Genomic DNA, 115,343 nt, shown 5'->3' on the forward strand with positions numbered 1-115,343 from the left:
AAAGCGGTCTTAGGAAGACAAAACATTCTACCAACTCCTTGGCTCACAGAACGACATGGCTACGATCCGACTTGCAGATTCAGCACATGCAAATCGGGCAGGCGCGTCAGCAGCGTCTCGAGCGCGATGTGCAGTTCGAGCAACGCAAGGCGTGCCCCAAGGCAATAGTGCAGACCGCCGCCGAACGACAGAATGCGCTTGTCGTTTTCCGCACGGTCGAGAATCAGCCGGTTCGGGTCGTGAAAATGCGCGGGGTCGCGATTCGCGCCGCCCAGCATCAGCGTAACGATCGAACCGCGCGGCAATGCGATGCCTTCGATTTCGACGCCGTCTTCGAGCGTTGTGCGCAGCGCCGTCTGCACCGAACTCTCGTAGCGCATGCACTCGATAATGGCCTTCGACAGCAGCCGCGGTTGCTCGCGCAACTGCCTCAGTTGCTCCGGATGCCGGTGCAAGCTCACCACCGCATTGCCGATCATGTTCGACGTGGTTTCATGTCCTGCAAAAAAAAGCAGCAGCACATTCGAAACGATCTCCTCGTCGGTCAGGCGTCTGCCGTCCGCTTCAACCGAAATCAGCATCGAAATCAGGTCGTTGCCCGGCTGCGTGCGGCGTGCCTCCAGCACACCGTAGAAGTACCGTTCGAGTTCGAGCGTCGCCTCGTTCGCGGCGGCGAGCGTCGGTTCGTCCATCGCGATCGTCTCGAACGCTTTCGCAAAACGCTCCATCTTGAGCCCGATCGCAGCGGCTTCCTCGAACGGCAGACCGAGCACGCCGGCAATCACCTGCACAGGCAGCGGCAACGCGTAACCGCCGACGAGATCGAAAGGTCTGTCGTGCGGCAGCTCGCCGATAAGCCGTTCGGCGGTCGCGCGCGTGACCTCGCGCAGCCGCTCGACCTGGCGCGCGTTGAACGCCTGCATCAGCAATGCACGCAGCGGCGTGTGCTCGGGCGGATCCATCGTAATGAACATGCGGCTTAGCGCCCGAAACGTCGGCTGCGTCGCACGTTCTTCGCCGTAACGGCGCACGACGCCCGGCATGTAGCGGCGCCCCATGCGGCGGTCGTCGAGCAAAGCGGTAACGACCGCGTGGCGCGCCGTCGCGAAGCGCTTGCCGTCCGGCGTCAACGCGACGAGCGGTCCCTGCTCGCGCAGTACTTCGTAGTACTGGTACGGATCATCGAAAAAAGCGGGGGATTGAAATGCAGGAGCGTTCATCAGCGAGGGCCTCCGTGAAGCGGAAACAGAGCGGAAACTGAGGACGCCCGACGACGCCCTTGTCCCGATTACAGCGCTCGCTGTGCTTTTATTCCTTGCTGCTTTTTATTCCGGGTTTATTTTGCTTCTAGTTAGCCTCTCTCGGAGGACCATTCGACAACTATTCGGTTGAGGCCTTTGCCGATGCCGATGCCGTTCCATTTTCGGTTGCCGGCTGAACGGGAGCTTCGCTTTCGCTAGCGGCTGGCGCAACGGCCCGCGACGCTTCGACTGCTTGCGCGGTTTCCGGTGCTCGCACGGTTTCGGGCGCTTGTGCGGTTTCCGGCGCCTGCGCGTCGCCCGCCGCCACGTCCTGCGGCTTCTCCGACGATTGCGCCGCGCCTTCCGCGTTGCGCGGTCGACGCGGGCCACCGCGCTGCAAGCTGCGCGCGAACGCCGTATCGCGCGGGCTGACCTGCCCCGCCGGTTCGCCATTCAGGTTCACGCGCGCCGCGCCTTCGATCAGGCTCGCCCAATAGCGGCTGCCGCGGCACCATGTGGCGATCGCTTCGCGGATTTCGGCTTCGTTCAGCGCCAATTCCTGCGCATGCGGCAACAGGTCTTCGAGAATGCCGATTTTCAGCGGCAGTTTCGGCGCCGGCTTCTTTGGGAAGGCAGCCGGAAAGCGCTTCTGCAATTTGCCGATCGCGTGCACCACCGGATCGACCGGCTCCTGCGGCGGCCTGCTTTTCTGGCGGTTACGCGAATCCGCGTGATTTCCAGCCTGATTTCCTCCCCGATTTCCGGCCTCATGGCCAGTGTGGCCGGCGTGCTGCCCGCCACGCGCGTCACCGCGGGATTCACCGCGTTGAGGATCCCGCTGTTCACCGCGCAGTGGCCGCCCCTGCTGCCGGCCGCGCGCATCGCCGTGCCTCGCGTGCTTTTCCGCGCCGCCGGGCTGGCCCGCCGACGGGCCGCCAGGCTGGGCGCCGCGTTGTGCACCGGCTTGAGCGCCGACGGCTTGCCCAGCCTGGCTGCCGTGTTGACCCGCCGCGCGAACGCGGCCTTCGCCGTCTTTGCGCGGTCGATGCGTCGAGCCATCCGCGGATTTTTCCGCCGCTCTTTCCGCAGCCTTCTGCTGCCTTTGTTGCCGCGCCTGTTGCTCGAGTTGCTTCTTCAACTCGGCCAGTTGTTCGAAACCCATGCTGTGTCCTGCAAAAATGACGCGTGATTCTACCAGCCCCGTGTGATGCCCACGCGGTATGGCGTTACCGCACGTCGCTTTGCCCGACCCGCGCTGCGACGCCGAACGGGCGCGACGCCGTTACTTGCGCCACGTCTCGCGCATCACCATGAGCCGCAATTCCGTCATGTCCTCGATCGCGTAACGAATGCCCTCGCGCCCGAGACCCGAATCCTTGACCCCGCCGTACGGCATATTGTCGACCCGGAACGAAGGCACGTCGTTGATCACGACTCCGCCTACCTCGAGTTCATCCCACGCCTCGTGCGCATGCGCGAGCGAATCGGTAAACACGCCTGCCTGCAAGCCGAAGTCGCTATCGTTGACGGTCGCCAGCGCTTCGCCGTAGTTCTCGAAGCGCTCGAGAATCGCCACCGGCCCGAACGCTTCCTTGCGATAGAGATCGGTATCGCGCCCGACATTCTCGAGCAGCGTCGCCTCGAAGTTCGCGCCATCGACCTTCCCGCCCGCGACGATCTTCGCGCCCGCTTTCACCGCGCTGTCCATCCAGCCGCCAAGGCGTTTCGCTTCCGATTCGGAGATCATCGGCCCGACAAAGGTCTTTTCGTCCTTCGGATCGCCCATCTTCAACGACTTCGTTTTAGCGATCAATTTTTCGCGCAAGGCGTCATATATATCGGCATGCACGAGAATGCGCTGCACGCCGATGCAACTCTGCCCCGACTGATAGAACGCGCCGAACGCGAGCCGGTCGACCACGTAGTCGAGCTTGTCGCGCTGGTCGCTGTCGACGATCGCCGCCGCATTGCCGCCTAGTTCGAGAATGACCTTCTTCTTGCCCGCCTTTGCCTTGAGGTCCCAGCCGACTGCGGGCGAACCCGTGAATGAAAGCAATTTGAAACGCTCGTCGGTCGTAAAGAGGTCTGCACCGTCACGGTGCGCGGGCAGAATCGAAAACGCGCCCTTCGGCAAATCCGTTTCCGCGAGCACTTCACCGATAATCAGCGCGCCGACCGGCGTGCGGCTCGCCGGCTTCATCACGAACGGCACGCCCGCCGCGATGCCGGGCGCGACCTTGTGCGCGGCGAGATTCAGCGGAAAATTGAACGGCGAGATAAACGAGCACGGCCCGATCGGCACGCGCTTCGCGTAGCCGTGATAGCCCTTGGCCCGCGGCGAAATTTCCAGATTGATCACTTCGCCGTCGATGCGCACCGATTCTTCGGCCGCAACCTTGAAGGTATCGATCAGGCGCGTCACTTCGCCGCGCGAGTCGTTGATCGGCTTGCCGGCCTCGATGCAAAGTGCCATGGCGAGTTCGTCGTAGCGCTCGCGAAAGCGCTTCACGCAATGTTCGAGCACTGCCTGCCGTTTGAACGGCGCGAACGCGCGCATCGCCGGCATGGCATCGGCGGCAAAACCGATTGCCGCGTCGATGGCCTTCGCATCGGCAAGCGCGACGCGCGTCGCGACCTCGCCGCTGAATTTGTCGGTCACTGCGAGGTCGGTGTTCGCGGCGACCGGTTCGTTGGCGAGATAATACGGGTACGTTTCTTTCAGCATCACACGTTCTCCTTGGGGACGCCCGTTGTTCGCAGCGGACCGAGCAAGCTACGTGCCCCGGTCCGTCACACTGCGTCAAAGCTGCGCCGACAGACGCTTGATCTCGCGATTCAGCACGCGTTCATTGTCAGAGTAGTCGATCGGCAGATCGATGACGTGCACGCCGCGTGTCGAGAAGCAATCGCGCACGAGCGGTGCGAATTCGGCCGCGGACGCGATGCGATGCCCATGCGCGCCATAGCTTTTCGCGTAGTCGACGAAGTCCGGGTTCGACAAGGTCATCCCATAGTCCGGGAAGTTCATGTTTTCCTGCTTCCAGCGAATCATGCCGAACGCGTCGTCGCGCAGGATCAGCACGACGAGATCGAGCTTGAGCCGCACCGCTGTTTCGAGCTCCTGCGAATTCATCATGAAGCCGCCGTCGCCGCAGACGGCCATCACCTTGCGCTCCGGATGCACGATCTTCGTCGCGATCGCCGACGGCAACCCCGCGCCCATCGACGCGAGCGCGTTGTCGAGCAGCAGCGAATTCGGCTCATGCGCGCGGTAGTAGCGTGCGAACCAGATCTTGTACATGCCGTTGTCGAGACAGATGATGCCGTCCTGCGGCATCGTCTCGTAGACGTCGTTGACGATGCGCACCGGATACATCGGAAAACGTTCGTCGTGCTGGCCCTTCGCGAGATGCGCGTCGAAGTGCGTCTTGATCTCGGTGAAGCGCGCGAAGTCCCAATGCTCGCCGCGCCCTTTGAGCGCTTCTTTCAACTGCCACACCGCATTCGCGATGTCGCCGACCACTTCGATTTGCGGGAAGTACACCGCATCGACTTCGGCGCCGAGAAAATTCACGTGAATAACGGTCTTGTCGCCGACATCGGCGCCGCGCATGAAGAACGGCGGCTTTTCGATCACGTCGTGGCCGACATTGATGATGCAGTCCGCGTGATCGATCGCGCGATGCACGAAGTCGCCATCGGACAACGTCGCATTGCCGAGCCACATCGGATGCGATTCGTCGATCACGCCCTTGCCCATTTGCGTCGTAAAGAACGGAATGCCGACCTGATCGACGAATTCGCGCAGCATGTTGCACGTGGTCTTGCGGTTGCCGCCCGCACCGATCATCAGCAGCGGGTGCTTCGCCGCAGCGATCGCTTCGACCGCGCGTTCGACCGCCTTTTCCTCGACCACCGGCCGCCGGCTGTAGCTCTTCGGAATCGGCTTGCCGTCGCCTTCTTCATGTGCGACGTCTTCGGGCAGTTCCAGATGCGTCGCACCGGGGCGTTCTTCTTCGGCACGACGGAACGCCTCGCGTACCGACGCCGGGATATTGCCGATCGACACGATCTGGCGCGTGTACTTCGTGAGCGGCTCCATCATGCGCACGACGTCGACAATCTGGAAATGGCCCTGCTTGCTCGACTTGATCGGCTTCTGCCCCGTGACCATCAGCATCGGCATGCCGCCTAGCTGCGCATACGCGGCCGCCGTGACGAAGTTCGTCGCGCCGGGGCCGAGCGTCGAAATACAAACTCCCGTGCGCCCCGTCAAACGGCCGTAAGTCGCCGCCATGAAACCCGCCGCCTGTTCGTGGCGCGTCAGGATCAGTTTGATGCGCGAACGGCGCAACGATTCGAGCAGGTCCAGATTTTCTTCGCCGGGAATGCCGAACACGTATTCGACGCCTTCCGCTTCCAACGATTTGACGAACAGATCCGATGCTTTCATGAAAGAGCCTCGTTTGAATTCAGGATTAAAAGCGCGGGATTTCGAGTGGACTGCCAGGCTGACATGCACTGCCTGAGCCGCATCATGGCATTGAGGTAAAGCTTACTCTTTCAGAGGCGATCGTGCGTCAAACAGGTTAGACAAATCGCATGCGGCGGCGCTGCGCAACGACGCATGCCAATCGATAAGAAAAAGCCGCTGCGCGAGATCGCTTGACGATCCGTGGCAACGGCCTCGTGTTCGACTATCTGACGATGCGGTGCCGGCGGCACTCAGCGCTCGAACTGCTTGAGCAGTTCTTTGGCAGCGGGACCTGAAGACGCCGGGTTTTGTCCCGTCGTCAACAGACCGTCGACGAGCACATAGGGCGCCCAGTCCGGCCCCTTCGAATACTTGCCGCCCTTTTCCTTCAGCATGTCTTCGACGAGAAACGGCACGACCTTCGTCAACTGCACGGCCTCTTCCTCGCTGTTAGCAAAGCCCGTTACCGACCGTCCCGAAACGAATGGCTTGCCGTCCTTGCCTTTGACGTTTTTGAAAATGCACGGGGCGTGACACACGGCCGTCACGGGTTTGTCCGTGGCGATCGCGCGTTCGATCAACGCGGCCGAGTCTTTATCTTCGGCGAGGTCCCACATCGGGCCATGTCCGCCGGGGTAGAACACCGCATCGAAGTCGTCCATCGACATCGTCGAGAGCTTGTGCGTGTTCGCGAGTGTGTTCGTCGCTTCCGTGTCTTTTTCGAAACGGCGTGTCAGATCGGTTTGAAACTCGGGCTCGTTGCTTTTCGGATCGAGCGGCGGCTGGCCGCCCTTTACCGAGGCAAGCGTCAGTTCCGCGCCTGCGTCCTTGAATACGTAATAAGGCGCCGCGAGTTCTTCAAGCCAGAAGCCGGTTTTTCTGCCCGTGTCGCCGAGCCTGTCGTGCGAGGTCAAAACAATCAGGATCTTCATGTCGATCGCTCCAGAAAGTGCCTGCCGTTGCCGCATACCAGCTGCTACTGCCGGCATTCAAGCAGGGCGCGTGAACGACCGGCAAGCCATCTTTCGACGATCTTGTCGAATACGCAAGCGGCGTTACAACTGCCCGGCCACTCGCATCGAGCCGTGCTTTTCCGAAATGCCCGGCGAGCGACCAGCCTCATTTCATTGCGCAGCACACCGATCCATTTTTTGTGCGACGCGATCGCGGCGCCCCGCACCTCGACACGAGCAATGGCGAGCAGTCGCGCGCGCGTGTGGGCAATATGGGCGTCACGGGGCATACCTTCGTATAAGTACCGCAGACTGTGATTTGTTGATTGGACACCACCGTACGATGTTCAGTGGACACGACCGACGATATGTTCGAGGCATCTAGTATTTTTCGTGGGTCTCGCGCCGGAACGCGCAGCGCACAGGCCGTTCGCATGCCCGGTCGCATCTGACATGACCTGCTCGTAGTTCCGTCCTCCATGACGAGGTGATCCGCGATGTCGTCGTTCATATCCTTATCCGTAGAGTCCTCGAATCCCGCCGCAGCGGGCAGCGGCGTGCGCACGCCACGGTTGCCGGCTGCCCGGCCGCGCACGCGGCTGCGCCATGAAGCGAGCTGGCGCCGCATGCCGCAGGAACATGCCGACGCGCCCGCGCCGCGCGGCGAGCACGCGATCGTGCTGGCGCGCTGGACGACGAGCGCCGAAGGCGAAGGCGACGCGCTCGGACCGCAAGGCTATTACGTGATCGCGCTCGCGCTACGCCCGACGCTCATGCGCCTGTCGTCGAATGGCCATGTGCTGCACGACGGTCCGATCGATCGCGGCATGGTGCAGGTGACCGCGCCCGCGACGCAGGTCGAATATCGCGCGCACGCACCGTGCGACTTCCTTCATATTTACCTGTCGGCGCAATACGTGGCGCAATGCTCCGATCCCGCGCTCGCGATGCGTACACAGCAGGCGCACGAGGCGTGCTTTCCGTTCATGCGCGACAGCGTGATCCGCCACCTCATGCATGTGCTCGTCGAAGCGCTCGATAGTCCGGACCCGGCAAGCCGCGCATGCGTGGACGCGGTAGCGCGCGCCATTGCCGCCCGTGCGCTCGGCATCGCGCTGCAGCCGGCCCGCCCCGGTCAGCCCGAGCCCGGCAGAACGCCGGCGCTCGAAAGCTGGCGCCTGCAGCGAACCGTCGCGTTTATCGACAACCATCTCGATCAGTCGATTTCGTTACAGCAGCTGGCCCACGCGGTTGGCCTGTCGCCGACCTATTTCGCTGCGCGCTTTCGCGCGGCCGTAGGCGCGTCACCGCGTCTTTTCGTGATGCGGCGGCGCATCGAGCGCGCCAAGGTGCTGCTCGCGTCCACGCAAATGAGCATGATCGACGTTGCGCTGAACGTGGGCTTTCGGACGCAGTCGCACTTCACGACCGTGTTCGGCCGCCAGGAAGGCGCAACGCCGCATCAGTGGCGCATGCGTTGCGCGAACATGAACGATGCGGCGAGCGCAGATGGCCTCGATCACGCTGCGCACGAAACACTGACGTTGCCGGAGCGTTGCGCTCAGTCCGGCATGACAAAGCAATGCAGCGCGCCCGCCTCGTCCTGAAGCACGAATTCGCTTGCGCGCCCCGCGCGTACGTCGAGCAGCAGGCGCTCGAGTTCGGCAAGCTCCGCACGCAACGTGTCCGCTTTCGCGACGTGCCGGTCGTCGAGCGCATCGGAAACGATGCGCCGGCGGATCATGATCTTTTCTATTGCGCGTACGCGCGTTAAAAACAGGCGTTCCATACTTGTTCGTCGATTCATCGAGCTTGCGTGCGGCCGGCGCGGCCGCACGCGCTACGATTCGACTACGCACGGCTTGCATGATTCCTTCCTGCGTGCAAAAAAGATAACGGCACGTGCGCGTCGTCGATGTGCGGCACGCACGCGGCTTACCCGGAACCGCATCGAGCCGCTGATCCGAAGCCCGTTATTCGTCTTCGATGCTGAGCAGGCACTCGTCGGCCTCGGTCCACATCGGCTCGGGACGCACGATGCGCGCGTCCCCGAACAGCGATTTGAAGCGGCTCGGTTGCGCACGCAAATACTGCTTCGGCGCACACACGTGCGCGCCGAGTTCCGCGGCCGCATGCCACGGCCAGCGTGGATCGTAGAGCACGGTGCGCGCGAGCGCGATCATATCGGCATCGCCGTTCGCGACGATGCTTTCGGCATGCTCGGCGTTGCTGATCAGGCCGACCGCGATGACCGGCATGCGCACGGCCGCCTTCACTGCGCGCGCAAGCGGCACCTGATAGCCCGCAGACACGGGAATTTTCTGTGCCGGATGCAGGCCGCCGCTCGATACATGGATCGCGTCGCAGCCGCGCGCTTCGACTGCCTTCGCAAACGCGATGGTCTGCTCGATGTCCCAGCCGCCTTCGACCCAGTCGGTACCGGACACGCGCACACTGACCGGCCGCTCTTCGGGAAATGCGGCGCGCACCGCGTCGAACACTTCGAGCGGAAAGCGCATGCGGTTTTCGAGCGAGCCGCCGTATTCGTCGGTACGCTGATTCGAGAGCGGCGACAGGAATTGATGCAGCAGGTAGCCATGCGCGCAATGCAGCTGGATCAGGTCGAGATCGAGCCGCGCGGCGCGGCGCGCGGCCGCGGCGAATGCCTCGCGCACGCGCTCGAGCCCGCCGCGGTCGAGCGCGACCGGCGCATGATCGCCCGGATCGAACGGTATCGCCGACGGCGCCTCGGTCTGCCAGCCGTTCGGTTGGCCCGGCGCGAACTGCAGCCGGCCGGCCCATGGCACTTCGGTCGACGCCTTGCGCCCCGCGTGATCGAGCTGCACGCCGATCGGCATGTTCGACCAGCGCCGGATGTGCGCGAGCGTGTCGCGCATCGCCGCTTCGCACGCATCGTCGTAAAGGCCGAGGTCGCCGTAGGTGATACGGCCTTCCGGCACGACTGCGGTCGCCTCGATCGTCAGCAGCGCGGCGCCCGATAGCGCGAGCTGCCCGAGGTGAATCAGATGCCAGTCGTTCATGCAGCCGTTTTCGGCCGAGTACTGACACATCGGCGCGATCACGATCCGGTTCGCGAGCGTCACGTTGCGAACCTGCGCCGGCTTGAATAGAGCGGATTGAGCCACCGTGAACTCCTTGGCGTGCACAGGCACGTCAACGAGTGTAGGCGATCGTGGCGCGAATGCAGCGGCCGCGTGCGCGCGAGTGCACGCGCCGGCCGCGCCTTGCCGACAGTTGTTCCGTCATGCGATACGCCGCGGCCATTCGCTGCTGCCGCTCGAATGCGTTCACGTGCGGCGTCTATGTGTGCGCTTTCCTTTGTACAGGCCTTTCACGCACACCACGCCATCGCACCTCGGGCGCGGCAGTCACGATCGACTTCAGCTCCGGCACCGGCTGCGGGAGCTTCGCAAGATCGGGACGCGGTCGGCGGCGTGCCGCATCGCGCTGCCACAGCATTTCGAGCGACTGCGCAATATCGAGCAGCCTTGCATCGCCGCGATGCGCGCCGACCACCTGCAACCCGAACGGCATGCCCGCATGATCGGTGCCGCACGGCAACGAAATCGCCGGGTTCGTTGCGAGCGTGACGAGATAGGTCAGCGCGAGCCAGCGGTAATAGTTCGCGAGCGGTTTGCCGTTCATTTCGGCAAGATAGACTTGCGACCACGGAAACGCCGTGATCGGCGTGGTCGGCGAGACGATCACGTCGTAGCGGTCGAACACGCGCTGAAAGCGGCGGAACAGCCGCGTCTGTTCCGCATGCGCCCACACGACGTCGGCCAGCGTCATCGCGCGGCCCATCTCGTAGTTCGTGCGTGTGTTCGATCCGAGCGAGTCGGGATCGCGCTCGTAAATGTCCTGAAAACCGGCCACGAAATTCTGCGCGCGCAGGATGTCGAAGCAGCGGTCCGCTTCGCCCATGTCGAGTTCGAGCGGCTCGCACACTTTCACTTCGCGCGACAGCGCAGCGATTTTTGCGCGGAACGTCTGGCGCATCGTGTCGTCGACGGCGGCCACGCCGAAGTCTTCGGTATAAGCGACGCGCAACGTCGCGATGTCGACGGGCTTGAAGTGCGCGAACGCAGCGGTGTCGTATGCGACGCTCACGGGGTCGCTCGCTTCGAGGCCGACTGTCGCCGCGAGCTGCAGCCGCGTGTCGGCAACGTTGCGCCCCATCGGGCCGACCACCGTAAGCGGCGTCCAGCCGAGCGGCAGGCGATCGTTCGGCACGAGCCCCGGCGACGGACGAAGCCCGACCACGCCGCACAGCGCGGCAGGAATGCGCAGCGAGCCGCCCGTGTCCGAACCGGTACATAGCGGCAGCATGTCGGTGGCGAGCGCGACAGCCGAGCCGCCCGACGAGCCGCCCGCATTCAGCGACGGATTGAACGGATTGCCGGTCGCGCCCCACACGACGTTGCGCGTATTCGCGCCCGCGCCGAACTCAGGCACGTTGGTCTTCGCGGCGACGATTGCGCCGGCGGCCCGCAAACGCGCGACGAGCACGTGGTCTTGCTGCGGCACATGCGTGCGGTAAAGCGGCGAGCCGTAGGTGGTCAGCAGGCCCGCGGTTTCCTCGAGATCCTTGATGCCCATCGGCAAGCCATGCAGCGCTCCGAGCGTCTCGCCGCGCAGCACCGCCTGCTCGGCCCGGCGTGCGGCATCGCGCGCACGGTCGAAATCGGTTGCCGCGATCGCGTTCACTGCGGGGTTCAATGCTTCGATGCGCGCAATGCATGCGTCGAGCAGCTCGACCGGCGAAAGCTCGCGATTGCCGATCATGCGTCGCGCCTCGACGGCCGACAGAGCAACAACAGATTCGTCCATATCCGATGCGATCCTTGCGATTCGATGAATGGGAGAGGCGTGCAACGCGCGGGTGCGCAGCGGCAAATTGCACAGTGATGGTGCGGGAACGTGGCGTCCCTGGGGGCGCTTTCTGCGATGCACGGACGGCGCCGCGGCGCCAGGTGCCAGGTGCCAGGTGCCAGGTGCCAGGTGCCAAGTGCCAAGTGCCAAGTGCCAAGTGCCGCCATGATGCCATGTCTGCGGTATCGGTGCCGTGCACTGCACAGGTTGATACTCGCCGCCGGCGGGCCGCAAAAGATCGGGATCATCAAAGGTGCGATCCGCGCGGGCCTCGCGCATGTACTGATCACGGATGAAGCAACGGCGTTGGCGCTGTTATGAACGCTGAACGATGCGCCGCCCGATCTGCCGCCTGCCAGGGTGCGGCCATGTCATGCCGGTGAACGGCACGCGGCGTGAACCGGATGATTGCGGAATAGAATTCGAGCGCTGGCCGGTATGGCCGAACAACGCTTTTGATGGTGCCTAGCGCGACGCAGACATCGGCGGCTTCGAGCCGTGTTCGTTGAACGCGCGCCCGAGCTTCAGACGCACGGCGACATGCGCGAGCTTTGCGCGATCGACCGACACGCCCAGCACTTCCGCCGATTCCTCGTACGTCAATCCTTCGACTTCGGCAAGCAGCAGCGCGGCCCGCTCGGGCGGCGCAAGCGAGCGAAACTCCGCAAGAATTCTGGAATGTACGTCCGCATTGCGCACGCGGCGGCGCCCTGATGCCGACGGGGAATGGCGCGTCGCCCGGCGCGAACGCTCGTAGCGTTCATAAGCGGACCCGCTGCGCAGCACGCTGTGCGCGGCGGCCAGCATGCGCACGAGTGTCTCGCGTTCGCCCACCGCGCAGCCCGCCCCGGCGCGGCCGGCTTCCGCGCCGGCATTGCACGCATTGGCCACCATTGCTTCCGCGAGCGGAACGTCCTCGGTAACCCGATAAGCAAACGACCATACCCGAGTGACGAGCGCGCGTAAGACAGCTGGATCCGAGACCGCATTCATGCGTAGTACTCCGCTTTAGACAACGCCGTTATTGCCGGATTGAACGACGCAGCAAGAGCTTACACAGACAGCGGCAGTCACGCTATGCCAATTGCGTCAAATTTCTTGCTCATTAAAAGCATTCGTTACGGCAGTCGGCCACTTGATGACGTAACTGACACAATAGGCTGAACGTGTTGCAATTTTCCATGGCTGGGAGCTTTCTTCCGGATGCCAGCAGCATTACGTTTTCTTTGCGAAAATCGCTCTACCCAAGGCCTGTCGGGCATATCGGTGAGGGACGCAGGAGGCGGCCAGCATCGGCTGCGCAATGGAAATATGTCGAACGATTTCCTGTTTTTCCAGCCTGGCGCATTGCCGGCGTTTTCGACAAACTGGCGAAAATGAAGAATGGCGTAAAAGACGGAATGCTGTTTTTTGAATAAAAGGCAACTCTGTCCGTTTGAATAAAATTACGCGAATCGTGTCAATCACCATTTGTGATTAGACGGCGGCGCATTACGCCGCCGTCAGTTAACCCATTAGTAGTATGGGTACGGTGTGTACATCACGGGCGGCGCATAGTAGCGCGGCGCCGGCGCGTAGTAATACGGCTGCGGCGCATAGACCGGCGCTTGCGGCTGCGCGATCGTATTGCCCTTCGACGTCATGCATTGGGCGTAGGCGGCATCGTAACGCGCCTGCAAACCGCCGGCCGCATAGGTCGCGCCGTTTGCGCCGACCGCGCTGCCGAGCAGCAACCCGCTGCCCGCGCCGATCGCCGCACCGACGCCTGCGTTGCCGGCTGCCGCGCCGAGCAATGCGCCGGCGGCGGCGCCGCCGAGCGTGCCGAGCGCGGTGCTGTTGACGCTGTTTTGTGTCGCGCCTTGCGAGGCGCCCTGCGCGTCGCTCGAGTGAAACGCGTAGTCGCGGCACGCGTAATCATCCTGCTGGAACTGCGCAAGCGGCTCGCCCTTGCGCGGCAGCGCGACGATACTCGGACTGGTTGGCGGCGCGACGGCGCAACCGCCCAGCGCGAGTGCAATGGCTATGACCGGCAGCGCAACGGTGAGGGATCGGGTTCGGGTACTCATACCGGTTCAGGTTTCAAAGTAGTTTCAATAGAACAACGTTAGACGAAATCGGACCCGGCATGAGTTACCGGATCGTTACTGGATATTTTCGCTTATCCGGGCACGTCCAGGCGGCATCTCGCGCGGGACGCGCGCCGGGCAATGCAGCGCGTGCGCCGCGTCGGGCGCCGGTAAGAAATGCTTACCAAATGTAACGCGTCCATCGCGCCAAGCGCTGCTTTCTGCAGCGCCCGCGCAACGCATTTCTTCCGCTCTACCGCCCCCAGCGTAACGCCGGCGTGTGCACCGCACTGTCCCAATGCCGCATCATTTCATCGTCGAGTGAGCATAGCGTGAGCGATGCGCCGGCCATTTCCAGCGAGGTGGTCAGCGAGCCGACCTGCACGCGCCCGACGTTCAGGCCGCGTCGCTGCAGCCACGCCCTGGCCGAATTGAAAAGCAGATACAACTCGCCCAACGGCGCGCCGCCGAGCCCGTTGACGAGCACGAGCAACGGCGTACTCGCGGCCGGCTTCAGTTCGTCGACGATCGCTGTCAACAGTTCGTCGACAATCGTATCGGCCGGCGCGATGCGCGCGCGACGACGGCCCGGCTCGCCGTGAATGCCGACGCCGATTTCGATTTCGTCGTCGCCGAGCGAGAAGGTCGGTTTGCCCGCGGCCGGCACCGTGCAGCTCGAAAACGCCACGCCCATCGACGCGATACGCCTCGCCACATGCTCGCCGAATGCCTTGCATTGCTCGAGAGTCGCGCCGCTTTCGGCGAAGCTGCCCACGAGCTTCTCCACGATCACCGTGCCGGCGACGCCGCGGCGCCCCGTCGTAAAACTCGAGTTCTCGACCGCGACGTCGTCGTTGACGATCACCGTTGCGTTTGGCACTTCGCACATCTGCGCAGCCATCTCGAAGTTCATCAGATCGCCCGAGTAGTTCTTCATGATAAACAGCACGCCGGCGCCCGTATCGACGGACTTCGCTGCGGCCATCATCTGGTCCGGCGTCGGCGACGTGAACACCTGGCCAGGACATGCCGCATCGAGCATGCCGTAACCGACGAAACCGCTGTGCAACGGTTCATGACCCGAGCCGCCGCCGGAAATCAGCGCGACTTTGCCGGGCGTCGTGCGTTTGCGCCGCACGTAGACGGGGTCGGCATTCAGATCGACGAGATCGTCGTGCGCGGCGGCGAAGCCGGCGAGGCTTTCAGATAAAAAATCGTCGACGCGGTTGATGAATTTTTTCATGATGCCTCTCCTCTATCTTCCAGGCAGCACATGTGCCGATCGAGCACTGCGATTTTGTGCCGCGGTTTTGGCCGCGAGGTTGGCCGCCTGTTCGTCCAGTGCGGCATGTGCGGCGTCGATGCACGCTGCGAGCGTCTGGCCGTCCATGTTGCCTCACTGTTCGTTCGATCGGAGCGGAAGTCGTCTTGAGCCTCGCCGTATGCACCGCGTAGCGAGGCGGCCGCCCACAAAACATAACGTTTCGCGAATCGAATACCAAGCGTTTTGTAACGATGCAATGTTCGTACGCATAGGGCGCGGACCGGACTGCTGGTACAGTGGCGCGTCGGCGCCCCTCAGTGGCGAGCCGGAATGCATCGACCTCGAGGCCTCGATATCTCGATGTCTCGTGACCTCCAGGCTTCGCAACGTGCAACCTCGAAGCCCGCGTCCGCGCCATCGAAACCGGAGAACGCACAATGACTGAACGAAAAGGCCCGTTATTCGCACGAAGCGCCGCTGCGCTTGCCGCGCTGGCGGCCGTCTCGCTTGCCGCCTGCTCCAGCACGGCGCCCGTTGAATTTTCGTTGTCGGGCGCCGACGCGCCTTCGCTTACGCGCGCCGATGACCTCGACTTCGGTCCGATGGACCACTCGATCGCCGAATGCAAGACCGTGTCGCGCAACTCGGGGCAAGGACGTTGCACGCAGGTCCGCGCGTACGAGTCGTGCATGAAGACGCGCGGCTATATCACCGTGCTGGGACCGGAGAATCCGTCCGGATGCGGGGATCCCGATTGGGAAAAGGACGTGCGCAAATGGCTGCAGTGACGAACGTCAACTGAAGGACGTCGCGAGCATCGCGCGGTATTGATCGCGCCCGGCGGCATCTTCGTCCGGCGGGCGCATCATGCACGTCAATCGAGCAGCTTCATCGCGAGATCGGCCGTCTGCCGCATCTGCGCCCGCGTACGGCCGGTCTTGCCGATCACACGCATGCCTTGCATCGCACAGAGCATGAGGCGCGCGGTCGCTTCGCCGTCGACGCGCTTCGATATCGAACCGTCTTTCTGCCCGGCACGAATCAGCGCGGCAAGCAGCGTTTCGATTTTGCGGAAGCCCGTATTCACGCGCTGTACGACATCGGCCTCGAACGTGCCGAGCACCATCGCGCTGCCGGCCAGCAGGCAGCCACGTTTGCCCGCTGCCCCCGACGATGCATCGGCATGAAACATCAGCACGCGATGAATCGCCTCGCGCGGCGGCGGGCCCGGTTCGACGGCGCGCCGCAGCGATTCGTCGCGCGTGGCCTGCATGCGGTCGAACGCGGCAATGAAAACCGCCTGTTTGTCTTTAAACGCTTTATAGACACTGCCGGACGCGAGCTCCATCGCGTTGGTCAGATCGACGATCGACGTGGCATGAAAGCCGCGCTCGCAGAATACCGCCACGGCCTTGTCGAGCGCCGCGTCGATATCGAATTCGCGAGGGCGTCCCCGGCTTCTGGATGGCGCTGTGGCGGACGTATCTGTCATGAACGCATTATAGGGAAGGGCCAATTTCTTAATCAAGCCGGTGAATAGTAATTCAACCGCTTGTTAGCCGCGTGACAAATGCGTGTCGATATGACGTGTTTTGTTAAAGTAATCAGTAATTGACCGTATATAAACTGTTAGCGCAAGTTCATCGTCATCTCTTGTTTTTGTGCCCATTCGAGGCGAGCGCGCGCGGCGACATCGGCTTGCCGCTAGCGCCGTCAACCGCGTCGCGCAGCAGCCGGTTCTCCTCCGTCTTTCGTTGCAGCAGCGCCTGCAGGTGACGAATCTTCTCGACCGCCGCACTCAGATCGGACACGAGCATCGGCTGGTCGCGTAAAGCGCCGCCGGCGGGCACGGCCACACCGTTGCGCGGCCGATCGTCGGCGGCTGGCGGGCGTTTGCGCGGCGGCGGCTCCGGCGGCGTGACCGGCGCACTGGCTGGCGAGCCGACCAGCCGCTGTTCCTGCTGCAGTTCCGGGCCACGCGCGATGTCGACCACCGACGAAAGGCGAAATCCGGCGCCACGCACCGTCTCGATCACGAGACTGTCGCGCAGCGGATCGAGCGTTTCCCGCAGCGATTTGATATAGACATCGACAATGCCTTCCTTGACAGGCGAACCGAACCACACGTTTTCGATGATGTCCTTGCGTGAAAGCACCTTGTACGGGTTCTCGACAAAAAAGCGCAGTAACCGGTAGCAGGTCGGGCCCAGTTGCAGTTCGACTTCATGCTGGTTTTGCGCCGTTCGCGCAAACGCGCGGCGCGCATCCAGGTCCATTGTCAGCGTCTCGACCGCCACGCGGCGGCGCACTTCCCGGTATTCGATCGGCCGCAGCACGACCTGCACGCGCGCCATGAGTTCGCGAACGCCGAACGGTCTTTTCACGTAATCGTCGGCGCCTGCATCGAGCGCGCGGACGCATTCGTCTTCGCCCCCGTCTTCCTCGCCGAGCACGATGATCGGCATGCGGCTGGTGGCCGAATGCGTGCGCAAATCAGTGATCAGCGACAAACCCGATGCGTCGGGCAATTTCCAGCGCAGCAGGATTGCCTGCGGATGCTCCTGCTCGATCAGCATGGCGGCCCGCTCGACGGAAAATGCGGCGAGCGGTTCGTGGCCCGCGAGCCTGACCTCGTTCCACAGGATCTCGGCGCAGGACGTGTCCCATTCGACGATCAGTATTTTTGCAATAGTTCCCATAGATGCGTGATGGCCTTATCGACGAGGCGTTTCGAGCGGCATACGCGCTCACGCCGGCCACGTGTGAGCGCCTGACTTTTGCGCACGTTCTGAAAAAGGAAACATGAGATTCCAAAATAGATAAACGTCCCTTTTTCGATGCTTGTGCAGCCGGAAAGCGCGCTTTTCGCACTATCGGCGAAGCGTGCACAGCAAGCGTGCATACCGTCTTTCCGCGCTACGCGTGTTTAAAGCCAGGCGACGGCAAAAAGGGAGTTGTCGTTTCCATAACAATCGATGCGGACAAAATATTCCAGGACTCGGTGACACGAACTTATTAGTGTCATGAATGCCTGATCCGGCACTGCTGCCCAGGTCACTTATCGGCAAGCTGCAACCATTGAATGAGCACGGTCGCGCACAAACGGCGGTGCGCCTGATGGCGCACCTGCCGGATGCGGTACTGAAGCTGGATCAGATGCGCGCGCGAATGGCGCACATCGTTGGAAGCGAAGCCGCGGATGCGCGATGTGTGCAAGCGCACAGCGGCCGACAGGCCGCGGCGCGGGGTCTACGCCGTCTTATAGCGCTAGTCGACCGTATGAATGACCGGCGGCCGCAGCCCGTCCGATGCCGGTTGCGGCGCGGACATCGCCCACGGCGCGGGTGCGAGGCCCGTCGGCGTGCCGTTGCCGCCGTCGCTGTTGTCGTTTCCGCTGCTGTCGTAGCGACCGGCGGCGGCGGTATTTTCGGACGCGGCGCCTGTCGGGGCCGAAGCGCCGGTTTGCGCGGCCGTCGAGTCGCCGCGCTCACCGCATGCGCTCAACAATGCGCCGGTGATCAAGATGGCAAGAACGTGCGGCCTGATCGACGCTCGCGGCATGATGACCTCCTCGAAATATTCAGGCGGCTGGCGCCGCGCAGTCGGATCGCCCTGCGCGGCGCCAGCCGATTCGCCTGCGCCTAGCCGCCGAGCGCCGGATCCGACACGCTGTCGCGCCCGGTCTCCACGTGGCCGGCAATCCGCCATTGCGCGTTGCTGTCCGTGTCGACCGTGATCGTCAGGTCGTACCAGCCGAACGACTTGCGCAAGTCGACCATCACCGCGTTTGCGTCGTTGCCGCGCACATGCAGCGAACCTTGGACATGCGAGTCGTATGCGCTCGAAATTTTGAACGTGCAAGCGTCGCGGCCATCGTTTTTCAGGCGCAGCTGCAGGTTGCCGTTCGCAACGTCGTAGCCGTCCTTGATCTCCACGCTGCCGCTCTGGTGACGTCCGCTCGGATCGACCTTGCCGACGAAGCGGCGCAGGAAGCCGTTCGGTCCGAATACCGAGAAGTCGTAGCTGCCGTTCGCTGCGAGCATCAGCTGGTCGGCAAGGTCTTTGCCCGCTTCGACGGTATAGCTGCGCGGCAGGTCCTGCGCATTGCCCGAATAGACGAGGAAGTTCGCCCCGAGCTTGCCCGTGTTCGTGATGTGCAGACGGAACGCATTGCCGCCGCCGCTCACGTCGCCGCGCACGAAGAACTCGTAGTCGAGCGCGCGTGCGGGCCGCACGCCCGGCTCCTGTTTCGGCAGCGACTGCGTGCCCGGCACGGCCGGCACGACGTCCGGGTGACGGTTCTGGTCCGGGGGGAACGACGTGGCCGGCAGTGCCGGCACGTGACCGTTCGGGTTGCGGAAATCGAACGCCGAAGTCAGGTCGCCGCAGACCGCGCGGCGCCACGCCGTGATATTCGGCTCGTGCAGGTCGTGGTGGTGACCGAAGCGCTTCTCGATGAAGCGGATGATCGATGTATGGTCGAACACTTCCGAGCATACGTATCCGCCCTTCGACCACGGCGATACAACGAGCATCGGCACGCGCGGCCCGAGACCGTACGGACCGGGCTGATTGTCGCCCGCGCCCGCGTAGAACTCATTGGCCGTCGAGACGGTCGAGCGGCCCGTGTCCGGCGTCGACGACGCGTACGGCGGCGGCATATGGTCGAAGAGACCATCGTTCTCATCGTACGTGATGAGGAGTACCGTCTTGCTCCAGACTTCGGGGTTCGACGTCAACGCCTGCAGCACCTGGTCGACATACCACGCGCCGTAATTCGGCGGCCAGTTGCCGTGTTCGGAGAATGCCTCCGGCGCGACGATGTACGAGACCTGCGGCAGCGTGTTGTTCTTCACGTCGTTAAGCAGGATGTCGAAATAACCACCGCCCTGCAGCACGTTCGTGCCCGTGCGTGCCGCCTGATAAAGCGGGCTGCCTGGCTGCGCATTGCGGTACTGGTTGAAATACAGCAGCGACGTGTCGCCGAAATTGCCGATAAACGGATTGTCGGTCCAGCCCCACGCGCCCGCGGCATCGAGACCGTTGCCGATGTCCTGATAGACCTTCCACGAAATGCCCGCCGCCTGCAGCTTCTCCGGGAACGTGCTCCACCCGTAGCCGGCTTCGGCGTTGTCGATCACCGGGCCGCCGCCGCTGCCGTCATTGCCGACCCAGCCGGTCCACATGTAGTAGCGGTTCGGATCGGTCGGCGTCATCGCCGAGCAGTGGTACGCGTCGCAAACCGTGAACGCGTCGGCGAGGCTGTAGTGGAACGGCATGTCCTCGCGCGTCATGTAGAACATCGTCGTCGCGGACTTCGCGGGCACCCACTGATCGTAGCGGCCGTTGTTCCATGCGTCGTGCGTGCCGATCCAGCCGTGATCGAGGTCCACCACGAACTGCGAGCCGAGGTTCGGCAGATTCGGACGGAACGGCAGGACATACCCGTCTGCGTTCGGCGCCGGCTGATAGAACACCGGCTTGCCGGTGGAAAGCGGAATCGGCCGCGAGTCGCCAAAGCCGCGCACGCCGCGCAGCGTGCCGAAGTAGTTATCGAAAGAACGGTTCTCCTGCATGAGCACGACGATGTGCTCGACGTCTTCGATCGTGCCTTTTGCGTTGTGCGCGGGGATGGCCAATGCGTTGCGAATACCAACCGGAAATGCTCCGAGAGCGGTGGCTGCGCCGGCGGCTTGCGCAGCCGCACGCAGGAAATCACGACGGCTATTCGATGTCATGTTCGTCAATCATCCTGATGAGTGGGGGGAACGGCGGCTGAAAACAGGGGCAAGCGTGGTCGAGAAAAATGACTCGCTTGTGGCAGCTCCATTCGAAAAAAATAGGCATCCTGGATGACTGTGCTTAGCATTCCTGGTTAACCGATTAGCGTCCTTTAATCCGCAAGTGCTTGTGCCGATTCGGTTTACGGTCTGACAAATAATTCGTTAGGCATGCAAGCGGCACCGGCATGGAGGACATTGCCGCTCCTGAGGGACCGTATTTTTTTCTAAAGTGATTTCCCTGGTGCACAGTCAATATCGTTGCTGCTATTCGCGCGCGGCGCCACGTCTGCGATGCGTGATGGGTGCACGTGAGATTTGCTGAACTGAATAAGGCGCGATAGGAAGCATTGCTTGCGATCGACGACCCGAGTTGCGCGACTGACACGCGGCCTTCACAAGCACCGGCGATACTGTGGCCACTTCCAGGTGAAAGGGTGCTCCCCGCGATACCTGATGCCGGCAACCCGACACGCTTCATGCGTTTCGGGCATCATGGCGTGCCCGCCGTTTAGCGACGGCACTACCACGAACCTTGCCGTTCCGGCTATCGACATATGAACACCTCTGCGCTTCCGTCCGCGCCACGCGCGCGACCACGTGCGGCACTCGAAGTGCTCGCCGTATTTCTGCGGCTCGGGCTGACGAGCTTCGGTGGGCCGATTGCTCACCTCGGATACTTTCGTCGCGAGTTCGTCGTAAGACGCAACTGGCTCGACGACCAGCGTTATTCGGATCTCGTCGGCGTCTGTCAGTTTCTGCCTGGACCGACGAGCAGCCAGGTCGGCTTTTCGATCGGCTTGCTGCGCGCCGGGTGGCTCGGTGCGCTCGCCGCGTGGTGCGGTTTCACGTTGCCATCGGTACTGTTGCTGCTCGGCTTTGCCGTGCTCGCGCCGCATCTTTCGGGCGGCCTCGGCGACGGCCTCGTGCATGGGCTCAAACTCGTCGCGGTGGCGGTTGTCGCGCAGGCAGTCTGGGATATGGCGCGTCGCTTGTGCCCGGATCGGCGGCGCGCCGCGATTGCGTTATGCGCAATGGCCGTCATCGGTGTGCTGAGCGGCAACGTGTATGCGCAACTCATTGCGATCGTGGTCGGTGCGCTGCTCGGCTTCGCGCTGTGCCGCGCGGCGACGCCGTCCTCGTCATCTTCGTCGGTCGCGCTGGATCGATCGCGACACGAGCAACCTGCGCCTGACGCGCGGCTGCGCATCTCGCGTGCGGCCGGTGTGATCGCCCTGCTGCTGTTCTGCGTTCTATTGTTTGTGCTTCCCGCCTTCTCGCGCTCGCACGACAGCCAGGCGTTGAAACTGTTCGACGCGTTCTATCGATCGGGCGCGCTCGTGTTCGGCGGCGGCCATGTCGTGCTGCCGCTGCTGCAACAGCAAACGGTCGCGACCGGCTGGGTCGCGTCAAACGATTTTCTGGCCGGCTATGGCGCCGCTCAGGCTGTTCCTGGTCCGCTCTTCACGTTCGCTGCGTACCTCGGCTGGGTGTCGACGTTGCAGCCTCACCTCTGGACGGGCGCCCTCATCGCGACGGTCGCGATCTTTTTGCCCGGCATGCTGCTCGTGATCGCCGCCCTGCCGTGGTGGCAGTCCTTGCGCGCGCGACCCGCCGTGGCGGCGCTGCTCGCAGGCGTCAACGCAGCGGTGGTCGGATTGCTCGCGATGGCGCTCTACTCGCCGGTCTGGACGAGCGCGGTTCACACGCCGATCGACTTCGCCGTCGTCGCGCTCGGATTCGTGCTGCTCGTGCGCTGGAATGCGCCGCCGCTTGCGATCGTCGCGCTATGCGTGGCGACAGGTATAGCGGCGACGGCTCTGTCATGAACTCGGTCACTCGTCGTGCGCGTGCCGGATCAGGTTGTCGCGCAACGCGGTCACCGACCTCTGCAGCTTTTTGAATTCGTCTTTGCTCAACCCGGTCGCCTCGACGAGATTCCTGCCGAACGCGTTTTCACGCAGATCGCGACCCGCTTCGGTCAGGCTCACGAGCACCTGGCGCTCGTCCGACGGATCGCGTTGCCGGCGCAGATAGCCCATCGCCTCGAGCTTCTTCAGAATCGGCGTCAGCGTGTTCGATTCGAGGAACAGTTTTTCGCCGAGCGCGCCGACGGTCACGTTGCCCATCTCCCACAGCACGATGATCGTGATGTATTGCGTGTACGTCAGACCGAGCCCGTCGAGAATCGGCCGGTATGCACGGCCAAACGCCAGATTGGCCGAATAGACGGCGAAACACAGATAGTCGGCCAGCCGCTGCGTCGATGGATCGGAGGCGTCGGCCGCGGGATCGCGTCGATCGCGTCGATCACTTCGATCGCTTCGATGCGCGGTTCGGTGTTCGGCCTGCGGGTCCGCGGGCTGTTCGCTGCGGCGCTCCGCGGCGTTCGTTCGTGAAGTCTTCATCTATATCCCCTCTTCGGCGTTTATTGGACCGCCGCATCATCGTCGGATAATACATCGTATGCGATTTAATCGAAAGTGCTTGACTTGGCGGCACAGATCGGCAATTATTCACGCATCCGATTCAATCGCATGCGATCTAAAAGCGCAAATCGGGAGATGACCTCTTATTCAACAAGGAATTTTTCCATGTCTCGCATCGAAAAAGTGCTGTACACGGGTAAGACACACACGACCGGCGGCCGCAACGGCGCATCGCGCAGTTCGGACGGCAATCTCGATATCGAGCTTTCCCCGCCTGGAACAGGCACCGGCACGAACCCCGAGCAGCTGTTTGCGGCGGGCTGGTCGGCATGCTTTATCGGCGCAATGAATCGTGCGGCCGCGGCGCAAAAAGTCGTGCTGCCGAAAGATCTGGCCGTCGACGCCGAGGTCGATCTCGGCACGGCCGGCAACGACTATTTCCTGCAAGCGCGGCTGAACGTGAGCCTGCCTGGGCTCGCACCGGAAGTCGCGCGCGCGGTCGTCGACGGCGCACACCAGCTGTGCCCGTACTCGAAGGCGACGCGCGGCAACATCGACGTAACGATCAACGTGATCTGAGCACAACGTCGCGCTGCGTTCAAAGACTGAATCCCTGGCTTCTTTACCGGACATCTGGAGTTTGATTATGAGGACCACCCTTCTTGCCACCCTGCTCGCAGCTTCCGCTGCTTTGGCGACCGTCGCCGCTCCCGCTATTGCGAGCAACTATGGGCCGGCGCCGTTCTACCGCCCGTCGGTCAGCGACGCGCGGCCCGTGCCGCAAGCGGCCCAGGACGCTGCAGCCGACCCCACGGCCATCACCGCGTCCAACCATGGCGATGCTGCCGACGCGGCGCAATCGTACGGTGGCGTCAGCGACGGCAGCTCGCAAGCGGACGCTCGCCGGAGCTTGACGGCATCGCAGCGTGGACTGTTCGCGCATCATTGATGGTGCGCTGCATGGGGTGGGCCGAAGCACCGCATGATCTGCGGGCACTCCGGGGAGCTCCGTGCGGCGAATCAATTGCAGCAAACCGGTTGCAGCGGACCGAGTGTGCCGGCCAGCTGCAACGGACCAGTCGCAACGGACCAATCGGTAAACGTTACGAAGGAACCGTGAGGCTCACGGCGCCTCTGTCATACCTCACCGCCAGGCGATCGTGCGCCCAGTTCAGCGACCGTCGTCAGTTGCCGGAAATGATGGCGCCACAGGGCTACGCCGAGTTCGCCGCTTCGGTCGAGCGACGAGCCGACGGTCAGATCGGTGACGAGCGTCGGGTTCAAGCCCGCATCGAACAACATATAGCCGGCGCCGAGCACGCAGGTCTCGGTCTGCATGCCGCACACGAGGACACGCTCCGGTTGCCGCGCGACCAGATAGTCGATCATCTCGCGCGGCGGCAAATACCCGTATTTGACGAACACGCGATCGGCGGCGACGAGGCTCTCGTCGTCGCGCGCCGGACGCCAGCCAAGCTGCCGCTCGAATGGCGTGCGGCTTTCGTCGTGCCGTTCCACCGTCGCGCTCGACGGCATCCGCTTCGCGAGCGCGCGAATATCGGTCACGAGCCAGTCGGGCGGCGCGAACGACGGCTGCACATCGACGACGAGAAGCATGTCGCGCACGGAAGTTGCTCCGGTGTGCCGTGCGAAAATAATCGGCTGGAACCGCGATTGTCCATCACTGCGGCCGGCTCCGCGCTTCGTCGCCCGCCACGAGCAGACTCTGATCGACAAGCTCGAGCTTCAGCGGCTTATCCGGGTCGAGCTGGTTCCTGTCGATCACGCGCTTCCATGCGCCGTCGCCCCCGGGCTCGCGATAGAACGCCACCACCGCGACGAACTTCGTTTCGGGTTGCAACGGCTGCGAAAGACTCGCCGACGCGCCTGGGTTCAACACCGCCGACAGGCTCGCCGCCTGCAGATCCTGCGCGAGCACGGTGCGATCGTTCTTCAGCAGATCGTCGTACGATGCGCCGTCGAACAACTTGCGGTCCTTCAGTTGAAGCACACGCACGGCAACCGACGTCGCGCGGCCGGCGTCGTCGGGATTCAGCGATGCGCGCGCGGTGAGATCGACATCGACCGTCTTCACCTGCTTGTAGAAAACCGCGCGATAAGCGCTCGCCGACGTATCGGAGATGCTCTGCCATGCGCCGCATGCCGACAGCAGCGTCGCACACGCGACCATCGCCGTCGTCACTCGCGTCGCCGCGGCAATCGGCATAGACATGGCACTTCGTTGTTCACGCATGATGTGAGTCCAGACGGAGGTTCGGCCGGGACGCCAGTAAGGCTTCGCAGACGCCGAGGTTGATATGAATGAAACGCTCGTCGCTGGCCGGCAGAACGGTCGTCCAGCCGAGGCGCGGCGCAGGAGTAACGCCGGGCGCGTCCGAAGCGCACCGTGTGCCGATCGTCGGCAGCGGCGCGAGCGTCGAAGGAATCGTCATGCGCAGATGCACGTTGGCCTTGACGCCGACATAGAGCCGCACGTATGCGCAGAGTTCGCGATGCAGCCACGCACCCGGCAGCAGGTCGTGAGCCTGCCTCGCATCGGCAGGACGCAGCGTAGCGCGCACCGCGCCGTTGCGATAGATCATGCGCTTGCCGAGCACATAGCCGCAGCCGAGCCCACGCCTGCCGCCGTCGCGCACCGCCGCGCCGCGTTGCCCGGCCGACGACAACGGATCAGGCGCGCCGGCCAGGATCGCAACGGGCCAGAACTCGTCGACGCGCACCCGCACGCCTGGCGCCGCCAGCGCGATCACGCCCTCGAGACCTTCAGGCGTGCGCGTGCGCTGAATCAGCAAGCCCAGCAACGCAAGCATGCGCGATGCCGGCAAACCGGCCCGCTCGGGCTTGTCGCCCCACCCGAAGCCCGCAAGACACAGCAGATCGCGCGAATGCCGGTCGGCGCCGCCCGCACGAAAACTTTCCGGATAACGGTATTTTTTCCACGCGCGATAGAGCAGCGTAGCGAAGCGATGATTGAACTGATCGAGAAACGCTTCGAGCGCTTCATGTCCTTCCTCGCGTAAGGCGATCTCGTCGATCATGTGCGGCGGCATCGCCGCGTCGACACCATACAGGCCCATGAAGGTCGTGCGGACTGTCGGCGGCGCGGCAGGCACGCGATACGGATCGCGATCGTCATAAGGATTGCCGGATTCCGCGCCGAATGCACCGCTCCCTCGGCTCTCGCGGCTCTCCTCGCTTTCATCGAACTCGACCGCGGCTAACTCGCCGGCCGGGAAACCGAGCCGTGGCCACGGACCGAACCGCACCGGCTCATGCCCGGCCGTATCGCGCGTGCCGAACCCGGGGCTGGCCGGCGCGCGCATCTCGAACAGCCGGCACAGCTGCATGAAACTCATATGCGGCGCGCGCGCGAGCAGCGACATGACGAGCGGCTCGAGCGCCGGCGAATCGATCGGCTTCATAGTGCGGCCCTTTGCATCTTGCTGCGCGGCCATGCGATGCGCGCCTTCGAGGGCAGGCTCACGATCGACAGCTTCGTGAACAGGTTGATTTCCGCGTAGAGCGCGAAAAAACGATGCAGCAGTTCGCCGAACAGCATCACGTCGCCGTCGCCCGCGAAAGCATGCGAATCGAGCGTCACCACGATATGCACGCCGCGTTCGACCGCACCGCCCGACACCTCTTCGAGCAGCTCCTGCGACACCGACAGAATGCCCGCTAGACGCCTGCGATTGAGTTCGTCATCGGTCCAGTCGTAAAGCGCGAGTGCGCCGCGCAGCACCTCCGCGTCCATCATCGACAGGAAGTTCGGCGCGAGATGCGACAGCACACGCCAGTGGAAGCGGTCGCCGGTCGGTGGATGCAACGGCAGCGTCGGCGCAACGAAACTGCGCACACCCGCGACGTTCGGCGTGCTCTCGGCCAGCTCGTCGATACTGGCCTCACGCAGTCCTTTGCGCGGCAGCATGCCGTTCGTGCCGGTCACATGCAGCGACAGACTTTCGAGCGGCAGCGTTTCGGCCGACTCCCATGCATGGCCGCCGAGCACGATCCAGGTTTCGTAGAGACCACCGACACCGGGCCGCACGCGCGTATGAAAATAGCGCTCCGGCGCTTCGTGCCGCATCATTCCGCCGCGATGGCGGAACGTCTTGAACGGCACGTATTCGTAGCGTCTTGCAGTGACATGGTCGAACGATTCGATCGCGTCGACCGAATAGGTTTCGATATGCTCGCCGTAACGGCCGGCGGGCACGACACGGTACTCGGTTTCGTGATGATTGGCTTCGATCGTCTCGGCATCGAGCCGGAACAGATTGATCACAGGCGTGCAGAAGAGCCGCACGTTTTCCGCGTTGAAACGCTGATCCGAAGGGAACGCGTGCTTGAGGACGAACTCGAGCTCGAAGCGTGTCGACTTCGCGGGCAGCTTCGCGATATCAAGCCCGCACAGGTCGACGAACAGGAATTTTTCACGAAACGTGAAGTACTCGAGCAGCAATTGATAGCCGGAAAACGCCGCCTCGGCTTTCGGCCATAGACGCTCTTCGGCGGAGAAGCCGGCCGGCTCGACCGTTACACCGGCAAGCGGCTGCGCTTCGCCGTCGCGTACGCCGGCAATGCGCCACGCAACCGTATCGACCTCGCGCGTCAACGCGAGATGCACGGCGAAAGCGGTCGGCAGATCCGCGTTCAGGTACAGGCGCAGCCGCGACAGGTCGGTCTCGGCGCGGCGCGCCGAAGCATGCAATGCAAAGGAGAAGCGGATAACGGAGCGGCCATCGTGGCGCACGGCCGGCCCCGCATGCGTGAGCGCGACCGGCTGAAGCGCGACCGCCTGGGTCGTGCGGTACTCGCACTGAACCGTCTTCGGCGTCGTTGCTTCGGCACCGTCCTGCGGCGCGATCGGAATCGGCGCAGAACGCACGGATATGCCGGCGGGCACGGTCTCGGTTTTCTGCAGCTTTTCGTCGGGCGGCACGAGTTGCACGACCGACAGCGACGGAATCATCCGCAAATAGTGCGGCCATAGCAGGCTCACGAGCCCTTCGGTCAGTTCCGGCAGCTCGTCGTCGAGCTTTTGCTGAAGCCGGCCGGTCAGAAAGGCAAAGCCCTCGAACAGGCGTTCGACGTATGGGTCGCGATCGCCGACACGGTCGAGGTTCAGCATCCGCGCGCGGTCTGGATGCGCCTTCGCGAAGGCACGGCCGGACTCGCGCAGGTAGCGCATTTCCGCTTCGTAGTAGCGCAGGATCGGATCGTCGTTTTCCATCGATGTAGGTGGTTCAGTATGGGGTTATGTCGAGTTGTGTCGGGCTGTGTCGGGCTGTGTCGGGCTGCGCCGGATCGCGTGCCGCGCTGCGCCGTTATTGCAGCGCGAGCGCGCGGGCCGGATCGAGTACCGTCAGTTCGGCTTGCAGCTCGCCGACGCGGCGTAGCAGCGCCTGCCTATCGGCGTCCTTTCTCTGGCTCTGCGCGTTGAGCATGCGCATCAGGTGGTGCTTGACCTCGAACGTCAGCGCAGGCTCCCAGCGCGCAAGCGGCACAGCGCGCGCCGCTGCGTCCAGTTCGGCAAGCAATGCGAGCGCGGCGTCCGCGTGCCCGGTGTGATCGGCGATGCGCGCCATGACGAGACGCTGCAGATAGCGCTGACGATCGGTGCGCAAGCCCGGCACTGCGTCAAGCCAGATAAAAGCCGCCTCGATTCCGTCGCTTGCCGCGATATCGCGCGCCTGCGCCTCGATTTCGGGCCAGTCGCCGGCTGCGCCGTCTTCGTGATCGGCCGATACCGGCAGTGGCGTCACGCCGTCGCCCGCTTCGAGATTGCGAACCACAGCGTGGCGCGCAATCCATTCGAGCGTCGTATCGTCGGCGAACGGTGTGCCGTCGTCGAAAGCGAGGCGTTCAATTGCGGGCAGGCGCTCGAGGAACAGCGCAAAATCGGCGCGCAGCAAGTCCCGCCAGCTGTCGTAAGGCGGTCCGATGTGATCGAGCGCGACGTGCTGGAAGTACTGAAGGTCGAACCACAAGTGGTTGACGCCTTCCATAAACGCACCTTCGACGCGCTCGAGCAATTCATACCACTGCTTTTGCAGCACGAGACGTTTCAATTGCTGACGCACTTCGCCGCGTGGCGGTGCGAGACGCGTGCGCCCGCTCGCCGTGGCCGGCGGTAGTTCATGCAGCGTGTCCCAGCGAATGCTGCGTGCAACGCGCGCGGACGACAGATAGCCGTCTTCCTGGTTGCGCAGCCAGTCGGTCAGCGCACGCGTTTGATCGAGCAGATCGCGCGCCGATGAAATCGTCGATGCCGCTGTCGCGCTTGCGGCCATATCGGGCTGCCGCGCGGCAGACTCCACGTTGACATTCTGCGCGGATTCTTCGGTACGCGCGAAACGCGCGACGAGCGGTTGCAGATCTGGGCGCGCCGGCTCGGGCCACACCCCCGTACGCGCGATAAGCAGATCGAGCGCGGCAATCGCGCGCTCGAAGTCGTCAGGTTCGAACTCGCCGCGGCTGTCGAGCATGCCGAGCATGCGAGTCGTCGCCAGCATATCGAGCGCGCCCTTCTTCGCCTCGGCGCGCACGGGCAGGATCGCCTCGCCGAAGCGGTCGACGAGCGCGGCGACGAGTTCCAGACCGTCGGCGAAACCGGCGGGGCCGTCCTGTCGCAGCCGAGCGAACGTATAGTAGCCGGCGACGCGCAAGTCTTTGCCGGTCTCCTTCGTCAACTGTTCGCAGTGGCGGACGATCAGCGCGTCGTCGATGCCGGAGAGCTTGCTCGCTTCGTCCTTCAGTTCGAAGAAGGCGTCTTCGTAGCCGGGGTCGCGGCCCGCTATGCCGCCGCTTTGCGCGGTGTGGTTTTCGCCGGTCGGCGGTTTGAATGGCTGCAGCCACGCGTCCCATGCGTTCAGGCGCTCGCGCGACAATTGGTCGGCGTCGCGCGACGGAAAAAGATTCTTAAGCAGACTCGAGAGCATTACTGCGCCTCCTCCGGCATCAGGCGGCCGCCCGGCAACGGCGTCGTGGCGCGCTTCGCCGAGGCGATCGCGGCGGCGGGCAGCGGCGGCGGATCGAGCGCCGCGGCGTTGGCGGCTGCGCTGTTCGTTGGGCTCGTTGCGTTTCTCGAATGCTTCACGAAAATGCGCGACGGCAGCGCGAAATGCCGAAGCGCCAGTACATCGAGCGGACCGGCGCCCGCTTCGCTGCGCAACTGCACACGAAGCGCAATGCCCTCGCTTTGATCCGGCGTCCACGACAGCAGGTAACGCGCGTTGTCCTGCTGCGCAACGCTTGCGCGTTCGAGCAGGCGTATCAGTCCGAAACGGCCTTGCGTGTCGAGTGCGGAACGCAGACCGCCGTGCTCGGTTTGCCATTCGATATGCGACAGGTTGTCGAGCGACTGACCTGGCCATTCGAACGGCATCCATTCTTCTTTCTGGTTGAAGTAATGCAACTCGCGGCCGGATAGCGCAAAGCGGATGTCGGAAATGCCCGGTGTCGCGACCGCGCGCAGTTCGTAGCGCACGTGCGCATCGCCGGACGGAAACAGCACCGTCGACACGCGCGTGAGCCGGTTCAACGCGGCCAGAAAATTCGGATCGAGCGTCAGCACGCCATGGTTCGCGCTTTGCGCGGCGACCCACCGGTCGCCCTGACGTTCGACGACGCCCGCAAGCTGCGTGGCAACGAACTGCGCAATCACGCCATTGTCGGTGCGCATGAAGCGCGCCATTTCGGGTAACGATGCGTCGTTGTCGGAGTCGGCGAATGGATAACGGCCCGCAAAGCTGCGATTCCAGTCGGAGACGATCGCGCTGCGCCAGATCTCGTTCAGACTCGACGCAGCCGGTGCGACGACGACCTGCCACGTCTGGTCCATCGGCGCTTCGAAGAGATTGCCGAAACCCGCCCATTGTTCGCCGAGGCTTGCCGCCACGCGGCTCGCGTAATCGCGGCTGTCGGCGATATCCGATGTTTTGCCTTGCAGAACCGCTTGCGCCGCGACACGCGACATCGCGTCCGGGTCCGCGCTGGCGACCATTTGCTGCGCCTTGAGACGCATGGCCGTTACGCGTTCGAGATAGCGGGCGAGACTGAGGTCGCCCGTGGTCCCGAGCCGAGCGGCGGCCTGGTTGCCGGAGGTTTGCTGCATCGAAAGCGGGTCGCTGCCGGTCAGGCGAAGGATCGGAGCGAAAGCCGCGGCGAGCGATGCGGTTGCCGGCGTGCGCTCTGCAAGTCGCGAACGCCCATCGTTGGATGGACCGATCGCACCGCTAAACGAAGTGTTGTTCGACTGCTCGTCGGCGCCGACCAGATGTTGCGCCTTGCGAAGCAACGTATCCGACAGCGACTGCGCGGTCGTGCCCGCATTCGCCTGATAGACGATGACGTTCATCAGCGCGACGAGCGGCGAGCGTTGCGGATCGCCGAGCAACGTCAGTTGGTCGACCGTGCCTGACAGCGTAGGCGCCGGCTGCCAGCGCAGGCTGTTCAGGAACGTGCCCCACGCGCGCGCGTAGTCGTCGAAATAGCGCTTGCCGAGGTCGGCTTTCAACGTCGACGGCGAGACAGCGCGCGTGCTCGTGTCCGAGAGTACCCAATCGGCTTTCGTATCGCGCTTCTCGCTTGCGTCTTCGATGGCCTGCGAGATGCGTTCGTCCCAGGCTGCGCGCGTGAAGACGCCGGGGATCGTTGTGGCGGTGCTGAAAAGACCGCGGCTCGTGGCGCCGCCGACACCGAGGAACGCCTGTGCTTGTGGCGCGCCGTCGCCGAGCAAAGTGGCAAGCGACACGGGCGGGTACTTCGGTCGCGCATCGTCGAGAATCTGCTGGTAGATCGCGTCGGTCGAATTCTGGATGCCGCGTACGCCGATGATGGTCTGTCGCGTCGAGGCGATCAGTGCACGGTCCGCGGGAACCGGTGAAGCCGGCTTCGCACCGTGATTGCGGCCGGCCAGATGCGTGGCGTAGAACGCCAGCAGATGACGGCGCAAGTCGTCCCATGCGCCCGGGGCTAGCGTCGAATCGTGCGGACGGGCGGGGATGCCCGTTGCGATCAGTTGAGGCGTGAGAAACGCGGCATCGGCCAGTTCGGGCTTTGTCAGCATCAGATACGTTTTCAGTGTGTCGTAGGCGGCTTGCACTTGCGTGTCGCCCCCGCTCGCGATTTCCAAATCGGACAACGATGCGAGTTGACGCAGGCGGCCTTCGAGTTTTTGACGCAGTGGTTCACCGAGGAAACGGTGCGCGGCTGAGTCGTACGCGGCTCGCAGGGCGCTGAGAACGGCGATGTCGCGATTCAGGCCGAAACGCGTGCTCCACGGCGCACGATCGCGTAAGTGCGACTCGAGGGTGTCGATCTGTTTGTCGAGCGCGTCGAGGGCGAGCACGGTTGCGGTCTGACCGGACGTGGTCGAATGGCTCGTGAGCTTGCTGAGCGTGTGTTCGGCAGCGCGGATTGCCGCGCGGTTCGTGAAACCTGACGTGGCCGTGCCAGCGATCCACAGGGCGAACGCTGCGGTCGTCAACCACGCGGCTGTAGTGGACACGGAAAACCCGATGCGGCGGCCGTGGACTTTGCGGCTGTGGTCGGCGATGGTTTGCCAGACGACGGATCGGGAAGAGAGGAAGTCTGCTCCGTCTGCTTCGACTACTGCGTCCGCTCGCGGCTGCACGCCGCTGCTGCCGGCCGCTTCGCGCGCTTCCGGCGCGACCGGATCCCGCTCCTTGTAAAGCGGCATGAATAGAAGGCCGTGCACCGCGTGGGTATAGAAGCGGGACTGAGCAACCCGGAACACCACCTCCGACAGCGAGCGCCGCAGACCCGAGACGTATCGAGAAAGCGCTGCCGGGTAGCGATCGACAGGATCGCTAGCCACCCGTCCGACACCGGCATACGCAAGATGGTCCGCGAGGCCTTGCAACGATAAATCGATTTCGTCGGCATTCACGCGCACGTTTGACCAGGTGACACCGATGGCTTCATCTGGCATTGGCGATTCGGTGCCGAAATCGGTGACGTGCAGCAGATAAGCCGGCGCAGCCCAACGCAGCACGTGAGCGTGGCGTGCCAGCCGTTGAACGACTTCGTCGGCTTCGGCCCGCGCGTGCTTCGCGCCGCGATCGCGGGTCACCACGACGATGGCATCGACCGGACGGCGGCGGCGCATACGCCGGACCTGCTCGAGCCAGTCGCGATCGAGCGTGGTGGTGATTTGCTTCGCGTAAAGCAGGACCGCGTTTTCGGTGACTGCATAGCCGCTTTGGGCAAGCTGCGGCGCAAGACGGCTGACCTGCGGTAAATCGCCCGCAAGCAGTATCCAGCGGTCGCGATAGCGCCAGTGACGGCCGTGGCGTTGTCGAAGCGCGTCGCGCAGTGCGGTTGCGGGATCGGGTTGCGCGTCGTGTTCGCCATGCTCGTCATGTGCAGCCAGGCCTGTGTAAAGACCTGACGGTGCGTGCTTCCGGCTGTCGTAGCGCACAAACCAGCGGGCTGCTCTTGACGACGCGATGAACAGCAGGACTGCTTCCAGATATTTCGCGAACAGCATGGCGAGCAGCAACGCGGACAGCAGCCCAAGCTCGATCATGATTCGCGCATCGCGAGACCATCCGTAGCGGGCGCCCTGCACCCATACGGCAATACCGAGGGAGACGAAAATGATCGCGGCCGCGATGCCGATAAAGAGGCCGAGCGGTTGTATTCTGCTTTTGTTCATATCTGTTATTTGCACACGAGGGCAACGAGTTCGTTGTCGTCCCGGGACAGCACTAGTTGTGGCTCCCGCTCCCCTGTTGCCCGAGCGTTTTCAGCAGCGAACGCGGCGGCAAGCCAGGGACCGGCTGACGAGCAATCGCCAACGGACGTTTCGAGCCTCATCCAGTTGAGGTTGTTCTTGAGATTGGCCGCGTGTTGCGCCGCGGTTGCCTGCTCGCCTGTCAGGCCGTGGGTCCAGACTGTTTGCACGTCGTCGATCGATAACCCGCTCCAACCGGTCACAAGCTCCAGCGTTTCTTTGATGGTCTCCGGCTCACCTTTGGCTGGTCGGTACAGATGTGTCGCTGTGGAGCGCAGAGGCGACGGCAGCACGTGTGGCCGCCCGACGAGCAAGGCGACGCCGGCTTCTGCAACGCCATCCGGCAACAACGTGCTGATTGCGTCGCGAAGTTCAATTGCGATCAACAGATAGGCTTTGCTGTCGTCCCGGTTGTCGAGCCACGCGTCGATCTGGAAAAGCGGGATCGGGGCGCTGGCCGACTGGACATCGAGTGCCTTGGTGTCTATCGTAGTTCGCGCGAGCAACAGCGCTCGCAATTGGCTCTCGAGTTCATCGAACTTTAACTTCGACTGCACATGGAACTTGACCTGAAGCTCTGTTTGCGCAGGCAAGGCGTTGAGTTGGGGAGCGAGATAGTCGGTGAATCGCGCGAGCAGTGACGTACATATCGTGCGATGACGGGCGTATTCGTCAAGCTCGTTACCTGAACCTGGTTGGTCTACCGGACAATCCATCCAGCGGGCGGCGACATTGCCAGTCATGCCTTCGGGGCGAGGTCGCGCTTCGAGCTTTGTCGATCCGTTCCGAATGCCGTCGAGGGCATTGTCTGTTTCGTGTGTCGAGAAACACCAGGCGTGGCCAAGCACTGCAAAGGGCCTGCCCGCAAGCGCATGGCACGCGTCTTTCGCTTCATCGCTCATGCAGTTGGCCGCAATTGCTTCGGCGCGGATCATGTAGCCATAGCCGAGCCGGCTGCACAGCAGGAAAGCCCACGTCAGGAACGGGTAGCCTGTCAGGCAAAACCAGAACCATGGCGTGTTCGTCGGACGGCCCGCCGGCCATAAGACGATCGCGAGCGCTGCACCGGCCAAAAGCGTAAGTGCGAGCAGGATGGTCCACGTAATCGTCGATAGCCGCGGAGGAGCAGGCACGGTTACCAGCGGTGGGACGCGATTGAAGTCGATAGGCATCGGTTTAACGCGATTGAGTGTTGCTGGACGATAAGATGAAAGTCGCTGCGCACTTTGTACGGTCGCCATCGCTGCATTCGGGTGAGAGCCCATAGCGCCGCGCGCATTGGCGACCCAGTCTGACGTTTAGCGAGCTAATCACCGCGTCGTCTGATGTTCTGTTTTGCCCGTATAGCACTCAAGGGTCTCCATTAAAATCGACACTAGTAACCAAATCGATCAAGCGCCTTACGGATAGCCGCGGCATCTTTATACGGAAAATGAACAGACTTCCCAGCCACATCCCCCTCCCAACCCTCACCAAGCTTGCTCATAAGATTCCGGTCCACTGGGAACAATTTATCCACGCTTGTCGGTGCATATTGATACGCATATATCTTATAATAATCGCCAAATACATCTGCATTTCTTGACCGCGCCTCCCATTTCACTAAAACAATTATGTGCCTGTTTCTTCGAAACAGAATTGTTATAACCTGAGGACTTCCACCTTCTATTTGATACGTATCGATGATCCTTGATTTTCCATCTTCACATATCCACCTCAAATCGACGGTGTGATCCGGGCGACCGATCGCGACACGCTCAGTTTCGATTGCATATAACGATAAATCGCATCCGCGCTTCAGCTGACCGGCTGATAGTCTCTGTACCAAATACTCATCGCACCACGCAGGTGCAGACCACGAGATAGTTAAGAAAACCAAAGAAAGTAACAATCCTTTTAATTTTTTCACCACCCGTACTCTCCATTCAATGTCGAATCCCACTCCCACCTGCACGGCAAGCATCCTTGATTGATTACATTGAACGCAAGCTTCGTTGCGCTTCTGCGACGCGCCAGGTCTTTCAGTGCCGGGTTTATTTTTCGCGTAACCTCTTTTACGTCATTAGTATCAGCGCAGGGCCCTATTGCACGCATACTCCAGTACCACGCGGAAGAATCAGCCGCCACGTGCTGGTCACTTTCAACTTTGGACGGATCAGAAACGACGTCAATTCCGCTCCACGTCTTATAGCGCTCGTAATTTTCATACCAGGTGAGATGCAATAATCCTCGTCCACGATAGTCGACAGATGGATATGCATTGGTTCCAAATAACACAATGCCGAGCTCCGAGTCGTTTCTTATAAGGTGCGCTTTTGCATATTGCTCAATCTGCGATGAAGACCAGTCTGGGTGTAGACGCTTCAATCCAGTCGAAAGTGCACTCTTATAAGTAATCCAGAGACGATCTCCATCCGTGTACCACAAGCTTTCTCGAAATGCAGTAAATCCTGCACACTCAACCGAGCACTGCCCGAGGAAATGCGCGACGCGGCGGCATGTATTGATTCCGTACTTTGCGAAAGCCGAAGTTAGTTCTTGAGCGAAACCATTTGCGCTGTCGCTATTGATCTGCGGAAAAATACTCCCGAGAATTTCTGATGTAATCGTCAAATTGACGCCACAATGCGTGCAGGCGAGTTGAGGCGGGAGCGCAAAGTTGGCTGCTAACCCAATCGGATGAATATGAAACACATCGGGTTCCGGAAAGCCCGGCACCCGAGCCTTCACCTCATCCCACCACGCAAGCTTGCCGATCCGCTTTAGCTCTTCCTCGCGCTGCGGCTTCGTGCCCGTGCGCTGGTCGAGTTCCGCAATCAGCTTCGTCCATTTGGCCGGGTTCGCCCACTCGCTCCCGTGCTTCACGATCAGCCGCGACGCAGCCTGCACGAGCCACGGATAACCGCCCCGTTCGGTGTTCGACAGCGAGCACAGCTCGACGGCCGCCTGCCGGCCGTCGCCGCGCGTGAACAGCGCGTCGTACACCTTCAGCATCAGTGGACTGAGCTTCGCGCGCGAGGCCGTGTCGGCCACCTCGGCATGACTTGCGTAGTCGATCCATTGCGCAGAGTTCGCAAAGATCGTATGGGTCGCATCGTGAGCGTCCTCGATGCACCGGAAATCGATCCACTTGCGCGAGAATTCGCGCGTGACCATGCCGCCCTTGTGGTTCGACTCCCGTACCCAGCCCTCGATCGGATGCCCCAGCATATTCGCGCTCTGGACAAGCCACCAGTTCACCGTGCGCTGCTGGAGCGGGTCCGGCTTCGGTTCCGCGTAGTGCCGGCTTCTGTCCCGGGCGAGCCCGGCCAGCGGGTAGACCTGGACCACATCGGTCTTCCTCGACTGCGGCTGCACCCCTTCGGCGAACGTATCGCCGTTACGCTGGTTCAGCACCGTGTTCGGCCCGATCCGCAGGATGGTCGGATCGGCGGGCAGGCCCAGCTCGCTCCAGTCCTCCCTGTGCGGGCCATGCTGCGAGATCCACGCGCGGCTCTGCTCGATAAACGGCCTGATGCTGTCGTCGCAGAACACTTCGATGTGGGCCATGCGTGTCCCGCTCGCGCCGCCTTCGGTCAGCGCGTCATAACGGCCCATGTGGCCGATCGGCTCGCCTGCCCTGATGCAGAAGCCCGCGCCTTGCGCATCGTCCGGCCGGCAATCCGCAGCCGCGGTGATCACCACCTGGTCGAATGCTGCGTCCGGGAAGACTTCATCAACCAGCGGGCCGCCGTTTTCCTGACCCATGCAGATCCATCCGCCGATCGCCGCCGACGCTGAAACGAACGTTCCGGCAATCGGTGGATGCAGCTGCGCGCCGTGCAGGTCCTTCAGCTGCCCCCAGCCCTTCTCCTTCTTTCCGATACTGACGCTGGCGCCCTGCGGCAGGATGCCGATCGCGTTGCTGTGCGGCGTCGGCGCAGTGCGTACACGCAGGCCAAGCTGCCTCGCGTCCGCTGCCTGTCCGTTTCTGCCGATGACCGGTCTGTCACGCGCGAAAGAGGTGACCAGCCACTGCCTCGTCCAGTAAGACGGTTTTCCCCGCGCCGGGAAATTCGCATAGTCCTCATCGGACATCAGGTGCATGTACAGGCTGTAGAACGTCAGCGCCGAGCCGCGCGGGAACTCCATCGAGTGGCGCAACAGCGCAAAGCCGGTGCTGTACGGCGCGCGAAGCGTGGCGCCGCCCGGCGCGGCAAACTCGCTGACCGGGTAGGCGCGGTTGGCGCGATAGGCGATCAGATGACCGTCGGCAAGCGCACGCAGACCCGCATCGAGGTCCATTGCCCGGCCCGCACCGGCCTCGGTGATGTGGATGCCGCCATGCCACATGCCGCTCCTGCTGACGGGATACGAGCCGGACGGCTCGCGTTCGGCCAGCAGACGGTGAAGCTCGTGCTCGTCGGTAAACGGCGACGCCTTCTGCGCCTTGCCTTCGGCTTTGCGCAGGAACGGAAAGGCAAACTGCAATTGCCGCAGTCGAGGTTGTGCGGGTTGAGAAGCTTGCGCGGGTTTCTTCGGCGTGTGCTTTGTTGTCATGAGTCAGGCTTATTCAGAGAAACCGAAGTCAATGGCGGTCTTTACGTCCTTCACAGACGTCTTCGTCCACATGGGAAATTTGAAATTGCCTCCATCTGCGCCACTGATATTCAAGCCCCCTCTCAATTCAATTTCGCCTGAGGGGCTACCCAAAAGAATCTTGCCGCCCGACAACCGGATATAGGCACCGGACCCGTCCCCGATCGTGACGCCTTTGTTCCCTGTGATCGTGACCTCGCCATCCGACGAGCTCACGACCATGTCCTGCATTGACATCAATTCCATCGCATCGCCTTGGGCCTGAATTTGCACCTTCCCCTTGGCGGCAAGTAACCGGATGCCTAGCAGTGCCGCGAGAATGGAAATCGCCTCGCCGGCGGCGACCGTCACTCGCTTGAGCACTCCGATATCGAGACCCGCGCCTGCCGTGAAAAATGCCTGCTTTCTTGCCGCAATCTGAATGTGTTCCCCGCTAGCGATACCGATCCCTTCCGGCGCGGTCGCGACGATCGCAGGACGCTGCAACCTCGCGAGCTTTTGATCGATCAACACGCTCTGCTGGTCTGCTTCCGCTGGAATGGCGTTCGCCTCATGTGCCGACGCGTTGAGCGAGCGCAGGATTTCCTTCGACTCGCCAAATGTCGCATCAGCATTGAGCATTTCGAGCAAATCCCCGGAGGCAGCCAGTTGCGCCTCTGCAGACACCATATTTCCTAGCGCGCCGCGAGACACGGCATGTGCGTCCGAACGCATTTCGGCGCCGTGCCCACGCTCCTTCCGGTCGGCATCGACCAAATGCCCAAGATTGAGTTCGCTGGTCTGGTAAGGCGTCGACAAATGGCTGTGCTCGACACCTTCCTTATCTTCGATACACCACTCGGTGCCACCGGCCGTACGGACGATATTGCACGTATGGTTCAGGTTGTTGACCAGATCCGGGTGCTCACTGTCGTGCATCGCGCCGACGATGACGGGCCGATCCGGATTCCCTTCCGTAAAGAGAAGCGCCACCTCCGTTCCGTCGATCAGTGGAAAGTGATGCCCGTAGTTGTCCCCACTATAGGGTTTCGAAAGCCGAACCGGCCGGCTCGTGCCGCCTGGGCTCCATTCGTCGAGATCGAACGGGAGCTTGACCACGTAGTGACCCCGCTCGTCCAGATACGCGTACTTGTAGTTTCCTGGCGATGTCACGCGTGCCGGGAGAATGCCCTGGATCGACGGCCGCGTTGCCGCATCGACTTTCGGCCGCCAGACACGATGCGAGGGAATAGCCTGAAATTGGATCGCATACGACTCACTGCGACCACCGCCCGATTCAACCGACGTGATCAGCAGGCCGTGCGGCGCATCCGCCCCATTCTGATCGAGCCGCATCACCTCGCCGGCTTCGAGCGCAAACGGATTTCCCTTTCCCGCGAACGTGACCTGTTCGGCCAGAAGTGCCTCGTGCCTCAGCCGCGCGATGCGTCGACCTTCTTCCCGTGTCTCGTAGTGCTCGCCCCAGCGATAATAAACAGCATCGGTTGTCTTATCCTCGGGCGCGGCATTGTGTTCGACGAGCAGTTCCACCGCGGCCTTTCGATGGTTGTAGTCATTGAGGTTGACGCCTCGTACAACGCGCTTTGTGCGGCGCTCAAGTGACTTGATCGCCTCAGCGCCCACGCTTTCCAGGCCCGCATCATGCCGCAGAGGTACGACTCGCTGATTGCGCGAGTACGCATCGAGGTCGTCACCGAACACCACAACCGCGCGATCCTTCCTCTGCTCGAAGCGAAACCAGATTCCCTCTTCCGCTGCTATACGCCGGATGAATGCGAAGGTAGTCTCGCGATATTGCGTGCGGTACTCATGCCGCTTGTACTCGCCACGCAGCTTGAACTCGAAATCGACACCCGCCCTGAAACCAAAGTGACGTAGCGTATCGGTGATGATCTCCTCAACCGACTGTTTCTGGAACAGCCGGCTTGTTACACCGCGATTTAAATCCGCCAGGTTGGGCTCGAGCACGACGCGGTAGCGCGTTTCGTCCGACGACGTCTCCAATTCATCGAAACAGGTGATGATGCCGTGCACGGTCCGCGCCGGAGGCTTCTTGCTGAATCGCTCTGCGTTCTCACCGAACATCTTCTGCAAATAAGCGAGGTCCGGATCGATCGGGTCGACAATGAACTTCGCCGGCCTGCCAAGCACCTGGTCCATCGGAATGCCGGCGACTTCGCTCGTGAACTCGATCTCATAGCAATACAACTCGCAAAGCGCGTCGCGCCCTGTAAATCGTAGAACAGAGAATGGCGCAGGATGCGGCGCGAGCCTTAGCTCATAAGCCTGCGAAGGCAAAACCATCGACATCTTCGTCTTCTCCTCACAAACGTGCGACCGGCGAATGGACGTGCGCTACCGGCGCGCCAACGCGGGCGCGCTGGTCGCTCCTGTGCGTTACCTATGAGTCAGTTCTTGGCCTTCGGCATCTGCGACACGAGCGACAGCCCGATGTCCATCCCTTCCACCTGGAAGTGCGGCACGATAAACAGCTTGATGCGGAAGAAGCCCGGATTGTCCTCGATGTCTTCGACCGTTACCGTAGCCTCGCGCAACGGATGCGATGCCTGCAATTCATCGCCGGGATCTTTCATTTCGGTCACAAGACCCTTAACCCAATTGTTCAGCTCGAGTTCGAGCAACCGACGATCTTTGGTCGTACCGATGTTTTCGCGCTGAATCAGCTTTAGATAGTGCGCGATGCGGGACAACAGGAAGATGTACGGCAATCGCGCGTTGATACGACTGTTCGCCGTCGCCTCCTTCGTTTCGTAGATCGCAGGCCTTTGCGCCGAGTTTGCCGAGAAGAAGCACGCGAAGTCGTGATTCTTATAGAACGACAGTGGGATAAATCCGAGATTGGCGAACTCGAACTCTCGCGTCTCCGGAATCAGCACTTCAGTCGGAATCTTCGGCTGAGAGCCGGTACCGAGGTCATACAGATGCACCGGTAGGTCTTCCACCTTACCGCCGGCCTGCGGGCCGCGAATCTGCACGCACCACCCGTTATTGACGAAGCTACGCACCATATTCACGGCGAAAGCGAACGACGCATTGACCCACAAATAACGATCGTGGTCCGGGCCTGTGACCGCTTCTTCGTAATTAAACGTGCGTACCGGCGTCGTATCTTTCCCGTACGGCAAACGTCCAAGCACGCGCGGCATGGTCAACCCGACATAGCGCGCATCGTCCGTGTTTCGGAAGCTCTTCCATTTGATGTACTCCGCGCGATCGAAGTAGTTGCCGATATCCTGAATTGCGGCGACCTCTTCCATCGTTCTCTTGCCGAAGAACGCTGGTCCGACCGACCCGATAAACGGCATATGTGCAGCCGCCGCGACCTTGGAAATGTTGCGCAACAGGGCGACATCCTGTGGCGAGTTCGCAAATTCGAAATCGCTGATCATCGCGCTCACAGGCTGGCCACCCGGTGTGTCGTATTCCTCGATGTACGTAAGACGATACAAGCCGCTCTGAATGACCTCAGGCGTGTCTTCGAAGTCGCGCGTCAAAGCGTCCTTGGACACGTCGAGCACTTCAATCTTCGCGTTCTTGCGGAAGTCCGTGCGCGATACAAGCATCTTGAGCCCACGCCAACGCCCTTCCAGCGCCTGGAAATCGGGGTGATGCATTACCGCGTCCAACTGACGGCTGATTTTTCTGTCGATCTGACCAATATGGAAGTCGAGCAGCGATTTGTCGAGCCGGTCGACTGGATGGCTCGCGGTGCTGATCAAATCGAGGAATGCACTCATGCCTCGCGCAATCCGCTCGTCGGCCGAGGCTTCCGAAAGCATGTCGCTGTCGCGAAACGCCTCGAGCGGGCGAGCTTCTCTAACGGGCCTCAGGTTGATCTTGCTGCACAGCGATGCATACAAGCTGTCGCTTGCAGCAGAGGGGTCGAAATGCGATCCCTCAAGGACGATAGTTTCAGTTGCCCCGTGCCGGGTTTCGTTCTGTTGGTTCATCTCGTTGTCTGCCTGCGTTCGTGTCGCCATATGGTTGCGGAATGCGGTAAGCGCGCGTTTTGCCTCGCTGCGCTTACGCATGCCCTTCCTGCTGCGTAGCCGCGCTGCCGATCTGCGCCAGCTCGTGGCGTAGTCGTTCCGACAGATATCGGTCCTTCAGGATCTTTTCGAATTCGCGACGGAACGTGCCGTTGTCGAGTAAGTTCGATTTAAGATCGCGCAACAGATTGCGCATAGCCAACAGCGCCTGCAGTTCCGGAATCTGCCGCGCGACCTGCTCGGGCTCGAAGTCCCTCATTGACCGGAACGCGAGATGCACCGGTAACTCGGACCCGTCGTCGACGAGGGTGTTCGGTGCAGCCGTCTTGAGGTCTGGCGCGTAGTCGGCCAGCACTGCATCGAAGTTGCTCTTGTCGATATTGACCTTCTTGCGCTCAGCGAGCGGCGCCTGCTCTCGCCCCGCGCTGAAATCGCCTGCCACTAGAAGCTTTAGCGGTAACTCGACCTTCTTCCGGGCTCCGCCCGTATGCAGGTCCAACGTAATCGAGACGCGACTCTTCGGAATTTCGCGCTGGAAGCTGTCCATCTGTATCCGCTCCAATCTATTTAGATAAATTAATCCCGCCGATCCTACCCGGCTTCGCTCGGCGATCCGCGCAGGACGACGTGATTACTTGCCCCAGTCATTTAAATAAGCAGGGATCTTTTTACTACTGCGTGTTGATTATGTTCGCACGAAAAATAAACAAGTAACCATCTCATAAATATCATTGACAAATATTTGCAAACGCCATCCTAAGGCGCCCAATCCCATTCTTATGCAGCAGCGCCGCCAGATAAGGGATTCATGGGAATTTTCGCAATCTAAATATATGCGTCCGTCAGTCAATTTGACATTTCCTGAATATCTTTAAATAACTTAAATGGCTGAAAATATTGTTTGCCATTGGATTTGTTCATCGCGTACACTCCGCTCTCACGATTACGAATCCGATACTCAAGGTTTGCAGGTTTATTTGCTTTATTCAGTCGACGCTTTTGTATGTGTGTCCGATGCTCACGCGTCTCCTCATTGCGATCTGATCGTCGCTATTCAATTCTTTAAACCGTTTTTGCGCTACACCTATGCGGATCGATAAACCGCTCTGGCATGAAGGCCTGATCCTCACGCAACAGCACTTTCAACAGCACGAACGTTGGGCTGAATTCTCGCTGCGTCAGATCGCAGCGGCGTCGCTCGTACAGCCGTGGGGAACACTTGGCGTCGATGTCGATGAAGAAGCGCTCTCAGCGAGTCGCCTCAAGCTCACGCAACTGAAATTGCGCTTTCCGGATGGCACCCCGTTCGACTCGACCGTCGCGGATGCGTTGCCGCCTGCCCGCAATCTGTCACAGGGATTACCGGTCGATCTGCAAAGCGTCGTTGTGCTGGCAGCGCTGCCGCTTGCCAATGCGAATGGCAATAACTGCCGCTTCGATGAAGACTCTCTCGCGCGGCCGCGCCGGTCGTTTCGAGAATTCGTGCAGGTCGCGGATCTGAACGGCACCGGCGAAGCGGAGATCGCCGCCGAGCGCCACGCGGTGCGACTGCTATTTGACTTCGAACCAAACGAAGACGACACGGTATGCGCGATCGCCCGCCTCACGCGCTCGAGCAGTGGCGAGTTCAAACTCGATCACCGCTACGTACCTCCTTGCCTGACCTTGGCCGGCCATCCGCTGCATATCGAGCGGATCAATCGCCTGGCGGACATCCTGCTGGCGAAGAGCGTCGCACTCGGAGCACGCCGCGGCGAGCGTATCGAGCAGGTCACCGAGTACGGCGTGGCGGACGTGCAACTCTTCTGGCTCCTGCACTGTATTCATGCGGCGTGGCCACAACTGCAGTTTTTCGCGTCCCACCCGTCGCAGCCGCCCGAGCGGCTCTACACGGTACTCGCTCAGCTTACCGCCGCGTTGATGACGTTTTCGACAGGCGCACAACTCACGGACATCCCGACCTACGATCACGCGCATGCCGAAGATGTTTTCGCGCGGCTCGAAACGAAGATCCGTGAGTTGCTCGACGCGATCATTCCGTCGCGCGTCGTGTCCATTGCGCTAACGCAGAAAAGCGCGACAACCTGGACCGGTCTTTTCGCTGACGAACGCATCGCGACCGACCCGGCGGACTGGTATTTGTCGGTCAGCGCAGCGTTGTCGCCGTTCGAACTTGTCGAGCAATTCGCGCGACTGTGCAAGATCGGCGCACCCGACGATGTCAGGCAAATCGTCAATTCGGCGCTCACGGGCATTCCGCTTAAGCCGGTACAGCGCGTGCCCTCCGCGATTCCAGTGCGCCTCGACAACCACTATTTTGCGCTGGACGCTGACGATCCCGCACACGCGCGCATGCTCGCTGCGCGCGCTTGCCAGATCTATTTACCCGCATCGATTCCCGATGCGACGCTTCAACTCCACGCGGTGCTGCGGTCATGAATCTTTTCGGCTTCGCCCCTTTTTCAAGACTGGTTGACTACTCGACGGATGCCACTCGCACATCCTCGCAATGCATGCGTAGTCTGCTGCGCGACACCGCACTGGTCGTCACCCAGCTCTCGGCGAACCAAACGCCGACTACCTACAGGTTGCTTCGCGACCGCGCTGAGGAACTGGTTACGCAGTTTGCCGCCGCGCTCGAGCGTCACGGTTATCCGCGTGATGTGCGCGAGGACGCGGTCATCGCTCAATGCGGACTACTCGATGAGACGGCACTGCGCCATCTATCCGCCAATGACCTATCACAGTGGGATGCACAACCTCTGCAAATTGTGCAGACCGGTCGGCACGATGCCGGTGAAAGCGTATTCGAACGACTCGAGCAACGGATGATCGAGGCGTCGCCCAACGTCGATCTGCTTGAATGCTATGAAACCATCCTCGCATTGGGTTTTGTCGGCCGGTATGCGTCGCTTTCATGGAACACGCCGGAAGGCGACGGCGCCGCAAAACGCGCGGCGCTCATCGAGGCGCTCAACACGCGACTGCAAACGCTAAGACCTGCGCGAGACCAGACGTTCGTCGTCGAACGTTCAGGCTGGCGTTTTACAGACTCGCTCTATCGCCTGTCGCCGTGGGCAATGACAAGCATCGCTGGAGCGGTGGCGGTTGCCATATGGTTCGCGTGGAACGCGACGCTCGATGCACAAGCCGCACATCTTGCATCGCAGGCGGTGCGCCCGTGACTCGGTCTGTCAAGTCCGCCTTGCTGGAACCCGCGCGGGACGGGTCGCCGCCGTCGGAACCGATGTCGTCCGTGCCGCCGCGCTTTGCGTCAACGCCGTTCGAGCGCATATCGCACGCTCAATCTGCTACCGAGCCGGATGGCTCGGCAGCGATTCCGTCCAACACAGCGACGGCCCTCGGGAACGAGGGCCTCGGCTATCCGTTTCGGACAATGGTGGCGCTTGCCGCGGTGCTTGCACTCGCTGTGCTGTGGTTTATTCCGCGACTAGGCCAGACCCCGGTCTTGCTGCTAACGGCGTTCATCGGACTGCTGGCCTTTGCAGTCGTATGGCTGCGCACCCGGCAACTCATTTCCGCTCGCTCGCAAAACGCGCGTGTACTTGCAGCGCTTGGCGCTGCGGCGTCTGAGATTCCAGTTCGATTGCGGACGAATATGCCTCTGGTCGTCGTCACCGGCGACGGCTTGCCTGCGATCTTCGATCGCGTCGGCGAAGCGCGCTTCGTGCATATCGGCGAGGGTGCAATCTGGATACGCGCGGAACGGCCGCGGGATCTGCCGAAGCTTTCGGTTGCGGTCCGACAGTGGCGCAATGGCCGAGCGCCAGAGGCTTTTGTGCTTTCGGTCGCGCCGGCTCTGCATTCGGACCTCGACACGTTGACGCAACGACTTCGCGTGATGCGTCAGGCGATAGCCGACGCGTCACGAATGCTTGGCGCGCGTTTGCCAGGCTACCTCGCCATCTATCAACGGGTAACGGCCGATGGAAATTCACATGAAACAGCCGCCGCAACGATCGATGGCGTAGTCGGCACGAGCTCGTCTACCTTATCGAAAACAACGCCGAATACCACGGCCGAATCTCGCTGGCAGTCATCGAGGTTCATGACAGGCATCACGGGACCGCTGTGGTATGGCGTGTCATCAACCAGGCGCATTCTTCCGGCGGCAGTGGTTTCCGGCCGCCTGGAAAAAATGCCCGAGAACAGCGCTGCCGGCCTCTTCGAATCCATCACCAAGGCCGCCGAAGCCAACGCGTTAAGCATCAGTGCATCAAACGCCATTGCTTTAAACGCCGACGCCTTAAGCGCGGATGTGCAACGCGCCAACTCAATCCATCGGGCGGTCACCCGCGCCGCCGCCCTGCCATCGCTCATCGACTGGACCTGGAGAATCGTGATCGAGGCTTTAACCGATGATCGGCAGCCTTCGGCTCCATGCACGCTACATGGCGTCGGCTGGGTCGACTGCGGTCCCGCAACGGGAAGAGGCAAGCCTTGGGAAAGAGACGTCGAGTCGCAAACCGCCGTCGTACCGGCAACCATGCCGGCATCGCCGTCGCCATGGCCTCTGCCGCAGCCGCTCATTGAAGCGATGCCGCAGCAGCGCTGGGTCCCGCCTCGCCTCGCTGCGCTCGCGCACGCTGTAGCGCTGACCGCATGCGCGGCGGCAATCGCCTTCTGGGGCGCCGCGTCGAACAACGTGACCTTGATCGACCGTATCGGCGCCAACCTTCAGCGGTACGCAAAAATCCCCGCGGCGCAGGATGCCGCGAGGCGCGACGCGCTACAGGCACTCGTCGCCGACCGCGATCAGCTCGAGCATTACGCGCGCCTCGGTGTTCCACTGCATCTGTCGTTCGGCATGTACCGCGGCGCACAGTTGATGCCGGCGCTGAACGACGCAATCGCGACATACGAGCCTCCTGAGGCTCCCCCGGCAGTCGTCACGCTCGACAGCATGTCGTTATTCGACAGCGGCAACGCGCAACTGAAACCAGGCTCGACGCGTGCGATGGTCGGTGCGCTCGAGATGATCAGGGCGAATCCCCGCAAGCGGATTCTCGTTGCCGGGCATACCGACGCAACCGGCGCACCGGATAGCAACTTGCGGCTGTCGATCGCACGTGCAGCCGCCGTACGCGACTGGCTGGTCGACGCGTCAGGCATGCCGGCCACGCAGTTTGCAATCCAGGGGTATGGCGATACGCGGCCCATCGCGAGCAACGACGCATCCGAAGGTCGCGCAAAGAACCGGCGCGTCGAAATCACGCTCGTACCCGATACGGCTCCTCAGCGCGTTGATAGCGCATCGACAGCGCGTTGATGGAGCATCGATAACGCATTGGTCACGAATCTGTATTCAACCCGATTCACCAATCCGTTTGAATCCCGAAGCGCTCCGCTTCGGGAATTGGGGCCCCGGAGCCAGTTGCTCCGGGTCATCGTTGCAGTACGAAACAGCAGGAAAAGGGAGAGAAAATGGCGATTCCAGCATATATGTGGCTCAAGGATGATGGCGGCGCGGACATCAAAGGCTCGGTAACCGTGCAAGGCCGTGAAGGTAGTGTCGAGCTTGTCGCATTCGATCACAGCGTCCACATTCCGACCGACGGCAACACCGGCAAGCTCACGGGCACCCGCGTGCATAAGCCGATCACCCTCACCAAAGAGACGGACTCGTCCACCCCGTATCTCTATAAGGCGGTGACGAGCGGACAAACCCTTAAGAACGTTGAAATCAAGTGGTACAGGATCGACGACGCGGGCAAGGAAAAAGAATACTTCAACACGAAGCTCGACAACGTGAAGGTTGTCGCCGTCAAGCCAAAGATGCTCGATATCAAGAACCCGGACTTCGAGAAGCATAACCATCTTGAAGACGTGGAACTGCGTTACGAGACGATCACGTGGTCTTACAAGGATGGCAACATCATCCATAAAGACACGTGGAACGAGCGATCCTGATCGTTTGAGCCGATGTCGTGCGGCGCACTTGCCATGCACTTGCCACGCACTTGCCACGCAGGCACCAAACGTACGTAGGTACCGGCGCCACACGACAGTCTCGAAAGCATCTGTTTCGCCAGCTCGCTCCGCGGCGCAGCTGGCGCATCGAACCGACGATCAACGGCAGCCAAACGCCGTACCAGACGCAATGCAACGTCTGCCACGCTTTTCTGGCCGTGTCATTTCATCCCGCGAGACGATCGAAGCATGTCCGTTACGAATACCCGAGATACGTCTGCGCTGCTGCGCAGGCTCAACCCTCACTGCGCGCGCGCACTCGAAGCAGCCGCGAACCTTTGTCAGGCGCGTCTTGCGGGCGAAATTTCCGTCGAGCACTGGCTATTGAAACTGATTGAGGCCGGCGACGGCGATGTCCCGGCGCTGCTCGAGCATTGCGACATCGATATCGATGCACTCTGGCAGGCGCTACTCGAATCGATCGCCCGCGCGCCACGCAATCTGCGCGGTAAGCCAGCGCTGTCGCTGCAGGCTGCTACGGTATTGCAGGATGCGTGGAGCCTCGCGTTGGTGGACGCCTTGACTGACACCACGGGTGACGTAATCCGCTCGAGCCATTTGCTCCAGGCTATTATGGAAGCGCCGCACGTATTGCATACGCGCCGCGCGCTTTCTCTGCTACCACTATCCGCCGCACAGATCCGCAGGCTGATGCCGCGGCTTGGTTCCCGATCGACCGAACACGTAGCGACGCCGCCACCTGTCACCGAATCGGCCACCTATACGCTTGCGCCCGTGCAAACCGGAGCAATCGGAGCCATCGCCGCAACAGAAGCGACCGACGAAACCGCCGCCACCCGAGAGGCCCGTCGGTGCGCCCAACCCACATCCGCGCGCCAGCAAGCGGACGTATCATCGTCCGCGCCGGCATCTCCTCAACGCAGATCTAACGCATATCAAGCAATACACTCTGCCGACGAAGCTCTCTCCCGCTTCGCGCTCGACCTGACCGATAAAGCACGCCGCGGCGAAATCGACCCGGTCTTCGGACGCGATCGCGAAATCCAGCAGATGGTCGATGTTCTCGTGCGCCGGCGTAAGAACAATCCGATTCTCGTCGGCGAACCCGGTGTCGGCAAAACGGCACTCGTCGAGGGGCTTGCACTGCGCGTCGCCGAAGGGAACGTGCCGAATCTGATCCGCGACGTGCGTATTCTTACGCTCGACCTCGCCCTGTTGCAGGCCGGCGCTGGCGTCAAAGGCGAGTTCGAACAGCGTCTCAAGAACGTCATCGACGAGGTCCGCGCGTCACCGGTGCCGATCCTGATTTTTGTCGACGAGGCGCATACATTGATTGGCGCCGGCAACGCCGCAGGCGGAGCCGATGCGGCCAACCTGCTGAAACCCGCGCTCGCGCGCGGCGAACTGCGGACCATCGCTGCGACCACGTGGTCGGAGTTCAAGGAGTTTTTCGAGCGCGACGCCGCACTCGAACGCCGCTTTCAGATCGTCAAGGTCGACGAGCCCGACGACGAAGCCGCATGCCTGATGCTACGCGGGCTCGTCAACCGCTACGCGCAATACCATCGCGTACATATCCGCGATGACGCACTCGTTGCGGCAGTCAGGCTGTCACGTCGTTATATTCCCGCGCGGCAGTTGCCCGACAAGGCCGTCGACCTCATCGACACCGCGGCGGGCCGCGTCCGCATGACGCTCGAGTCGCCGCCGGCGGAATTGCAACGCGCGCGCGCAGCGGTCGTCGCGCTCGAACTGGAACGCGCAACGCTCGATGCAGACGAGGCGGCCGGCATCGAAGACCATCAAATCAGTCAGACGCGCCGCGCCACGCTCGACGCGCTGCTCTTAACCGCTACCGAAGAACAAAAGAAACTGCAGGCGCGATACGAACAGGAGCTCGCTCTCGTCACCGCGCTGCACGCACGCCGCGACGCCGAACCACCGATGCGCGATCCGTTCGCGCTAAGCACCGCCCGCGAGGCGCTCGCCGACGTACAACGCAGTTCGCCGCTCGTGTTCGCAGACGTCGATGCGCAAGCGGTCGCACGTGTGGTCGCCGATTGGACCGGCATCCCGGTTGGCGATCTCGTCGACGACGAGCTGCAGCGCCTGCTTACGCTCGAAGCACAGCTTGCGCAGCGCGTCGTCGCGCAAGACGATGCGCTTGCCGCGCTTGCACGAAGCCTGCGCACCGCTAAAGCGGGGCTCGGCAACGAGCGGGCTCCGCTCGGCGTGTTTCTGCTCGCCGGCCCGTCCGGCGTCGGCAAGACCGAAACGGTGCTGGCAATCGCCGACCTGCTGTTCGGCGGCGAGGCCGCGTTGACCACGATCAACATGTCCGAGTATCAGGAAGCGCATACGGTCTCGCAGCTAAAAGGGGCGCCGCCCGGCTACGTCGGCTATGGACGCGGCGGCATTCTGACCGAAGCAGTCAGGCGGCGGCCATTCAGCGTCATCCTGCTCGACGAAGTGGAGAAGGCGCACCGCGACGTGCTGGACCTTTTCTATCAGGTGTTCGATCGCGGCACGATGCGCGACGGCGAAGGACGCGAGATCGACTTCCGCCATTGCGTGATTTTGATGACGTCGAACCTCGGCAGCACGCAAATCGACGATGCGACCGCCGATAACCGCGCAATCTCGCAAGCAGAACTGCTCGAAGCGATCCGCCCGTCGCTGACGGCGCACTTTCAGCCAGCGCTGCTCGCGCGTTTCCAGACGCTCGTCTATCGGCCCCTCGACCTGCCCGCGCTTGCATCGATCCTGCGCCTCAAGCTTGCGAAACTCGCCGACCGCCTGCGCCGACAGCACGATGTCCTGTTCGCGTGCGACGAGGCGCTAGTCGACGCACTGGCACAACACTGCGTCGCGCGCGACTCGGGCGCCCGCAGCATCGACGCATTCATCGATCAACGCATTTTGCCCACCGTTGCGCGTGAATTGCTCGTGCGCATCGCGACCGGTACCGTGCCCGCCGAAGTGCGGCTTTCGGGTTCACCGGAGGGCAAGCTCACAATCGACTTTATCGAACGCGACATCGCGCAAAGCCGCCGTACACCTCCAATAACTGCGACTGCGACCGCGACCACATAACAAAGCCCCCGCAACCAGCATACCCGCGAAACCATGCCCGCCGGCCCATCCCTCCATGACATCCTGCTCGCGCATATCGACGGCGAGCCGCTCCATGCGCACAGCGATCGCACGCTCGAGTGTCTGAGCGTGCAGCAAAACGTGCGTCGCATTCTGAACACACGAGCCGGCGCGCTCAAACATCTGCCGGACTACGGGCTGCCCGACCTGAGCAGCATCTATAAGGCTTTGCCGTCATCCGCACACCGGCTCAAGGAACAGATGGAAGCCACGCTGCTCAAGTACGAGCCGCGTATCCGCTCGATCGACGTCACGATTATCGACAACGATGACCCCGGCGTGCTCGTCAGCTTCGAAATGGCGTGCCATCTACGTAACGCCGGGCTCGTGCGGTTCGGCACGCACTTCGAGCCGCCCGGCCGGATGCGTATCGAGCGGCGCTGAGCGCAGCCGCATTCACCCCTTATCGACATCGCGAACGGCAACCATCGGAACTAGCGGCTCCTCACCGCATCCGCCGCTTGGACAATAATGTGCGTCACGACCTGCGGCGTTGCAATCATCGGCGAATGGTCGACCGCATGCGAATGCACCCGCGCATTCATGCGCGTGGCGAGCGCCACTTGTTTCTCGGGATTGATCATCCGGTCCTGTTCAGCCACGAGATACCAGTTGGGCCGCTCTCGCCAGAGCGGTCCCTCGATCGGCACGCCAATGCACGCCGCTGAAATCGGCCACTGCATGGCGGCGAGCACCGCCAGTTCGTCCGCGCTCGCCTGCTGCGCGAATGCCGCTACGAAGGCGTCGTCTGAATTCGATCGCGACGCCGCTCGATGTCGAGATCGACTGGATCGATGATGGCGAAGACTTGCTGGCCTGGCTCGGGCAGGCGTCGCTCGTGCGAACAGCAGCGCCGCTGGCGATCGCCGGAATCGCTGCTGCTGCCGATCGCGCAGACGCTCGCGACACTGATCTGCAACGAGAACTTTCTGCACGTGAAAGTTTGCGGGCGGCCCCAGTGCACGATGCTGTTCGCCGACCATACGCGCGGCCATAGCCGCAGATAGTGCAGCATGTCCCTTTGCGGAAACCGCGCGAAAGTCGCTGCGCATCGCAAACGTCAGAAAGAAATGCCGCAACACCCGTTGCAAAACACGCTCCGAGGCCCCGTTGCACAGCGAATGCGGCCACTAGACCACGACAAACGCGTACGCGATTGCAAAAACGCACGGCGCGCCTCGCGACGCTCGAAAACGCACTGCACGAAGCCCCGTTAAAATAAAACCCGCGATTGAGCACCCGATCGAACACTGCGCAACGGAACGGCGCAGAGAATGGCGCCGAAAGCCGTTCCGCGTTTTGCAAGGTACCCACATGCGGATTCTGGTCGTCGAAGACGAGCCCAAGACGGGCGCATATCTGAAGAAAGGTCTCGAGGAATCGGGCTATAGCGTCGACGTCGCGGCCGACGGCGCCGATGGCCTGATCCTCGCACAGGAAGAAGACTACGACGTCATCGTGCTCGACGTCATGCTGCCGACAATGGACGGCTGGGCCGTGCTGAAAACCCTGCGCGCCACGCGTTCCACGCCGGTGCTGTTTCTGACCGCGCGCGACGACATCGACGACCGCGTGCGCGGCCTCGAACTCGGCGGCGACGACTACCTCGTCAAACCGTTCGCCTTCGTCGAGCTGCTCGCGCGCGTGCGCACGCTCGCGCGCCGCGGCCCGCCGCGCGAAAGCGAATTACTGAAGGTGGGCGACCTCGAAATCGACGTGAACCGGCGGCGCGTCAAACGCGGCGCGAATCGCATCGACCTCACGCCGCGCGAATTCTCGCTGCTGCAACTGCTCGCGCGCCGCCAGGGCGAAGTGTTGAGCCGCACGCAGATCGCGTCGTACGTGTGGGATATGAACTTCGACAGCGACACGAATGTCGTCGAAGTCGCGATTCGCAGGCTGCGCGCCAAAATCGACGATGGCTACGACGTCAAGCTGATCCAGACCGTGCGCGGCGTCGGCTACGTGATCGAATGCAAAACGCCCGACTGATGGCCGGCCGGTCGCTGACCACGACGCTCGCGCTCGCGTTCGCGGGCACGACGATCGCGGTGTTCGCGCTGGTCGGCAGCGTGCTCTATTTCGCGCTCGAACGGCAGGTCACGCACCAGGACGACGACGAAATCGTGCTCGCCGCGCGTCACACGCGACGCCTTGCCAACGAGCTACGCTCGTTCGACGACGTGCGCGCGCATGCGGACCGGCTCACGAGCCAGGTGCTCGGCAACACGGCGCTGTCGATGGACGTGCGCGACTCGGACGGCAACATGCTGTCGAGCCACAACACGGCGGACGGCGCGACGTCGATGCTGGCGCCGCTCGTCGCGACGCAGCGCGTCGCGCAAGCCGAACGCATTACCGACACCGCCATCGTCGAAACGCAACAGGGCTCGCGCATGCCCGTGCGCGGCCTCGCCACCGATGCGCTACTGGCCGACGGCAGCGCGGTCACGATTGTCATCGCGCGCGACATGACCGACCGCTGGCTGCTGCTCGACCACTATCGCGACCGGCTGTACGGCGCGGGGTTCGGCGGCATGCTGCTCGCGTTTCTGATGAGCTGGATGCTCGTGCACGAATCGCTGCGCCCGCTACGCGAGCTTGCGGCACATGCGGCAGCAATCACCGTGGACCGGCTGCACGCGCACATGAAAATCGACGATGCACCGCGCGAGCTCGCCGTCGTCATCGCATCGCTCAATGCGATGCTCGACCGGCTTGCCGGCGGGTTCCAACGGATGTCGCAATACACGGCCGATCTCGCACACGATATGCGCACGCCGCTCGCGAATCTGCGCGGCTCGACCGAGGTCGCGTTAGCGCGGCCGCGCGGTGTCGAAGAATATCAGGCCTTGCTCGAATCGAACCTCGAGGAATGCGAACGCTTGTCGCGGATGATCGAAAGCGTGCTGTTTCTTGCCCGTGCCGAGCATCCACAGTTCGTCACCCATATGAAAACGCTCGATGCGCACGCGGAACTCGCGCGCGTCGCCGATTACTTCGAGGGCATCGCCGACGATGCGGGCGTCAAGGTACGCGTGCTCGACGCCCGGCGTATCGACAACAAGACCAATAGCGAAAATGAAAGCGAAACCAGCGGCAGCGCGTTCCGCGCCGATGCGGAACTGTTCCGGCGCGCGGTGTCGAATCTGCTCGCGAATGCGATTCGCCATACGCCGCGCGGCGGGAAAATCACCTTGAGCGCGCAACCGGAGCGCGCCGCGGAAAGTCTGCGCGTGAGCGTCGCGAACGAGGGCTCGCATATCGATCCGTCCGCGCTCGAGCGCGTCTTCGACCGCTTCTACCGCGCCGACCCCGCGCGGCGCACGGCGCCCGCCGGGCCCGCGTCGACGGGCCTCGGCCTTGCCATCGTGCGCACGATCATGGAACTGCACGGCGGCAGCGCCTTCGCCGAAAGCGACGAAACGGGCACGCGTTTCATTCTGCTTTTCCCATTGAAGCGGAAGTAGTCGAGGTTGAAGTGGCGGATGCGAGCACCGCCCGATCCCATCCCCCGCCCAGTGCGCGCATCAACTGCACGCTGGCGTCGATACGGCGCGCGTCGATCTGGTCGACGGTGCGCTCGTTCGTCAGCGCGATCGTCTGCGCGGTCACGACGTCGAGATAGCTGACCGCGCCCGCATTGAAGCGGTTCGTCGTCAGTTGCAGCGAGCGTGCCGCGGCGGCGGCCGCGAGCTGCTGCGTTTGCGCTTCGCTCGCCAGGGTCGTGAGCGCGGAGAGCTGATCCTCGACCTGCTGGAACGCGACCAGTACCGTCTGCCGATAATCGGCCACCACGCCGTCGTACTGTGCATGCGCGCCTTGCAGCGCCGCGTCGCGGCGGCCGCCATCGAAAAGCGTGCCGGCAATTTGGGCGCCGAGCGACCAGAAGAGGCTCGGCGCCGTCAGCCACGGTGCGAAAAACGTGCTTTCGAGGCCCGCGCTCGCCGACAACGTGAGGTTCGGATAGTACGCCGCACGCGCTTCGCCGATCTGCGCGTTCGCCTCGGCGACGCGCCGTTCGGCCGCCGCGATGTCGGGCCGGCGTTCGAGCAGTTCGGACGGCACGCCTGGCGGGATGTCGGGCACCGGCACCGCGGCCGTGATCGGCGCAATCGTGAACGTCGAGGCCGGCTCGCCGATCAGCGTCGCGATCGCGTGCTGCAACTGCGCGCGCTGCAAGTCGATATCGGTGTCCTGTGTGCGCGTGCTTTCGAGTTGCGTCTGTGCCTGCGCAACCGCCGATGCATCGACGACGCCCTTCTGGAACTGCTGTTGAATGATCTTGAGCGCGGCTGCATAAGCAGTCACCGTATCGTCGAGGAGCTTCTTCTGGATATCGAGTGCACGCAGATCGAAGTAGTCGGCGGCGAGATCCGCGCTGACAGACAGACGCACCGCATCGAGATCCGCTTGCGACGCCTGCGCCTCGTCGCGCGCGCCGACCGTCGCGTCGCGCACGCGTCCGAACAGGTCGGGCTCCCAGCTCGCGTTCAGACCCACCGAATAGTCGGGCTCCGTCACGCCCGCAAGCGAGCGGTGCTTGATGTTCTGCGACGTGCGATAGCGCAACGTCGAAGCGCCTGCGCCGACTGTCGGAAAGAAGCCCGAACGCTGGTACGCGACCATCGCGCGCGCCGCCTGCAATTGCGCGACCGCTTTCTTGACGGTCTGGTTCGAGATGTCGACGCGGGCTTCGAGGCGATTCAGTTCATCGTCGTTGAAGACGGTCCACCATGGGCCGCGCGGCGTCGCATCGGCGGGAGCGGCGAGCGACCAGCCATTCGTCGATTGCGGCGGCGAAGACCGCGGCGAGGTCGTCGCGCTGGCGATGCCTGCTTGCGTGCCCGCATAGCGAGCCGGCACGTCGACTTCGGGCTTCGTGTAAGCAGGCAGTGTCGAGCAGGCCGCAAGCGAGCACGCAAGTAAGGCAGCGAGCATGACGCGAGCGCGGTTACGCTTCAGGAACAGGGGCGGCGTTGTCATCATCGACTCCTGATTGTGCGCATCGGCGCGTGTCATTTGTTCGCCGCCGCAACCGTGCGCGCCGTCGCCGGCGGTTCGATCGCGACGCTCTCTCCGGTCACGATCGCATCGCCCGGGTTGTTGATCACGCGGTCGGACTTCGCCAGTCCCGTCGCAACTTCGACATAGGTGCCAAAGTCGCGGCCGATCGTCACGGTCTTCAATTGCACCTTGTCGCCGGGCCCGGCCACCGCAATCGTCACGCCGTCCGGCCGGAACAGCAGCGCGCTGACGGGCAGCTCGAGCGCCGGATGCGCGGAATCGAGCTGCACATGCACCTGCGCGTACGCGCCGGGCAGCAGCGCACCGTCTTTGTTGTCGACGTCGACTTCGACGCGCAGCGTGCGGCTCACCGGGTCGATCGCATCCGCACTGCGCGCGACCTTCGCATCGAAACGCCGCCCCGGATATTGCTGCGTCGTCAGATAGACAGGCGTGCCCGTGCCGACTTCGCTCGCATCGTTTTGCGGCACGTCGATAAAAACGCGCAGCGTATTGGTCTCTTCGATATGGAACAGTTCGCCCGGCATTGCTGCGAGCCCCGGCGTGCCGCCAGCGGTCACGAGCGCGCCGACGTCGACATTGCGCGCGGTGATCACCCCGTTGAACGGCGCCGTCACCTTTTCGTACGACACGAGTTCCGCGAGCCGCGCGACGTTCGCCTGCGCCGACGCGAGAATGGCGCGCTTCGCTTCCATATCGCTCGTTTTCGCGTCGGCGTCCTGCTGCGCCACCGATTGCGTCTGCAACAACTGCTGCCAGCGTTTTGCAGTGGTGTTCGCGTAGTCGTAGTTCGCCTGCGCGGTCGCTTCGTCGGCACGCGCCTGGCGCAATTGCGCATCGAGTTCCGGCGTTTCGATCACGGCGAGCGTGTCGCCGGCTTTTACTTTTGCGCCGATATCGGTGTACCAGTGCAGCACGTATCCGCTCGTGCGCGCATAGATCGATGCATCCGCATACGGCATCACCGAGCCTGGCAACAGCAGTTCGCTCGACGCGGGCGCGGGCTTCGGCGTCACGATCGACACCGGCAGCGCGCGTTGCGCAGCGACCTGCTCCGTCAACGCGCGCTTCGCTTCGAGCCGCGGCACGAGGCCGATCGCAAGCAATACGGCGGCAAGTCCGCCGATCACGAGCGGCAGCGCGCCATGGCGCCGTCGACGCGCAGGCAGCGATGCGCCCGTGCTCGCGTCAGACACGTTGCTGTCGCCCGGCTGGGCCGGCCCGGTTTGCGTGGTTTCCTCGGTTTGGGGGGTATTCATCGCGGATCTCTATCTGAAGAAGGCATCACGAACAGATCGCATCGGATCTCGAAGAAGGCGCTGTCATGGTTTATGCGTGCGCGGAAGTCGAGGAATCGACGGCGCGTCCCGACTTTCTGCGCTTTGCGAGCCAGCCATGGACCATGCCGAACACCACCGGCACGAAGATCAGCGTCGACATCGTGCCGGCCGCGAGGCCGCCGATCACGGCGCGGCCAAGCGGTGCGTTCTGCTCGCCGCCGTCGCCGAGGCCGAGCGCCATCGGCAGCATGCCGATCAGCATTGCGAGCGCTGTCATCAGCACCGGACGGAAGCGGCTGAAGCCGGCGTCGAGCGCGGCGGCAAGCGGCTCGATGCCGGCCGCGAGTTTTTCGCGCGCGGTGTTGATCACGAGAATGCTGTTCGCCGTCGCGATGCCGATACACAGAATCGTGCCGGTCAGCGCGGGCACGCTCAATGTGGTGTGCGTCGCGAACAGCATCCACGAAATGCCCGCGAGCGACGCGGGCAAGCCGCTCACGATGATCAGCGGATCGAGCCACGACTGAAAATTCACGACCATCAGCAAATAGACGAGCACGATCGCGAACACGAGGCCGAAGCCGAGTCCGCTGAACGATTCGTTCATCGACTGCACCTGGCCGCGCACGACGATCGACGAACCGGGCGGCAATTGCGCGCGCGCTTCGTCGACGAGCTTCGATACGTCGGATGCGACGCCGCCGAGGTCGCGCCCTTGCGCGGATGCGAAGATATCGAGCACCGGCTGCACGTTGTAGTGCGAGACCACTGCCTGCTGCGTGCCGCGCGACATCGTGCCGAGCGTGCCGAGCAGGTTCTGCGGATTGACCTTCGGCGAAACCGTGGTGATCGGGATATTCGCGAGCGTCTGCAGCGAGTGGATGTCGTATTGCGGCACTTCGGCCATCAGCGGATAGCTGACGCCGTTCTTCGGGTCGAGCCAGAAATTCGGCGACGTCTGCGAGCTGCCGGACAGCGCGATCAGCAGGTTCTGCGCGACGTCGCGCTGCGTGAGGCCCGCCTGTATCGCCTTGGTTCGATCGACGTCGACATTGATGGCAGGCTCGTCGCCGGGCTGCTGGATGCGGGCGTCGACGAGGCCGCGCACGCCGCGCAGTTTCGTCAGCAGTTCGTTGGCGACCACGCGGTTCGCGGCGAGCTTGTTGCCGACGATCTGCACGTCGATCGGCGCAGGCAAGCCGAAATTCAGGATCTGGCTCACGATGTCGGCCGGCAGAAACGCGAACGCCACGCCTGGAAACGATGCGTTGAGCACATTGCGCAGCTTTGCGACATATTGGGCGGTCGGCTTGTGATCGGGCTTCAACGTGATCAGGATGTCCGCGTCCGCGGAACCGATCGGGTCCGACGAGTCATACGTCAGATTGATGCCGCTGACGGGCACGCCGATGTTGTCGAGTATCGATCCCTGCTCCGAGGCCGGAATCACCGTGCGGATTCTGGCTTCGACTTCGTCGGTGATGCGCGCGGTTTCTTCGATGCGCGTGCCGGTCGGGGCGCGCAGATGCAGACGGATTTCGCCGGTGTCGACGGCCGGGAAAAAATCGCGGCCGATAAACGGTACGAGCACGAGCGAACCGAGGCACAGCAGCAGAAACAGCGGAATAAAGCGGCGCCGCCGGGCAAGCGCGCGTTCGAGCGCGCCGCGATACACGAGGCGCAGCGCCTCGAAACGCCGCTCGAATGCAGCCTGAAAATGCGCGAATACAGCAAAGCGGCCCGGCTGCGATGCGGCGTCAGGCGCGCCCTGCACCTTCTTCTTCGCTCGCATCAGATACATCGCGAGCGTCGGAATCAACGTGCGCGAGAAGAAATACGACGCGCACATCGCGAACACCACCGCCTCCGCCAGCGGCACGAACAGATAGCGTGCCACGCCCGACAACAGAAACATCGGCACGAATACGATGCAGATCGACAATGTCGAAACGAAAGTCGGCACTGCGATCTCGCCGGAGCCGTTCAGAATCGCATCGTGCAGCGCTTCGCCGTTCTCGAGATGATGGGTGATGTTCTCGATCGCGACGGTTGCGTCGTCAACCAGTATCCCGACGGCGAGCGCGAGTCCGCCGAGCGTCATGATATTGATCGTCTCGCCGAGCGCGGACAGTGCGACGAGCGAGGTCAGCACCGCGAGCGGAATCGATACGGCGATGATCAGCGTCGCGCGCCAGCTGCCGAGAAACAGCAATATCATCGCGGCGGTCAGGCAGGCGGCGATCGCTGCTTCGCGCACGACGCCGTTGATGGCCGACTTCACGAACACCGACTGATCCGACAACGGCGTGACCTTGAGCGCGCTCGGCAGGCCCGCCTCGATCTTCGGCAGCATCGACTTCACTTGCTGGATGATCGTGAGCGTCGATGCGCTGCCGGTCTTTTCGACTTCGAGCAGCGCCGCGCGCTTGCCGTCGCTGCGCACGATATTCGTCTGCGGCTCGTAGCCGTCGATCACATGCGCGACGTCGCGCACATAGACTACGCCGCCGTTCACGGTCTTGATCGGCAGGTTGTTCAGCGCGGCGATCGAGTCGGTGCTGCCGTTCATCTCGACGTTGTACTCGCGCGTGCCGATCTTCGCGGTGCCGCCGGGCAGAATCAGATTCTGCGCATTCACCGCGTTGACCACGTCGAGCGGGGCGAGGCCCTTGGCCTGCAGCGCGGCCGGATCGAGTTCGACGATCACCTGGCGCACTTTGCCGCCGAACGGCAACGGCACGGCAGCACCCTGCACGGTTGCAAGCTGCGTGCGGATAAAGCTGTTGCCGAGGTCGTACAACGATTGCTCGGGCAGCGTGTCGCTCGACAGCCCGAGTTCGAGCACCGGCACGGTCGACGCGTTGTAGGTAATGATGTTCGGCGGCAAGGTGCCGGGCGGCAGCAGCCGCAACAGCGATTCGGAGTTCGACGACGCCTGGGCCACCGCACGGTTGATGTCGGCGCCCGGGTGGAAGAACACCTTCACCACCGCGACGCCGTTCAGCGACTGCGATTCGATGTGTTCGATATCGTCGACGTCGGTCGTCAGCGCACGTTCGTAGATCGAGGTGATCCGCTGCGCCATGTCCTGCGCCGACAGGCCATTGAACGACCAGACGATGCTGACCACCGGCACATTGATATTCGGGAAGATATCGGTCGGCGTACGAACGATCGCGAGCGGCCCGATGATGAACAGCAGGATGGCCAGCACGATGAACGTGTACGGGCGCTTGAGCGCGAGCTTGACGATCCACATGACCAGACTTCCTCGAAGATGAACGACGTGCGAGCCTCCTTCGCGTCAGCGCGTCAGCACAGGCTTGGCGCTTCATGCGGCCGCGAAGTGTCTCGGGATGGAAACAGTGTGCGCTGCCGGCCATTACCCGTTTCCGACGCGTTGATTACGAGTCTGTTATCTACGCGCCGATAGGCGTGGTCGTGGGCTGAAGCGGGCTGGAGCGGGTTGCTGCAGGTTGCTGAGGGCTGCTGAGGGCTGCGATCCCGATCGACGTCGAGCGCCGTTCAGTTCGCGCCCGCCTTGAGCGCCTCGTAGCGGTCTTTCGTGATGCCGCGAGCGTCGTAGAGGAATGCCGCCAGTTGCCAGATCGTCGCGTCCGATTGTGTTTTGCCGAACGAGGGCATCGCGGTCATGTCGACGCCATGCTTGATCACCCAGAACATCAATGGCGGCTTGTTGCGGCGGCTGGCCGCGAGCAGTTGCGGCGCGGACGGCTCGATGCCCTGCCCGACCGCGCTCAGCGGGCGGTCGGGCGCACCATGGCACAGTGCGCAGGTCGAGTCGTACATGCGCGCGCCGGCGCGGATGTTTTCGAGCGACATCAGATCGCCCGGCGGCAGATCCTTGCCGCCGTGGCGGTGCAGCGATGCTTCATAAGTTCGATGCAGCAGCCACGCGACGGCCGCATTGTCCTTCGAACTGGCCGATACGTCGTAGATACCGGAATAGACGAACGCGATGGCCGCGACGGCGGACAGCACGAGCAATGCAACCGCCGTCGCGACGACGGTGGCGAGTCGGGAACGAGTAGACATGCGCGGGGGCCTTTGTGCGTGAAGGTTTCGAGCGAGCGACGCACGATCGTAAGACGCGCTGCTTTGCTGTTCGCGGTCGCGCAGATTACCGTTCCGTTATCTTTGCCCGCACACGGTGAGCGCGCTTGCGGCGCGCGATCCGTGTTTTTCAATGCGCACGCACCCTGCGCAGATGCGCCATGGCTAGGGCGATTCGCGCGGCATGCCTTGCCAATAGAGGTTGAAACCCATCAGCGACGTCAGCGCGTGCGCCGCGTCTTTCATTCCTGCGCCGACTTCGGCCATCGACGGCACTGGCGCATTGTCGATGCGCTCGATATAAGGCGTCGGCTCGAAGAACCGCTGCCGGCGGAAAGCATCGATGCGCATCGGCGGCTCAACCTGGCCATGTCGGTGCCCGTTGCGATCGGCGAATCGCTTTATTACCCGGGGCAGTTCGGCGAATATATGAAAGCCGATGCATGCTCGATCGTACAGGCGGACGTTGCGCGCATCGGCGGCATTACGCCGTGGCTGAAAGTCTCGCATCTGGCCGAAGCACTGAACCTCGATATCTGTCCGCATTTCCTGATGGAACCGCACGTCAGCGTGTGCGCGGCGGTGCCGAACGCGAAGTGGGTCGAGTACATTCCGCAGGTCGATTCGCTCGCGCATTCGCGCGTACGCATCGACGAAGGCTACGCGTACGCGCCGATCGAGCCCGGCATCGGCATCGATCGGAACCGGGATGCGATTCGCCCCGCGCAACATGTGGAACACGCGGTGAATGCAGCCGACGCACTTGCCTGAGGTTTCGTCGGCATGGTGCGCCTCCCCTGTATGCAAGCGGCAATCCGGGTACGATAGGCGCTCCTCGAACTCATGCAACGGAGCTTTGGATGCGCAAGATGGCCATGCTGATCGGTATCGCGCCGGAGAAAATCGCCGAATACAAGGCGCTGCACGCGGCGGTATGGCCTGCCGTTCTCGCGCGGATCCGGCAGTCGAATATCCGCAATTACTCGATCTTTCTACGCGAGCCGGAGAATCTGCTGGTTGGATATTGGGAATATCACGGCGACGATTTCAATGCCGACATAGCGGCGATCGCGGCGGACCCTGAAACGCAGCGCTGGTGGGAGCTCACCGCGCCTTGCCAGACACGGCTTGCGAGCGCAAACGATCACGAACAGTGGTCGATGATGGAGCAGGTGTTCGATCTCGACGCCTGATCGTCAGCACCAGCCGGCGCGGGCCGGACGGCGCAACGCCGTGCGCCGGTTCGCGTCGCGCCCGACATCTCCAAAGCTGGGCCGCCTAGCCGCGCGACGGCCGGTTGAAGCGCTGCTCGACCACCGGCTGTCCCCAATGCATGCCTTCGGCTTCATGCGTGAGCACGAAGCCTTCCGATTCGTATAGATGGCGCGCGGCGTCGAGCCCTTTGAATGTCCATAGAAACGTCTCGTCGAAGCGCGCATCGACGTAATCGAGCGCCTTCGCGAGCAGGCGGCGCCCAACGCCGGTGCCGCGCACTGCATCGTCGACGATAAACCAGCGCAGGTGCGCTTTGCCGGTCGCCTCGTCGCCGTCGATCGCGATCGACGCGAGCGTGCGGCCGTCTTCCACGTAGCACCACAACTCCTTGCCGCTTGCGGGCAACCGGTAGGCGAAGTCGGCCAGTTCCGATGCGACGCGCCGCTCGAAAAACGCGCCGAAGCCCGACTCGCGCGCGTAGTAACGCCCATGCAGGGCTGCTATGTCGCCGATGCAGCCGGGCCGGTAGCCGGTCTCGATCTGCGCGGTCGGCACGAGTACCGGCGCGCCGCGCGCCGTCCTGCCGGCGTCGTTATCGAGCGCGAGCGCGTCCGCATAGAGCGCGAGCGATCGCACGAGCGCCTGCTGGTCCTCCGGCACGAGCTTGCGCAATGCGTTCGACACCTGGTCGGTCGCGAAGCGGTCGATCTTTCTGCGCAGTTTTTGCCCGGCTTCGGTCAGATAAAGCAGCGACGAACGCGCGTCGTCGCTCGAGGCCTCGCGGTAGACAAGGCCCGCTTCCTCGAGCTTCGCCAGTTGCCGGCTCGTATTCGATTTGTCGAGCCGCAGCAAATTGGCGAGGTCGCGCGCCGGCATGCCCGGCGCGCCGCCGATCTCGAGAATCGCGTGGCAGGCGGACGGCGCGAGCTCGCTGTTGGCGAGCGTCGAGCGCATGAAGCCGAGTTCGCGCACGAGTTTGCGCGAGAATTCGCGCAGTTCGAGGATCGTGCGGTCGCGCGGTTTTTCGGGTTGTGCGACGTAATCCATCGTGAGTCTCCTGTTTATTGCTGCGATCCAGCCGCTTCTTTTTGGTTGCGATGCGCAACCAATATAATTGCGCATCGCAACTTGTTCAAGCGGTTTTTTACAGGAGACTTTTTAAAGTGGCCGGAGCCGAGTCGCGACCGCGAAGCACAAAAGCACGCGCGCGGTATTCAACCGTTCGGGAACGGCTGGATACCGCGCGCTTCGAAATGGCTCGTCGCCCGCGGACGGACACGCTCGTTGCGTCAGTCAGGCATGCCCTGCCCACGCGTTTCCGGCAAAAACCACGGCAGCACGATACCGATCACATAAACGGAACCGAGCGCCATCGCCGCTTGCGGCACGCCGCCGAACGACTTGATCATGCCGCCCGCGATGATCGGAAAGACCCATGCGATCAGCCGCGCCGCGTTGAACACGAAGCTGATCGCAGTCGAACGCACGGTACTCGTGAACAGTTCGCACGGATAGATCGCCATCCACACGTACGCACAACCAAGCGTAAAGAAACCGTTGACCGGTGCGACGACCATCATTGCTTCGACGCTACCCGTGAATCTGTAGGTAATCACCGTCGTCACGAGCGAGCCGACGAAGCCCAGCGACAGAAACGCCTTGCGGCCGATCGCATCGATGATGAAGCCTGCGACCATATACGCGACGATGGCGCCGATCGTGTACGAGATCGAAACCTTCGAACCCCACGACAGCGGATCGGCAATATGCTCGGCTTTGGCAATGGCCACTGTATGCGTCGGCAGCCAGCTCGAGATCGCCCACCAGCCGACCGTCGTGACGATCGACAGCACGAGCAGAATAACGGTGCGGCGCGCGGCCTCGCGCTCGTTGAACAGTTGCGTAAGCGTGAAAGGCCGCTTGTCGCCGTGCGTGAGCGCATTCGCGCCGCGTTGCGCAGACGCGGTTGCCGATGTCGCGTTCCAGCGCTTCTCGCGCACCGCGCGCTGCCATTTCTCCGATTCGTTCACGCCACGCCGTATGTACAGCACGAATAGCGCGGGCACCGCGCCGAGCGCGAACATCAGCCGCCAGGTTTCGGCGCCGAGCGGATGCAGCGTCGACATCGCGTACCAGACGACCGCCGCCGTCAGCGTGCCCCAGCCGAAGCCCGATTGCAGAAAGCCGGCGCCTTTCGCCCGCGCTTGCTCGGGCCACGTCTCGGAAAGCAGCGCAATGCCCGTGCTCCACTCGCTGCCCATCGCGAGGCCCGTCACGAAGCGCAGCGCGCACAAGGTCCAGACCGTGTCGGAGAACGCGGTGAAACCGGAGAAAAGTGCGTATAACAGGACCGACCACAGCATCATGCGCTTGCGGCCGACGTAGTCGGCGAGAATGCCGCCGACAAGGCCGCCGATGCCCCAGCCGAGCAGCGTGATGCCGATCACAACCCCGGCATAGATGGTCGAGGATGCAGCCTGTGCCGGCGTCAATACCGAGTGCAGCATCGGCGCGAGCACGACGACGAGCACGAGCGCCTCATAGCCGTCGAAGATCCAGCCGAGAAAACTCGCGCGCAGCACGCGCCAGTGCATCGCCGTCAAACCGTCGTACCAGCGGCCGCGTGAGCCGACCGCAATGTGCCCTTGTTCCATCTCGCTTTGTCTCCAATGTACTTGCCTGCGTGCTGCCGCCGTTCTGCGTCGGCTTATCGCGTTTCTCTTTTATCGCTGTCCGAACGACGCGCCGCTGAACACCTTGTTCACGCCACGCGGTTCGCTGCGCCAGTATTGCGGCGGCGCCGTCACGCTTGCGCCGAGTTCCGCCGCCGCATGCCATGGCCAGCGCGGATCCCACAACACCGCGCGAGCCAGCGCGATCAGGTCGGCCTCGCCGCTGCGAATCGCGTTGTCCGCTTCGGCGGCCTGCGTGACGAGCCCGACGCCCACCGTCGTCATACCGGTGGCCTCGCGCACCGCTTTCGCAAATGGAATCTGATAATGAGGCCCAAGCGGGATTTTCTGCAACGGCGACAAGCCGCCCGTCGACACGTCGATCCAGTCGCAGCCCAGTTGCTTCAGGCGTTGCGCGAGTTCGATCGTCCCTTCGAGATCCCAGCCGCCGTCCACCCAGTCGGTCGCCGAGACGCGCACGCCGAGCGGCTTGTCCGCGGGCCACGCGGCGCGCACCGCCTCGAACACCTCGAGCGGAAAGCGCATGCGGTTTTCGAGCGAGCCGCCGTATTCGTCGCTGCGCCGATTCGACAGCGGCGACAGAAACTGGTGCAGCAGGTAGCCATGCGCGAAGTGCAATTCGATCGCGGCAAGTCCGACGCGCGCGGCGCGCCGCGCACTTGCTGCAAACGCGTCGCGAATACGCCGCAAGCCGTCGCGGTCGAGCGCGGCGGGCGTCGCTTCGCCGTCGCGTTGCGCGACCGGCGACGGCGCGACGGTCTGCCAGCCGCCGTTTTCGACGGCAATCAGCGTGCCGCCGCGCCACGGCGGTTCGCTCGATGCCTTGCGCCCCGCGTGGTTCAACTGGACGCCGATGGGCATGTCGCTGAATTCGCGCACGTCGTCGAGGACGCGCGCGAGCGCGCGCTCGTTGTCGTCCGAATAGAGGCCGAGGCAGTGCGGCGTAATGCGGCCCGCCGCTTCGACCGCGGTCGCTTCGAGCAGCATCATCGCCGCGCCGCTCTGCGACAGATTGCCGACATGGATGCGATGCCATGCGCTCGCCGAACCGTCGATCGCGCTGTACTGGCACATCGGGCTGATCACGATACGGTTCGCGAGTTCGAGCGGACCGAGCTTCAAAGGGGAGAAAAGGGTTGCGTCCATCGATGCGATTGAGTTCAACCGATTGAATGAAATGAAATCCGCGGACGAGCCGATTGCGCGAGGCTGTCGCCGGTCATGCTGCGGTCCCGGTTGTCCGTATGGGCTTCGCGACACGCGATGGCTCGCCGCGGCGAACGCCGCCTGCGATCGTCCGCACCGCGACGCTGCACGGGTTATAGAATGCGGTTTGGCGCACGATTTGAGAATTTCTGATTATTCAGTGCAGCCATCGTCAATCGAGATGGATAGCCTCTGGCCGACACTCTGCCGCGAGGACCACCGAGAAACCAGGGGAAACCCGCACACAAAGGGCGTTAGAGCATGCGCATCCCGGAGGAGCGTCCGCTGCGTTTCGATATCGAGTCGCTGCGGATTTTTGTCGCCGTCGTCGAAGAAGGCAGTATCGCGGCAGCATCGGGACGCATGCATCTGGTCGCGTCGGCGGTCAGCAAGCGCGTGTCGGATCTCGAAGCCGAGGCCGGCACGCCACTGCTCTATCGGCATAGCCGCGGCGTGCTCGCCACGCCGGCCGGGGACGCACTCTATCATCACGCGAAGCGGCTCGTCGAGCATCTGCAGCAGATCTCCGACGAGTTGTCCGAATACTCGCAAGGCTTGCGCGGCCATGCGCGGATCTACGTGAATTTCACTGCGATGGTGCTGTACCTGCCCGCGGCGCTGAACTCGTTCTTGCATGTGAATCCGCAAGTGCGCGTCGATATGGTCGAGAAGACCAGCGACGAAGTCGTGCAGGCGATCTCGAGCGGCGTCGCCGACCTCGGCATCTGCGCGGCGTCGCGCGACGCGCTCGGCGACCTGCAGGTGCGGCCGTATCGCGTCGACAAGCTCGTCCTGATCGTGCCGAAGGCGCATCGTTTCGCCGACCGCGCGCGCGTCGCCTTCGACGAAACGCTCGACGACGATTTCGTTTGCATGCCGTACGGCACGTCGATCCCAAAGCTGTGCCGCGCGGCCGCCGAACGCGCAGACCGGCGCATGCGCGTGCGCATCGAGGTGACAAGCTTCGAGGGCGTGCGCAACATGGTCGGCGCGGGCCTCGGCATCGGGGTGCTGCCCGAACAAGGCGTGATGCCTTATCTCGAGTCGGCGGGCATACGCGCCGTCGAACTCGAAGAACCGTGGGCGTTCCGGCCGCTCGTGATCGTCGCGCGCAACTTCGACACGCTGCCGATGCCGGCCCGCATTCTTGTCGATCATCTGCAGAAGGAAGCGGCCGCCGTGCCGACCGCGGAATCAACCACCGGGCCGCGCGCGACGTGACGATCCGAAAGAAGAACTAGACACGGCTCAAACGCGACATTCGAGGCGCGGTTCTGCACCCCGCCTCACGTCGCTCGCATGCCCCTTCCGTTCAGGCGAGTCGTGCAAGAAACGATCGCACCGCGCCGTTGAAAAGCGCGGGCCGTTGCAGCGGCGCGAAATGACTGACGCCTTCCAGTACCACCCACTGCGCACCGCGAATGCTGCGGGCAAGATATTCAGCGTGTTCGCGCTTGATGAATTCGTCATGCTCGCTATGCGCGATCGTCACCGGCACGCGAATTCGCGCGAGTTCATGCACGCTCCAGTTCGGCTGCGTCTTCTGCATCGTGCTGACTGCTTCGACGAAAGCGTCGAACTGCTGCGGCGTGGCCGAAAGCTGCGCATAGTCCTTCGCATGCCTCGCAAAGCAGTGGTCGATCACCGGTGTCGCGACAAACGGCTTCGCACCACCGGGGTCCATATTGCAGCCGAAGAAGAACACGCCCGCCACGCGCTCGGGCGCTTGAGCCGCGAGTATCAGCGAGGTGCATGCGCCGTCGCTCCACCCGATCAACGCAGCGCGTTCGATACGCAGTGCATCGAGCACCGCGCGGACGTCCGATGCCATCAATTCATAACTGTATGGCCGCGCGTCGCGCGTACTGCGTCCGTGTCCGCGGCTGTCGATCGTGACGACGTAGTGCCCTGCCGCCACTAACGCCGGGACCTGGTAACCCCAATTTCCGCTGTGACCGAGGCCGCCATGCAGCAGTACGACTGGCGCGCGATCGCCGTGCCGCCCGCAAGCGGCATACCAAATCCTTGCTCCGTCATGGTCGACGTGGCCTTGACGCCGGCTCGCCGGTAACGGCGGTGCGCCCGCGGCAGCGAACCGCGCGAGGTCGTCGTCGAATGAGTCCATGCTGACCGTCTCCGTGTGCTTTGTCTCGATGCTTTTGTCTTCGTGTCTCGTCGGGTCTGCCTGCGATTTCTTTCCTGCGCAGGAATTCGCGCGCATGTCCGGTGTTATGCCACATGCCATGCACGTTTAAGGCCGTTCACGAATGACGAACGACACCCATGGCACGCAATCGGAATGCGTTTCTAACCGGAGAAAATCAGTTATGCCACCACTCTACACGATGATCAGAACCGCCACCGCACTCGGGGCGTTGCTTGGCGCGGCGAGCGTGTACGCGCAGACGATGGAGGCTGCGCCTGCAAGCCCGGGCGCCACCGTCGATGCGAGCACTGCGAACACCGCGAGCACCACTGCCGCCGCTTCCGCGCGGATCCCGTTGCGCGGCATACCCACGGGGCGACCGGTCAGCAAAGAGACGCTTACACCCGAGGCGTTCACGGCACTGCTTCAGGCGAAATCTCCGGCGCTGCTGCAAATCGCGGGCACGCCAAAGTGCACCGTCAACATCTCTTCGCTCGGCTACCACACGATCGGCGGAGCCGGCGAACCGACCACCGCCGCTACCGCGGTGATGGAGCCTTCCGGTTCGGCCGCCGGCTGCTCGGGCACGCACCCTGTCGTGCTCTACGGGCACGGCACGTCGACGGACAAGAACTATGACTCGACCAATCTCAACGGCGATATCGACGGCGAAGACGACGCACTGCTCGTCGCCGCCGTCTACGCTGCGCAAGGGTTTACTGTCGTGATGCCGAACTATGCTGGCTATGCGGGTTCGACGTTGCCCTATGCGCCGTTTCTGAATGCAGACCAGCAGTCTGCCGATATGATCGACGCGTTGCGCGCCGCACGCATCGGATTTCCTTCGGTGCTGCTCGACAGCATCTTCGACAAACTGTTCGTAACCGGTTACTCGCAAGGCGCCCACGTTGCACTGGCTACGTTGCGCGCGATGCAGCAATTGCCGATCGAGTTCCGCCCCGCGGCATTCGCGGCGGGGAGCGGACCGTACGCACTCTCGCATCTCGTCGACGAGGAAATCGACGGCGCCCCGAGCGCCTCCGCGCCGTTGCTGTTCGATCTGATTGTCGCCAGCTGGCAGCACGCGTACAACAACGTCTATCGCGTGCCGACCGACACGTTTGCCCCGCAATACGCGGCGCGCGCGCCCACCCTTCTCCCCGGCACGGCGCCCGAAACGACGCTGTTTGCGGAAAACGCGATACCGGCGACTGCGCTGTTCCAGACCGGCTCGCTGCCGCCGCCGGATCTGTCGAATCCGGATACGGCCCTCGTTGTGCAGTCGGGCTTCGCTCCGGCCAATTTCTTTCTGAACACGAGCTTTCGCGAGCAACTCGTAGCCGACGTCGCCGCCAACCCGTGCAGCGACGCGACAGGCCAACGAATTGCGAACTGCGCGCCGGCGACCGGTCTTCGCCAGGACGCGTTGCGCAACGACCTGCTCGACTTCAAGCCTGCCGTTTCGGTGCAAGTGTGCGGCGCGCATTCGGATAGCGTCGTGTACTTCTCGAACACGCAGATCGCCACGAAGTTTTTTCAGCAGGAAGGTGTGGATGCATCGAAGCTGACCATGATCGACGTCGACCCGGGCAACGCGGCGCCATCCGGGCCGTTCGCGGCGCTGCAGGCGGGATTTGCCGCCGCACGTGCACAGGAAGCCGCACAGCTCGGCAATACGCCCGCTGCGCAGTTGCAGCTGTCGGCCGATATCCATACACTCGCCGCGCCCTTCTGCGTAGTCGCCGCGCGCAGCTTTTTCCAGAGCTTCAAGTAAGGAGCGCGCTCGAGACCTGCGCGGCATCCCGGTCGCAGGCGGCGAAGTGTGGGGGCAACTTCGCCGTCCGAGCGTTTCAGGTGCGCGTCATTTCGGCTGCGCGACGTAACGCAGATACGGCTTCAGCGTCCTGAAACCTTGCGGATACTTCTTGTGCGCATCGTCGTCCGATACCGAGGTCGGGATGATCACGTCGTCGCCCGGCTTCCAGTTCACCGGGGTGGCGACCGTATGCTTCGCGTTCAGTTGCAGCGAATCGAGCAGACGCATAACTTCGTCGAAGTTGCGGCCGGCGCTCATCGGATAAACGAGCATCGCCTTCACTTTCTTGTCCGGACCGATCAGGAATACCGAACGTACGGTCGCGTTGTCGACGGCAGTGCGCGTGCCGCCGCTCGCGTTCGGGTGAATCATGTCGTATAGCTTCGCGACTGCCAGGTCAGCGTCGCCGATCAACGGGTAATTGACCGCATGGCCCTGGGTCTCCTCGATATCCTTGAGCCATTTCTGATGGTCCGCCACCGGGTCGATGCTAAGCCCGATGATTTTCGTATTGCGCTTGTCGAACTCGGCTTTGAGGCCGGCCATATAGCCGAGTTCGGTCGTGCAGACCGGCGTGAAATCTTTCGGATGCGAAAACAGGATGGCCCACTTGTCGCCGATCCAGTCGTGAAAACGGATCGTCCCCTCGGTAGTTTCGGCAGTGAAATCGGGTGCCTCTTCTCCTAAACGAATCGACATTTTCCAGCCTCCTTGGGTTGAGCGCGTCGGTGTCGTTAATACCGCCGTAGACGCGAACGCAGATAGCGGCTGTTTGAATTGTAGTCAGGTTGCCGGCAAAGAAATCACGTTTGACGCCTTGTTTTTGGGGACTTTCGTGCGGCTCATGCTTGAAGCAGAGGCAGAATTGCCGATACTTCGGACGAAAGCCGCGCTCGACCGTTGACCGTGAGGGTTTCGTGCGTCCGGTTACTGCGCCCGTGCGTGACAAGCGCTTCACGGCGCGCGCGTCGCGCTGCGTACCTTCGCCACGGCCTTGGCGCTGACCGCCGGCGCAGCGTTGTTCCAGTTGCCGCGCACGAAAGTCAGCACGTCCGCGATCTGCTCGTCGGTCAGCATCGCGTGGTACTTCGGCATCGGATATGGCGCAGGCACGCCACCGATCACAAGCGCGCCAGTGCCGTTCAACGTGACGTTGATCAGCGAGACGGGATCGGGCTCGAGCACGTTCGGATTGCCTGCAAGCGGCGCGAGCCAGGGCGCCGCGCCCAGTCCGCCCGCGCCATGGCAATGCATGCAGTAAGTCGCGTACGTATGCGCGCCCCGATTGTCAGGCATCGCGGCCAGCACCACCCGCTCGCCATCCGGATGCGGCGCATACGGCGGCCCATCGTCGCTGCGGCCGCCCGGCAGCGATTTGATGTAGCGAGCGATCGCGCGCGTGTCTGCATCGGTCAGCGCCTGCGTGCTGTAGTTGATCACGTCGGTCATCGAACCGAATGCCGTTGCGTGCGCATTCGCGCCCGTGCGCAGGAACGTATTGAGGTCGTCCTCGCTCCAGCGTCCGAGGCCCGTGTTGTGGTTGCCGGTCAGGTTCGACGCAAACCAGTTCTCGAGCGGCGCGCCCGTCAGGAACGCGCGCCCGCTTTCGTCGAGCGCTTTTTCCTGAAAGCCGATGCCGCGCGGCGTGTGGCAGGCGCCGCAATGGCCGAGGCCTTGCACGAGGTACGCACCGCGATTCCATTGCGCGTCCTTGCCGGCTTTCGTCTGGTAACGCGCGTTGTCGAGAAAGACGATGTTCCAGAGCTTGAGCGGCCAGCGCATATTGAGCGGCCACGGAATGTCGCTCGCGCGGTTCGCCTGTTTGACCGGCGGCACGCCCTGCATGAAGTACGCGTAGAGCGCCTTCATGTCGGCATCGCTGACTTTCGCGTACGACGGGTACGGCATTGCCGGATACAACGCATGACCGTCCGGCGCGACGCCCTCACGCACCGCTCGTGCGAAATCGGCTTCGCTGTAGCGGCCGATGCCGGTCTCGCGGTCCGGCGTGATGTTCGTCGAAAAGATGCGACCCATCGGCGTCGTCATCGGCAGGCCGCCGGCAAACGGCTTGCCGCGCGGCGTCGAGTGGCAGGCGAGGCAGTCGCCGGCCCTGGCGAGATATTCGCCGCGCGCGACCAGCGCGGCATCGGCCTTCGCGCCTTGTGCGCGACACGTGGCCGGGAGGCCGCCGCACAGCACGACAAGCGCTGCGGCAACCATTTGCACCAGGCGCGGATACGAGTTCACGTTGACTCTCCTCACGCCGTCTGGCCCGAGCGCAATTGATCGCCGACCGGCAGCCGCCGCACGCGCGTGCCGGTCGCCGCGAAAATGGCGTTGGTCACGGCCGGAATCACCGCCGACGTGCCCGGTTCGCCGATGCCGCCCGGCGCTTCCTCGCTTTTCACGATGATCGTCTCGATGCGCGGCGCCTCGTCGATCCGCATCACGCGATAGTCGGTGAAATTCGTCTGTTCGACGCGGCCGTCCTTCAGCGTGATTTCGCCCCACAGCGTCGCGGTGATGCCGAAAATCGCGCCGCCCTCGATCTGTGCTTCGATCGTGTTCGGATTCACGACATGCCCGCAATCGACCACACAGACGATGCGCTCGACCCGCACCTCGCCGTCTTTCACGTCGACCTCGGCAACCACGCACAGGAAGCTGCCGAACGCGTTCATCACCGACACGCCGCGCCCTTTGCCTTTCGGCATCCCGGTGCCCCAGCCGGCCGCGCGCGCCGCGACGTCGAGCACATTGCGCGCGCGCGGCGTCTTGCCGAGCAGCGCGCGCCGGTATTCGACCGGGTCTGTTTTCGACTCGTGCGCGAGTTCATCGACGAAGCTCTCGACGACGAAGGTGCCGCGCGTCGGACCCACGCCGCGCCAGAATGCGGTTGGAATGCCGCGCGGCTCCTGGCGCACGTAGTCGATGCGCTGCGCCTGAACGTCGTACGGCAGCGTTGCCGCGACTTCGATCACGTCCGGATCGATGCCGTTCTTGAACCACTCCGGATACCAGCGCGCGACGATCGACGAGCCCGCGATGCGGTGCGTCCACGCGACGGGCTTGCCGTTCGAATCGAGTCCGGCGGCGATGCTATCGAGGTAGCACGGGCGGAACATGTCGTGCTGGATGTCTTCCTCGCGGCTCCACATCACCTTCACCGGCGCATCGACCTGCTTGCCGATCGCGACCGCCTGCCGGGCGACGTCCGATTCGAGCCGGCGCCCGAAGCCGCCGCCGATCAGGAAGTTGTGCACGACGATCCTGTCCGGCGGCAAACCCGTGACCTTGACCGCTTCATCGACGACACGCGTCGGCACCTGCGTGCCGATCCATACTTCGCACCGGTCGCCCGTCACATGGACCGTGCAGTTCATCGGCTCCATCGTTGCGTGCGCAAGGAACGGCTGCTGATAAACCGCGTCCATGTTTTTTGCCGCGCCCTTGAAGGCCGCATCGACGTCGCCGTCCTTGCGCGCGATCGCGCCGGGGCGTTGCGAGGCGCGCCGCAGATCGTCGAACAGCATCGCAGTGGTCAGATTCGCGTTGGCGCCTTCGTCCCAGTCGATCACGAGCGCGCTCGCGCCGCGCTTCGCGGCCCATGTGTGGTCGGCAACCACCGCCACCGCGTTGTCCAGCTTCACGATCTGCCGCACGCCGGGCTGCGCAAGCGCGACGCGACCGTCGACCTTCGCGAGCTTGCCGCCGATCACCGGGCAATTGACGACCATTGCAACGAGCATCCCGGGCTCGCGCACGTCGATGCCGAAGCGCGCGACGCCGTTCACTTTTTCCGGCGAATCGAGGCGCTTGTGCGCTGTGCCGATCAGCGTGAATGTCTGCGGCTTTTTCAGCGTGACGGTCTTGAGCAGATCGGCGCTGACGGGCAAGCCGGCCGCGCGCGACGCGCATTCGCCGTAGCCAAGCGTGCGGCCGCTCGCCGTATCCGTGATAACCGCATCGCGCGCGACGCAGGCGGCGGCATCGACCTGCCACTGTTGTGCCGCCGCATTGACGAGCAGCATGCGCGCCGCGGCGCCGGCCCGCCGCATCGGCTCCCATGTCGCGCGAATCGATAACGAGCCGCCCGTGGCCTGCTGACCGAGCAGCGGATCGGCATAAAGCCTGGCGTCCGGCGGCGCATGTTCGACCTTCACGCGATCGAGCGGCACGGCGAGTTCTTCGGCGATCAGCATTGGAATCGCCGTGTAGACACCCTGTCCCATCTCGACCTTGGAAATGACAAGCGCGATGGTGCCGTCCGGATCGATGCGAATAAATGCGTCGGGGGCGAACACGCCCGCTGGCGGCTGCAGCGAACCGTCGCCGGCAATCACGCTCGCGGAGGCTGGGGCGCCGTCGCTGCGCGCATCGAAGCTCACGCCGAGCAGCAAACCGCCGCCCGCCGCGACACCGACACTGAGCCCGGCACGCAAAAAATCACGCCGGCTGAAAGCGCGCTCCACGCTGTGCGGTGGAATGCGCATTTCACGCTCCCTTTGCGGCCTGTTTGATCGCAGCGCGAATCCGCACGTAGGTGCCGCAGCGGCAGATGTTGCCGGCCATCGCCATATCGATGTCGGCCTCGCTCGGCTGCGGATGCGCGGCGAGCAGCGCGGCGGCCGACATGATCTGACCGGACTGGCAGTAGCCGCACTGCACGACATCGAGATCGAGCCATGCCTGCTGGATCCTGCGGCCCGCCGGCGTACCGCCGATCGCCTCGATCGTCGTGACCTTGCGTGTGCCGACGGCTGCGATCGGCATCACGCACGAGCGCACTGGCTGTCCATCGAGATGGACCGTGCACGCGCCGCACTGTGCAATGCCGCAGCCAAACTTCGTGCCGGTCAGGCCGACGAGATCGCGCAGTACCCATAGGAGCGGCATTTCCGGCGTCGCATCGACCTGCTGGTCTTGTCCATTGACGTTGACGGTGAACATCGTAGCTCCCGCATTCCGTGAAGCGAGTTGCGTTGTGTTCGGGTGGCGCTCGCGCGGGGCGTGGCTACTGCGGGACGCGGCGCCGGCATCGACAATCAGGATCTTCTATCAACGCGGGCGCGGCGGTTTTCCGATTCGAACGGATTATTTCGCAATCCGTCATGAAGATGGAGGTCGCCGGTTCTGCACGTGTCGTTACGGCATCATAGGCGTGCGAAACGATATCGGCTAAAAGAAAATGCCTGCTTGCGCTGAGCGCATGCACGCGCTCAGCGCACGGTCATTTGGCGCTCTGCCGCTTGTGAACCGGCTCTTCGCTATAGAACTCGTGCTGTTCGGTCTCACTGAGGGCGTTCAGAATGCTCGTCGTCTTTTCGTTGATGAGATTCTCGACCGTATTCGTGATCGTGTTGCCATAGTGGCTGGCAAGCCGTTCGAGGTTGCGCTTCGTCGATATCCGGACAAAAACGGACAAGCGTTCGCTCCCTCCCCCGGGCCCTAGATGCCGCTGCCGGTACCTGCGCTGCTTTTCGGAGTTCGATAATCCCATTGCGTCATTTCCATTCCGTCTCGGGCCCGGTGCTTCCGGACACCTGGTTGCCGCTTCAATGGATATCGGCCACAACCAATCGGCATTTAGGGTGGGGCAAAAGTTATGCGGTAACCGCTGCGGCCCAAACCCGGCCCGGTGTTCCGGCGGAGCCGCCAGCGGAGCGGCTCTGCCTTGATCGGCGGGGCTTCGAGCGATCGCGGCGCGCGCCGCCGCGATTCGCATAAACGTTTGCGAGTTCGCCTTCCGGGGCCGGGACTATCGGGTCGTCACACGCCATCTTTATGTGATCCCTGTTCATATTCGAGCCCATTTCTTTCATTATTCATACAGACACGGTTCGATCAATGGGACTGGAACGCATGCATGAAACGCGGCGGCGAATCGTCCTTGCGATGCCTCATCTCGTCGTCGAAGAACGTCGAGAAGCGCGAAGCGGAGATCGCTTTGCCCAGATAGAAGCCCTGCGCGAGATCGATATGCGCGCGCCCGACCGCATGGAACTGGCTCACGCCTTCGACGCCGTCGACCACCACGGCCATGCTCAAACGCCGTCCCGCACTCGCCATCTCGTGCAACCGATGCGCGCGTGCGCCCTCTTCGAGGCCCATCACCTCGCGATCGACCTTCACGAAATCGCAGCCGGCTCGCGCGGCCGAGTCGAGCGCCGGCGATGCCGACCGCACATGCGACACGCCAACCCGGATCCTGTCGGTACGCAATTGCGCGACCGCGGATACCACATCCGATATGTCATCGATCGGCATCTGCAAAATGACATGGCTTTTTGCCGTCAGTCGATTCGCCATCCTGACGAGTCTCGCAATCGAGTCGGCCGAGTCGAGCATCGATGCCGGCACATCGACGATCAGATAGAGCGAATCGCTATGGTCTAACGTTTCTAGTTCGGTCGCGGCGGTCTCGAACACATAGTCGAGAATGCGTTCCGCAATCGGCGTGCGATCGAGCTGCTCCATATACCATTCGGCGCCGCGAATGCCATGCACCGAATTGCGCCAGCGCAGCATCACTTCGAGGCCCACACACTTCTGTGTGCGCGTGTAGAAGACCGGTTGATACTCGAGATGAAATTCGTTGCGCCGCAGTCCGCGCCGCGCGGCACGTGCAAGTGTCGCGCGCGGACTGAACCAGCGTGCGCGTGCGAGCATCGCGCTTGCGATAAGCGCGGCGATCAACGCGGCGCCAAGCAGGATCGCGATGCCGATGCGGATCACGAACCGCCAGTCGGTCGTGGGACCCGGCGAATCCGAGGCGCCGCCGCGAGCCGAGTCGGTGCTCGAATGCGCGTTATCGGTTGGGGCCGGTGCAGGAGTCGCGGGGCGTGCCGTCGAAGGCTGAATGAACGACGCGCCGATACCGCCGCTGACGGCGGTAGTCAGATTTTGCTGCGCGTTCGCATCGGGCGCGAGCGTGCCCGTCGCGGTTCGTTGCGCGGCCGGATCGAACGGCGCCGAGGTCTGTGCCTCGCCGCCATCATCGCTCGCCGCGATGTGCGTGAAACGACAGTTGACCGGTGCGTCGGCGTCGAGCGTCTGGTTCATGCCCATGCCACCGAGCGGCGCCGGCAAGCGAAGCACGGCGGGTCCTGCGCAATCGGTACCTGAAAACGCGCCGCCGGCGGAATCGTTTGCGTCTGCGGGCGCCGCTTGCGCCGACGCGACGAGCGCCGCTGCATAGGTCGCTTGCGCGAACATGCAGACAGCGAATACGCAGTACACCCCGATGTTTCTCGATCGCATAGTCGTGTGGTTAATGTTGCCGCACTTTCGTTTCATTCCTCGCGGAATGGCCCGCTTGCCCGGCTTCTAAAGGCCGTGCTTAACGGGCTAACGCGTTTGCGTCCGAATATGAGCGGCACTGGCCGCAACGCAAACGTGTGCGCTTACGGCAATGAACTGGCGTCGTGACTACGCAAACGAGGACCTCAAAAGCTTCGGATTATAAGGACGCTATTCATGCTGCATTTCGATTCGGTCACGCGGTAACCGGCGAACTGGTCAGCGAGCTGCGAGTGAGAGGGAGCAGAAAAAAGGCAGGCGACTTTATCGAAACGCTGCAGCCGGAAGAATCGCCGCTGACGACGGGCAATCAATCGTGCAATTGCGAGCTGCGTGTTCGTTTATTTTGTAGGGCGCAAGTCTACACCGCGCAGACGCTGGTGTGTAGACCGGCCGGTTACGCGCAAACCACGCGGCAAGCGCGCGATCTGCGCTGAGCGGTGCGCCAATTCCGCGTCAACCGACCGAAATCAGGTCTCGCTCCACATGCGCAACAGGTTGTGATAGCAACCAACGAGCGTACGCCGCGCGGCTTCGTCGCCGTTCGATGCATTGAGGCGCTGGATCGCGTTGTCCATGTCGAACAGCAGTGCGCGCTGCGTATCGTCGCGCACGAGGCTTTGCGCCCAGAAGAAGCTCGATACGCGCGCGCCGCGCGTAACCGGACGCACCTGGTGCAGGCTCGTGCCCGGATAGACGATTGCGTGGCCGGCCGGCAGCTTCACTTCCTGCAAGCCGAAAGTGTCTTCGATCAGCAGTTCGCCGCCATCGTATTCGTCGGGCGGCGTGAGGAAAAGCGTGATCGACACATCGGTGCGTACGCGCCGGCCGCTGCCCGGCACGAGCCGGATCGCGCCGTCGACGTGGCTGCCGAAATGCATGCCGCCTTCGTAACGGTTGAATAGCGGCGGATACACCTTGTTGGGCAGCACCGCGCTGATGAAAAGCTGGTTGCGCTCGAGCGACGCGACGATGCGATCGCCCATTTCGAGCGCGATTTGCGAGCCCTCAGCAATCTGCTGATTGTGCTTGACGGGCGCACCCTGATAGCCGGCGGTCGCACGGCCGTGCACCCATGAGTCGGTTGCCGCTTCGAGCTGCACGCGCATGGCGGCCGCCTCGGCAGGACTCAGAACGTCGGGAATGGAGACAATCATCGTTTGGCGCTTCCTGCATGGCCGCGCGCATGCCTGCTTGCAAGGCACGCACGCGCGCGGCGTTCGTGAGGGTTCGAAGACCCGCCCGCGGCGATCAATAGAAGCGATAGTTTAGCGTCGCGAGGAACGTACGGCCCAGAGCCGGCACCGCGCGGCCGCCATCGGACTGGATGATCGCATCGTAGTAGTGCTTGTTGGTCAGGTTGATCAGGTTCAGCTGGATGTCGTAGTGCTTCTGGTGGAACGCCGCCATCGCGTCCCAGCGCGTATAGCCAGGCACTTCGACGCGGTTGTTATTCGCCGCATAGCGCGGGCCCGTGTAAATCGGGCCGCCGCCGATTTCCCATTGCGGCGTGAACGCGTACGTCGTCCACAGCGTCAGCATGTTGCGCGGCGTGTTCGCCGGTGTATTGCCCTGCGTGCCGTCGCGCGCTTCGAGAATATCGCCGTCCATATACGTGTAGCCGCCGAACACCTGCCACTTGTTCGTGATGCGGCCCGCGACGCCGGCCTGATAGCCGCGCACGCGGATATTGCCGTCGAGCGTGTACGTGCCGTCCACATTCTGCGTGCGCGCGTTGGTCTGCTCGATGTTGAACAGCGACTGCGTGACCGACAGGCCGCCGCCGAGCAGATCCCACTTCGAGCCAATTTCATACGACTTGTTGTGCACGGGCGGCAGGTTCTGCTGGCCGTTCGTCAATGTCAACGCTTCGAGCGACGGGTCGAACGAAGTGCCGTACGACACGTAGTACGACTGCCAGTCGGTTGGCTGCCAGATCACGCCGCCGCGCACGCTCGTGAAGTAGTTCGTCTGCGTCGCATAGCCCGGCGCATTGATCGAGTTGTTGATCGACGCTTCGTAGCGGTCCCAGCGCACGCCGCCCACGACCTTCCAGTGCTCGCCGATCGACACCGTGTCGTTCGCATAGACGCCGATGCCGTTCGCACTCGATTCGGCGAGATTGCCGCGGGTGATCTGCAGGTTTCCCGGCGTCGGCACATATGCCGGATTGAGCAGCGGCACGATCGCGATCGTGTTGGACGGCAGCCCCGGCGTGGTCGCCGTGTAAGACTGATTGCTGTACGTCTCGTGACTGAGGTCGACGCCCACCAGCAGGTCATGCTTGATAAAGCCCGTCGCGAACTTCGTTTCGAGCTCGGTCGTGTTGTACAACGAATGATCGTTGATCACACGGTCCTTGCCCTGCATCTTCACGAACAGCTGCGACGGATCGAGCGTGGTGAAGTTGCCGTTGCTCAACGCCGTCGACGTCGCGAGCGGCCCGGTCAGCACCGCGGCCGGATTCGAGGCGCGCACGTCGGTACTGTAGTGGCTGTACTGCGTCTGGTTGCTCAGCGTGACGTTTTCGTTGAAGCGGTGCTTGATGCGCGCCGAGAACGTCTGCACGTCCTGAATCGTGCGGTCGTTGGTGAAGCCGTAAAACGTCGACGGGCCGACTACCGATGCCGGGTGACCATTCAGCGAGGGAATGCCGTAGTCGGGCTGATCGTTGTTGTGCTGGATCAGCGCACTCAGCGTGATTTCGGTCGGCGTGCCGATACCGAATTTCACTTCCGGCGCGACGCCGTAGTCTTTGCTCTTCATGACGTCACGCGTCGAACCGAGATCCTGGCCGAAGGCATTGATTCGGAATGCAGAGGTGTCGGTGATCGGCTGATCGAGGTCGACGGTCGTGCGATAGCGGTCATGCGTGCCCGCCTGCACCGATACGTCGGCGCGCGGCTTCAGGGTCGGCTGCTTGCTGACCTGGTTGATCACGCCACCCGTCGAGCCGCGGCCGAAATACAGCGACGACGGGCCGTACAGCACGTCGATCGATTCGAGGTTGAACGTGTCGCGATAGTACTGGCCGCGATCGCGGAAGCCGTCGAGATAGATGTCGGTACGCGCGGTAAAGCCGCGCAGGTTGATGTTGTTGCCGATCGTGCCGCCTTCGGCCGCCGCGATCGTGATGCCCGGCACGTTGCGCAGTGCGTCGGTGAACGAACTTGCGGCCTGCGACTGCAGCACGGCCTTCGGCACGACCACCGCTGCCTGCGGAATATCGCGCAACGCGGTCGGCACTTTCGCGCCGACACTCGAGATGTCAGGCTGGAAGTCGTTGCTGGTGTCGGCCTGGCCGGTCACCTTCACGGCAGGCAGGGTCGCGCCCGGCGCGGAGCTTCCGGCGCCGCCCGCAGCGCCGCTGTTTGCTGCGTCAGCAACTCCGGTTGCGGTCTGTGTTCCTGTTGCGGCCTGAGCGACCTGTATGGCTGAAGGCACGGCAGGCGCCGTGGGCGCGCTGGTGGTCTGGGCGTAAAGCGGCGTCGCGAAAATGGCCATGGCGGCCGCCGCGACTGGCGTCGTCTTGAACATCTGGTTCCCTGTCGTTGTCAATTAATTCTTATGAGCCGACAGGCACTACGCCGCCGGCGCACGCGAATAGGCGTGCGGGGACCGCCCCCATGCCGTGGCGCAGCATCGCGACCGGCTGGGGATTGCTTATTGTTGGCTAGAAACAGTTACAAATAAATGAGAATCGGTATCATTACACAAGCCGCGCTGCCGGGCAATCGTTGGCTGACAAGGGTGTAGCCGAAACGCATCAGTTAACAATTTGAAAGAATTCGAAACAAAAGCCGCAACGCGGAGCGATCGCGCGCCTGCATGTGGAAGCCCCGATCGCATCTAAATCCGCGTCTGGAAAAGAAAAAAGCGGCACCGAAGGTGCCGCCTTTCATGCTCATAACGTGAAATTTTCTACATGCGCAACGAGTGCCGCCGGGTCAGCGAACCTTTCCAGCTTTCCACGCTGAAAGCAACTGATCGTACTTGACCGTCTCGCCTTTTGGCTTTTCGTTGGCCAGCTTCTTCCACGGCGCATGCTGATCGGAAAGCCACTTCGACGGATCGCTTTCCGGGTTCAGTTCCGGCGCGCACGACTTCATTCCCGCGCGCTGCAAACGTGCAAGCACCTGGTCCATCTCTTTGGCGAGATTGTCCATTGCGGCCTGCGGCGTCTTCTCGCCGGCGACCGCGGTGCCGACGTTCTTCCACCACAACTGCGCCATCTTCGGATAGTCGGGCACGTTGTTGCCGGTCGGCGTCCATGCCACGCGCGCCGGGCTGCGATAGAACTCGATCAGGCCGCCGTACTTGTCGGCGTTCTTCGTGAAGTAATCGCTATGGATGTCCGAATCGCGAATAAACGTGAGACCGACGATCGACTTCTTCAGCGACACCGTCTTCGACGTCACGAACTGCGCGTAGAGCCATGCGGCCGCGCGCTGGTTGGCCGGCGTCGACTTGAAGAAGGTCCACGAGCCGACGTCCTGGTAGCCGTTCTGCATGCCGTCCTTCCAGTACGCGCCGTGCGGCGACGGCGCCATGCGCCACTTCGGCGTGCCGTCCGGGTTCGTCACGTTGCCGGGCTTGAGCATCGACGCCGTGAACGCCGTGTACCAGAACACCTGCTGCGCGATGTGACCTTGCGCCGGTACCGGACCCGCTTCGCTGAACGTCATGCCCGACGCCTCGGGCGGTGCGTATTTCTTCAACCAGTCGATATACTTCGTCGTCGCATACACCGCGGCAGGGCTATTCGTGCCGCCGCCGCGCGACACCGACGCGCCGACCGGATGACAGCCGTCCGGCGTCACGCGAATGCCCCATTCGTCGACGGGCATGCCGTTCGGAATGCCCTTATCCGCTTCGCCTGCCATCGAGAGCCATGCATCGGTAAAGCGCCAGCCGAGCGATGGATCTTTCTTGCCGTAGTCCATGTGGCCATAGACTTTTTCGCCGTCGATGTTTTTCACGTCGTTCGTAAAGAACTCGGCGATATCTTCATAGGCCGACCAGTTCACCGGCACGCCCAGGTCGTAACCGTACTTCGCCTTGAATTTGTCCTGCAGATCCTTGCGCGCGAACCAGTCGGCACGGAACCAGTACAGATTCGCGAACTGCTGGTCCGGCAACTGGTAAAGCTTCTTGTCCGGCGCGGTCGTAAAGCTCGTGCCGATGAAGTCCTTGATGTCGAGCCCCGGATTCGTGTACGGCTTGCCCTCACCGCTCATATAGTCGGACAGCGGCATGATCACGCCGTAGCGATAGTGCGTGCCGATCAGGTCCGAATCGGAAATCCAGCCGTCGTAGATGCTTTGTCCCGACTGCATCGACGTCTGCAGCTTTTCGACAACGTCGCCTTCCTGAATCACGTCGTGCTTGACCTGAATACCGGTGATTTCGGTAAATGCCTTGGCGAGCGTCTTCGATTCATACACGTGCGTATCGATTGTTTCGGATACCACATGGATTTCCTTCACGCCCTGCGACTTCAGTTTCGCGGACGCGTCGATAAACCACTTCATCTCGTCCATCTGCTGCTGTTTGCTGAGCGTGCTGGGCTGGAACTCGCTATCGACCCATTTCTGCGCCTCGGGCATGCCCGCCACCGCGGCATGGTTCGCGAAAGCGCCTGCAACGACGCCTGCGACCGCGAGCGTGACGATCCGTCTCCTGTGTTGCATGGTCTTCTCCTGTGTCTCCACACCCCTTGGATCATCCGCCGGCGGCCGCTCGGGGCATCAACGGAACCGGTCTCTTCTAACCTTGTTCGTTCGCGTACGGTGCGGCGTCATCCTTTCCACATCACGATCAGCAGCACGACGGCCGAGGCGGCCACGCCGGGCCACACGTTCGCGCCCTCGCTCGTCACCGCGAGCCAGCCGAGATTCACGTAAGCGGCCGCGAGCAGACCGATAAAGAGCCGATCGCCGCGCGTCGTCGATATCGGCAGGAAGCCTTTGCGTTCGACGGTCGGTGCACGCAGCTCCCAGACCGTCATGCCGGCCAGCATGACGACGACGCACGCAAAGAAGATCGCGACTTCCGGTGTCCAGTACATCCATCTGAGCATCACACTCTCCCCATTGCAAAGCCCTTCGCGATGTAGTTGCGCACGAAATAGATGACGAGCGCGCCGGGCACGATCGTCAGCACGCCGGCCGCCGACAGCACGCCCCAGTCCATGCCGGCCGCCGACACGGTCCGCGTCATCACGGCGGCGATCGGTTTCGCGTTGACGGTCGTCAACGTTCGCGCGAGCAGCAGTTCGACCCAACTGAACATGAAGCAGAAAAACGCCGTCACGCCGACGCCCGACTTGATCAGCGGCAGAAAGATTTTCACGAAGAACGCGGGGAACGAATAACCGTCGATATACGCGGTCTCGTCGATTTCGCGCGACACGCCCGACATGAAGCCCTCGAGAATCCACACGGCAAGCGGCACATTGAACAGCATGTGCGCGAGCGCGACTGCGAGATATGTGTCCTGCAAGCCGATGCTCGAATAGAGCTGGAAAAACGGCAGCAGGAACACCGCGGGCGGCGTCATACGATTCGTCAGCAGCCAGAAAAACATGTGCTTGTCGCCGAGAAAACGGTAGCGCGAAAACGCGTATGCGGCCGGCAATGCGACGAGCACCGAAAACACCGTGTTCATCGCCACGTAGATGATCGAGTTGATATACCCCCAGTACCACGACGGGTCGGTGAAGATCACCTTGAAGTTGTCGAACGTGACGTGCTGCGGCAGCAGCGCGAACGCCGACATCGTTTCCTCGTTCGTGCGCAACGCGATCGACAGCATCCAGTAGAGCGGGATCAGCGCGAACAGGATGTAGACGATCAGTACGACTGCGCGAATCCAGCGGCGCCGGCCGGTCCGGTCATGCATGATCGGCTCCTTGCGCGGCCGGTCCGCCTTTGCCGACGCGGCTCATCCAGTTGTACAGAATGAAGCACAGCAGCAGGATGATCAGGAAGTAGATCAGCGAAAACGCGGCCGCCGGGCCGAGGTCGAACTGGCCGACCGCTTTTTGCGTCAGATACTGGCTCAGGAAGGTGGTTGAATCGCCGGGGCCGCCGCCCGTCAGCACGAACGGCTCGGTATAGATCATGAAGCTGTCCATGAAACGCAGCAGCACGGCAATCATCAGCACGCCGCGCATTTTCGGCAGCTCGATATAGCGGAACACGGCGAAGCGGCTCGCACCGTCGATCTCCGCAGCCTGATAGAACGCGTCGGGAATCGCACGCAAACCCGCATAGCAGAGCAGCGCGACCAGCGGCGTCCAATGCCAGATGTCCATCACGAGCACCGTGATCCAGGCGTCGGTCGGGCTTGCCGTGTAGTTGTAGTCGAAGCCGATGCGATTGAGACCGTAGCCGAGCAGGCCGATATCGGGGCGCCCGAAGATCTGCCAGATCGTGCCGACGACGTTCCATGGAATCAGCAGCGGCATCGCCAGCACGACGAGCGCGGCCGACGCGCGCCAGCCCGATGCGGGCATCGCAAGCGCAAGGCCGACGCCAAGAGGAATCTCGAACAGCAGCACGCACGCGGAAAAGATGATCTGCCGCCCGAGCGCGCCACGCAGATCGGGGTCCGTCATGATGTTGCGGAACCACTCGGTGCCGACGAATACATGCTGCGTGGGGCTGATGATGTCCTGCACCGAATAGTTGACCACCGTCATCAGCGGCAGGATCGCGGAAAACGCGACGCACAGAAACACCGGCACCACGAGGAGCCACGCCTTCTGGTTGATGGGTTTGTTCATCGTTCGGTCCTTTCGGCGACCTTCACGGGAATACGTTCGTCGTTGCTGAAGAACACCGTTTCGGCAGCGACGAGCTTCAACCACACCGCGCCGCCGTCCGGCACGCTAAGATGCGGCTCGAGCTTCGCGTTGAACAAGTGGCCGTCGCATTGCGCGCTGACGAGCTGATAGTTGCCCAGCTGTTGCGCGCGCAACAATTGGGCACGCACGGCGCCGCGCTCGCCTTCGTGCGCGAGGCGCACGAATTCCGGCCGGATGCCGAGCTTGAGCGGGCCGGCCGCCTGCTTCAAGGCGGATAGCGTGTCGGCGTCGAGCGCGATACGTTGCGCGCCGAGCCTGATGCCGTCGGCATCGGGTTCGACCGGGCACAGGTTCATGCCGGGGCTGCCGATGAAGTACCCGACGAACGCGTGATCGGGCCGCAGAAACAGCGCTTCCGGGCCGCCTTGCTGCACCACGCGGCCATTGGTCATGACCACCACTTCGTCGGCGAACGTCAACGCTTCGACCTGATCGTGCGTGACGTAGATCAGCGTGAGCTTCAGTTGCTGGTGAATCTTTTTCAGCTGGCGCCGCAGCATCCACTTCATGTGCGGATCGATCACCGTCAGCGGTTCGTCGAACAGGATCGCCGCGACGTCCTGGCGCACGAGCCCGCGGCCCAGCGAGATCTTCTGTTTCGCGTCGGCCGCCAGATTGCTCGCCTTGCGCGGCAGCTCGCGTGTCATATCGAGAATCTCGGCCACTTCGTGCACGCGCTTTTTCACTTCGCTTGCGGCGATGTGGCGATTGCGCAGCGGGAACGCGAGATTGTCGAATACGCTCATCGTGTCGTAGATCACCGGGAACTGGAACACCTGTGCGATGTTCCGCTCGCGCGGGCTTTGCGCGGTCACGTCGCGCCCGTCGAACAGCACTTTTCCTTCGGATGGCGCAACGAGCCCCGAGACGATATTGAGCAGCGTCGTCTTTCCGCATCCCGATGGTCCGAGCAGCGCATAGGCGCCGCCGTCTTCCCACGCCATGCTCATCGGCTGCAGCGCATAGTCGTCGAGCGTCGCGGGATTCGGCCGGTACGCATGCGCGAGATTTTCGAACTCAATGCGCGCCATGCAAAGCCTCCGGGCTCGAGACGAGCCTCGTGTCCGCGCCGAATACGAACAGTTCGTCAGGGTCGACAAAGACGTCGAGCTGCGTGCCGAGGTCGATCTGATGAACGCCTTGCAACTGGGCGATCAGATTGATGCCGCCGCTCAGCGTATGCAGATGCAGATAGGTTTCCGAGCCGCTCAGCTCCGCGAGTTCGAGCCTGCAACGCACGGGCAAGGCCTGCGGGCGGTTCGGCACGAGCCGCAGATGCCCGGGGCGAATGCCGATGCGGCATGTGCCGTTGGCAAGACCCGCTGCGTCCCGGCTGTTCGCGCCGTTCGCCTCCATCGCGCCGTTGCTCGCGTGCGCCGTCCGCTGCGCGCCGCGCACCGGCACTTCGATGCCGATCGGCAAGCGCGCGCTGCCGCTTGCGGTCAGCTCGCTCGTCAGCATGTTCATTGGCGGGTCGTTGAATACCGCGGCCGCATCGACGCTCGCCGGCGCGTTGTACACGTCGAGCGTCGGACCGAACTGCAACACACGGCCCTTGTCGACGATTGCCGTATAGCCACCGAGCAGCAACGCTTCGAGCGGCTCGGTCGTTGCATAGACAACGGTCGTGTTGCCGTCGCTGAAAAGCGTGGTCAGTTCTTCGCGCAACTCTTCGCGCAGCTTGTAGTCGAGATTGACGAGCGGTTCGTCGAGCAACACGAGCGAGCTGCGTTTGACGAGCGCTCGCGCCAGCGCGCAGCGCTGCTGCTGACCACCCGACAATTGGCCGGGACGCCGCTCGAGCAGATGTTCGATATGGAGTTTTGCCGCGACCTCGAGCACCCGTCGGCGAATTTCCGCCGCGTCGACGCGCTGCAGCTTCAGCGGCGACGCGATGTTCTCGTACACGGTCATGGCCGGGTAATTGATGAACCGCTGGTAAACCATCGCGAGATTGCGCTCGCGCACGCTGACGCCGGTCACGTCCTTCCCGTCGACGAGCACACGCCCCGAAGTGGGCCGGTCAAGGCCGGCCATCACGCGCATCAGCGTGGTCTTCCCCGCCTGGGTCGGGCCGAGCAGCACGTTGATCGCGCCCGGCACGAGTCGCAAGTCGATGCTGTACAGATACGTCAGCCCGCCCGCCACGACGGTGACCTGCTCCAGTTCCAAGACCAAATCGCTCTCCTTTTTTAATGCTTCTAGGGCGCAGCTTTCGTCGTACCGACCGACCGGTCCAATGTTCAAAAATGAAATCAAAACAACATAGAGAATGTCCCTTTTGTTCGTTTACGTTTAAATCGGGGTTAACCATACACATTAAAAACGGATATCAAACGTATGTCTTACGCATTGTCGATTTCACTCTTTTATATGAAAGCAGATGGCAGGCAGGAAAGAATGACGCAACGCAGCACATTGACGTTTGCCCGCAGTCCGGGCGACGACACACGCAAAAGCAGAAGTGGAAATAACAAGGCCCGCCGAAGCGGGCCTTGGCAGATGCGACGGAATCGCGCGAGCCCGGCTCAGCCGATCAGCCCACGCTGCGCAAGGCTGCGATAAAGCGCGCGCACACCGAAGGTCCACGGCTCGATTTCCGTGCACAGCCGAACGGTATTGACGAGCGCGCCGAGACTCGGCGCCGAGATCGTCACGACGTCGCGGAGGTGATGCGTAAAGCCGCCGCCGGGGGCATCGCGGTCCTTGATCGGCGAGAACATCGTGCCGAGAAACAGCATGAAGCCGTCCGGGTATTGATGATGCGCGCCGCACGTCTGCGCGACGAGATCGGCGGGATCGCGCGAAATCTCGGTCATATGGCTCACGCCGTCGAGTTCGAAGCCGTCGTCCGCGCCTTCGACGCGCAGCGACACGCTCGCCTCGCGCACCGCATCGAGCGTGAAGCGCTCATCGAACAGACGCACGAACGGTCCGATCGCACATGAGCCGTTGTTGTCCTTGCATTTGCTGAGCAGCAGCGCCGAGCGCCCTTCGATATCGCGCAGATTGACGTCGTTGCCCAGCGTCGCGCCGACGATGCGCCCCACGCCGTTGACGGCAAGCACGATCTCAGGTTCCGGATTGTTCCACACCGACACGGGCAAAAGGCCGATATCCGCGCCGAAGCCGACCGACGACATCGGCTGCGATTTCGAAAACACTTCTGCATCGGGCCCGATGCCGACCTCCATGTATTGGGACCATGCGCCGCGACGCTCGAGTTCGGCCTTCAGCCGCATCGCCGCATCTGAACCGGGCTCGATTTTCGACAGGTCGGTGCCGATCAGCGCCGTGATCGTCGCGCGCACTTCCCTCGCTTTCGACGGATCGCCGCCCGCCTGCTCTTCGATCACGCGCTCGAGCAGACTGACCGCGAAGGTCACGCCGGCTGCCTTGATCGCCTGCACGTCGCAAGGCGCGAGCAGGCGCGGCATTGCGGCATCGGTGCGCGCCGCGAGCGCCGCATCGATCAGCGCGGCGACCGGACCGAGTGCATCGCCTTGCGCGTTGCGCGCGACATCGACCGCATCGTCGCGATCGAAAAGATCGGCGGTAGTCGGCACCGTTTTCGTGATGTCGAACACCTCGCCGCCGCGCACGGCGACCACGCATGGCCCTTCGTGCGCGCCATCGCGGCGCCAGACGCGGCCGATCAGCAAGGCTTGTTCGAGATCTTCAGGTAGACAGGCGGATGCGGAAATCTTTTGCATGGGCGTGTTGGATCCGGCTTGTAGGGAGCCCTATCGTAGAGCCCCAATGCGTCAAAGTCCAACCTTGCCCATCGGGCGAACGGCGTCACCGAACGGAGCCTGGCCGATGCACTGTGCGCGTTCGCGAGCGTGGGCGGACGCGTCGGTCTCCCGGCGCCATGCGTGATGATGCAATGCAGCGGAAAACTTCTCCGCGGACCATGCTGCAGCGAGTGCCTCGCGCACGAGCGCCTGCTGGCTTGGCGGCGCAAGGCCGCCCAGCGGCGGATCGCGGTCGAGATTGGTCGGGAACGGATAGCCTTCGGCGCAACTCGCGATGACCGCATCGAGCTGGGACGCACTGAAACGCGCAATGGCGACGCCATCGCGCAACACCGGATAGATCGCCTCGCACATCGCGACGCGATCGACCGATTCCATCGCGCGACCGTATGCGGACGATATCTGCAGCAGATTCGCCATTCGCGCGACGTGCGCCGTGCGGTTGTCGCCGGCCGCATGAAACAGCGCTGGATTGAAAAACAGTGCGTCGCCCTTCTCGAGCGGCAGTTGCACGCAATGCGCTTCGAAGTATTCGCGAAAGTCGGCGCGCCGCCAGGCGAGATAGCCCGGCGCATAGCGTTGCGAATACGGCAGCAGTTTCGTCGGCCCGCTTTCGATCGGCATATCGACATGCGCGATCGCGCCTTGCAGCGTCAGAAACGGCGACATCGTGTGGACGTGCGCGGGAAAACGCTGCGCTTCGTCGACAGTCTGAAAGCCGAGGTGATAGTCGCGATGCGCCTGCTGCGCGGCGCCGCCGGGCCGCACGACGTTGATCTGGGACGTCATCTGATACTGCGGGCCGAGCCATGCTTCGGCGGCGGCCGCGACGAATTCGTTCGCGTAGTAGGCAGCGAAAACGTCGGGCGAGCGCAGACACAGTTTTTCCAGCGCATTCCAGATCCGGTCGTTCGCGCCTGCCTTGGCAAAGTGGTCGCCGCCGGCGCCGCCTTGCGCGCGTTCGGCGCCAATGATCGCATCGAACAGCGCGGTCGCTGCGTCGATCGGCGCGGTATCGTCGTATGCATGCCGTAGCACGATCGCGCCCGCGCCGTCGCGCAGTACATGCACCCATTCCGCGAACAGGCGGGCGCGCGCGGCCGCATCTTCCAGTGCATCGCGCAGCGTGCCGCACTCGTACAGCGCAATGCCATGCGGTGCGGAATGCGCGAATTGCGCCCGCTGCGCTTCCCGGCCCATTGCAATTTGCGCCGCGAAATCCGCGACCGAACACGCGTCCTCGCGATAGCCGTCGAGCCGCGGCGCGGATGGCCCCAGCGCCGGGGTTTGCAAGTCTTCCCCTCGCATTTTCGCTCCTCCAGAGTGCGTTGCGAGCATAGCGTCATCGGTACGCGCGTGCCAGAGCGTCGATCAGCAGCCACCTTGGGTACGCGTTTTGCGCATACGTCTTCAAGCGCTGCGGTCATGAAGCGATATCGCGCTTCGGCAGTCGCACAAGGGAGAACGAAAATGCCTTATCTGATCGGTTGGATGCTCGGTGTGCCGCTTATCGTACTCGTCATTCTGTATCTGATCTTTCACTGAAGCGCGCAATATCCGCGATCGCCGGCGCCCCTGAATGGTGCGTTCGTGCGATCGCCAACAGCTGAACTCGGCGAAACGCCCGCACTCGTTCTCAGGGCACACCGGCTCGTTTACCGTCTGAGCAATCGCGCGCGCGAGGACCATTGGCCTCGCGCAAAGTCACCCCTATCCCCTGCTCCATATCCCGCCGTATTCCCGAAGCATTCCATCGGTTCGCATTCCGCACGAAACCTTCGCAGCAGGCATTCGCCATGCCTAAGGGCCGTGTATCGTGCGTTTCGCGCCGGTCGCCGTGCGCGCCGCGGGTTTACCTTAGTTTGTGTTCGATAACACCGCCCATTTACTGAGTTTGAAAACGGTAAGGCTTCCGAAATGGAATCGCCGTGGTGGACTAAAAACTCTCGTGCGCGGAGGTGTGTCATGCCGAACTTGTCGAAGGACGCAGTTGATGGTTTGAGAGCCGCCACGCGCGGACAGGTATTCGTGCCGGACGACGCCGGTTACCACGAAGCGTGCACGATCTGGAATGCGATGATCGACCGTCGTCCGGCCGTGATCGTCCGCTGCGCCGGGGTCTCCGATGTGCGCGGCGCCGTGAACTTCGCGCGCGATCGGCATCTGCCGCTCGCGATACGCGGCGGCGGCCACAATATCGCGGGCACCGCGCTATGCGACGACGGGCTCGTGATCGACCTCAGCGCGATGAAATCGGCGCGCGTCGATCCGTTCACGCGCCGCGCGTATGTGGAGCCCGGCTGCACGTTGCGCGACTTCGATCACGAAGCGCAGGCATTCGGTCTTGCGGTGCCGCTCGGTATCAATTCGACGACCGGCGTCGCAGGGCTCACGCTTGGCGGCGGTTTCGGCTGGCTGAGCCGCCGTTACGGCATGACGGTCGATAACCTCGTCTCCGCCGACATCGTCACCGCCGACGGCGAGCTCCTGCACTGCAGTTCCGATGAACATGAAGAGCTGTTCTGGGCGATACGCGGCGGCGGCGGCAATTTCGGCGTGGTCACGATGTTCGAATTCGAACTGAAACCGCTCGGACCGCAGGTCTACGGCGGCCTCGTCGTGCTGCCGCTCGATCAGGCGAAGGAAGCGCTCGGCCGCTACCGGAATGCGGTCGACTCGATGCCCGATGAGCTGACCGTCTGGGCCGTCGCTCGCCTTGCGCCGCCGCTGCCGTTCCTGCCGGCCGACGTGCACGGCAAGCCGATGCTCGCCTTCGCGATCTGCTACACCGGGCCGGTCGAAAACGGTCCGCAGGCCGTCGAAGCCGTGCGCCAGTTCGGCACCGCACCATACGGCGAGCACCTCGGACCGATGCCGTACACCGCATGGCAACAGGCGTTCGATCCGCTCCTCGCACCGGGCGAACGCAATTACTGGAAATCGCACAATCTTTCCGCGCTGCAGGACGGCCTGATCGATGCGCTGCTCGAGGCGATCGGCACGCTGCCGTCGCCGCAGTGCGAGATTTTCTTCGGGCAGGTCGGCGGCGCGATGTCGCGCGTCGCCGAGGATGCCACCGCGTATGCGGCGCGCGACACGAAATACGTGATGAACGTGCACGGCCGCTGGAGCGATGCGGCCGACGACGCGCGCTGCATCGGATGGTCGCGGGCGTTCTTCGAGAACACCAAACCGTTTGCGCTCGGCAGCGTGTACGTGAACTTTTTGACGGAAGAAGAGACCGACCGGGTCGGCGCGGCGTATGGGCCGAACTATGAACGCCTCGTCGCCGTGAAGGACCGCTACGATCCGCACAATCTGTTCAGCCGGAACCAGAACATCAAGCCGTCCGCCGCCGCCTGAATGGAACAGAGGCGGCGCAACTCGAGCAGCAACGCGAGGACCGGCTGGAGAGACAACCCGCGAGTCGTCACGAAGACACGGGCGCGTGGCGACTGTCACGCGTGACTGCTACGCTTAAGCGATGCGTTCGGCGCCTCCTCCCCAACCGCTTGCCGCAACTCGCACCGCGGCGTCGCGCTCGCGCCTCGCCGCGTTGACCACGCTCGCGATGTTCGCTTTCGCGGGCAACTCGCTACTGTGCCGCGTCGCGCTGAAAGCGACCGCGATCGATCCGGCGACCTTCACCACGATCCGCATCGTCGCCGCGGCGGTAGTGCTCTGGCTGATCCAGCGCGGCCGTGCCCGCCCGCCTGCGCAGGCTGGCGGCGACTGGTACGCGGCGCTCGCGCTGTTCGTCTACGCCGCCGCGTTTTCGTTCGCCTACGTCCGGCTCGCCGCCGGCACGGGCGCCTTGCTGCTGTTCGGCGCAGTGCAGGCAACGATGATCGGTTACGCGCTATGGAGCGGCGAACGGTTGCGGATCCGCCAATGGCTAGGCTTCGCGCTCGCGCTCGCGGGCCTCGTGGCGCTCGTGATGCCCGGCCTCGTGCTGCGCGGCCCCGCGTTGCCGAAGCTTGCGCCGCCGCTCGCGTCTTCGCTGCTGATGCTTGGCGCCGGCGTCGCGTGGGGCGTCTATTCGCTGCGCGGCAAACGCGCCGCCGATCCCGTCGCGGCGACCGCCGGCAACTTTCTGCGCGCGGTGCCGTTCGCGGTCGCGCTCAGCGGGCTGAGTCTCGTCGGCACGCCGATGCATACGCACCTATCCGTGGACCACGCGGGTGTCGTCTATGCGCTGATCTCCGGCGCAGTCACCTCCGGGCTCGGCTACGTGATCTGGTACGCGGCGTTGAAGGCACTGAAGGCATCGAGCGCGGCCACCGTGCAACTGAGCGTGCCGCTGATCGCGGCGCTCGGCGGCGTCGCGATCCTGAACGAAGCGTTGACGGCGCGGCTCGTTGCGAGCGCGGTGGCGATTCTGGGCGGAATCGCGCTGGTCATCGTGCGCAAACCGAAGGCAGGATAGCGCCGCACATGGGGCGCGGAGTGCGCAACATGGAGATGCCCGGTATCGCGCGGTGCCGCAAAGCGGCGTTTTGGCGGACAATCGCGGATGCCGATCCACCCGAACGACCCACGCATATGAATTCCCCCTCCGCCGACGATACGCCGCGCGCCGCACTGCGCGCCCTGACTCCGCTTGAAGCACGCGTCGTTGGCGTGCTTTTCGAAAAGCAGCATACGGTGCCCGACACCTATCCGCTGTCGCTCAACGCGCTGACGCTCGGCTGCAATCAGAAGACGTCGCGTTCGCCGGTCATGAATGCGAGCGAAGCCGAAGTGCTCGGCGCGATAGAAGGATTGAAACGGCTCAGCCTCGTGTTCGAAGGCAGCAGCAGCCGCGTGCCGCGCTTCGAGCACAATCTCGAGCGCGTACTCGGTGTGCCGCGCCAGGCGGCCGCGCTGCTCACGGCGCTGCTGTTGCGCGGCGCGCAGACGGCGGCCGAATTGCGCCTCGCCACGACGCGCCTGCATTCGTTCGCCGACACGTCTTCCGTCGAAGCGTTTCTCGACGAACTCGCCGCGCGCGACACGCCGCTCGTGCTGAAACTCGCGCGCACGCCGGGCGAGCGCGAAAGCCGCTGGATGCATCTGATGTGCGGCGAAGCGCACGCAAGCGAAGCGCAGCCTCAGGCGCGCGGCAGTGCAGGCGAATCTGCAACAGGCGGCGCGTCGCCGGGCGCCATGAACGCGGAACTCGATGCGCTCAAGGCCGACTACCGCGAACTTGCGGGCAAGGTGGCGCACCTCGAGGCGCTCGTCGAACGGATGGCCGCGGAGCTTGGCATCGAAGTCGACCGGCCGGCGCAATAACGCGCTCACGGTTTGCGCCAACGATTTTCGCCACTGGTTCACACCCCCGGTTTTCGCGACGGGTTCGCGCCGCTCACGTGCGACGCGTCATCATCGCCGCGAGTCCCGGCTTGTCCTTCGCCGGCTGATCCTTCGCATCCGCTTGCGGCGCGCGTTCGTCGTCGCGCACCTTCTTCGTGCCCGCATGCAGCCCCGTGCCGCTCGACTTGCGGCTCGCCGCATGGCGTTCGATCACGCGTTGCAGCAGGCAGAACGCGCACAGCAGCGCACCGATCACAATGCGCGTCCACCACGAACTGAGCGTGCCGTCGAACGTAATCAGCGTCTGGATCGTGCCAAGAATGCCGACGCCGAACACCGAGCCGAACACATAGCCGACGCCGCCCGTCAGCAGCGTACCGCCGATCACCGTCGCCGCGATCGCATCGAGCTCCATCCCCTGCGCCTGCAGCCCGTAGCCCGACAGCAGATACAGCGTGAACACGACACCGCCGAGCGCCGAGCAGAAGCCACTTAGCGCGTAAACGCCGATCTTCGTGCGCGCGACGGGCAAGCCCATCAGCAAGGCCGACCGTTCATTGCCGCCGATCGCGTAAACGTTGCGGCCGAAGCGCGTGAAATGCGCGATATAGATCGCGACGAGCAGCGCGGCGATGCCGATCAGCGCCCCCGAATTCAGCGAGCCGCTGCCGATCGGCACGCTGAACGCGGACACCGCATGAAACGTCTTTTCGTCGATCGTGATCGACTGCGTCGTGATCAGAAAGCAGGCGCCGCGCGCGAGAAACATGCCCGCGAGCGTGACGATGAACGCCTGCAGCTTGAAGAAATGAATCAGTGCGCCCATCGCGGCGCCGAACAATGCGCCGAACAGCAGCACGAGCGGCACGATCGCCCAGATCGGCCAGTGCCACCATTGCGCGGCGACTGCGCAGAGAATGGTGGTCAACGCGACGACCGAGCCGACCGACAGGTCGATGCCGCCCGACACGATCACGAACGTCATGCCGAGCGCGACGATCAGCAGGAACGAGTTGTCGACGAGCAGGCCGAGCGCCACCTGCAGCGAGAAGAAACCCGTGTACATGACCGAGCCGAAGCCGAACAGCGCGGCGAACAGCGCGATCGTCACGACGATCGGCAGCGTGCGCGGATCCAGCAGGCGCGTCACGAAAGTCGATTTCACGGCGGTGCGGTTCTGTTCGTTCTTTGCGCTCATCTTCGTATTCTGCCTGGTGCTCATTTCGCGGCCTCGCCGACGGGCTTCGCTTGCGCGAACGAAAAAAGTCGCTTCACGTGCCTGACGAGCAGCGCGCGCGCCGACTCCGACTGGATCACGCAGACCAGCAGCACGACGATCGCCTTCACGACGAGCGTCGCTTCGGGCGGCACGCCGATCGAATATGTCGTGTACGTAAGCGTCTGGATGATCAGCGCGCCGATCACGGTGCCGGCGAGACTGAAGCGGCCGCCGGCGAGCGACGTGCCGCCGAGCGTCACCGCGAGAATCGCGTCGAGCTCGAGCAGCAGGCCCGCGTTGTTGCCGTCGGCGCTGCGCACGTTCGAGCTCATCAGCACGCCTGCAATCGCGGCCATCAGCCCCGAGAACACATAAACGGCGAACACGATCAGGCTCGAGCGCAAGCCGACCAGACGTGTCGCCACCGGATTCACGCCGATCGCGCGAATGAACAGGCCCAGCGCCGTGCGGCTCATCAGCAAGACCGTCGCCGCGGTCACTGCCGCCGCGACCCACACCGCGCACGGAATGCGCGCGAGATAGCCGCCGCCGATCACGAGATAAGCGGGCGCGCCGATCGGAATGATCTGCCCGCCCGTCAGCAACTGCGCGACGCCGCGGCCGGCCACCATCAGAATCAGCGTCGCGATGATCGGCTGCATGCCGACGAACGCAACGAGCACGCCGTTCCATGCGCCCGCGACAAGGCCGACAGCGAGCGCGGCGGCCACCGCTGTCGTCACATTGGTCGCGTTATCGGCAAGCAGCATCGCCGCGGCGGCGCCCGCGATCGCCACCACCGCGCCGACGGAAATATCGATGCCGCGCGTCGCGATCACGAGCGTCATGCCGAGCGACACGATCACGAGCGGCGCCGCGCGATTGAGAATGTCGATCGGCGCGCCGAAGAAGTGGCCCTCGAACATCGAAATCGCAAGAAAGTTCGCGCGATACGCAACGTCGAGCGCAATCAGCAACACGAGCGTGAGCACCGGCCACACGAGCGTGTGCTGAAACGCGGCTTTGATCGCTTTCATTGATCACTCCCTGCAATGAGCCGATACACCTGATCTTCGGATACCGCGTTGCCCGCGATTTCGGCCACCTTGCGCCGATCGCGCAGCACCGCGATGCGGTGGCTCACGCGCACCACTTCGCTGACTTCGGACGAGATGAACAGCATGCCGAGCCCTTTCGCACACAACGCAAGCACACGATCCATGATTTCGAACTTCGCGGCGACGTCGATGCCGCGCGTCGGTTCGTCGAGAATCAGCATCTTCGGCTCGGTGGCGAGCCAGCGCGCGAGCAGCACCTTCTGCTGGTTGCCGCCCGATAAGAGACCGATCGGTTGTTCGGCGTCGCGCGCCTTGATGCCGAGCATGCCGATGTACTCGTCGGCCATCTCGCGCTGCTTCGCGCGGCTAATGGCACGCCACCAGCCGCGCCGCGCCTGCAGCGCGAAAACGATGTTCTCGCGTATCGACAGCTCCGCGACCACGCCTTCCTTCTTGCGGTCTTCCGGGCAATAGCCGATGCCGTGGCGCACCGCATCGCGCGGCGAGCGCAGCTTGACGCGCTTGTTGTGCGCGAGCACCGTGCCCTCGTCGGATTTCTCGGCGCCGAACAACAGCTTCGCCGTTTCGGTGCGGCCGGAGCCGAGCAGGCCCGCGAGGCCGAGAATCTGTCCGGGCCGCACGTCGATATCGATCGGGTTCAGCAGACCGCGCCGGCCGACGCCGCGCATTTCGAAGATCGGCTGCGCTTCGCTTGCGGCCTTCGGCGGCTCGCTCGCCGCCTGTTTCAGACGCTCGGACATGCGCGCATGTCCGACCATCTTCGCGACCAGTTCGTCGACCGGCAGGTCCTTCGCCAGATACTCGCCTTCGCGCTCGCCGTTGCGCATCACCGTGATGCGATCCGATATCGCGTAGGTCTGCTCGAGAAAGTGCGTGACGAACAGAATTGCAATACCCGACCGCTTGAGCTTGCGCAGCACGTCGAACAGGCGCGCCACTTCGCCGTCGTCGAGACTCGAGGTCGGTTCGTCGAGTATGAGCACGCGCGCATCGACCGATACCGCGCGCGCGATCGCGACCATCTGCTGGACCGCGATCGGATAGGCGTCGAGCGAGCGCGTGACGTCGAGCGACACGTTCAGATCGGCGAGCGCCGCCTCGGCCCTGGCATGGATCGACTTCCAGTCGATCGCGCCGCGCCGCTTCAGATGCCGCCCCGCGAAGATATTCTCCGCGACCGACAGATTCGGACACAGGTTCACTTCCTGGTACAGCGTACGAACGCCGGCGGCTTCGGCTTCGAGCGGCGTCGCGAACTGCACGGGCTCACCCGCGAGATGAATCGCGCCGGCGTCGTATGCATGAACGCCCGTGAGAACATTGATGAGCGTCGATTTGCCCGCGCCGTTCTGACCCATCAGCGTGTGGACCTCGCCGGGGAACAGGCGGAAATCGACGCCCTGCAACGCGTTGACACCCGGAAACGACTTGCTGATGCCGAGAGTTTCGAGAATGGGAGAGTCGCTCATGAGCGTAGCGAAGACGAAGAAGAAAGCCTGAAAAAAGTCCGGCGCCGCGCGTGCCGCGCCGGCGCCGGACCTGCTGCTCGACGAGGACCTAGTACTTGCGCGTCGGCAGCACCTGGGCGGCGACGCTCATCGGGAACACCGTCTCCTCGGTGGTGATGCGCTTGGGCAGCTGCTTGCCGGCGACGATGTCCTTCGCGGCCTGCATCAGTTGCGGCCCGAGCAGAGGGCTGCATTCGACGTCGACGTTGATCTTGCCCGCGACCATTGCCTGGAAGCCGCCCTTCGTCGCATCGAACGAGACGACGCTGATGTCGGTGCCCGGCTTCAGGCCCGCTTCTTCCATCGCCTGGATCGCGCCGAGCGCCATATCGTCGTTATGCGCGTAGACGACGTTGATCTGCTTGCCGTACGTCTTCGCGAACGCTTCCATCACCTGCTTGCCGCCCGCGAGCGTGAAGTCGCCGCTTTGCGACGCGATGATCTTGAACTTCGGATCGTTCCTGATTACTTCCATGAGGCCCGCATGACGATCGTTGGCCGGCGCCGAGCCGACCGTGCCCTGCAGTTCGACGATATTGATCGGGCCTTTGTCGTTCTTGTAGCGCTCTTCGAGCCAACGGCCGCCGCGGCGACCTTCCTCGAGGAAGTCCGAGCCGATCATCGTCACATACAGCGACTTGTCCTTCACGTCGATGTTGCGGTCGGTCAGGATCACCGGAATCTTCGCGTTCTTCGCTTCGGTCAGCACCGGCTCCCAGCCCGATTCGACAACTGGCGAAAACGCGATCACGTCCACTTTCTGCGCGATATACGAGCGAATCGCCTTGATCTGGTTTTCCTGCTTCTGCTGCGCGTCCGAAAACTTGAGATTGACGCCGGCGTCCTTCGCAGCCTGCTTGACCGACACGGTATTGGCGGTGCGCCATGCGCTTTCGGCGCCGACCTGGGCGAAGCCGAGCGTGATTTTCTTGTCTTCCGCGTGACCGTTGATGGCCGCCGCGAACAGCAGCGCCGCACCGACCAGCGCGCCCAGTGTCAGGCGTCTCGTGTGATTCATTTTCTGTCTCCGATTTATTTCGTCTGTTCTGGCGCCGGCTACCGCAGGCGAGCGTCCTTACGGGCACGCGACAGCAAAAAGCTGGCGCCACCTTTCGCAACACTGCACAATCGATCAAGCAGCCCAACTGCAAACGTATTAACCGAAGCCGGTTCAACGCGACGCCCCCGCCCGTGACAGCGAATCTGGGTCCACCCGGTCCGTTAATAGCCAAACTATATCCATGCGCCCGTGCGGCGGTGATTGGTACTTTCCCGAGCGTCGAGAGGCCTGTGCGCATCGTCATTCTCACTGCATAGCGCGCGCCAGATCCCGTATCCGGCGACGGCCGAAACCCCGGGAAGGTCTCCGGAGCGCGGGTCGAATCGCTAATATCCAGCCGATATAGTCCTACTATTTAGACAACTCGCGATACCGCTCAGTGCGAGAACCGTGTATCGGGCTCCGTGTGCCGCGCGAGCGTGCGGCGAATCGATCGTTAATCGCCGCAAAACATGCGGAGATAAATTTGCCGATGCGGTCAATGAGGCTCATAATCTCCGCATGGAAAGCGGAGATTACCTTTACATCTGGGAGGCGCCGGACTGGCCGCGATGGCGCTACGACCTCGCGTCGCTGGCCGCACCGCTCGCGGCAGTCACCGGCGCGCAGGGACTGCTGCTCGGGCGCATGTACGACGCCGGCCTCGCGCAGCGCGAGGAAGCAAACCTCGCCGCACTAACCGCGGACGTGCTGAAAACCAGCGAGATCGAAGGCGAATCGCTGAACGCGCATTCGGTGCGCTCGTCGATCGCACGCCGGCTCGGCGTCGATATCGGCGCGCTCGCGCCGGTCGATCGCCACGTCGAAGGCGTCGTCGAAATGACGTTCGACGCCACGCTCCACTGCAACTCGGACCTCACGCGCAGGCGTTTGCTCGGCTGGCACGCCGCCCTCTTTCCGACCGGCTACAGCGGGCTCACGCCGATTCGCGTCGGCGCCTATCGCGACGATGCGCGCGGCCCGATGCAGGTCGTGTCCGGCTCCGGCGCCCGTCAACGCGTGCACTTCGAAGCGCCGCCGGCACCGCGGCTCAAGAAGGAAATGGCGCGCTTTCTGCGCTGGGTCGACAGCAATTTCGATCACCACCCGATCCTGAAGGCCGGCATCGCACACCTGTGGTTCGTCACGCTGCATCCGTTCGACGACGGCAACGGCCGTATCGCACGCGCGGTCGGCGACATGGTGCTCGCGCAGATGGACCACACGGAAAGCGGCCGGCGCTTTTATAGCCTGTCCGCACAGATCCAGCGCGAGCGGCGCAGCTACTACGAAATCCTCGAGCGCACGCAAAAAGGCACACTCGACATCACCGCGTGGCTTGCATGGTTCCTCGACAATATGCAGCGCGCGCTCGACGCCGCGCTCGCCACGCTCGACACCGTGCTCGTGAAGTCGCGTTTCTGGCAGCGCATGGCCGGCACGCCGCTCAACGAGCGCCAGTCGAAGCTCGTCAACCGGCTGCTCGACGGCTTCGACGGCAAACTCACGAGCAGCAAGTGGGCAAGCATCGCAAAGTGCTCGCCGGACACCGCGCTGCGCGACATCAACGAGCTGATCGCGGCCGGTGTCCTGCGGAAAACCGACGGCGGCGGGCGCAGCACCGCGTATGAGCTGGCCTTGATCTCCGCGCCGGACGATCGTCGCGATGCCCCCGCTGCTTGATCCACGCGGTGAGCACGCGCTCATCACGCGGTGACAACGCGGTGACAACGCTGTGACAGCCCCAGGCCGCACACGTCGCGGCAGCGCTTTTTCAGGCAGCCGTTTCGTTTTTTCTCCTTCGCGCTGACCTCAAACGGTGCGAGTATGCGGTTCGAGCGCGGCGCATCGCACTGCGCGCCCTCGCCCCGCTACCGCCAGTTTCGCTACCGCAGCGTCAAGGAGAATCGCGAATGAACGACAACGATCCGCACCGCCTTGCTGACACCGATGCCGCCGGCACCGATCTGCCCGACGACCCCGAGCGCCGCCGTGTGCTGACCGGCCTCGCCGCGGTCGGCGCGGGCCTCGTGCTGGCCGGTTGCCAGTCGCCGGGGGAAGCGGGCAATGCCTCGAAGAGCGCCGCCGATCTGCGCCTCGACGCCGCGCTGCGCGACCAGGTGAAGAACATCGTCGTGATCTATGCGGAGAACCGCAGCTTCGCGAATCTGTACGGCAACTTCCCCGGCATACAGCAGCCGCTCGATGCGGTCGGGCCGGATGCATACGTGCAGTTCGATCGCGACGGCACGACGCCGCTGCCGCGTCTGCCGGCAATCTGGGGCGGTCTCGTGCCGCAGGCGCAGGAAGTCGACGGCAAGCGCTATGCGATCGGCGAAAAGCAGATCGCGAATCTGCGCAACCAGCCGTTCCACCTCGTCGACGCGCAAGGCGCGCCGCTGCCGAACGGCGTGATCACGCGCGACCTCGTCCATCGCTTCTACCAGAACCAGATGCAGATCAACGGCGGGCGCAACAACGGCTTCGCCGCATGGGGCGACTCGGGCGGCCTCGTCATGGGCCATTACCGCAGTTCGCCGGCTTCGCTGAAAATCTGGGGCCTCGCGCAGCAATACACGTTGTGCGACAACTTCTTCATGGCCGCGTTCGGCGGCTCGTGGCTCAACCACATCTTCCTGATTTCCGCGCAGGCGCCGCTGGTTCCGGACATTCACAACAGCATCGCGAAGAACCATGTATCGGTGCTCGAAGGCGACGACCCGCTCGGCACGCGCCTGAAGACGGCGCCCAATTCGCCCGCATCCGCGCTCGACGGTCCGCCAAAGTTCGTGCGCGACGGCCTCTTCACGCCCGACGGCTACGCGGTAAACACCATGGCGCCGCCGTACCAGCCGAGCTTTATCCGACCTGCGCCCGACGGCAATCCGCTATACGCGAACCCGGCGGACCCGAAGGTGCTGCCGCCGCAGAAGTACGCGACGATCGGCGACCGGCTGACCGACCGCGACGTGCAATGGGCGTGGTATTCGGGCGCCTGGCAATACGCGCTCGAACATCGGGACACGGGCGCCGTGCCCGATTTCCAGTATCACCACCAGCCGTTCAACTATTTCGCGAACTATGCGCCCGGCACGGCGGCGCGCGCGCGGCATCTGCGCGACGCGGGCGTCGGCGACGACCCGTCGACGAACCGGCTGCTCGCCGATATCGATGCGGGGCGCCTGCCGCCGGTCACGTTCTACAAGCCGCAGGGCAATCTGAACATGCATGCGGGCTACGCGGACGTCGAATCGGGCGACCGTCATATCGCGGCCGTGATCGACCGCTTGCAGCGCGGGCCGCAATGGCGCAATACGGTGGTGATCGTGACGGTCGACGAGAACGGCGGCTGGTGGGATCCGGTCGCGCCGCCGAAGGGCGACCGCTGGGGCCCGGGTTCGCGGGTTCCGGCGCTCGTCGTGTCGCCGCTCGCGAAGAAAGGCTATGTCGATCACACGGTCTACGACACGAACTCGATCCTGCGCTTCATCAGCCGCGTGCATGGGCTCGAAGCGCTGCCCGGCGTGGCCGCGCGCGACCGCGCGTTCGCGCAGAACGGCCTTGCGCCGCTCGGCGATCTGACCGGCGCGCTCGATCTCGCGTAACGGCAAGCATGGCCGCTCGCGCGCAGGCGGCCATGCCTTGCCTATGCCTGCTCTCTACCGCTACGCCTCCACGATGCCGGGGCTGCGTTGCTCGCGCCGCTCGCGCATCCAGCCGTCGAGCTGCACCGACGACAGCGGCCGCGCGATCCAGAAGCCCTGCAGCTCGTCGCAGCCAATCCGCCGCAACAGGTTCGCCTCGCGTTCGTTTTCGACGCCCTCGGCAACGACTCGCAAGCCGAGCATATGGCCCAGGCCGACGATCGCCTCGACGATCGCGAGATCGGTCGGCTTGTCGAGCTTGTTGTGCACGAAGGTGCGGTCGATCTTCAGCCGGTCGAGCGGAAAGCGGTTCAGATAGCTGAGACTCGAATAGCCGGTGCCGAAATCGTCGAGCGAGATGCGCACGCCGAGCGCGCGAATCGCGCCGATCGTCGCGATGTTGCGTTGCGCGCCGTCGAGCAGCACCGATTCGGTGATCTCGAGTTCGAGGCGCTGCGGCGTAACGTGATGCTTCGTGAGGCTCGCCTTCAGCGTATCGAGGAGCGTGTCGTCGCGAAGCTGCACCGTCGACAGATTGATCGACAACGTGAGTCCGGCGAGCGGCCCGTCGCGCCAGCGCGCGAGCTGCCGGCACGCCTCGTCGATCACCCACGCGCCGATCGGCACGATCAGGCGCGTCTCCTCGGCGATCGGGATGAACTGCGCGGGCGACAGGCGGCCGAGCTCGTTGCTGTCCCAGCGCAGCAGCGCCTCCACCGCGATGACCTCGCCGCTCTTCGTATCGATACACGGCTGATACGCGAGCCACAGCTCGTCGCGCTCGATCGCCGTGCGCAACGACGCTTCGAGTGCGAGCCGCATCCGGCTGCGCTCGATCATGTCGGCCGAGAAGAACTTCGCGAGATTGCGCCCGGCCGCCTTCGCCTGATACATGGCGAGGTCGGCATTCTGCATCAGCGTATCGATGTCGAGCCCGTCTTCCGGATACATCGCGATGCCGACGCTGCACGATACCTGGATCGCGATACCGTTGATGTCGTGCGTCTCGCCGACGAGCGGAATCATGCGCTCCTCGATGGTCCGCGCGACGTCGGCCGCGCTCGCCGCACCGTTCAGGATCACCGTGAACTCGTCGCCGCCGAGGCGGCTCACGGTATCGTCCTGACGCACCGAGCGCATGAGGCGCGCCGCGACCGAGCGCAGCAGGCCGTCGCCGATATGATGGCCGAGCGAATCGTTGATGTCCTTGAAGCGGTCGAGATCGATAAACAGCACCGCCACGCGCCGGCCGGTGCGCTTCGCCGTATCGAGCGCGACCGCAAGCCGCTTCTTGAAGAGCGCGCGGTTCGGCAATTCGGTGAGAAAGTCGTGCTCGGCGAGAAACTGGATGCGCGCTTCGCTCTTCTTGCGGTCGCTGATGTCGATCAGCGTGCAGATGTAGTGCGTGACATGCCCTTTCGTATCGCGCACGGCACTGACCATGAGCCAGGCCGGATAATCGCCGCCATGCCGGCGCCGCACGTGCGCTTCGCCGTTCCATGTGCTCGCGCGGTCGACCATTCGCGCCAGCGCCGCGAAACCGTCGTCGCCCGGCAAGCCGTCGACGATAAAGCGCGGCCCGCGGCCGACCACGTCTTCGGACCGGTAACCCGTTACGCGGTAGAACGCCGCGTTGGCCGTCAGGAGCCGATAGCCTTCGTCGAGAATCAGGATTGCCTCCGACGATGCCTCGAATACGCGTGCCCATAGCTCGAGCCGCTGCTCCATGAGCTTGATCTGATTGATCGGCGTGAACGCGGTCAGAATCGCGTCCTGCCCCTGAAAACTCAGGCGCCGCGCCGACAGCATCGCCCACGTCGATTCGTCGGTGGCCTTCCAGTGAACCTCGAATTCGTCGACCGCCTCGAGATCGGATAACTGCTGGAAAAAGCGCGCACGCGTGCCCGAATCGAGCCCGCGTGCCCATGGGTCGATCGCACAGCCGTTCAGCCAGTAGAGCGCGGGACGGTTCGCGTGCAGCACCTCGTGCCCGGGCACCGCGGTCACCACCATCGGCACCGGTGTTGCCTCGACGAGCGCATACTGCGCGGCCGATGCGCGCGCGGTCGCGGCCAGTTCCTTCTGCACGTCGCGCTCGCGATCGAGTTGCTCGAGCATCTCGTTGAAGCCGTTCACGAGCACGCCGATTTCGTCCTGGCTGTGCCAGCGCGCGCGCAGCGAGTGGTCGCCGGTGCGCCGCACGGTGTCCATCACGCGCGCGAGCTGGCGCAGCGGCCGCGAGATCTGCTGCGCGACCGTGTAGACCATCGTCAGAATGGCGAACAGCAGGAACAGCACGGTGCCTAGATGCAGCCACATGCGGGCATACAGCGCGCGTACGCGTTCGTGCAGCAGGCGGTCGAGCTCGACGCCGGTCCTGCGCCAGGTTTCGCCGACTTGCGCCACGACGCGTTGCTGCGCGGCATCGGCCGCCGCGAACAGCGCAGCGTTCGCCCCGCCGCTATCGACAATCGCGCGCGCCGTGCGCCGGTAATCTTCGACCGACGCGTCCATGCGCTGGATCGACGGTCCGAGCGCGCGATCGAGCGCGCGGTCGGCTGCCACCGCTTCGGCGAAGTCCGTGTGCAAGCCTTGCAGCACCGCGTCGAGCTGGCCTTCGCGCACAAGGTACCGGGTGCGCAGCAAATCCGCGGCAGCGGGACGCATATCGTCGCGCAGGCCGCTGCCGATCTGATTGACTGCATCGAGCAACGCGGGATAACGCAGGATCGACAGCGACATCGAGTAATAGCTGTCGAGATCGGGGTCGAGAATCAGGTTCGACTGATTGCCGATGCGCGTGACAAGCTCGCGGCACGCGAAAAGCGCGTTGTTGACCTCGGCGACGTTCAATGTCGAGCCATTCGCAAGCGTGACCAGCGCACGACGCACCCGTTCGTTCAGTTGTGCGCTTTGCATCGCTGTGCCGTAGCGCGTTTCGGCGTCTTCGAGCGCATGCGCGGTCTGCTGCAACACATGCGCCGGCACGTGCGCGCCCGCGCCGGCTTGCGCGACCTCGACCACCGCATCGCGCACCGTGCGCAAATAGATGTTCCCGACAATCTCCTTGTCCGAGAAATCGATGGCGATGTACTTCTCGTGAATCAGGATGCCGCTGATATAAACGACCGCACTGAGGTCCAGTAAATAAATGAGCAGCAGCTTCCGGCCGACGCGCAATCGTGCCAGCAGACGGAAGAAGAGATTGCGTTTCATGAAGTGCGGAACCTTTACGACGATGGACTTAACAACACTCTGAAGCCTCATGTATTCCGAAGAATCGTCAGCCCTGGTGAATGTACTTATCTGTGTCTATCGGCGCATGATAGGCGCACATTAAGCGCGTTTCAGCGATTCCCCGTAACGGTGCGCGCGTGCGCCAGAACGGCGCACACACAAACGTTTGCCGGCACGTATCGGTGCTTTCGCGTCAATGCGCGGGTACCGGTTTCGCGGTGGCGCGGTTATGCGCGGAACCGCGCTTGCGCCCAATCGGCCTTGCGCGCGAGTGCGACAAACGCGCTCAGATAATCGATCGCATCGTCCGCTTCGCGCGTGCCGAGGAAGATCTGTTTCGCGATGCCCTTCTTGCCGAGCCGCAACGGCACGATCGGCATCGATTCCGCGTACTCTTCGGCAAGCCACCGCGGCAGCGCAGCGACGCCGCGCCCGCTCGCCACCATCTGCAGCATGATGTCGGTCGTCTCGATCACCTTGTGCCGTTTCGGCACGACATTCGCAGGCGTCAGAAACCGCGTATAGATGTCGAGCCGATCCGTTTCCACCGGGTACGTGATCAGCACTTCCGATGCGAGCTGCACGGGCGTGACATAAGCCTCGCTGGCCAACGCGTGCGCGTCGGCAACCACGAGCACCTGCTCGTAATCGAATACGGGCTGAAAGCGCAGCCCGGGCTTCTTCAGCGGATCCGGCGTCACGAGCACATCGATGTCGTAGCCGAACAGTGCGCCGATGCCGCCGAACTGAAAACGCTGTTTCACGTCGACGTCGACGTCGGGCCAGCGCGCGAGATACGGCGATACGACCTTCAGCAGCCATTGATAGCACGGGTGGCATTCCATGCCGATGCGTAGCGTGCCGCGCTCGCCTTGCGCGTACTGCTGCATGCGGGCTTCGGCGTGCTCGAACTGCGGCAGCAACCGATTGGCCAGTCCAAGCAGATACTGGCCCGCCTGCGTGAGACGCATCGACCGCCCTTCGCGCGTCCATACGGCCGTACCAAGCTGCTCTTCGAGCTTCCTCACAGTGTGGCTGAGCGCCGATTGAGTGACGTTCAACGCGTCGGCCGCACCCGTCAGCGAACCTTGCCGCTCCACTTCCCTGACCACCATCAGATGACTGCGTTCGAGCATTCCGACCTCATGACGTCATGAACATAACTAATGCATGTATGAAATAAATCCATTTTTATTCATGCATCGGAAATTCTATCATCGGTGCCCATGGTGCCGGTTCAGTGCTTTCCTGGCGCTTCCGGCTGTTATCCGATTCTCTCGACACACACGACAAAGATGGCTACCACGCATAACCTCGGCTTCCCGCGCATCGGCGCCCGACGCGAACTGAAATTCGCGCTTGAAAACTACTGGAAGGGTCAGACGTCGCGCGACACGCTCAAAGCCGTCGGCGCGCAGCTTCGCGAGCGTCACTGGAATGATCAGGCGCGCCTCGACTTCGTTCCGGTCGGCGATTTCGCGTTCTACGACCACGTGCTCGATATGAGCTTCACGCTCGGCAATCTGCCCGAGCGCGTGCGCGATTTCCATGGCGACTCGCTCGATAACGCTTTCCGCGTCGCCCGCGGCCGCTCGGCGCAAACGGCACAGACTGCGAATGCGGCACATGCGGCACATGCGGCCGACGCGCCGGAGACATCGAAGGAACACGGCGCGTGCTGCGACGGCGTCGCCGCCGGCGAAATGACGAAGTGGTTCGATACGAACTATCACTACATCGTGCCGGAATTCACCTCGGCGACGAACTTTTCGCTCGACGCGACGCGGCTCGTCGCGCAACTCGCGCAAGCGCGCAGATGCGGCGTCAACGCGAAGCCCGTGATCATCGGTCCGGTCACGTACCTGTGGCTCGGCAAGTCGAAGGATGCAAACGACGCCTGGGACCGTCTCGCGCTGTTGCCGAAGCTGCTGCCCGTGTATGGCGCGTTGCTCGATACGTTCGCGGCGCAAGGCGTCGACTGGGTGCAGATCGACGAGCCCGCGCTCGTAACGGAACTCGATGCGAAGTGGCGCGCTGCATTCGTTACTGCCTACGATTCGCTGTCCGCGCGCCGGGTGCGCCTGCTGCTCGCCACCTACTTCGGGCAGTTGCACGACAATCTCGAGCTTGCCTGCACGCTGCCGGTCGATGGTCTGCACATCGACGCGATCAATGCACGCGAAGAACTCGCCGGGGCAGCGGCGCTCCTTCCCGATACGTCGATACTGTCGGTCGGCGCGATCAACGGCCGCAACATCTGGAAGACCGACCTGAGCGCGACGCTCGACTGGCTTGAACCGCTCGCAGACAAGCTCGGCGAGCGTTTGTGGGTCGCACCGTCGTGCTCGTTGCTGCACGTGCCGGTCGACCTCGAAAGCGAACAGGCACTCGATGCGGAGATTCGCTCATGGCTCGCGTTCGCGTTGCAGAAGCTCGACGAGGTGAAACTGCTGGCCGACGCACTGAACCACGGGCGCGACTCCGTCTGCGCCGAGCTTGCGGCCAACGCGGCGGCAATCGGGACGCGCCGCACGTCGCCGCGCGTCAACAACGGCGCCGTCCAGGCCGCGGTGGCACAGATCGGCCCGGCGCTCGGCAGGCGGCACAGCCCCTATGCCGTGCGCGCGCCGAAACAGGCGGCGCTGCTTGCGCTGCCCGCCTTCCCGACCACGACGATCGGCTCGTTCCCGCAGACGGCCGAGATTCGTCACGCGCGCAGCCAGTTCAAGGCCGGCGCGCTCGATGAAGACGGCTACCGCACGGCGATGAAGGCGGAGATCGCACGCAGCGTGCGCGAGCAGGAATCGCTCGGTCTCGACGTGCTCGTGCATGGCGAAGCCGAACGCAACGACATGGTCGAATATTTCGGCGAGCAGCTCGAAGGCTTTGCGTTCAGCCAGTTCGGCTGGGTGCAATCATACGGCTCGCGCTGCGTGAAACCGCCGGTTCTGTTCGGCGACATCAGCCGCCCGAACGCGATGACGGTCGAATGGATCCGCTACGCGCAGACGCTGACGAACAAGCCGATGAAAGGGATGTTGACGGGGCCTGTGACGATCCTGAACTGGTCGTTCGTGCGCGACGATCAGCCGCGTTCGGTGTCGTGCCGCCAGCTCGCGCTCGCGATTCGCGAAGAAGTGCTCGACCTCGAGAAAGCCGGCGTGCGCGTGATCCAGATCGACGAAGCCGCGCTGCGCGAGGGTCTGCCGCTACGGCGTTCGCAATGGAACGCGTATCTGCAATGGGCCGTGGAATCGTTCCGCATCGCGGCGAACGGCGTGCGCGACGAAACGCAGATCCATACGCATATGTGCTATTCGGAGTTCAACGACATCATCGCGTCGATTGCCGGAATGGACGCGGACGTGATCACGATCGAAACGTCGCGTTCCGATATGGAACTGCTCGATGCGTTCGACCACTTCAACTACCCGAATGAGATCGGGCCCGGCGTGTACGACATTCATTCGCCGAACATTCCGTCGCAGGAGCACATCGTGACGCTGATGAAGAAGGCGGCAGAGCGCATTCCGCGGCAACGCCTGTGGGTCAATCCCGATTGCGGACTGAAGACGCGCCAGTGGGCCGAGGTCATCCCCGCGTTGACCAATATGGTGGCGGCGGCAAGGACACTGCGCAATCACCCGTTCTGATGCGGTAACCGTAACGTCCCGCGCACGCGTATCGGCATGCGGCCCCGCCCGGCATGCCGATACGCGTTTTTTTCGCGCGGATGTCCCCTTTTCCGATTTCGCGTGTCAAGCACATAGGAGCCACACACACCGTCACATCATCTCAGGAGTCCGTATGCCGTCCCGCCGCGCCTTTCGCAGTTCGTTCACCCTGTTCAGGCGCGGCGCGCACAGCGGAAGACTCAAGTCACTGCCTGCCGGTGCGGCTCTGCTCGCGCTTCGCGGTATGCCGGCGGGCCTCGCGCTGGCGGGCATCGCTAGCGTCCCCGCCGCTATCGCGGCCGAAGCGCCGGCCCCCTCGGCCGCCGCTTCGGCTACCGCTGCAGCAGCGAAGCGAACCTATAGCGTGCCGGCCGGTTCGCTCGGCAGCGCACTTTCCGACTTCGCAAGCGAGGCGGGCGTCGGCGTACAGATCGATGCGCGCCTGGTCGATGGCTTGCGTACGCACGGGCTAAACGGCGCTTATACCGTGCGCGAAGGCTTCGCCGCACTGCTGTCCGGCACGAGCCTCGAGGCGTCCGAAAGCAGCGCCGGCGTTTTTCTGGTCCGGCGGCAACCGGCGTCCGGCAGCGTCACGCCGGACGGGGCGGTGCTGCCCACCGTCAAGGTGTCGGCGCACAGCGTGCCAACGAACCCGTATGGTCCGACCGTCGGCTACGTCGCATCGACCGCCACGACGGCCATGAAAACCGATACGCCGATTCTCGAAACGCCGCAGTCGGTGTCCGTGATCACGCGCGAGCAGATGACGCAGCAGGATGCGCAAACGCTGAATGCCGCCGTGCGCTACACATCGGGCGTGACGCCCGAAACACGCGGCGGCACGGCCACGCGCTACGACCTGCTGACGATTCGCGGCTTTACTGCGGATACCTACTGGAACGGCCTGAAACTGCTGCAAAACGGTCAGTACGCGGTACCGCAACTCGATCCGTATCTGATGGAACGCATCGAAGTGCTCAAAGGCCCCGTTTCGGTGCTGTACGGCCAGGCCGCCGCGGGCGGCGTGCTCGATCAGGAGAGCAAGCTGCCGACACGCCAGCCGCTGCACGACGTCGGCATCGAGTTCGGCAACTTCGGCCACAAGCAGGCAAGCTTCGATTTCTCCGGTCCGCTCGATCAGGACGGCCACTATCTGTACCGGCTTACCGCGATCGGCCGCAGCGAGGACGGCCAGATCGATACGACGCGCAACGAGCGCATCGCGATCGCGCCGTCGTTCACATGGCGGCCCGACAACGACACGTCGCTGACGCTGTTCGGGTTGTTCCAGCGCGATCCGCGCAGCACGTCGTACGGCAGCGTACCGGCCGAAGGCTCTGCGCTGTTCAATCCGTACGGCAAACTGCCGATCGACTTCTACGACGGCGACACCGGCTTCGAGCGCTTCAGCCGCACGCAGGAATCGATCGGCTACAAGTTCGAACACAACGTCAACCGGGATTGGACCGTGCGCTCGAACGCGCGCTACTTTCACATCAGCCAGGACTACTCGAGCGTCTACAGCAACGGGCTCGAAAGCGACTTTCGCACGCTCGACCGCGGCGCAATCTCGTCGCAGGAACAGCTGAACACATTCGAGATCGACAACCAGCTGCAAGGCAAATTCTCGACCGGCCCGATTCACCATACGCTGTTGACGGGCTTCGACTATCAGCACGTCGGCAGTTCGTGGGACATGGGATTCGGCACGGCGCCGACGCTCGATATCGTGAACCCCGATTACCAGCAGCCGATCGGGCCGCTCGACACCGCGCTCACGCGCGTTCGTCTGAACCAGTACGGCCTCTACGCGCAGGATCAGATGCGCTACGGGCCCGTGGTCCTCACACTGAGCGGACGCGAGGACTGGACTAACACGACCACGACGAACGCCGGCGACAACCCGTCAATCCAGCAATCGGCCCGCGCCTTCACGAAGCGCGCGGGCCTCACGTATGTATTCGATAACGGCATCGCGCCGTACGTCAGCTATACGGAGTCGTTTTCTCCGCAGACCGGCACCGACGCGAGCGGCAAGCCGTTCGACCCCGAGCGCGCACGCCAGTACGAAGTGGGCGTGAAGTTCCAGCCGAACAACTACGACGCGCTGCTGACAGTCGCGTGGTTCGACCTGACGCGCAAAAACCTGCTGACGCCCGACGCGAACAACCCGGCGTTCCAGGCGGAAACGGGCGAAGCGCGCTCGCGCGGCGTCGAGGTCGAAGCCAAAGCGAGCCTGTCCGATTCGCTCAACGTCGTGGCGAGCTACACGTACCTCGACACGAAGTACCTCAAGGACAACAGCGGCCTCGAAGGAAAATACCTCGCCGCCGTGCCGCAGAATCAGGCGTCTGCCTGGGCGTACTACACACAGCGGCGCGGGCCGCTGGCGGGTCTGTCGGCCGGCGCCGGCGTACGTTATACGGGGCAGACCTACTCGTACGACAACAGCTATAAGCTCAGCAGCTTCCTGCTCGTCGATGCGACGCTGCGCTACGACCTCGGCCGCGCGCTGCCGCAACTCAGGGGCACCGAAGTGTATGTGAACGCGCAGAACCTGCTGAACAAGCGCTATGTCGCGTCGTGCATCTACACGACGTGGTGCTATTTCGGCTACGGGCGTCAGGTATTCGCGGGCGCCAACTATCACTGGTAACGTGCAAGCGGCGGCCACCGGCCGCTTATGGTCAACCGTGCTTCGCCGGCTGCGCGGCCTGCGCGTTGCTTCCGCTGCTTCCACCGCTTCCGTCGTCCGCGGCCGTAATCGTCACCCAGTACCGCGTGCGATAGACGACGTCGACCGGCAACGTCCGCGGCAGCGCCGCGAGCACGTTCTCGATGTTGCCGAGCTGGAACGTGCCGGTGATGCGCAGATTCGCGACCTCGGGATCGCAGCGCAACAGCCCGCGTCGGTAACGGCCCAGTTCGCCGACGAAGTCGGCCAGCCGCATGCCGTCGGCGAACAGCACACCGCGCGACCAGTCGCCCGCGTGCGGATCGGCGGCCGCGATCGCATCGATCGTGATTGCCGTGAAGCGCGTCTGCTGCCCCGCGTCGAGCACGGTCGCCCGCTCGGGCGCTTCGCCGGGCGTCACCTCGACTGCGCCATGCAGCACGGCGATGCGCGTCGCGCCGGCTCCATCATCCGTTCGCACGACAAAGCGGGTGCCGAGCGCGCGGATACGCCCCTGCCGCGTCTCGACGATAAAAGGCCGGTAGACGCCGGACGCGTTGGCCGCGTCGCGCCCTGTTTCCACGAGAATTTCGCCGTCGTTCAGCACGACGCGGCGCTCGCTCGCCGTGAAGTCGATATCGATCGCAGTCGATGTATTGAGGTCGATGCGCGTGCCGTCCGCAAGCACGACGAAGCGGCGCTCGCCGACCCGCGTACGCTCGTCGGACATCCAGTCGCGCCACGGCATCGCGCGGTAGGCCGCGTAGCCCGCCGGCGCTACCGTGAACGCGACGGCGAGCGCCTTGAGCGCAAAGCGCCGGTCGGTGCGCGCACGGCGGCCCAGCGTGCGCACGCCGACGCCGGCAGGCAATCTCGCGAACTTGTCGTTGAGCCGCTGCGCGCGCTGCCAGGCGCGCTCGTGCTCGGGGTCGGCGGCACGCCAGCGCGCGCAGGCCTCGAGGTCTTGCGGCGACGCGTCTTCGCGCAGCCGCACGAGCCATGCCGCGGCTTCGCGCGCGACCGCGCGCGCTTCGCGCGGTTCGCTCACTTCGCTACGATCGGCCGCCGCGCCGTTCACATCATCAACAGGATGCATTCTTCAAATGCGGTCGCCATGTAGCGCTTGACGGTCCGCACGTGCACGCCGAGTTGCGCGGCGATCTCGGCGTAGGTCAGATCTTCGAGCTGGGCGAGCAGAAACGCGGTGCGCACCTTGGGCTCGAGACGGTCGAGCATCGCATCGATCTCGTGCAGCGTTTCGAGGATGGCGAGGCGCTCTTCGGTCGACGGAATCTGCGCTTCGGGCAAGCGCTCGAGCGTCTCGAGAAACGCCCTTTCGAGCGACAGCCTGCGGTAGTGGTTCAGCAATACGCGGCCCGCGACCGTCGTCAGATACGCGCGCGGCTCGCGCAGATCGAGCTCGCCGCGCCGGTCCCACGCGACGAGCACGCGCATGAACGTGTCGTGCGTGAGGTCCGCGGCATCGAACGCATTGCCGAGCTTCCTGCGCAGCCACGTTTGCAGCCAGCCGTGGTGGTCACGGTAGAGGGCGCACAACTCCGGTTGCGCGTCGAGGTGAACCGCGGACATGTAACGAACCCTTTTCGATGACACATTTTCACAAATGCGAATTATTCGCATTTATAACCGATCGGGTTCGTTTGCGCAATGCCGATATCGCGACGCTTGCTATGAATTCGCCGCCTCCGGCGGCGGCGCGTCGCCACGCGGTTCATTGAACGGTTCCAGCGACAGCTTTCGTTCGGGCGGCTTTGCAGCGGCTCGCTGCCCTGCCTGCGCCGATGCCGGCGCGGTCAGGAACTTCACGTGCTGTTCGGCCGCATCGTAAGTGCAGGTAATGTGCGCGCCTTCGCCGATCTCGCCCTTCAGCATCTCCTTCGCCAGCTCGTTCTCGATCAGCTGCCGGATCTGCCGGCGCAACTCGCGCGCGCCGAACTCGGGCCGGTAGCCTTCGGTTGCGAGATAGTCGACCACCGTATCGTCGAACTCGAGGTCGAT

90 protein-coding genes (1 of these 90 running past the window's edge) are annotated in these 115,343 nt (G+C 63.2%); 27 read left to right on the forward strand and 63 right to left on the reverse strand.

Features of this window, described 5'->3' with window-relative positions:
• Window positions 1-59 precede the first annotated feature (59 nt).
• Together QYH69_RS02495 and QYH69_RS02500 are read right to left on the reverse strand one after the other, a co-directional pair.
• Window positions 60-1,220, reverse strand: a complete 1,161-nt coding sequence (locus QYH69_RS02495) for a cytochrome P450 (RefSeq protein WP_308830345.1) — start codon at window positions 1,218-1,220, stop codon at window positions 60-62.
• 160 nt (window positions 1,221-1,380) lie between these two features.
• A complete protein-coding gene (locus QYH69_RS02500) occupies window positions 1,381-1,917 on the reverse strand; it encodes a ProQ/FINO family protein (RefSeq protein ID WP_308830346.1) in 537 nt (178 codons plus the stop codon).
• Window positions 1,918-1,971: 54 nt separating this feature from the next.
• On the opposite strand from QYH69_RS02500, the gene QYH69_RS02505 reads away from it, so the two are divergent.
• Window positions 1,972-2,430, forward strand: coding sequence for a hypothetical protein (locus QYH69_RS02505; RefSeq protein ID WP_308830347.1), 459 nt, complete (start codon window positions 1,972-1,974; stop codon window positions 2,428-2,430).
• Between the two features lie 93 nt (window positions 2,431-2,523).
• Here the strand turns inward: QYH69_RS02505 and QYH69_RS02510 are convergent, their stop codons facing one another.
• The 3 genes from QYH69_RS02510 to QYH69_RS02520 all read right to left on the reverse strand — a co-directional run bounded on the left by QYH69_RS02510 (window position 2,524) and on the right by QYH69_RS02520 (window position 6,647).
• Window positions 2,524-3,966, reverse strand: coding sequence for an aldehyde dehydrogenase family protein (locus QYH69_RS02510; RefSeq protein ID WP_308830348.1), 1,443 nt, complete (start codon window positions 3,964-3,966; stop codon window positions 2,524-2,526).
• Between the two features lie 75 nt (window positions 3,967-4,041).
• On the reverse strand, window positions 4,042-5,694 hold the full coding sequence (locus QYH69_RS02515; RefSeq protein WP_308830349.1) for an acetolactate synthase large subunit: 1,653 nt from the start codon (window positions 5,692-5,694) through the stop codon (window positions 4,042-4,044).
• Window positions 5,695-5,966: 272 nt separating this feature from the next.
• Window positions 5,967-6,647, reverse strand: a complete 681-nt coding sequence (locus tag QYH69_RS02520) for a type 1 glutamine amidotransferase domain-containing protein (protein WP_308830350.1) — start codon at window positions 6,645-6,647, stop codon at window positions 5,967-5,969.
• Between the two features lie 518 nt (window positions 6,648-7,165).
• Here QYH69_RS02520 and QYH69_RS02525 point away from each other — a divergent pair.
• Window positions 7,166-8,275, forward strand: a complete 1,110-nt coding sequence (locus tag QYH69_RS02525) for an AraC family transcriptional regulator (protein ID WP_308830351.1) — start codon at window positions 7,166-7,168, stop codon at window positions 8,273-8,275.
• Here QYH69_RS02525 and QYH69_RS02530 read toward each other — a convergent pair.
• The 4 genes from QYH69_RS02530 to QYH69_RS02545 form a co-directional block, all read right to left on the reverse strand.
• Complete coding sequence (locus tag QYH69_RS02530; protein ID WP_308830352.1) at window positions 8,230-8,457, reverse strand: hypothetical protein; 228 nt, start codon at window positions 8,455-8,457, stop codon at window positions 8,230-8,232. The two genes, QYH69_RS02525 and QYH69_RS02530, sit on opposite strands and share 46 nt — an antisense overlap.
• A 184-nt stretch (window positions 8,458-8,641) precedes the next feature.
• On the reverse strand, window positions 8,642-9,814 hold the full coding sequence (locus QYH69_RS02535; RefSeq protein WP_308830353.1) for an NADH:flavin oxidoreductase/NADH oxidase: 1,173 nt from the start codon (window positions 9,812-9,814) through the stop codon (window positions 8,642-8,644).
• A gap of 175 nt (window positions 9,815-9,989) precedes the next feature.
• Window positions 9,990-11,519: an amidase family protein gene (locus QYH69_RS02540; protein WP_308830354.1), complete on the reverse strand. Its 1,530-nt coding sequence runs from the start codon at window positions 11,517-11,519 to the stop codon at window positions 9,990-9,992.
• 507 nt (window positions 11,520-12,026) lie between these two features.
• The gene (locus tag QYH69_RS02545) at window positions 12,027-12,554 is read right to left on the reverse strand and encodes a sigma factor-like helix-turn-helix DNA-binding protein (protein WP_308830355.1); all 528 of its coding nucleotides are present in this window, start codon (window positions 12,552-12,554) and stop codon (window positions 12,027-12,029) included.
• Between the two features lie 188 nt (window positions 12,555-12,742).
• Between QYH69_RS02545 and QYH69_RS02550 the strand changes: the two genes are divergently transcribed.
• Window positions 12,743-12,979, forward strand: coding sequence for a hypothetical protein (locus QYH69_RS02550; RefSeq protein WP_308830356.1), 237 nt, complete (start codon window positions 12,743-12,745; stop codon window positions 12,977-12,979).
• 96 nt (window positions 12,980-13,075) lie between these two features.
• Here the strand turns inward: QYH69_RS02550 and QYH69_RS02555 are convergent, their stop codons facing one another.
• Window positions 13,076-13,627, reverse strand: a complete 552-nt coding sequence (locus tag QYH69_RS02555) for a YMGG-like glycine zipper-containing protein (RefSeq protein WP_308830357.1) — start codon at window positions 13,625-13,627, stop codon at window positions 13,076-13,078.
• A 253-nt stretch (window positions 13,628-13,880) separates the two neighbouring features.
• Complete coding sequence (dhaK, locus tag QYH69_RS02560; RefSeq protein WP_308830358.1) at window positions 13,881-14,870, reverse strand: dihydroxyacetone kinase subunit DhaK; 990 nt, start codon at window positions 14,868-14,870, stop codon at window positions 13,881-13,883.
• A gap of 458 nt (window positions 14,871-15,328) precedes the next feature.
• On the opposite strand from dhaK, the gene QYH69_RS02565 reads away from it, so the two are divergent.
• Window positions 15,329-15,679, forward strand: coding sequence for a hypothetical protein (locus QYH69_RS02565; RefSeq protein ID WP_308830359.1), 351 nt, complete (start codon window positions 15,329-15,331; stop codon window positions 15,677-15,679).
• Between the two features lie 86 nt (window positions 15,680-15,765).
• On the opposite strand, the gene QYH69_RS02570 is transcribed toward QYH69_RS02565, so the two are convergent.
• The 4 genes from QYH69_RS02570 to QYH69_RS02585 all read right to left on the reverse strand — a co-directional run bounded on the left by QYH69_RS02570 (window position 15,766) and on the right by QYH69_RS02585 (window position 20,629).
• Window positions 15,766-16,383, reverse strand: coding sequence for a TetR/AcrR family transcriptional regulator (locus QYH69_RS02570; RefSeq protein WP_308830360.1), 618 nt, complete (start codon window positions 16,381-16,383; stop codon window positions 15,766-15,768).
• A 154-nt stretch (window positions 16,384-16,537) separates the two neighbouring features.
• Window positions 16,538-17,590: a winged helix-turn-helix domain-containing protein gene (locus QYH69_RS02575; protein WP_308830361.1), complete on the reverse strand. Its 1,053-nt coding sequence runs from the start codon at window positions 17,588-17,590 to the stop codon at window positions 16,538-16,540.
• Window positions 17,591-18,158: 568 nt separating this feature from the next.
• The gene (locus QYH69_RS02580; RefSeq protein WP_308830362.1) at window positions 18,159-18,452 is read right to left on the reverse strand and encodes a hypothetical protein; all 294 of its coding nucleotides are present in this window, start codon (window positions 18,450-18,452) and stop codon (window positions 18,159-18,161) included.
• 80 nt (window positions 18,453-18,532) lie between these two features.
• On the reverse strand, window positions 18,533-20,629 hold the full coding sequence (locus tag QYH69_RS02585) for a phosphocholine-specific phospholipase C (protein ID WP_308830363.1): 2,097 nt from the start codon (window positions 20,627-20,629) through the stop codon (window positions 18,533-18,535).
• Between the two features lie 599 nt (window positions 20,630-21,228).
• On the opposite strand from QYH69_RS02585, the gene chrA reads away from it, so the two are divergent.
• A complete protein-coding gene (chrA, locus tag QYH69_RS02590) occupies window positions 21,229-22,500 on the forward strand; it encodes a chromate efflux transporter (RefSeq protein WP_308830364.1) in 1,272 nt (423 codons plus the stop codon).
• 6 nt (window positions 22,501-22,506) lie between these two features.
• Here the strand turns inward: chrA and QYH69_RS02595 are convergent, their stop codons facing one another.
• The gene (locus QYH69_RS02595; protein WP_374992333.1) at window positions 22,507-23,079 is read right to left on the reverse strand and encodes a MarR family winged helix-turn-helix transcriptional regulator; all 573 of its coding nucleotides are present in this window, start codon (window positions 23,077-23,079) and stop codon (window positions 22,507-22,509) included.
• A gap of 186 nt (window positions 23,080-23,265) precedes the next feature.
• On the opposite strand from QYH69_RS02595, the gene QYH69_RS02600 reads away from it, so the two are divergent.
• Window positions 23,266-23,679 carry an organic hydroperoxide resistance protein gene (locus tag QYH69_RS02600; RefSeq protein ID WP_308830365.1) on the forward strand — a complete coding sequence of 138 codons (414 nt, stop codon included), beginning with the start codon at window positions 23,266-23,268 and terminating at the stop codon, window positions 23,677-23,679.
• 67 nt (window positions 23,680-23,746) lie between these two features.
• Window positions 23,747-24,049: a hypothetical protein gene (locus QYH69_RS02605; protein ID WP_308830366.1), complete on the forward strand. Its 303-nt coding sequence runs from the start codon at window positions 23,747-23,749 to the stop codon at window positions 24,047-24,049.
• Between the two features lie 188 nt (window positions 24,050-24,237).
• Here the strand turns inward: QYH69_RS02605 and QYH69_RS02610 are convergent, their stop codons facing one another.
• The 12 genes from QYH69_RS02610 to tssB form a co-directional block, all read right to left on the reverse strand.
• A complete protein-coding gene (locus QYH69_RS02610) occupies window positions 24,238-24,717 on the reverse strand; it encodes an isochorismatase family protein (protein WP_308830619.1) in 480 nt (159 codons plus the stop codon).
• Window positions 24,718-24,781: 64 nt separating this feature from the next.
• Window positions 24,782-25,333: a type VI secretion system lipoprotein TssJ gene (gene tssJ / locus QYH69_RS02615; protein ID WP_308830367.1), complete on the reverse strand. Its 552-nt coding sequence runs from the start codon at window positions 25,331-25,333 to the stop codon at window positions 24,782-24,784.
• 13 nt (window positions 25,334-25,346) lie between these two features.
• Complete coding sequence (gene tssG, locus QYH69_RS02620; protein WP_308830368.1) at window positions 25,347-26,543, reverse strand: type VI secretion system baseplate subunit TssG; 1,197 nt, start codon at window positions 26,541-26,543, stop codon at window positions 25,347-25,349.
• On the reverse strand, window positions 26,540-28,354 hold the full coding sequence (tssF, locus tag QYH69_RS02625; protein WP_308830369.1) for a type VI secretion system baseplate subunit TssF: 1,815 nt from the start codon (window positions 28,352-28,354) through the stop codon (window positions 26,540-26,542). Before tssF ends, tssG begins: the two co-directional genes overlap by 4 nt.
• A 94-nt stretch (window positions 28,355-28,448) precedes the next feature.
• Complete coding sequence (gene tssA / locus QYH69_RS02630; protein WP_308830370.1) at window positions 28,449-30,062, reverse strand: type VI secretion system protein TssA; 1,614 nt, start codon at window positions 30,060-30,062, stop codon at window positions 28,449-28,451.
• Complete coding sequence (locus QYH69_RS02635; protein WP_308830371.1) at window positions 30,062-33,802, reverse strand: ImcF-related family protein; 3,741 nt, start codon at window positions 33,800-33,802, stop codon at window positions 30,062-30,064. The genes tssA and QYH69_RS02635 overlap by 1 nt, the downstream gene beginning before the upstream one ends.
• A gap of 5 nt (window positions 33,803-33,807) precedes the next feature.
• Window positions 33,808-35,052 carry a hypothetical protein gene (locus tag QYH69_RS02640; RefSeq protein ID WP_308830372.1) on the reverse strand — a complete coding sequence of 415 codons (1,245 nt, stop codon included), beginning with the start codon at window positions 35,050-35,052 and terminating at the stop codon, window positions 33,808-33,810.
• Window positions 35,053-35,255: 203 nt separating this feature from the next.
• Window positions 35,256-35,789, reverse strand: coding sequence for a hypothetical protein (locus tag QYH69_RS02645; protein ID WP_308830373.1), 534 nt, complete (start codon window positions 35,787-35,789; stop codon window positions 35,256-35,258).
• On the reverse strand, window positions 35,786-38,419 hold the full coding sequence (locus tag QYH69_RS02650; RefSeq protein WP_308830374.1) for a glycoside hydrolase family 19 protein: 2,634 nt from the start codon (window positions 38,417-38,419) through the stop codon (window positions 35,786-35,788). The genes QYH69_RS02645 and QYH69_RS02650 overlap by 4 nt, the downstream gene beginning before the upstream one ends.
• A 9-nt stretch (window positions 38,420-38,428) precedes the next feature.
• Entirely contained in the window at window positions 38,429-40,768 is a 2,340-nt protein-coding gene (locus QYH69_RS02655; RefSeq protein WP_308830375.1) for a type VI secretion system tip protein VgrG, read from the reverse strand.
• A 98-nt stretch (window positions 40,769-40,866) separates the two neighbouring features.
• Window positions 40,867-42,429: a type VI secretion system contractile sheath large subunit gene (gene tssC, locus QYH69_RS02660; RefSeq protein WP_308830376.1), complete on the reverse strand. Its 1,563-nt coding sequence runs from the start codon at window positions 42,427-42,429 to the stop codon at window positions 40,867-40,869.
• Window positions 42,430-42,502: 73 nt separating this feature from the next.
• Complete coding sequence (gene tssB, locus QYH69_RS02665) at window positions 42,503-43,015, reverse strand: type VI secretion system contractile sheath small subunit (protein ID WP_308830377.1); 513 nt, start codon at window positions 43,013-43,015, stop codon at window positions 42,503-42,505.
• 539 nt (window positions 43,016-43,554) lie between these two features.
• On the opposite strand from tssB, the gene tssK reads away from it, so the two are divergent.
• From tssK to tssE, 6 genes are all read left to right on the forward strand, one after another.
• Complete coding sequence (gene tssK / locus QYH69_RS02670; RefSeq protein ID WP_308830378.1) at window positions 43,555-44,907, forward strand: type VI secretion system baseplate subunit TssK; 1,353 nt, start codon at window positions 43,555-43,557, stop codon at window positions 44,905-44,907.
• Window positions 44,904-45,653, forward strand: a complete 750-nt coding sequence (locus QYH69_RS02675) for a DotU family type IV/VI secretion system protein (protein WP_308830379.1) — start codon at window positions 44,904-44,906, stop codon at window positions 45,651-45,653. Before tssK ends, QYH69_RS02675 begins: the two co-directional genes overlap by 4 nt.
• 212 nt (window positions 45,654-45,865) lie before the next feature.
• Window positions 45,866-47,758 carry an OmpA family protein gene (locus QYH69_RS02680; protein ID WP_374992340.1) on the forward strand — a complete coding sequence of 631 codons (1,893 nt, stop codon included), beginning with the start codon at window positions 45,866-45,868 and terminating at the stop codon, window positions 47,756-47,758.
• A 155-nt stretch (window positions 47,759-47,913) separates the two neighbouring features.
• Window positions 47,914-48,399 (forward strand): Hcp family type VI secretion system effector, encoded by a 486-nt coding sequence (locus QYH69_RS02685; protein WP_308830380.1) that lies wholly within the window; start codon window positions 47,914-47,916, stop codon window positions 48,397-48,399.
• Between the two features lie 249 nt (window positions 48,400-48,648).
• Window positions 48,649-51,513, forward strand: a complete 2,865-nt coding sequence (gene tssH, locus QYH69_RS02690) for a type VI secretion system ATPase TssH (protein ID WP_308830381.1) — start codon at window positions 48,649-48,651, stop codon at window positions 51,511-51,513.
• A gap of 33 nt (window positions 51,514-51,546) precedes the next feature.
• Window positions 51,547-51,957 (forward strand): type VI secretion system baseplate subunit TssE, encoded by a 411-nt coding sequence (gene tssE, locus QYH69_RS02695; RefSeq protein ID WP_308830382.1) that lies wholly within the window; start codon window positions 51,547-51,549, stop codon window positions 51,955-51,957.
• Window positions 51,958-52,007: 50 nt separating this feature from the next.
• Here tssE and QYH69_RS02700 read toward each other — a convergent pair whose 3' ends face one another.
• Entirely contained in the window at window positions 52,008-52,268 is a 261-nt protein-coding gene (locus QYH69_RS02700) for a hypothetical protein (RefSeq protein WP_308830383.1), read from the reverse strand.
• A gap of 619 nt (window positions 52,269-52,887) precedes the next feature.
• Here QYH69_RS02700 and QYH69_RS02705 point away from each other — a divergent pair.
• Both QYH69_RS02705 and QYH69_RS02710 read left to right on the forward strand, forming a co-directional pair.
• The gene (locus QYH69_RS02705) at window positions 52,888-53,565 is read left to right on the forward strand and encodes a heavy metal response regulator transcription factor (protein ID WP_308830384.1); all 678 of its coding nucleotides are present in this window, start codon (window positions 52,888-52,890) and stop codon (window positions 53,563-53,565) included.
• A complete protein-coding gene (locus QYH69_RS02710) occupies window positions 53,565-55,043 on the forward strand; it encodes a heavy metal sensor histidine kinase (protein WP_308830621.1) in 1,479 nt (492 codons plus the stop codon). The genes QYH69_RS02705 and QYH69_RS02710 overlap by 1 nt, the downstream gene beginning before the upstream one ends.
• On the opposite strand, the gene QYH69_RS02715 is transcribed toward QYH69_RS02710, so the two are convergent.
• The 5 genes from QYH69_RS02715 to QYH69_RS02735 all read right to left on the reverse strand — a co-directional run bounded on the left by QYH69_RS02715 (window position 55,012) and on the right by QYH69_RS02735 (window position 62,306).
• Window positions 55,012-56,559, reverse strand: a complete 1,548-nt coding sequence (locus QYH69_RS02715; RefSeq protein WP_308830385.1) for an efflux transporter outer membrane subunit — start codon at window positions 56,557-56,559, stop codon at window positions 55,012-55,014. The genes QYH69_RS02710 and QYH69_RS02715 overlap by 32 nt on opposite strands.
• A 32-nt stretch (window positions 56,560-56,591) precedes the next feature.
• Window positions 56,592-57,860, reverse strand: coding sequence for an efflux RND transporter periplasmic adaptor subunit (locus tag QYH69_RS02720; protein WP_308830386.1), 1,269 nt, complete (start codon window positions 57,858-57,860; stop codon window positions 56,592-56,594).
• Window positions 57,861-57,930: 70 nt separating this feature from the next.
• Complete coding sequence (locus QYH69_RS02725; RefSeq protein WP_308830387.1) at window positions 57,931-61,140, reverse strand: efflux RND transporter permease subunit; 3,210 nt, start codon at window positions 61,138-61,140, stop codon at window positions 57,931-57,933.
• A 266-nt stretch (window positions 61,141-61,406) separates the two neighbouring features.
• Entirely contained in the window at window positions 61,407-61,937 is a 531-nt protein-coding gene (locus tag QYH69_RS02730) for a cytochrome c (RefSeq protein WP_308830388.1), read from the reverse strand.
• A gap of 183 nt (window positions 61,938-62,120) precedes the next feature.
• Window positions 62,121-62,306, reverse strand: coding sequence for a hypothetical protein (locus tag QYH69_RS02735; protein WP_308830635.1), 186 nt, complete (start codon window positions 62,304-62,306; stop codon window positions 62,121-62,123).
• Between the two features lie 12 nt (window positions 62,307-62,318).
• On the opposite strand from QYH69_RS02735, the gene QYH69_RS02740 reads away from it, so the two are divergent.
• Together QYH69_RS02740 and QYH69_RS02745 are read left to right on the forward strand one after the other, a co-directional pair.
• Window positions 62,319-62,726, forward strand: a complete 408-nt coding sequence (locus QYH69_RS02740) for an enolase C-terminal domain-like protein (RefSeq protein ID WP_374992341.1) — start codon at window positions 62,319-62,321, stop codon at window positions 62,724-62,726.
• Between the two features lie 89 nt (window positions 62,727-62,815).
• A complete protein-coding gene (locus QYH69_RS02745; protein WP_308830389.1) occupies window positions 62,816-63,148 on the forward strand; it encodes an L-rhamnose mutarotase in 333 nt (110 codons plus the stop codon).
• A gap of 85 nt (window positions 63,149-63,233) precedes the next feature.
• On the opposite strand, the gene QYH69_RS02750 is transcribed toward QYH69_RS02745, so the two are convergent.
• From QYH69_RS02750 to QYH69_RS02760, 3 genes are all read right to left on the reverse strand, one after another.
• The gene (locus tag QYH69_RS02750; protein WP_308830390.1) at window positions 63,234-64,217 is read right to left on the reverse strand and encodes a helix-turn-helix domain-containing GNAT family N-acetyltransferase; all 984 of its coding nucleotides are present in this window, start codon (window positions 64,215-64,217) and stop codon (window positions 63,234-63,236) included.
• 242 nt (window positions 64,218-64,459) lie between these two features.
• The gene (locus QYH69_RS02755) at window positions 64,460-65,824 is read right to left on the reverse strand and encodes an MFS transporter (protein WP_308830391.1); all 1,365 of its coding nucleotides are present in this window, start codon (window positions 65,822-65,824) and stop codon (window positions 64,460-64,462) included.
• A gap of 69 nt (window positions 65,825-65,893) precedes the next feature.
• The gene (locus QYH69_RS02760) at window positions 65,894-67,009 is read right to left on the reverse strand and encodes an NADH:flavin oxidoreductase/NADH oxidase (protein ID WP_308830392.1); all 1,116 of its coding nucleotides are present in this window, start codon (window positions 67,007-67,009) and stop codon (window positions 65,894-65,896) included.
• Window positions 67,010-67,330: 321 nt separating this feature from the next.
• Between QYH69_RS02760 and QYH69_RS02765 the strand changes: the two genes are divergently transcribed.
• Entirely contained in the window at window positions 67,331-68,290 is a 960-nt protein-coding gene (locus QYH69_RS02765) for a LysR family transcriptional regulator (RefSeq protein WP_308830393.1), read from the forward strand.
• Window positions 68,291-68,381: 91 nt separating this feature from the next.
• Here QYH69_RS02765 and QYH69_RS02770 read toward each other — a convergent pair whose 3' ends face one another.
• On the reverse strand, window positions 68,382-69,194 hold the full coding sequence (locus tag QYH69_RS02770; protein ID WP_308830394.1) for an alpha/beta hydrolase: 813 nt from the start codon (window positions 69,192-69,194) through the stop codon (window positions 68,382-68,384).
• 202 nt (window positions 69,195-69,396) lie between these two features.
• Here QYH69_RS02770 and QYH69_RS02775 point away from each other — a divergent pair, with 202 nt between their 5' ends.
• Window positions 69,397-70,989: an alpha/beta hydrolase gene (locus QYH69_RS02775; protein ID WP_308830395.1), complete on the forward strand. Its 1,593-nt coding sequence runs from the start codon at window positions 69,397-69,399 to the stop codon at window positions 70,987-70,989.
• Between the two features lie 87 nt (window positions 70,990-71,076).
• Here the strand turns inward: QYH69_RS02775 and QYH69_RS02780 are convergent, their stop codons facing one another.
• The 6 genes from QYH69_RS02780 to QYH69_RS02805 all read right to left on the reverse strand — a co-directional run bounded on the left by QYH69_RS02780 (window position 71,077) and on the right by QYH69_RS02805 (window position 78,294).
• A complete protein-coding gene (locus tag QYH69_RS02780; protein ID WP_308830396.1) occupies window positions 71,077-71,730 on the reverse strand; it encodes a peroxiredoxin in 654 nt (217 codons plus the stop codon).
• A 255-nt stretch (window positions 71,731-71,985) separates the two neighbouring features.
• On the reverse strand, window positions 71,986-73,254 hold the full coding sequence (locus QYH69_RS02785) for a cytochrome c (protein ID WP_308830622.1): 1,269 nt from the start codon (window positions 73,252-73,254) through the stop codon (window positions 71,986-71,988).
• 38 nt (window positions 73,255-73,292) lie between these two features.
• On the reverse strand, window positions 73,293-75,527 hold the full coding sequence (locus tag QYH69_RS02790; RefSeq protein ID WP_308830397.1) for a xanthine dehydrogenase family protein molybdopterin-binding subunit: 2,235 nt from the start codon (window positions 75,525-75,527) through the stop codon (window positions 73,293-73,295).
• Between the two features lies 1 nt (window position 75,528).
• The gene (locus QYH69_RS02795; protein ID WP_308830398.1) at window positions 75,529-75,984 is read right to left on the reverse strand and encodes a 2Fe-2S iron-sulfur cluster-binding protein; all 456 of its coding nucleotides are present in this window, start codon (window positions 75,982-75,984) and stop codon (window positions 75,529-75,531) included.
• A 280-nt stretch (window positions 75,985-76,264) separates the two neighbouring features.
• Window positions 76,265-76,459, reverse strand: a complete 195-nt coding sequence (locus QYH69_RS02800) for a hypothetical protein (protein WP_308830399.1) — start codon at window positions 76,457-76,459, stop codon at window positions 76,265-76,267.
• Between the two features lie 419 nt (window positions 76,460-76,878).
• Window positions 76,879-78,294 carry an EAL domain-containing protein gene (locus QYH69_RS02805; protein WP_308830400.1) on the reverse strand — a complete coding sequence of 472 codons (1,416 nt, stop codon included), beginning with the start codon at window positions 78,292-78,294 and terminating at the stop codon, window positions 76,879-76,881.
• 164 nt (window positions 78,295-78,458) lie between these two features.
• Between QYH69_RS02805 and QYH69_RS02810 the strand changes: the two genes are divergently transcribed.
• Window positions 78,459-78,770, forward strand: coding sequence for a hypothetical protein (locus QYH69_RS02810; protein WP_308830401.1), 312 nt, complete (start codon window positions 78,459-78,461; stop codon window positions 78,768-78,770).
• A gap of 33 nt (window positions 78,771-78,803) precedes the next feature.
• Here the strand turns inward: QYH69_RS02810 and QYH69_RS02815 are convergent, their stop codons facing one another.
• The 10 genes from QYH69_RS02815 to QYH69_RS02860 form a co-directional block, all read right to left on the reverse strand.
• Window positions 78,804-79,490 carry a Fe2+-dependent dioxygenase gene (locus QYH69_RS02815; protein WP_308830402.1) on the reverse strand — a complete coding sequence of 229 codons (687 nt, stop codon included), beginning with the start codon at window positions 79,488-79,490 and terminating at the stop codon, window positions 78,804-78,806.
• A 94-nt stretch (window positions 79,491-79,584) separates the two neighbouring features.
• Window positions 79,585-81,870, reverse strand: a complete 2,286-nt coding sequence (locus QYH69_RS02820; RefSeq protein ID WP_308830403.1) for a TonB-dependent siderophore receptor — start codon at window positions 81,868-81,870, stop codon at window positions 79,585-79,587.
• A 410-nt stretch (window positions 81,871-82,280) separates the two neighbouring features.
• Entirely contained in the window at window positions 82,281-84,023 is a 1,743-nt protein-coding gene (locus QYH69_RS02825; RefSeq protein WP_308830404.1) for an ABC transporter substrate-binding protein, read from the reverse strand.
• A gap of 107 nt (window positions 84,024-84,130) precedes the next feature.
• Complete coding sequence (locus QYH69_RS02830; protein ID WP_308830405.1) at window positions 84,131-84,412, reverse strand: DUF2160 domain-containing protein; 282 nt, start codon at window positions 84,410-84,412, stop codon at window positions 84,131-84,133.
• The gene (locus QYH69_RS02835; protein WP_308830406.1) at window positions 84,412-85,233 is read right to left on the reverse strand and encodes a carbohydrate ABC transporter permease; all 822 of its coding nucleotides are present in this window, start codon (window positions 85,231-85,233) and stop codon (window positions 84,412-84,414) included. Before QYH69_RS02835 ends, QYH69_RS02830 begins: the two co-directional genes overlap by 1 nt.
• Window positions 85,226-86,119, reverse strand: a complete 894-nt coding sequence (locus tag QYH69_RS02840; RefSeq protein WP_075160813.1) for a carbohydrate ABC transporter permease — start codon at window positions 86,117-86,119, stop codon at window positions 85,226-85,228. The genes QYH69_RS02835 and QYH69_RS02840 overlap by 8 nt, the downstream gene beginning before the upstream one ends.
• The gene (locus QYH69_RS02845; RefSeq protein ID WP_308830407.1) at window positions 86,116-87,231 is read right to left on the reverse strand and encodes an ABC transporter ATP-binding protein; all 1,116 of its coding nucleotides are present in this window, start codon (window positions 87,229-87,231) and stop codon (window positions 86,116-86,118) included. The genes QYH69_RS02840 and QYH69_RS02845 overlap by 4 nt, the downstream gene beginning before the upstream one ends.
• On the reverse strand, window positions 87,218-88,378 hold the full coding sequence (locus QYH69_RS02850) for an ABC transporter ATP-binding protein (protein ID WP_308830408.1): 1,161 nt from the start codon (window positions 88,376-88,378) through the stop codon (window positions 87,218-87,220). Before QYH69_RS02850 ends, QYH69_RS02845 begins: the two co-directional genes overlap by 14 nt.
• Window positions 88,379-88,728: 350 nt before the next feature.
• Window positions 88,729-89,913, reverse strand: a complete 1,185-nt coding sequence (locus QYH69_RS02855; RefSeq protein ID WP_308830409.1) for a fumarylacetoacetate hydrolase family protein — start codon at window positions 89,911-89,913, stop codon at window positions 88,729-88,731.
• Between the two features lie 51 nt (window positions 89,914-89,964).
• A complete protein-coding gene (locus QYH69_RS02860; protein WP_308830410.1) occupies window positions 89,965-91,263 on the reverse strand; it encodes a phytanoyl-CoA dioxygenase family protein in 1,299 nt (432 codons plus the stop codon).
• A gap of 657 nt (window positions 91,264-91,920) precedes the next feature.
• Between QYH69_RS02860 and QYH69_RS02865 the strand changes: the two genes are divergently transcribed.
• From QYH69_RS02865 to QYH69_RS02875, 3 genes are all read left to right on the forward strand, one after another.
• Entirely contained in the window at window positions 91,921-93,318 is a 1,398-nt protein-coding gene (locus QYH69_RS02865; protein WP_308830411.1) for an FAD-binding oxidoreductase, read from the forward strand.
• A gap of 121 nt (window positions 93,319-93,439) precedes the next feature.
• Window positions 93,440-94,381 carry a DMT family transporter gene (locus QYH69_RS02870; protein WP_308830412.1) on the forward strand — a complete coding sequence of 314 codons (942 nt, stop codon included), beginning with the start codon at window positions 93,440-93,442 and terminating at the stop codon, window positions 94,379-94,381.
• Window positions 94,382-94,497: 116 nt separating this feature from the next.
• On the forward strand, window positions 94,498-95,229 hold the full coding sequence (locus QYH69_RS02875; protein ID WP_308830413.1) for a YceH family protein: 732 nt from the start codon (window positions 94,498-94,500) through the stop codon (window positions 95,227-95,229).
• Between the two features lie 73 nt (window positions 95,230-95,302).
• Here the strand turns inward: QYH69_RS02875 and yjfF are convergent, their stop codons facing one another.
• From yjfF to QYH69_RS02895, 4 genes are all read right to left on the reverse strand, one after another.
• On the reverse strand, window positions 95,303-96,448 hold the full coding sequence (gene yjfF, locus QYH69_RS02880; protein WP_308830623.1) for a galactofuranose ABC transporter, permease protein YjfF: 1,146 nt from the start codon (window positions 96,446-96,448) through the stop codon (window positions 95,303-95,305).
• A gap of 20 nt (window positions 96,449-96,468) precedes the next feature.
• Window positions 96,469-97,506 (reverse strand): ABC transporter permease, encoded by a 1,038-nt coding sequence (locus QYH69_RS02885; RefSeq protein WP_308830414.1) that lies wholly within the window; start codon window positions 97,504-97,506, stop codon window positions 96,469-96,471.
• A complete protein-coding gene (locus tag QYH69_RS02890) occupies window positions 97,503-99,017 on the reverse strand; it encodes a sugar ABC transporter ATP-binding protein (RefSeq protein WP_308830415.1) in 1,515 nt (504 codons plus the stop codon). Before QYH69_RS02890 ends, QYH69_RS02885 begins: the two co-directional genes overlap by 4 nt.
• 88 nt (window positions 99,018-99,105) lie before the next feature.
• On the reverse strand, window positions 99,106-100,074 hold the full coding sequence (locus tag QYH69_RS02895) for an ABC transporter substrate-binding protein (RefSeq protein ID WP_308830416.1): 969 nt from the start codon (window positions 100,072-100,074) through the stop codon (window positions 99,106-99,108).
• Between the two features lie 543 nt (window positions 100,075-100,617).
• On the opposite strand from QYH69_RS02895, the gene QYH69_RS02900 reads away from it, so the two are divergent.
• The gene (locus QYH69_RS02900) at window positions 100,618-101,778 is read left to right on the forward strand and encodes a Fic family protein (protein WP_308830417.1); all 1,161 of its coding nucleotides are present in this window, start codon (window positions 100,618-100,620) and stop codon (window positions 101,776-101,778) included.
• A gap of 230 nt (window positions 101,779-102,008) precedes the next feature.
• Window positions 102,009-103,700 carry an acid phosphatase gene (locus tag QYH69_RS02905; protein ID WP_308830418.1) on the forward strand — a complete coding sequence of 564 codons (1,692 nt, stop codon included), beginning with the start codon at window positions 102,009-102,011 and terminating at the stop codon, window positions 103,698-103,700.
• A gap of 60 nt (window positions 103,701-103,760) precedes the next feature.
• On the opposite strand, the gene QYH69_RS02910 is transcribed toward QYH69_RS02905, so the two are convergent.
• The gene (locus tag QYH69_RS02910) at window positions 103,761-106,955 is read right to left on the reverse strand and encodes an EAL domain-containing protein (RefSeq protein WP_308830419.1); all 3,195 of its coding nucleotides are present in this window, start codon (window positions 106,953-106,955) and stop codon (window positions 103,761-103,763) included.
• Between the two features lie 248 nt (window positions 106,956-107,203).
• Window positions 107,204-108,112 carry a LysR family transcriptional regulator gene (locus QYH69_RS02915; RefSeq protein ID WP_308830420.1) on the reverse strand — a complete coding sequence of 303 codons (909 nt, stop codon included), beginning with the start codon at window positions 108,110-108,112 and terminating at the stop codon, window positions 107,204-107,206.
• A gap of 159 nt (window positions 108,113-108,271) precedes the next feature.
• On the opposite strand from QYH69_RS02915, the gene metE reads away from it, so the two are divergent.
• The gene (metE, locus tag QYH69_RS02920; protein WP_308830421.1) at window positions 108,272-110,629 is read left to right on the forward strand and encodes a 5-methyltetrahydropteroyltriglutamate--homocysteine S-methyltransferase; all 2,358 of its coding nucleotides are present in this window, start codon (window positions 108,272-108,274) and stop codon (window positions 110,627-110,629) included.
• A 154-nt stretch (window positions 110,630-110,783) separates the two neighbouring features.
• Complete coding sequence (locus QYH69_RS02925) at window positions 110,784-113,306, forward strand: TonB-dependent siderophore receptor (protein ID WP_308830422.1); 2,523 nt, start codon at window positions 110,784-110,786, stop codon at window positions 113,304-113,306.
• 31 nt (window positions 113,307-113,337) lie between these two features.
• On the opposite strand, the gene QYH69_RS02930 is transcribed toward QYH69_RS02925, so the two are convergent.
• The 3 genes from QYH69_RS02930 to QYH69_RS02940 all read right to left on the reverse strand — a co-directional run.
• On the reverse strand, window positions 113,338-114,420 hold the full coding sequence (locus tag QYH69_RS02930) for a FecR domain-containing protein (protein ID WP_308830423.1): 1,083 nt from the start codon (window positions 114,418-114,420) through the stop codon (window positions 113,338-113,340).
• Window positions 114,399-114,914: a sigma-70 family RNA polymerase sigma factor gene (locus tag QYH69_RS02935; protein WP_308830424.1), complete on the reverse strand. Its 516-nt coding sequence runs from the start codon at window positions 114,912-114,914 to the stop codon at window positions 114,399-114,401. Before QYH69_RS02935 ends, QYH69_RS02930 begins: the two co-directional genes overlap by 22 nt.
• 99 nt (window positions 114,915-115,013) lie before the next feature.
• A protein-coding gene (locus QYH69_RS02940; protein ID WP_308830425.1) for an AAA family ATPase crosses the window boundary here: on the reverse strand, window positions 115,014-115,343 show its end. 2,469 nt of this gene lie beyond the right edge of the window; only the last 330 of its 2,799 coding nucleotides appear in the window; its start codon lies off the right edge, out of view — the gene reads right to left on this strand; it ends in the stop codon at window positions 115,014-115,016.

It is taken from the genome of Paraburkholderia sp. SARCC-3016 (assembly GCF_031119615.1).
Lineage (GTDB): Bacteria > Pseudomonadota > Gammaproteobacteria > Burkholderiales > Burkholderiaceae > Paraburkholderia.

Bases quoted from the DNA above. Each gene is read 5' to 3' on its own strand.
- QYH69_RS02495 (WP_308830345.1), bottom strand. From the start codon at position 1,220: ATGAACGCTCCTGCATTTCAATCCCCCGCTTTTTTCGATGATCCGTAC.
- QYH69_RS02510 (WP_308830348.1), bottom strand. From the start codon at position 3,966: ATGCTGAAAGAAACGTACCCGTATTATCTCGCCAACGAACCGGTCGCC.
- QYH69_RS02515 (WP_308830349.1), bottom strand. From the start codon at position 5,694: ATGAAAGCATCGGATCTGTTCGTCAAATCGTTGGAAGCGGAAGGCGTC.
- QYH69_RS02520 (WP_308830350.1), bottom strand. From the start codon at position 6,647: ATGAAGATCCTGATTGTTTTGACCTCGCACGACAGGCTCGGCGACACG.
- QYH69_RS02525 (WP_308830351.1), top strand. From the start codon at position 7,166: ATGTCGTCGTTCATATCCTTATCCGTAGAGTCCTCGAATCCCGCCGCA.
- QYH69_RS02530 (WP_308830352.1), bottom strand. From the start codon at position 8,457: ATGGAACGCCTGTTTTTAACGCGCGTACGCGCAATAGAAAAGATCATG.
- QYH69_RS02540 (WP_308830354.1), bottom strand. From the start codon at position 11,519: ATGGACGAATCTGTTGTTGCTCTGTCGGCCGTCGAGGCGCGACGCATG.
- QYH69_RS02545 (WP_308830355.1), bottom strand. From the start codon at position 12,554: ATGAATGCGGTCTCGGATCCAGCTGTCTTACGCGCGCTCGTCACTCGG.
- QYH69_RS02550 (WP_308830356.1), top strand. From the start codon at position 12,743: ATGGCTGGGAGCTTTCTTCCGGATGCCAGCAGCATTACGTTTTCTTTG.
- QYH69_RS02555 (WP_308830357.1), bottom strand. From the start codon at position 13,627: ATGAGTACCCGAACCCGATCCCTCACCGTTGCGCTGCCGGTCATAGCC.
- dhaK (WP_308830358.1), bottom strand. From the start codon at position 14,870: ATGAAAAAATTCATCAACCGCGTCGACGATTTTTTATCTGAAAGCCTC.
- QYH69_RS02565 (WP_308830359.1), top strand. From the start codon at position 15,329: ATGACTGAACGAAAAGGCCCGTTATTCGCACGAAGCGCCGCTGCGCTT.
- QYH69_RS02570 (WP_308830360.1), bottom strand. From the start codon at position 16,383: ATGACAGATACGTCCGCCACAGCGCCATCCAGAAGCCGGGGACGCCCT.
- QYH69_RS02575 (WP_308830361.1), bottom strand. From the start codon at position 17,590: ATGGGAACTATTGCAAAAATACTGATCGTCGAATGGGACACGTCCTGC.
- QYH69_RS02580 (WP_308830362.1), bottom strand. From the start codon at position 18,452: ATGCCGCGAGCGTCGATCAGGCCGCACGTTCTTGCCATCTTGATCACC.
- QYH69_RS02585 (WP_308830363.1), bottom strand. From the start codon at position 20,629: ATGACATCGAATAGCCGTCGTGATTTCCTGCGTGCGGCTGCGCAAGCC.
- chrA (WP_308830364.1), top strand. From the start codon at position 21,229: ATGAACACCTCTGCGCTTCCGTCCGCGCCACGCGCGCGACCACGTGCG.
- QYH69_RS02595 (WP_374992333.1), bottom strand. From the start codon at position 23,079: ATGAAGACTTCACGAACGAACGCCGCGGAGCGCCGCAGCGAACAGCCC.
- QYH69_RS02600 (WP_308830365.1), top strand. From the start codon at position 23,266: ATGTCTCGCATCGAAAAAGTGCTGTACACGGGTAAGACACACACGACC.
- QYH69_RS02605 (WP_308830366.1), top strand. From the start codon at position 23,747: ATGAGGACCACCCTTCTTGCCACCCTGCTCGCAGCTTCCGCTGCTTTG.
- QYH69_RS02610 (WP_308830619.1), bottom strand. From the start codon at position 24,717: ATGCTTCTCGTCGTCGATGTGCAGCCGTCGTTCGCGCCGCCCGACTGG.
- tssJ (WP_308830367.1), bottom strand. From the start codon at position 25,333: ATGTCTATGCCGATTGCCGCGGCGACGCGAGTGACGACGGCGATGGTC.
- tssG (WP_308830368.1), bottom strand. From the start codon at position 26,543: ATGAAGCCGATCGATTCGCCGGCGCTCGAGCCGCTCGTCATGTCGCTG.
- tssF (WP_308830369.1), bottom strand. From the start codon at position 28,354: ATGGAAAACGACGATCCGATCCTGCGCTACTACGAAGCGGAAATGCGC.
- tssA (WP_308830370.1), bottom strand. From the start codon at position 30,062: ATGCTCTCGAGTCTGCTTAAGAATCTTTTTCCGTCGCGCGACGCCGAC.
- QYH69_RS02635 (WP_308830371.1), bottom strand. From the start codon at position 33,802: ATGAACAAAAGCAGAATACAACCGCTCGGCCTCTTTATCGGCATCGCG.
- QYH69_RS02640 (WP_308830372.1), bottom strand. From the start codon at position 35,052: ATGCCTATCGACTTCAATCGCGTCCCACCGCTGGTAACCGTGCCTGCT.
- QYH69_RS02650 (WP_308830374.1), bottom strand. From the start codon at position 38,419: ATGACAACAAAGCACACGCCGAAGAAACCCGCGCAAGCTTCTCAACCC.
- QYH69_RS02655 (WP_308830375.1), bottom strand. From the start codon at position 40,768: ATGTCGATGGTTTTGCCTTCGCAGGCTTATGAGCTAAGGCTCGCGCCG.
- tssC (WP_308830376.1), bottom strand. From the start codon at position 42,429: ATGAACCAACAGAACGAAACCCGGCACGGGGCAACTGAAACTATCGTC.
- tssB (WP_308830377.1), bottom strand. From the start codon at position 43,015: ATGGACAGCTTCCAGCGCGAAATTCCGAAGAGTCGCGTCTCGATTACG.
- tssK (WP_308830378.1), top strand. From the start codon at position 43,555: ATGCGGATCGATAAACCGCTCTGGCATGAAGGCCTGATCCTCACGCAA.
- QYH69_RS02675 (WP_308830379.1), top strand. From the start codon at position 44,904: ATGAATCTTTTCGGCTTCGCCCCTTTTTCAAGACTGGTTGACTACTCG.
- QYH69_RS02680 (WP_374992340.1), top strand. From the start codon at position 45,866: ATGGTGGCGCTTGCCGCGGTGCTTGCACTCGCTGTGCTGTGGTTTATT.
- QYH69_RS02685 (WP_308830380.1), top strand. From the start codon at position 47,914: ATGGCGATTCCAGCATATATGTGGCTCAAGGATGATGGCGGCGCGGAC.
- tssH (WP_308830381.1), top strand. From the start codon at position 48,649: ATGTCCGTTACGAATACCCGAGATACGTCTGCGCTGCTGCGCAGGCTC.
- tssE (WP_308830382.1), top strand. From the start codon at position 51,547: ATGCCCGCCGGCCCATCCCTCCATGACATCCTGCTCGCGCATATCGAC.
- QYH69_RS02705 (WP_308830384.1), top strand. From the start codon at position 52,888: ATGCGGATTCTGGTCGTCGAAGACGAGCCCAAGACGGGCGCATATCTG.
- QYH69_RS02710 (WP_308830621.1), top strand. From the start codon at position 53,565: ATGGCCGGCCGGTCGCTGACCACGACGCTCGCGCTCGCGTTCGCGGGC.
- QYH69_RS02715 (WP_308830385.1), bottom strand. From the start codon at position 56,559: ATGACAACGCCGCCCCTGTTCCTGAAGCGTAACCGCGCTCGCGTCATG.
- QYH69_RS02720 (WP_308830386.1), bottom strand. From the start codon at position 57,860: ATGAATACCCCCCAAACCGAGGAAACCACGCAAACCGGGCCGGCCCAG.
- QYH69_RS02725 (WP_308830387.1), bottom strand. From the start codon at position 61,140: ATGTGGATCGTCAAGCTCGCGCTCAAGCGCCCGTACACGTTCATCGTG.
- QYH69_RS02730 (WP_308830388.1), bottom strand. From the start codon at position 61,937: ATGTCTACTCGTTCCCGACTCGCCACCGTCGTCGCGACGGCGGTTGCA.
- QYH69_RS02735 (WP_308830635.1), bottom strand. From the start codon at position 62,306: ATGCGCATCGATGCTTTCCGCCGGCAGCGGTTCTTCGAGCCGACGCCT.
- QYH69_RS02745 (WP_308830389.1), top strand. From the start codon at position 62,816: ATGCGCAAGATGGCCATGCTGATCGGTATCGCGCCGGAGAAAATCGCC.
- QYH69_RS02750 (WP_308830390.1), bottom strand. From the start codon at position 64,217: ATGGATTACGTCGCACAACCCGAAAAACCGCGCGACCGCACGATCCTC.
- QYH69_RS02755 (WP_308830391.1), bottom strand. From the start codon at position 65,824: ATGGAACAAGGGCACATTGCGGTCGGCTCACGCGGCCGCTGGTACGAC.
- QYH69_RS02760 (WP_308830392.1), bottom strand. From the start codon at position 67,009: ATGGACGCAACCCTTTTCTCCCCTTTGAAGCTCGGTCCGCTCGAACTC.
- QYH69_RS02765 (WP_308830393.1), top strand. From the start codon at position 67,331: ATGCGCATCCCGGAGGAGCGTCCGCTGCGTTTCGATATCGAGTCGCTG.
- QYH69_RS02770 (WP_308830394.1), bottom strand. From the start codon at position 69,194: ATGGACTCATTCGACGACGACCTCGCGCGGTTCGCTGCCGCGGGCGCA.
- QYH69_RS02775 (WP_308830395.1), top strand. From the start codon at position 69,397: ATGCCACCACTCTACACGATGATCAGAACCGCCACCGCACTCGGGGCG.
- QYH69_RS02780 (WP_308830396.1), bottom strand. From the start codon at position 71,730: ATGTCGATTCGTTTAGGAGAAGAGGCACCCGATTTCACTGCCGAAACT.
- QYH69_RS02785 (WP_308830622.1), bottom strand. From the start codon at position 73,254: ATGGTTGCCGCAGCGCTTGTCGTGCTGTGCGGCGGCCTCCCGGCCACG.
- QYH69_RS02790 (WP_308830397.1), bottom strand. From the start codon at position 75,527: ATGCGCATTCCACCGCACAGCGTGGAGCGCGCTTTCAGCCGGCGTGAT.
- QYH69_RS02795 (WP_308830398.1), bottom strand. From the start codon at position 75,984: ATGTTCACCGTCAACGTCAATGGACAAGACCAGCAGGTCGATGCGACG.
- QYH69_RS02805 (WP_308830400.1), bottom strand. From the start codon at position 78,294: ATGCGATCGAGAAACATCGGGGTGTACTGCGTATTCGCTGTCTGCATG.
- QYH69_RS02815 (WP_308830402.1), bottom strand. From the start codon at position 79,490: ATGATTGTCTCCATTCCCGACGTTCTGAGTCCTGCCGAGGCGGCCGCC.
- QYH69_RS02820 (WP_308830403.1), bottom strand. From the start codon at position 81,870: ATGTTCAAGACGACGCCAGTCGCGGCGGCCGCCATGGCCATTTTCGCG.
- QYH69_RS02825 (WP_308830404.1), bottom strand. From the start codon at position 84,023: ATGCAACACAGGAGACGGATCGTCACGCTCGCGGTCGCAGGCGTCGTT.
- QYH69_RS02830 (WP_308830405.1), bottom strand. From the start codon at position 84,412: ATGCTCAGATGGATGTACTGGACACCGGAAGTCGCGATCTTCTTTGCG.
- QYH69_RS02835 (WP_308830406.1), bottom strand. From the start codon at position 85,233: ATGCATGACCGGACCGGCCGGCGCCGCTGGATTCGCGCAGTCGTACTG.
- QYH69_RS02840 (WP_075160813.1), bottom strand. From the start codon at position 86,119: ATGAACAAACCCATCAACCAGAAGGCGTGGCTCCTCGTGGTGCCGGTG.
- QYH69_RS02845 (WP_308830407.1), bottom strand. From the start codon at position 87,231: ATGGCGCGCATTGAGTTCGAAAATCTCGCGCATGCGTACCGGCCGAAT.
- QYH69_RS02855 (WP_308830409.1), bottom strand. From the start codon at position 89,913: ATGCAAAAGATTTCCGCATCCGCCTGTCTACCTGAAGATCTCGAACAA.
- QYH69_RS02860 (WP_308830410.1), bottom strand. From the start codon at position 91,263: ATGCGAGGGGAAGACTTGCAAACCCCGGCGCTGGGGCCATCCGCGCCG.
- QYH69_RS02865 (WP_308830411.1), top strand. From the start codon at position 91,921: ATGCCGAACTTGTCGAAGGACGCAGTTGATGGTTTGAGAGCCGCCACG.
- QYH69_RS02870 (WP_308830412.1), top strand. From the start codon at position 93,440: ATGCGTTCGGCGCCTCCTCCCCAACCGCTTGCCGCAACTCGCACCGCG.
- QYH69_RS02875 (WP_308830413.1), top strand. From the start codon at position 94,498: ATGAATTCCCCCTCCGCCGACGATACGCCGCGCGCCGCACTGCGCGCC.
- yjfF (WP_308830623.1), bottom strand. From the start codon at position 96,448: ATGAGCGCAAAGAACGAACAGAACCGCACCGCCGTGAAATCGACTTTC.
- QYH69_RS02885 (WP_308830414.1), bottom strand. From the start codon at position 97,506: ATGAAAGCGATCAAAGCCGCGTTTCAGCACACGCTCGTGTGGCCGGTG.
- QYH69_RS02890 (WP_308830415.1), bottom strand. From the start codon at position 99,017: ATGAGCGACTCTCCCATTCTCGAAACTCTCGGCATCAGCAAGTCGTTT.
- QYH69_RS02895 (WP_308830416.1), bottom strand. From the start codon at position 100,074: ATGAATCACACGAGACGCCTGACACTGGGCGCGCTGGTCGGTGCGGCG.
- QYH69_RS02900 (WP_308830417.1), top strand. From the start codon at position 100,618: ATGGAAAGCGGAGATTACCTTTACATCTGGGAGGCGCCGGACTGGCCG.
- QYH69_RS02905 (WP_308830418.1), top strand. From the start codon at position 102,009: ATGAACGACAACGATCCGCACCGCCTTGCTGACACCGATGCCGCCGGC.
- QYH69_RS02910 (WP_308830419.1), bottom strand. From the start codon at position 106,955: ATGAAACGCAATCTCTTCTTCCGTCTGCTGGCACGATTGCGCGTCGGC.
- QYH69_RS02915 (WP_308830420.1), bottom strand. From the start codon at position 108,112: ATGCTCGAACGCAGTCATCTGATGGTGGTCAGGGAAGTGGAGCGGCAA.
- metE (WP_308830421.1), top strand. From the start codon at position 108,272: ATGGCTACCACGCATAACCTCGGCTTCCCGCGCATCGGCGCCCGACGC.
- QYH69_RS02925 (WP_308830422.1), top strand. From the start codon at position 110,784: ATGCCGTCCCGCCGCGCCTTTCGCAGTTCGTTCACCCTGTTCAGGCGC.
- QYH69_RS02930 (WP_308830423.1), bottom strand. From the start codon at position 114,420: ATGCATCCTGTTGATGATGTGAACGGCGCGGCGGCCGATCGTAGCGAA.
- QYH69_RS02935 (WP_308830424.1), bottom strand. From the start codon at position 114,914: ATGTCCGCGGTTCACCTCGACGCGCAACCGGAGTTGTGCGCCCTCTAC.